Genomic DNA, 115343 nt, shown 5'->3' with positions numbered 1-115343 from the left:
CTTGCGTTACGCAAGCCTGTAGCTGCTGCGTAAAGTCCATTTACTCATTATCCGCGATAAAAGGCTCAGGTGAAGCCTCTTCATTATCAGACAGCAAAATTTGCACGCGCTGTTCCGCCTGCTGCAGTTTTGCCTGCCCCTGACGCGCCAGTTGTACGCCGCGCTCGAATTCATTCAGCGCGTCTTCCAGCGGCAAATCGCCGCTTTCCAGGCGGGTAACAATATGTTCCAGCTCGCTCAGCGCAGTTTCAAAGCTGGCGGGCGCCTCATTTTTCTTCGGCATGATGACTGTTTGACTCTCTGTAATGGCAGCACAAGTCTATGGTAACGGACTCACACTGATAAGCAAATAACGCGCAATGGTAAGGGGAAATGCGCAAGATGTCCGTGATAGTGATATACTTCCGCGCCTGGATGCAGCCGTAGATATGGGCTGCTGTACTATTTCTCCACGACAAGCCTTAGATAGCTTGCTAAAGAACCATTGCCGCCATGAAGTTTATCATTAAATTGTTCCCGGAAATCACTATCAAAAGCCAATCTGTGCGTTTGCGCTTTATAAAAATTTTAACCGGGAACATCCGTAACGTTTTAAAGCACTACGATGAGACCCTCGCGGTTGTCCGTCACTGGGATAACATTGAAGTTCGCGCCAAAGATGAAAACCAGCGTCTGGCGATTCGCGACGCGCTGACCCGCATTCCGGGGATTCACCATATTCTTGAAGTCGAAGATGTGCCGTTCACCGATATGCACGACATTTTCGAGAAAGCGTTGGCGCAGTATCGCGAGCAGCTTGAAGGCAAAACCTTCTGCGTGCGCGTAAAACGTCGCGGTAAGCATGAGTTTAGCTCCATTGAGGTGGAACGCTATGTCGGCGGCGGATTAAATCAGCATATTGAATCGGCGCGCGTGAAGCTCACTAACCCGGATGTGACGGTGCATCTGGAAGTGGAAGATGATCGCCTGCTGCTGATCAAAGGGCGTTATGAAGGTATTGGCGGTTTCCCGATTGGCACCCAGGAAGATGTGCTGTCGCTGATCTCCGGCGGTTTTGACTCCGGCGTCTCCAGCTATATGCTGATGCGTCGCGGCTGCCGCGTACACTACTGCTTCTTTAACCTCGGCGGCGCGGCGCATGAAATCGGCGTTCGCCAGGTGGCGCATTACCTGTGGAACCGCTTTGGCAGCTCCCATCGCGTGCGTTTTGTGGCGATTAACTTCGAACCGGTGGTCGGCGAGATTCTGGAGAAAGTTGACGACGGCCAGATGGGCGTGGTGCTCAAACGTATGATGGTACGCGCGGCGTCGAAAGTGGCGGAACGTTACGGCGTACAGGCGCTGGTGACCGGCGAAGCGCTGGGCCAGGTGTCCAGCCAGACGCTAACCAACTTGCGCTTGATCGATAACGTGTCTGACACGCTGATCCTGCGCCCGCTGATCTCTTACGATAAAGAGCACATTATCAACCTGGCGCGCCAGATTGGTACGGAAGATTTTGCCCGTACGATGCCGGAATACTGTGGCGTGATTTCAAAAAGTCCGACGGTGAAAGCCATTAAAGCGAAAATTGAAGCCGAAGAAGAAAATTTCGACTTCAGTATTCTCGATAAGGTGGTAGAAGAAGCGAACAACGTCGATATTCGTGAAATCGCCCAGCAGACCCAGCAGGAGGTGGTGGAAGTAGAAACCGTGAGCGGTTTTGGCGCCAACGATGTGATTCTGGATATCCGTTCTGTCGATGAGCAGGATGACAAGCCGCTGAAAGTGGAAGGCGTCGACGTCGTTTCGCTGCCTTTCTACAAGCTGAGCACTAAATTTGGCGACCTCGATCAGAGCAAAACCTGGCTGCTATGGTGCGAACGCGGCGTAATGAGTCGCCTGCAGGCGCTCTATCTGCGCGAGCAGGGGTTTGCCAATGTGAAGGTGTATCGTCCGTAATTCCTTTGCCGGGGGGCGGCTATGTCCTACCCGGCCTACCGTTTTATTTGTGCCCCAACCGTTTTGCAATGCGCTCCAGCTTCATCATCAGCAGCAGCGTAATGGCCACCAGCACAATGGTCAGCGCCGCGCCGTCGGCGATATTTCCACGGTCGGTCAGGCTAAAGATAGCCACCGGTAGCGTCGTCCAGCCCGGCGGATAAATCATCATCGTCGCGCCCAACTCCCCCATGGAGAGCGATAAACTCAGCGCCAGCGCTGACATCATCCACGGCATCAATAACGGCAACGTCACGTGACGCAGACGATACCAGGGCGATGCCCCTAGACTCGACGCGACGTTTTCAATATCGGCGGAAATTCGCGCCAGTCCGGTCGACACGTTACTGAAGGTAAAGGCGGAAATCAGCACAAAGTGCGCTGTCAGCACAATCCATAGGGTGCCGTTCATTTGCAATGGTCCCTGACTGAAAGCAACCAGAATGCCCAGGCCCACGGACACTGACGGAATCGCACTCGGCAGATAGAACACCATACTTAACCATTTCTGCGTTTTCACCCCATATTGACGCAGCGCCAGCGCCGCCCAAACGCCGCAAAGCAGCGCAAACAGGCTGGCGCAAAAGCCAATCGTGAGGCTGGCAAGTAGGGCATCCCATGCCGCACCGTGCAGAGCGTTAACAAAGTGGTTCAGCGTGAAGCCACTCGGCAGAATACCGTTCCACTGCTGGCTAAGGCTGGACATCAGAATCACCGCCAGCGGCAGGAAAAAGAACACGATAAACAGTACGCTAGCCACAACGCCCGCCGCTGCGCGTCCTTTAGGTGACCAAATTAGCATGGCTAGCTCCTTACGCCGGTACGTGATGCCGCCAGGCGATAGAGGGAGAACAGCCCCAGCGACAAGACAATGTTAATCAACGCAATCATGCAGGCGACCGTATAGTCGGACTCCAGAATCGCTTTGCTGTAAACCATCATCGGCAGGGTGTTAACCCCTTTCGCGCCAATAAACAGTACGATGCCGAACTCGTTAGTGGTCAACAGCAGGCACAGGCTGCCACCAGCCATCAGCGCCGGTAGCGCCGCCGGGAAAATCACCTGCCCAATCACCCGTAACGGGTGCGCCCCCAGAATGCTGGCTGCTTCTAGCTGGCTTTTATCAATTTGCCGCAGCGCGGCCATCAGTGGCCGCATCACCAGAGGAGTGAACACCGTGATCTCCGCCAGAATGACGCCCTGCATCGAGTAGAGAAAATCTACCGGCGGTAGCTCAAAGGCAAACAGGCTCATCAGCGTACCGTTGAGCAGACCCGCTGACCCATAAATAAAGGTGAACGCCAGCGTAATCAGGAAGGTCGGCAGCGCAATAAAAGTATCGACGACCCAACCAATCCACTCGCTGCCGGGGAAAGGAATAAACACCAGAATCAGCGACATCACGCTGCCCAGCAGCAGGCAACCGGCGGTGGCGAAAAAGGCGATTTGCAACGTGTTCAGCAACGCGCCGACAAAGCGTTTCGAGTCGACCACCTGGCGGAAGGTCTCGAGCCCGATCTCGCCATTGGCACCGCGTAGCGCCTGTTCAACGATGAGCGACAGAGGCCAGAAAAACAGTGTCGCCAGCACCAGCAACGGGAGCAGCAGCCACAGCAGCGGGCGTAGGTTAAGCGCCGGTTTTTCCAGAGGTAAAATGAGTGACATGGTTATACCTCAATCAGGACCGCATCATCCGGTTCGAACCACAGCGCCAGCTTGTCGCCCACGCGCGGCAGCGGATTGACATGCGTCAACACCATCCGCACCGTTTCGCCAGCAACGTCACACAACAGATGGGTTAAATCGCCCTGCCAGTGCACCGATTGCAGTGTGGCGTTGAAGCGGTTGCTGTAGGCCGAACGCGGCGTCAGGCTGAGGTGCTGAGGACGAATGCACAGCAGTTTGTTGTAACCGTGGTGGCTGCCCCGGCTGAACGCGCGAATCACCGCACCGCCGCAGCTGACGTCCACCAACCCCGGAATCTCCGTTATCCCCAGCGCAATGGCGGAGAGAATATTGGCGCGACCTAAGAATTCGGCGGCAAAACGATTGGGCGGATGCTGATATAGCGCGCGGGTTTCGCCGTGAGCAATCAGCGAGCCATCCTTCATAATGCCGATTTTATCGGCCAGGGTGAGCGCTTCCGTTTGATCGTGGGTGACGTAGAGAATAGTGAGTTCCGGCAGCTCACGGTGAAGACGGGCGATTTCTTCCACCATATTATGACGAATCTGTGCGTCCAGCGCTGACAGTGGTTCATCCAGCAACAGCACGCGCGGGCGCACGGCAATCGCGCGGGCGATGGCCACGCGTTGCTGCTGGCCGCCGGAAAGTTGATGCGGATAACGGGTGGCGTAATCACTCATGCCAACCGTTTTCAGCGCCTGCGTTACACGCTCATTAATTAGCGCCTTTGGCTGCTTCTGCGCACGCAGGCCAAAAGCGACGTTGTCTTCCACTTTCAGATGCGGGAACAAGGCGTAGTTCTGCACCACCATCGCCAACCCGCGTTTATAGGGTGGCAGATGGGTGACGTCCGTATCGCCAATCAGAATACGGCCGCCTGCAGGTTGCACAAATCCCGCAACCGCACGCAGCACCGTCGTTTTTCCAGATCCTGATGGGCCAATCAGCGCCAGCACTTCGCCAGGTTCAATCGTCAAAGAGAGCGGTTTAAGCACCACGTTGCCGTGATACGCAACGCGCAGTGAGTCGAGGACTATCCCCGATGTCCCCTGCGATGCAGGGGCGTGAACGGCGGTCGTTTTCATCAGCATCAGGCTTACTCGCTTTCGGTCACTTTGTGCCAACGGCTAATATCTGCCGACAACGAAACGGCTACGTCATCCCAATTTGGCTGCCAGCTTTGCACGCCTTCCAACGCGGCAGTGGCGGCCTTGTAATGTTCGTCGCTCGGCGTCACGTCGCTGCGTACTGGCATTCCCCAGGAGAGTTCGCTGACGCGAGTCTGCGCTTCTTTACTCAGCAGGAAGTTAATCAGCTTTTTACCGTTTTCACTCTGCGGCGCCCCCTGGACCAGGCCAATGACATAAGGGATGGCCAGCGCGCTGCGCTCGCCTTTGTCGTTGGCCGGCCAGAAGATTTTCACGTTCGGGTTACGTTCCATCTGCGCGAGGTTCATTTGCAGGTCGCCGTTAGCGACGTAGATTTCACCTTTATTAACCAGCGCGGTTAGCTTGCCGGTAGAGGCAGATGGCCCGACGTTATTGGCCTGCAGCTTGCCGAGATACGCAAAACCGGCATCTTTACTGCCGAAGCTGTGGAAAGCCTGCAGCATTACCGCCGTGCCGTCAGCGGCCTGACCTGGCGTGGAATACTGGAGTTTATTTTTGAATTTACCGTCAAGCAGATCCTGCCAGCGCGCCGGGGCAGTTTTCAGCAGCTTGCTGTTGTAGATAAAGCTCAGATAGTTCTTTACCAGCGGCGAATAAAGGTTGTTGGCATCGGGGATAGCCGATGCGGCGTCGGTGTTAAAGTTCGCCAGCAGCTTTTCGGCGGCGGCGCGCTGAATGAATGGCGGCGCGGTTACCAGCACGTCGGCTTGCGGATTCGTACGCTCTTTTGCCAGACGTTCCACTACCACGCCACCACCGCCTTCAACATAGCGTACGGTAATGCCGGTCGCTTTAGTGAATGCGTCAAACTGCACCTGGTACCAGCTGTTATCGCCATCGTGCAGCCCGTCGATGGAGTACACCGTGACCACTGATTCCGCCCATGACGGGGCGCTGGCGAGAGCGAAGACAGACAGCAGAGCAAGTCGGGAAAGTTTCATCGTAATAGCCTCATAGCGTACATTGCATTTTCTGGCCTATACCAGGTTTGCTTTTTACGCTAAACGGCTTATGTGACAAAACGATGAAAAAGAAATAAATCAGTCCACGCTGGATGATGCTGCGCTTATCCGGATAGCCGTGAGACGATACGATTGACAGGCCGGATAAGGCTCGCAGCCAACATCCGGCGCATCCGCTAGTGGGTATCTACCTCAATGCGCAGGCTGTCGTGACGCCAGTATTCGATATCCAGATCCAGCACTCGCCCGTGTTGATCGTAGTTCAGACGGCGCAGCAACAGCGCCGGGCGCCCTTCCATAACTCCCAGCGCCTGTGCGGCCTGCGCAGGCATGGCGGTGGGGTAGAATGACAGATGCATGCTGGTATAGACGAGGTTGTAGTGCGACTCGTATACCTCGGTCAGGCTGCCGTTGAGATCGTACTGCAGCAGCTCAGGCACGCGGGCGGGCAAACAATGGTTTTCGCAGTAGCACACGGCGCGGCCATCGGCGTAACGCAGACGGGTCAGCAGATAAATTTGATCAAACGGCTGGAGCTGGAGGGACTCCATGACCTCGACAGGCACGGTGGTTAACACGCCGCTCAGTAGCGCGGTTTTTGGCTCCCGCCCCTGCTCGCGGCAAAGCTTATGGAAGTTGGTGTTCTGGGTCGGATCCAGCCACAGGCGTTCCGGCGTAACGAACCAACCGCGACGATCGGCGCGCCAGATAAGCCCACTGGACTCCAGCTGCGCCAGGCTTTCGCGAATAGTAATGCGCGTGGTGTTGAAGATCGCGCACAGTTCGCGTTCAGACGGCAGTTTATCACCGCTTTTCAACGCACCGCTCTGAATACGCGCCTGAAGCTGCGCCTTGATCAACAGGTACTGCGGGATATCGCCCGGGATAGATTTCATGCTTACTCGCTTCCGTTTTGCCTGCCGCCATTATACAAGCAGAGATGAATTTTTTGTTGCAGCGCGATTTTCTCTTTGACCCGTCGCGGCAAAGATCGTCATGATAAATGCAATCTGGTATAGACCAAAGGTAAATAACATGACTTCGCGTAACTATCTGCTGCTGACTCCTGGCCCGCTCACCACCTCTCGTACCGTGAAAGAAGCGATGTTGTTCGATAGCTGCACCTGGGATGATGATTACAATATCGGCGTGGTGGAACAGATCCGCCAGCAGCTGACCGCACTGGCAACGGCCTCCGAAGGCTACACCTCCGTACTGCTGCAAGGCAGCGGCAGCTATGCTGTGGAAGCCGTACTGGGCAGCGCATTGGGGCCGCAGGATAAGGTGCTGATCGTCAGCAACGGTGCATACGGCGCACGAATGGTCGAGATGGCCGGCCTTATGGGTATCGCCCATCACGCTTACGACTGCGGCGAAGTTGCGCGCCCGGACGTGCAGGCGATCGACGCGATCCTCAACGCCGACCCGACGATCAGCCATATCGCCATGGTGCATAGCGAAACGACCACCGGGATGCTCAACCCCATTGATGAGGTGGGCGCTCTGGCGCATCGCTATGGCAAAACCTACATCGTTGACGCCATGAGCAGCTTCGGCGGCATCCCCATGGATATTGCAGCATTACACATCGATTATCTGATCAGCTCCGCCAATAAATGCATTCAGGGCGTGCCGGGTTTTGCTTTCGTGATTGCCCGCGAGCAAAAACTGGCCGCGTGCAAAGGGCGTTCCCGCTCGCTGTCGTTAGATCTCTACGCCCAGTGGCGCTGCATGGAGGATAACCACGGCAAATGGCGTTTTACTTCGCCCACTCATACCGTCCTGGCGTTTGCCCAGGCGTTGAAAGAGCTGGCGGAAGAAGGTGGCGTGGCGGCACGTCATCAACGCTATCAGCAAAATCAGCGCAGCCTGGTGGCCGGAATGCGGGCGCTGGGCTTTAACACGCTGCTGGATGACGAACTTCATTCGCCCATTATCACCGCCTTTTATTCACCGGAAGACCCGCAGTATCGCTTTAGCGAATTTTATCGCCGCCTCAAAGAGCAGGGCTTTGTTATCTATCCAGGCAAAGTGTCGCAAAGCGACTGCTTTCGCATCGGCAACATTGGTGAAGTATATGCCGCCGATATCACTGCCCTGCTGACCGCCATTCGTACCGCCATGTACTGGACGAAATAAGGAACCATGATGAACCGTATTCACGCTGTTATTCTCGACTGGGCGGGCACCACCGTCGATTTTGGCTCCTTCGCGCCGACGCAAATTTTCGTCGAGGCGTTCCGTCAGGCATTTGATGTGGAGATCACCCTCGCCGAAGCACGCGTGCCAATGGGGCTGGGTAAATGGCAACACATTGAAGCGCTGGGAAAATTACCTGCTGTTGACGCGCGCTGGCAGGCAAAGTTTGGCCGCTCCATGAGCGCAGCAGATATTGATGCCATCTATGCCGCCTTCATGCCGTTACAGATTGCTAAAGTTGTCGATTTTTCTTCTCCTATTGCCGGAGTTATCGACACGATCGCGGCGCTACGAGCCGAGGGTATCAAGATAGGCTCCTGCTCCGGTTACCCACGAGCGGTGATGGAGCGCCTGGTTCCCGCCGCCGCCGAGCATGGTTATCGTCCGGATCATTGGGTGGCAACGGACGACCTGGCCGCGGGTGGTCGCCCGGGGCCGTGGATGGCGCTGCAAAACGTGATTGCGCTGGGCATTGATGCGGTCGCGCACTGCGTGAAGGTAGATGATGCCGCGCCGGGCATTAGCGAGGGGCTTAACGCGGGGATGTGGACGGTGGGGCTGGCGGTATCGGGTAACGAATTCGGCGCAACATGGGACGCCTATCAGACAATGTCGAAAGAGGACGTTGCGGTCCGCCGCGAGCACGCGGCCAGCAAGCTGTATGCCGCCGGGGCGCATTACGTGGTGGATTCACTGGCGGATTTACCTGGGGTGATTGCGCATATTAATGCGCGTCTGGCGCAGGGCGAACGCCCGTAAAATAACTGCCGGATGGCGCTGCCGCTTATTCGGCCTACAGACTGTACCGTTTTGTAGGCCGGATAAGGTATTTACGCCGCCATCCGGCAATCATTCTTACTCGTAGTAGTTATAAATCCCTGCCGCCATCACCAGTTGCGAAGCCACTTCATGCGCTTTTTCACGACCAACCAATAGGTCGATGATTTTCAAACCAAAATCGATAGCGGTACCCGGTCCCTGGCTGGTTAATAATTTTACCCGCGCATCCCACACCACACGCTTATCCTGCCACTGTTCGGCGGGGATCTTATCTTTCAGCGCCGGAAAACCGGTCATATTGCCGATAGGGAAGATATCGTGCGGCACGAGCACTGTAGCGGCTGCGGCGCAAATGGCTGCGACAATGCGCCCGGAGCGGTGAAACTGTTTTACGGTTTCGACCAGCAGCGGGCTGTCGCGAAAGCACTCGGCGCCTTTAATTCCGCCGGGCAACACGATGATGTCATAATCGCCGTCGGCAACTTCAACCAGCGGCGCATCCGCCAGTAGCTTTACACCGCGCGAGCAGACAATCGTCAGGCCGCCATCGCTGGCGACGCTGGCGGTAGTGACGTGGATTCCGCCGCGAACCAGCAGATCGATAGTGGTGACCGCTTCGGTCTCTTCACTACCAGGGGCGAGGCATACCAGTGCCTGAGCGCTCATATTCACTCTCCTTTCGCTTTACCATTTCAAACAGGCGGCTATTTTCCGGAACGGCGAGACCGTGCACGCGGGCGCGCTTGAGTAAATAACCGGTGATGTAGTCAATTTCGGTATGGCGCATGGCGCGCACGTCCTGCAACATGGATGAGATGTTTTCTGCCGTACTGTCAATCACTTGCTCAACATAATAGCGTAAATCGTCTGCCGATGTGTGGTAGCCTTCACGTTCAATCACGGCGGCGACCTCTTCGCAAATTGCGTTGATTTCATCAGTATGATGGCGCAGCTCGCCGTTCGGGCAGTTCCAAAGCGCGGTGAGCGGGTTGATAACACAGTTGACGGCCAGTTTGCGCCACATCTCTGCGCGGATATTGTTATGCCAGGCGACATCGGGCAGTACCCCCTGCAGGATATCGGCGAGATAACTGTAATCGCCGTCTTGCTCGCGCGCCGGGCCAATATGCGTAGTACCGTTAGCGACATGAATAATGATATTACCGTCGCGGCGCGCAGCATGGGTGATAGTCCCCATCAACATCGGCTGTTGGATATTTTGCAGTTCTTCTATGGTTCCCATTCCATTATGAATGAGCAGGATAGGCGATGTCACCGGTAGGGTTGACGCCAGGGTTCGTACTGCGTCGGAAACCTGCCACGCTTTCAGCGTGACTAATAACAGTTCGCTCTTCGCCAAAAAATCCGGATCGTTTGCCGTCAGTGATTCGTTGAAAAAGGAACCATCGGTATCGATCAGATTTACGCTGCAATAAGGTTGTGGCACCCGTAGCCAGCCCTGTACGTCATGTCCGTGTTTGCACAGTGCCGAAAGCCAAAGTTGTCCTAAGGCTCCGCATCCCAGTACAGTAATTTTCATTGTTCCTCCTCACCTGCAACAGCGCCAGGTGTTATGGCGCTAATTATAGCGTCATCAGCTAAGCTTCTCGTTAAGCCTCGTTGCAGGTATTATGCAACGCAACGAAAATGAAGGGAGAAGAAAAGATGCCATCTTTCGATATTGTTTCTGAAGTTGATCTGCAGGAAGCGCGTAACGGCGTGGATAACGCGGTTCGCGAGGTTGAGTCTCGTTTTGACTTTCGTGGCGTAGAGGCGACTATTGAACTGAACGATGCCAATAAAACCATCAAGGTGCTGAGCGAGTCCGATTTCCAGGTCAATCAGTTGCTCGATATTCTGCGCGCCAAGCTGCTTAAACGCGGTATTGAAGGCGCTTCGCTGGATGTACCGGACGAGTTCGTGCATAGCGGTAAAACCTGGTATGTGGAAGCGAAGCTGAAGCAGGGCATTGAAAGCGCCGTGCAGAAGAAAATCGTCAAGCTGATTAAAGACAGCAAACTGAAGGTGCAGGCGCAAATTCAGGGGGAAGAGATTCGCGTGACGGGCAAATCACGTGACGATCTGCAATCGGTAATGGCGCTGGTTCGCGGCGGCGATTTGGGCCAGCCGTTTCAGTTCAAAAACTTCCGCGATTAAGTTGTTATGCCGGATAGAGCCTCGTCGCCATCCGGCAATGCTGCATTCATCCTTTGCTGATAAGCTGTTCAACTTCAAAGCGATTGGTCACTTTGCTGTCGATTTTGACGTAAGCGGAATGCTCTTCCGCCACGATCAGCGCTTCGCTTACGCCTTTCATTGCCAACAGTCGCTGTTTTAGCCTGTCGTCAGCAACGATATCCGCTGGAATTTCCACACGCAGGCTGCTGACATAGGGCGGCTCTTTCATGGTACTTGCCACCGCCAGCCATACCATCGCCAGTACGGCCCCGGCAAGAAAAACGGTTTGCCCATCAAACGTGCCGTCTATCCAGCCGCCCAGCGAGCCGCCAAGCGCCACGCCAAGAAACTGACTGGTAGAATAGACGCCCATCGCCGTTCCTTTATACCCCGCGGGCGACTCTTTGCTAATCAGCGAAGGCAGCAGCGCCTCCATCAGATTAAAGGCGAGGAAAAAGAGTTGTACGCCAATCACCAGCTCCCAGAAATGCTGGCCCACTCCCCACAACACGATTTCCGCGACGATAATGAGCCCCACGCAGAACAGGAATACCTGCTTCATCCGCCGTTTGACTTCAGCATAGATAATAAAAGGCACGACGGCGGCAAAGGCGATCACCATGGTTGCCAGATACACCTTCCAGTGTTCGGCGGCAGGAAAACCGGCATCGGCAAGCTGGCCGGGCAGGGCGACAAAGGTGGACATCAATAAAATATGCAGACACATAATGCCGAAATTGAGCTTGAGCAGCCTCGGCTCCGCTAGCACTTTACTGAAGCTGCCTTTGACCATCCCGGATTCGCGATTCAGCACATGGTTGGTACTGTTGGGAACCACCCAGATCGTCAGAAGAATGCCCAGGGTGGCGAGGGCGGCGATCATCCAGAACAACGCGTTCAATCCCAGACTATGGGTAACAATCGGCCCTAATACCATCGCAATCGCGAAGGTGATACCAAAGCTGACGCCGATAAACGCCATCGCTTTGGTACGGTTTTGCTCGCGGGTCAGGTCAGACAGGAGCGCCATGACGGCGGCGGCAATAGCGCCGGACCCCTGTAGCGCTCGCCCCAGAATAATGCCCCAGATTGAGTGGGAGAGCGCGGCAATGACGCTGCCCGCGACAAATACCGCCAGTCCGCCGACAATCAGCGGCTTACGGCCAATGCGGTCGGACAGCAGCCCAAAGGGAATTTGAAAGATAGCCTGCGCCAGCCCGTAAATGCCGATCGCAATGCCGATTAATGCTTCGCTGGCGCCCTGTAGCGCCATACCGTATGTGGTCAGTACCGGTAGAACCATAAACATGCCCAGCATACGCAACGAAAAGACGGTCCCTAAACCCCATGTGGCACGCAGCTCCCCTGGCGTCATTTTATAATCGTTCATTGCCACCTCTGTATGAAATTCGCACCTAGTGTAAAGCGCCAGGTTGGTTGGGTAAATATGCGCTTTATTAACAAATGTTGTGGTGGTGAGGGTAGGCCACGAGAGACGAAAAATGCCGGATGGCGATACTCACGTCGCTTATCCGGCCTACAGGTAACGTGCTTTTGTAGGCCGGATAAGGCATAAGCCGCCATCCGGCATAGAAGAGGTGACGATGAACTTACCAGACGTAAGTCAGCAGATTCTGCGAATTCGGCACCATAAAATCAACGGACATCATGATACTCAGCGCGGTAATCGCAATGATAGAGAAGCCGAACAGCTTGCGCGCCCAGACCTTATCATCTTCCACTTTGTAACCGCGTAGCGCCATGCCGAGCCACCAAACGCTGACCGCCGCGGCGACCACCAGGTATTTGTAACCGGCATAACCGCCCAACGTTAGCATTAGCGTTGCAACGGCAAACGCAATGATGTACAGCGTGATGTGGTTTTTAGCGACTGAGATTCCTTTTACCACCGGCAGAACCGGGATATTGGCCGCCTGATAGTCCTTAAAGCGGAAAATGGCGATGGCGTAAGAGTGCGGCATCTGCCAGAGGCTGAAAATAGCCAACAGGATCGCCGCGCCGCTGTCAAAGTCGCCCGTTACGGCGCAGTAGCCAATCACCGGCGGCGCTGCGCCGGAGAGAGAACCAATCAGCGTTCCGTAGACGGAGTGACGCTTCATGTACAAGCTGTACACGCCAACGTAGACCACGAAGCCCATCATCCCCAGCCAGCAGGCCAAAGGATTAGCGCCAAACCACAGCAGCATAAAGCCAGCAATACCCAGCAGGGTGGCGTATACCAGCGAGACGCCAGGAGAAATCAGGCCTTTAACCAGCACCCGATTCTTGGTCCTTTCCATCTTCCTGTCGATATCCCTGTCGATGTAGTTGTTAAATACACAACCCGACGCCACAACCAGTGACACCCCGACCAGCGTATAAATGAACAGGGGATAGTCAATGCTGCCCTTTGAGGCCAGCAGAAATCCCCCGATCACCGAGATCAGGTTGCCAAAGATGATGCCTGGTTTCGTTACTTGCAGGTATTGCTTAAACATCATACTCGCCGCTCTTAGTGCATCATCATGTTGTAGTTGAGGTTCCACATAATCCAGATGGAGCCCACAACCAGGATGGCGATGATCAGCACGGTAAAGATGAAGGCCGTCATGTTCCAGCCTTCATCAGATTTGGTGTTCATGTGCAGGAAACACACCAGATGCACCAAAATCTGCACCACTGCCATTGCCAGGATAGATCCCAGAATAACGGCCGGAGAGGCAGCGCCGGTCATCACCATCCAGAATGGAATAACCGTGAGGATGACCGACAGGATAAAGCCGGTCATGTACGTTTTTACGCTGCCGTGGGATGCGCCGCCGCTCTCGGTAGAATGACTCATTACATCGCCCCCATCAGATAAACAACAGTGAATACGCAAATCCAAATCACATCCAGGAAGTGCCAGAACAGGCTCAGACACATGATGCGGGTACGGTTAGTGCTGGTCAGACCGCGACGGGCAACTTGCACCATCAGCACCGCCATCCAGATCAAACCGGAAGTGACGTGCAGACCGTGCGTGCCGACCAGCGCGAAGAACGCAGACAGGAAGCCGCTGCGATCCGGGCCCATACCGTTAACAATCAGGTGATGGAATTCATAGAGTTCCATCCCGATAAATCCGGCACCGAACAAGAAGGTCAACGCCAGCCAGGAGATAACCTGGCTCTTGTTGTTCTTGTGCATGGCGATCGCCGCCATGCCGTAGGTAATGGAGCTAAATAACAGCAGGAAGGTTTCAACCAGAACGAACGGCAGTTCGAAAATGTCCTTACCTGTCGGGCCGCCAGCGGTGCCGTTAACCAGAACGGCATAGGTAGCAAACAGAATAGAGAACAGAATGCAGTCGCTCATCAGGTAGACCCAAAATCCGAAGATTTTGTTCTGGCCTGCGTCATGGTGCCCGTGTTCGTGCGCGTGGGCAGTCGCGTGCGTTAAAGTATCAGTTGCCATTTTTCAGCCCTGCCTTAGTAATCTCATCGAAATGCTGGTTTTCCAGTTTTTCGACTTCCGGGACCGGCACGTAGTAATCCACATCTTCATCAAAGCTTTTTACAATCCAGCTGATGATCATGCCTGCGAAACCCACTATCGCCAGCCACCAGATATGCCAGATCATGGCGAAGCCAAATACCGTCGCGAAGGCGGCGATAACAATACCGGCACCGCTATTTTTCGGCATATGAATCTCTTCATACTGTCCAGGCTGTTGGTACGCTTCGCCTTTTTCTTTCATTTCCCAGAAGGCGTCACGTTCGTGAACGTGCGGCACAACGGCAAAGTTATAGAACGGCGGCGGAGAAGAGGTTGACCACTCCAGCGTACGGCCACCCCATGGGTCGCCAGTCAGATCGCGGTTCTGATCGCGGTCGCGAATAGAAACGAAGATCTGAATCAGTTGGCACAGGATACCCAGCGCAATCAGCGCGGCACCGGCGGCGGCAACCATCAGCATCGTATGGAACTGCGGATCAATTTGCTGGCTGAGGCGACGGGTCATGCCCATGAAGCCCAGGACGTACAGCGGCATAAAGGCTACAAAGAAACCGATAATCCAGAACCAGAAGGCGCGTTTACCCCAGGTTTCGTTCAGCTTGAAGCCAAACGCCTTCGGCCACCAGTAGGTCATACCCGCGAAGCAGCCAAACACCACGCCGCCGATGATCACGTTATGGAAGTGCGCAATCAGGAACAGACTGTTGTGCAGGACGAAGTCCGCGCCCGGTACCGCCAGCAGCACGCCGGTCATACCGCCGACCGAGAAGGTCACGATAAAGCCGATGGTCCACATCATTGCGGAATGGAAGACAATACGGCCCTGATACATGGTGAACAACCAGTTGAAGATCTTCACCCCGGTCGGGATGGCGATAATCATGGTGGTGATACCGAAGAAGGCGTTAACGTTCGCGCCCGCACCCATCGTGAAGAAGTGGTGCAGCCAAACGATAAACGACAGTACGGTAATACAGACGGTCGCCCAAACCAGCGAGGTATAGCCGAACAGACGTTTACGCGAGAAGGTCGCTGCGATTTCGGAGAATACCCCGAAGACCGGCAGAATCAGAATGTACACTTCCGGATGGCCCCAGGCCCAAATCAGGTTGATGTACATCATCATGTTGCCGCCCATATCGTTGGTAAAGAAATGGGTGCCCAGATAGCGATCCAGGGTCAGCAACGCGACGGTAACCGTCAGAATCGGGAAAGAGGCGATGATCAGTACGTTGGCGCACAAAGAGGCCCAGGTAAAGACCGGCATCTTGAACATTGTCATACCCGGCGCACGCATCTTCAGGATCGTCACGAAGAAGTTGATACCGGTTAACGTCGTACCAATACCCGAGAGTTGTAACGCCCATATCCAGTAATCGACCCCTACGCTGGGACTGTACTCTATTCCCGATAGCGGCGGATAAGCCAGCCAGCCGGTCTGAGCGAATTCACCCACGCCCAGCGAGAGGTTAACCAGGATAACGCCGACAACGGTGAACCAGAAGCTCAGGTTGTTCAGGAAAGGGAACGCAACGTCGCGCGCGCCGATCTGCAGCGGAACCACCAGGTTCATCAGACCGATAACGAAGGGCATCGCCACGAAGAAGATCATGATTACGCCGTGAGCGGTAAAGATCTGATCGTAGTGGTGCGGCGGTAGAAAACCCGCTTCGCCGGCGGAGGCAAGCGCCTGCTGGCTACGCATCATGATGGCATCGGCGAAACCACGTAACAGCATCACAATCGCGACGATGATATACATGATGCCGAGGCGTTTATGGTCAACTGACGTTAACCACTCTTTCCATAGGTAGGTCCACTTACCGAAGTAAGTAATCGCTGCCAGTATCGCCAGTCCCCCGACGATAATTGCAGCGATCGTTACCATGACGATAGGTTCATGGAACGGTACTGCATCCAGTGATAATTTTCCGAACATCTTATCTTCCTCAACCCTTGGAGTTGGCGGATTCCGCGTGGCTCATGTCCATACCTTCCATTCCTTCATGCGAGCTGTGCTCACCTTCAGGTTGGGTCATGTCCATGCTCTTACCGTGGTCCATGAATTTGTTAATAACGTCCTTGAACAAATCTGGTTTCACGCTGGAGAAATATTCCACCTTGTTGTACTCGCTTGGCATAGCCACTTTCTCGAACGCCGCCATATCATTCATGGTGTTCGGAGACTGCTTCGCTTTTGCGACCCATTGGTCGAATTCTGCGCGGTCTTTGGTGGCGATAGCTTTAAACTTCATACCAGAGAAGCCCGGGCCGCTATAGCTGGCGGAGATGCCATCGTAGGTTCCGGGTTCGTTGGCGATCAGATGCAAACGTGTTTGCATACCGGCCATGGCATAAATCTGGCTACCCAGACGCGGGATAAAGAAGGAGTTCATCACGGAGTTGGAGGTCACTTTGAAATAAACCGGCGTGTTCGCCGGGAAGGCGATCTCGTTGACGGTGGCGATACCCTGCTCCGGATAGATGAAGAACCATTTCCAGTCCATGGAAACCACTTCGATGGTGATCGGTTTTTCGTCATGCGCCAGCGGCTTGCTTGGTTCAAGCGCGTGCGTGGTTTTCCAGGTCAGTACGGCAAGGAAAATGATGATTAAGATAGGCACCGTCCAGACCACGGCTTCCACTTTATTGGAGTGTGACCAGTTCGGGCTATACTTCGCATCCTTATTACTCGCACGATACTTCCAGGCGAAACCAACAGCCATCAAGATGGCGGGAATAACGACGATCAACATCAGGCCAAATGCCGTCAGTATCAGCGAACGTTGCTCCAGTCCAATCTGTCCTTTGGGATCCAGCAGCGCAGAATTACAGCCACTGAGTAATGCAGTGCCTGCAATTAATGACAACCATCCCAAACTTTTATTGTATTTCCTGAGTCTCATTTAACGACCTCAATTCCACGGGACCTGGTGGCGTTTAAAGTGTAGGGGCATTTTACGGTAAGGTTACATTACTGTAAACATGATTGGTTCTGTGTTACCAAGTTCTGCCGCGCATGTCACATATGTTGCCAAGTATGTCGAAATAACTTTAAGACACTGTTGAAACTTTGCGTTATAACGGATGAGGTCTGTAAGTGGGATGTTGAGGGATAATTGGTATAACCAATGTGAAAATAAAACAATTACTTAACAATTTATTATCAATAAAAGGACAATCAACGGCAGAAATTTAAATTTAATCGGCTGAATCGTGTAAAGAAAATAGGTAGCGTAGAAATTACCAATAATTTCCAAAATTCTGTTGCGCACAAAAAGACAAATATATTTTTTATCAATTGATGGTTATTTAGCCGTTATAATTCCGGGTCGTTATTACAACGGCAAATAATGTTTTAGAGCAGGCGTGTTTTTCGTAGCGCCAGGTAGTCCAGCAACCCGCCAAAGACAATGCCGCACACGGCAACCGCTACCGCGGTCTCAAGCAATCCGGGCAGGAATGAGAAGTTGGTGTAATCCACCGCGTTCATGGTCAGCAGGAGTACCCATACCGCCAGCAAAGCGACGCCCGCGAGCAGGATTGAAAGCGCGAAATTGTAGGCGCCACGGTATTGCGTGCGGGGAATGAAACGCTCGCTCTGCCAGCTATATTCCAGCGTTTGCCGACAGACCAGCAACAGTAACAGCCCGGGAACGGCGGCGACAACCGAGAAGAGGTAGAATGTCGGCCAGCCGTGCGCTTCAACGAACCAGCCCGCTACGGGACCAACATAAACGCGGCCTACTGCGGAGAGGGCCGACAGTAGGGCAAACTGTGTTGCGGAAAACGACTTATTACATAGCGTCATTAATAAGGCGACAAAGGCGGCAGTCCCCATCCCGCCGCACAGATTTTCGAAAAAGACCGCCGCGCCCATGCTGAACATGTTTTTATCGGTAATGGAGAGCAACCAGTAACCGGCGTTGGACGCGCCTTGCAAAATGCCGAAAATCAGCAGCGCGCGAAACAGCGAAAGACGCTGCATTAATATGCCGCCGTATAACGCACCGACGATCGTTGCCAGCAGGCCCAGCGTTTTATTGACCACGCCGACTTCGCCGGCGTCAAAGCCGACGCCGCGAATCAAAAAGGTGGTGGTCAGGCTCATGGCGAAGGCGTCACCCAATTTATAAAGCACAATGAGCAGTAAAATCAGCCAGGCGTTATTACGGCCAAAGAAATCGCGTAGCGGCGCGACGACGGCCTGTTCCAGCGATTTCGGGGACGGGATAGTATCGGTCGGTTCCGGCGCCAGTAAGGTGGCGATAATGCAGGGGATCAGCAATGCCGCCATCAGCCAGTACATGCCCTGCCAGCCGAGCCAGCGATCGGCCAGCCATAGCGCCAGTCCGCCGGAAACCAGCATCCCCAACCGGTAGCCAAGCACGCTGATTGCCGCGCCCGCGCCGCGTTCTTCTGCGGGTAACACATCGGTTTTCCAGGCGTCGAACACGATATCCTGCGAGGCGGAGCAAAAAGCAATCACCACCGCCAGCGCCGCCATCCAGCGTAGCTGCGTGCCGGGTTCAAGAAAGCCCATCGCCGCAATCGCCGCCAGTAACAACAGTTGGGTGGCGAGTAACCAACCGCGACGTCGACCTAAAAAAGGCGGCGTGTAGCGGTCCATCAGCGGAGACCAGAGAAACTTAAACACATAGGCCTGACCAACCAGCGAGAAAAAGCCAATCGTTTTAAGATCGATATTCTCGACGGTCATCCACGCCTGTAGCGTACCGGAGGTGAGCGCCAGCGGGAGGCCGGAGGCAAAACCCAATATCAGCAGAATGGCTGAACGCGGTTGCTGGAAAATACGTAAATATTGACTTGACATAGGCATCTACAGACCCGGCTTCTGTCGGGTCTTGTTGTTGCTATTAACGGGCGTTTTGCTTGATAAAATCGTGAATACTGGTGTCCTGAGACATATCAGCGATAGTATCGGTCAGAACACTGTTCACCGCGTCGGCAATATTCTGGTTAGAGGCCTGGAATGCCCCTTCAATAGAGTAGTTGGCGCGATAGTTTTTGGTCATCTTGTTGCCATTTGCCGCGGTCGCAATAATCGCGATATCCGCTTTGGTCGCGATGTTGTAGCGCACGCTGCCCTGGGAAACATCAGCATACAGTTGGTTAACAATAATCTGCAGATTAACCGCGCCGTTAGGCCCGATCATATAGCCCCGCGCCGTCATCTGTTTTTCCAGGACTTCTTGTAACAGGAAGCGTAAATCGCGGGAGGCGGTTAACGTTACCAGCTGGTTGTTACGCGTGACTTTCGCTAACGCTTGATCCTGGCGTTGGTCCGCGCCGGTAATGCTAACGGTGACGCCCATCAGGCTCGGATCCTGCTGTGGCAAGGTGATCTTCGGCGCGACGTCAATGGTCGTCGGCGGTGTGGCGCATCCTGCCAGCATAAACAGAGCGACTAACGGAAAGAGAAGTTTTTTTAACATATTCAGGCTCTCAATGACGCTTAAAACGTGATAGGTAAAAATTCCCGCCATCATAACACCGCTAACGGCGAGGGGAAGTGGTCAACGCAGGTAAATTCGTCGTAATGTCCGATTTGGTATTGATAACGGCGCGAGCGGGGATTTTGAGCGCTAAAAGAATGATTAAGGCAGTAAACTTCATACGTTTGGCTGAAATAATCAGACGAAAGCTAAATTTTTGTTGTCATGCTGTAATGGAAACGGTAAAAGCGGCTAGTATTTAAAGGGATGGGTGACATCACAGCGTTGTCGGAGGAGATTTTCATGATGATACGTGAGCAAATAGAAGAAAAATTAAGGACAGCGTTCGACCCCGTGTTTCTCGAAGTTGTGGATGAAAGCTATCGTCACAATGTTCCAGCAGGATCGGAAAGCCATTTTAAGGTCGTGCTGGTGAGCGATCGCTTTACAGGCGAACGTTTTCTTAATCGTCATCGGATGATTTACGGTACGTTAACGGCGGAACTCTCCACAACCGTACATGCGCTGGCACTGCATACTTATACCCTCAAAGAGTGGGAAGGGTTGCAGGATACTATCTTCGCGTCGCCTCCTTGTCGCGGCGCGGGAAGCATCGCGTAGCAAAACGGATTTGCAACTACCTCCGCTTTTCCAGTATGTTGCTACAGAATTATGTGAAAACGGCCTGCGGGCCGTTTTGTTTTGTCTGAATTTTGAGCGTGTCGTACAGTATTCAGACAAAAATTAGCCGAGAATTGTGAAAACCGCCGCAGCATCGCACAATCACCGTTCTCGACTCACAAAAGTGATGCCGCTATAATGCGCCGTCTTATATATGAACGTCTTCGGGATGATTCTGACGACAGGGAATGTGATTGATTATGAGAACATCCCGGTTCCGCGAAGCAAATAGCACGTGCTTGCGGAGTAGAGTTGACCGAGCACTGTGATTTTTTGAGGTAACAAGATGCAAGTTTCAGTTGAAACCACTCAGGGCCTTGGCCGCCGTGTAACGATTACAATCGCTGCTGACAGCATCGAGACCGCTGTAAAAAGCGAGCTGGTCAACGTAGCGAAAAAAGTACGTATTGACGGCTTCCGTAAAGGCAAAGTACCGATGAATATCGTCGCTCAGCGTTATGGCGCTTCTGTTCGCCAGGACGTGCTGGGCGATCTGATGAGCCGCAACTTCGTTGACGCGATCATCAAAGAAAAAATTAACCCGGCAGGCGCGCCGAACTATGTTCCGGGCGAATACAAAGTGGGTGAAGACTTCACTTACTCCGTCGAGTTTGAAGTCTATCCGGAAGTTGAGCTGACCGGCCTCGAGTCCATCGAAGTTGAAAAACCGGTTGTTGAAGTCACCGACGCTGACGTTGATGTGATGCTGGACACCCTGCGTAAGCAGCAGGCGACCTGGAAAGAAAAAGACGGCGCTGCTGATGCGGAAGACCGCGTGACCATCGACTTCACCGGCTCTGTAGACGGCGAAGAGTTCGAAGGCGGCAAAGCGACCGATTTCGTTCTGGCGATGGGCCAGGGTCGTATGATTCCGGGCTTTGAAGACGGCGTTAAAGGCCACAAAGCTGGCGAAGAGTTCACTATCGATGTGACCTTCCCGGAAGAGTACCACGCTGAAAACCTGAAAGGTAAAGCGGCTAAGTTCGTTATCAACCTGAAGAAAGTTGAAGAACGTGAACTGCCGGAACTGACCGAAGAATTCATCAAACGTTTCGGCGTTGAAGATGGTTCCGTAGCCGGTCTGCGCGCTGAAGTACGTAAAAACATGGAACGCGAGCTGAAAGGCGCGGTGCGTAACCGCGTTAAGTCTCAGGCGATCGAAGGTCTGGTAAAAGCTAACGACATCGACGTACCGGCTGCGCTGATCGACAGCGAAATCGACGTTCTGCGTCGTCAGGCTGCGCAGCGTTTTGGTGGTAACGAGAAACAGGCTCTGGAGCTGCCGCGCGAACTGTTCGAAGAACAGGCTAAGCGTCGTGTAGTTGTCGGTCTGCTGCTCGGCGAAGTCATTCGTACCAACGAGCTGAAAGCGGACGAAGAACGCGTTAAAGGCCTGATCGAAGAGATGGCGTCTGCTTACGAAGATCCGAAAGAAGTGATTGAGTTCTACAGCAAAAATAAAGAGCTGATGGACAATATGCGTAACGTCGCTCTGGAAGAACAGGCTGTTGAAGCGGTTCTGGCAAAAGCGAAAGTGTCTGAAAAAGCCACTTCCTTCAATGAGCTGATGAACCAGCAGGCGTAATTTTTCGCGTTAAAAGCACGAAATTTGCACAAAAACCCGTCACCTTTCAGTGACGGGTTTTTTTTGTCACGCATTTTGCATGGTAAGGGTGCGAAAACCGCGTTTCAGTGTTAGCGTTAGAGCAAAAGATTGTTATGCTTGAATTATGGCGATGCCGTACCCATTACAGAGGGACTGGCTGATAATCCGTCCATCAGGTTACAATCAGTACAGCAGATTTTTTCAATTTTTATCCAGGAGACGGAAATGTCATACAGCGGAGAACGAGATAATTTGGCCCCTCATATGGCGCTGGTGCCGATGGTCATTGAACAGACCTCACGCGGTGAGCGCTCTTTTGATATCTATTCTCGTCTACTTAAGGAACGCGTCATATTTCTGACCGGCCAGGTCGAAGACCATATGGCTAACCTGATCGTGGCGCAGATGCTGTTCCTGGAAGCGGAAAACCCGGAAAAAGATATCTATCTGTACATTAATTCTCCTGGCGGCGTAATTACTGCGGGGATGTCCATCTATGACACCATGCAGTTTATTAAGCCAGACGTCAGCACCATTTGTATGGGACAGGCGGCCTCTATGGGGGCGTTTTTGCTGACTGCCGGGGCGAAAGGCAAACGTTTCTGCTTGCCGAACTCTCGCGTCATGATCCACCAGCCGCTGGGCGGCTATCAGGGCCAGGCGACGGATATTGAAATTCACGCCCGCGAAATTTTGAAAGTAAAAGGGCGCATGAATGAACTTATGGCGCATCATACGGGTCAATCTCTTGAGCAGATTGAACGTGATACTGAGCGCGATCGCTTCCTCTCCGCGCCTGAAGCGGTAGAGTACGGTTTGGTTGACTCAATTTTGACCCATCGTAATTGATGCCCTGGACGCAAGTGTGCCGCTATACACTTCATCCTTCACGCTACCTCGGTGTTGGCTGCCAGCGCGCCTCTCGGTGACTTACTTATGTAAGCGCTGCGGAGTCGCTGAGTTGCCGCCTTGATGTAGCTCGAATGATTTTGTGTATATACTAATGAAGGGCGGCACAACGCTGATTAGCGGCTTGCGCCTGAGAATGGCATTTGCGTCGTCGTGTGCGGCACAAAGAACAAAGAAGAGGTTTTGACTCATGACAGATAAACGCAAAGATGGCTCGGGCAAATTGTTGTACTGCTCTTTTTGCGGCAAAAGCCAGCATGAAGTGCGCAAGCTGATTGCCGGTCCATCCGTGTATATCTGCGACGAATGCGTCGATTTATGTAACGACATTATTCGCGAAGAAATTAAAGAAGTTGCTCCGCACCGTGAACGTAGTGCGCTGCCGACGCCGCATGAAATTCGTACTCACCTGGACGATTACGTTATCGGCCAGGAGCAGGCGAAAAAAGTGCTGGCGGTGGCGGTCTATAACCACTACAAGCGTCTGCGTAACGGCGATACCAGCAATGGCGTCGAGTTAGGCAAAAGCAACATTCTGCTGATTGGACCGACCGGCTCCGGTAAAACGCTGCTGGCGGAAACGCTGGCGCGCTTGCTGGATGTGCCGTTCACTATGGCGGATGCGACCACGCTGACCGAAGCGGGTTACGTGGGTGAAGACGTCGAGAATATCATTCAGAAACTGTTGCAGAAATGCGACTACGACGTGCAAAAAGCGCAGCGTGGGATTGTCTACATTGATGAAATCGATAAGATTTCGCGTAAATCAGACAATCCGTCCATTACCCGCGATGTTTCCGGCGAAGGCGTACAGCAGGCGTTGCTGAAACTGATCGAAGGCACTGTCGCCGCGGTTCCACCGCAGGGCGGTCGCAAACATCCGCAGCAGGAGTTCTTACAGGTAGATACCTCTAAGATTCTGTTTATCTGCGGCGGCGCGTTTGCCGGTCTGGATAAAGTGATCGCTAACCGTGTTGAAACCGGCTCCGGCATTGGTTTTGGCGCGACGGTGAAAGCGAAGTCCGACAAAGCCAGCGAAGGCGAGCTGTTGTCGCAGGTTGAACCGGAAGATTTGATCAAATTTGGTCTGATTCCTGAGTTTATCGGTCGTCTGCCAGTGGTGGCGACGTTGAACGAACTCAGCGAAGAAGCGCTGATTCAAATCCTGAAAGAGCCGAAAAATGCGCTGACCAAGCAGTATCAGGCGCTGTTTAACCTGGAAGGCGTCGATCTGGAATTCCGTGACGAAGCGCTGGACGCTATCGCCAGGAAAGCAATGGCGCGTAAAACCGGTGCCCGTGGTCTGCGTTCTATCGTCGAAGCGGCGCTGCTGGATACCATGTACGATTTGCCATCTATGGAAGACGTCGAAAAAGTGGTGATCGACGAGTCCGTTATTGCCGGTCAGAGTAAGCCGTTGCTGATTTACGGCAAACCGGAAGCGCAGGCTTCTGGCGAATAATTAAACATTCATACAATCAGTTAGCCAAAAAAGGGGGGATTTTATCTCCCCTTTCGTTTTTCCTGTAAACACGCCGTTGAATGTGTGGGAAACATCCCCATATACTGACGTACATGTTATAGGTGGTATGGAGCACAGCTATACTATCTGATTACCTGGCGGACACTAAACTAAGAGAGAGCTCTATGAATCCTGAGCGTTCTGAACGCATTGAAATCCCCGTATTGCCCTTGCGCGATGTGGTGGTTTATCCGCACATGGTCATACCCTTATTTGTAGGGCGGGAAAAATCTATCCGTTGTCTGGAAGCGGCTATGGACCATGATAAAAAAATCATGCTGGTCGCCCAGAAGGAAGCATCAACGGATGAGCCGGGTGTAAACGATCTTTTCACCGTCGGGACCGTGGCCTCTATTTTGCAGATGTTGAAACTGCCTGACGGCACCGTAAAAGTGCTGGTCGAGGGGTTACAGCGCGCGCGTATTTCCGCGCTGTCTGACAACGGCGAACATTTCTCCGCGAAGGCGGAGTACCTTGATTCGCCAGCCATTGATGAGCGAGAACAAGAAGTGCTGGTGCGTACCGCTATCAGCCAGTTCGAAGGCTACATCAAGCTGAACAAAAAAATTCCGCCGGAAGTGCTGACGTCACTCAATAGCATTGACGACCCTGCACGTCTGGCTGACACCATCGCCGCGCATATGCCGCTGAAACTGGCGGATAAACAGTCCGTACTGGAGATGTCCGACGTTAACGAACGTCTGGAATATCTGATGGCGATGATGGAATCTGAAATCGATCTGCTGCAGGTTGAGAAACGCATTCGCAACCGCGTGAAAAAGCAGATGGAGAAATCCCAGCGCGAGTACTATCTGAACGAGCAAATGAAAGCGATTCAGAAAGAGCTTGGCGAGATGGACGACGCGCCGGACGAAAACGAAGCGCTGAAGTGTAAGATCGACGCGGCGAAAATGCCGAAAGAGGCGAAAGAGAAAGCGGAAGCGGAACTGCAGAAGCTGAAAATGATGTCTCCGATGTCGGCGGAAGCGACCGTGGTGCGCGGCTACATCGACTGGATGGTGCAGGTGCCGTGGAATGCGCGTAGCAAGGTCAAAAAAGACCTGCGTCAGGCGCAGGAAATCCTCGATACTGACCATTATGGTCTGGAGCGTGTGAAAGACCGCATCCTTGAGTATCTCGCGGTACAAAGCCGTGTAAATAAAATCAAGGGGCCGATCCTGTGTCTGGTGGGGCCGCCGGGGGTAGGTAAAACCTCGTTGGGCCAGTCCATCGCTAAAGCAACAGGGCGTAAATACATCCGTATGGCGCTGGGCGGCGTGCGTGATGAAGCAGAAATCCGCGGTCATCGCCGGACTTACATTGGCTCTATGCCGGGTAAACTGATCCAAAAAATGGCCAAAGTGGGGGTTAAAAACCCACTGTTCCTGCTCGATGAGATCGACAAAATGTCCTCGGACATGCGCGGCGATCCGGCTTCCGCACTGCTGGAAGTGCTGGATCCAGAGCAGAACGTGGCGTTCAGCGATCATTACCTGGAAGTGGATTACGATCTCAGCGATGTGATGTTCGTCGCCACCTCCAACTCCATGAACATTCCGGCGCCGCTGCTGGATCGTATGGAAGTGATCCGTCTGTCCGGTTATACCGAAGACGAGAAGCTGAATATTGCTAAACGTCACCTGCTGCCGAAGCAGATCGAGCGTAACGCGCTGAAGAAAGGCGAACTGACGGTCGACGATAGCGCGATTATCGGTATTATCCGCTATTACACGCGTGAAGCGGGCGTGCGTAGTCTGGAGCGTGAAATCTCCAAACTGTGCCGCAAAGCGGTTAAACAACTGTTGCTCGATAAGTCGTTAAAACATATCGAAATTAACGGCGATAATCTGCACGACTACCTCGGTGTCCAGCGCTTTGATTATGGCCGCGCGGATAGCGAAAACCGCGTAGGTCAGGTGACGGGGCTGGCGTGGACGGAAGTGGGCGGCGATCTGTTGACCATCGAAACCGCCTGCGTACCGGGCAAAGGCAAGTTGACCTACACCGGCTCGCTCGGTGAAGTGATGCAGGAATCCATTCAGGCGGCGCTGACCGTGGTGCGCGCGCGCGCGGAAAAACTGGGTATTAATCCGGACTTTTACGAAAAACGCGATATCCACGTTCACGTGCCGGAAGGCGCAACGCCGAAAGACGGTCCAAGCGCCGGTATCGCGATGTGTACCGCGCTGGTTTCCTGCCTGACCGGTAATCCGGTGCGCGCAGATGTGGCAATGACCGGTGAGATCACCCTGCGCGGTCAGGTGTTGCCGATCGGCGGCCTGAAAGAAAAACTGTTGGCGGCGCATCGCGGCGGGATTAAAACGGTCTTAATTCCATTCGAAAATAAACGTGACCTGGAGGAAATTCCGGACAACGTGATTGCCGATCTGGATATCCATCCTGTGAAGCGCATTGAGGAAGTTCTGACGCTTGCTCTGCAAAACGAACCGTCTGGAATGCAGGTTGTAACCGCAAAATAGTGACCTCGCGCAAATAGCGCTAATAAAAACAGGGCTGGCAGGCTATTTCGGACTTGCCAGCCTTTTTTTGTATAGCTAATTTAGATGGTTGATTGGGTCTGCCACCATTAACGGGTGTTGTAAGGGCGTGGCAGGCCTGATATAACTGCTGCGCGGTCGTACTTCGAAGGATTCAGGTGCGATATAAATTATAAAGAGGAAGAGAAGAGTGAATAAATCTCAACTGATCGAAAAAATTGCTGCAGGGGCTGATATCTCTAAGGCTGCGGCTGGACGTGCGTTAGACGCGATTATTGCTTCTGTTACCGAATCTCTGAAAGAAGGGGATGACGTTGCACTGGTAGGCTTTGGTACTTTTGCTGTTAAAGAGCGTGCTGCCCGTACTGGTCGCAACCCGCAAACAGGTAAAGAGATCACCATCGCCGCAGCCAAAGTGCCGAGTTTCCGTGCAGGTAAAGCGCTGAAAGACGCGGTAAACTAAGCGTGATCCCCTCGGGGGATGTGACAAAGTACAAGGGCGCATCAACTGATGTGCCTTTTTTATTGACGATTCGGGACTTTCTGCGCGTTGCGGGCTGACAATTGCCCTCGTTTCTTGTCACAATAGGCTTTTGCGCGCCGCGTTCAGAAAATGCGATGCGCGTGAAGTCTATATACGCAAATCATTCAGGTTGCGTCGACGCGGCAACTGAGCGAATCACTCGGTAGCCAGCAGAGAAGCCGCCTGAAAGATAAAGTGTAAAGTCACCTACAGCGGAGTGTGGTTACACCATGATGGACAGCTTACGCACGGCTGCAAACAGTCTCGTGCTCAAGATTATTTTCGTTATCATTATCGTGTCGTTCATTTTGACCGGCGTTAGTGGTTACCTGATTGGCGGAAGCAATAACTACGCCGCAAAAGTGAATGGCCAGGAAATCAGCCGGGCACAGTTTGAGAATGCGTTTAATAACGAACGTAACCGTATGCAGCAGCAGTTGGGCGACAGGTATTCTGAACTGGCGGCCAACGAAGGTTATATGAAAAGCCTGCGCCAGCAGGTGCTGAATCGTCTGATAGATGAAGCGCTGTTGGATCAATATTCCCGCGAACTGAAACTGGGCATCAGCGATGAGCAGGTAAAGCAGGCGATTTTCGCCACTCCCGCTTTTCAGGTGGACGGTAAGTTTGACAACAACCGCTATAACGCGATTGTGAATCAGATGGGAATGACCGCCGATCAGTACGCTCAGGCGCTGCGTAACCAGCTTACCACTCAGCAACTGATCAACGGCGTGGCCGGTACTGATTTTATGCTGAAAGGGGAAACCGACGAACTGGCGGCATTAGTCTCTCAACAGCGCGTGGTGCGTGAAGCCGTTATTGATGTCAATGCGCTGGCGGCGAAGCAGCAGGTGACCGATCAGGAAGTGTCCAGCTACTACGATCAGAATAAAGCCCGCTTTATGACGCCGGAACAGTTCCGCGTAAGCTATATCAAGCTGGATGCCGCGACGATGCAGGCACCGGTCAGCGATGCGGATATTCAGGCCTATTATGACCAGCATGTAGATCAGTTTACTCAGCCGGAGCGCATTCGTTACAGCATTATTCAGACCAAAACGGAAGATGATGCGAAAGCGGTACTGGATGCGCTGAACAAGGGTGAAGATTTCGCCACGCTGGCGAAAGAGAAATCTACCGATATCATCTCTGCGCGTAATGGCGGCGATATGGGCTGGCTGGAAGAGTCTGCCACGGTGCCGGAACTGAAAAACGCCGGATTAAAAGAAAAAGGCCAGATATCTGGTGTGATTAAGTCGTCTGTCGGTTTTCTGGTGGCGCGTCTGGATGATATTCAGCCTGCCAAAGTGAAACCGTTAAGCGAGGTTCGCGACGACATTGCCGCGAAAGTGAAACAAGAAAAAGCGCTGGATGCTTACTATGCGTTGCAGCAGAAAGTGAGCGATGCGGCAAGCAACGACAATGAGTCGTTAGCAGGCGCTGAACAGGTCGCTGGCGTAAAAGCCGTTGAAACCGGCTGGTTTAGCCGTGACACCTTACCGGAAGAGCTGAACTTCAAACCGGTAGCCGATGCTATCTTTAATGGCGGTCTGGTAGGCGAAAACGGTACGCCGGGGCCGAATTCAGACATTATCACCGTGGATGGCGACCGGGCTTTTGTTGTACGCGTGAGCGAACATAAACCTGAAGCCGTGAAGCCGTTGGCAGAAGTGAAAGAACAGGTCACTGCCCTGGTGAAGCATAACAAAGCGGAACAACAGGCGAAGCTGGATGCGGAAAAACTGCTGGTCGAGCTGAAAGCGGGCAAAGGCGCGGAAGCGATGAAAGCGGCGGGTCTGAGTTTTGGCGAGCCTAAAACGTTAAGTCGTACCAGTCAGGATCCGGTGAGTCAGGCGGCCTTTGCATTAAGCCTTCCGACGAAAGATAAGCCAGTTTATGGCGTGGCGAACGATATGCAGGGTAACGTCGTTCTGCTGGCGTTTGACGAGGTGAAAGCGGGTGCCATGCCGGAAGCGCAGAAAAAAGCGATGGTGCAGGGCATCACGCAGAACAATGCGCAAATTGTCTTTGAAGCGCTGATGAGTAATCTGCGTAAAGAGGCGAAAATCAAAATCGGCGACGCTCTGGAACAGCAGTAATCGTCGAGGCGCTTCGCAAAAAATTGCAAAACGTTGTATCCCACAAAGGCCGCTTTCGCGGCCTTTTCCATTTCTGAGAATTGCCGTTTGTTCGTTTTTCTCCGCCCCGCTATCGTGGCTGCACTGTTAACAAACAAGGAGAAAACAGTATGAAACACGGAATTAAAGCACTGCTTATTACACTTTCTTTAACCTGCGCGGGCATGGCCCATAGCGCACTGGCGGCGACGCCTGTCGCAAAAAATGCAGCGGTGGAAACAAAAGCGGATACGCCTTCTTCATCCTCCGCCAAAGCGGCATTACCTACTAAAGCCAGCGATGATGAAGGTACCAGGGTGAGCATTAATACCGCGTCTGCGGAGGATCTGGCGCGGGTGATGAACGGCGTTGGGCTGAAAAAAGCGCAGGCTATTGTGAGCTATCGGGAGGAGTATGGTCCTTTTAAAACGGTGGATGATTTAAAGCAGGTGCCGGGAATGGGAAGCGCGCTGGTGGAGCGTAATCTGGCAGTTTTAACATTGTAATCACTTGCACAGTGGCAAAAATTTGCCAGACTGTAGAGGTCATACCAGTTATGACCTCTGTACTTGTCGTTTACTTATAACAACAACGTAAGGTTATTGCGCTATGCAAACACAAATCAAAGTTCGTGGATATCATCTTGATGTTTATCAACATGTTAATAATGCCCGCTATCTGGAGTTTCTGGAAGAGGCCCGTTGGGATGGGCTGGAAAACAGCGACAGCTTTCAGTGGATGACGGCCCGCAATATTGCTTTTGTGGTGGTAAACATCAACATAAATTACCGTCGCCCGGCGGTATTGAGCGATCTACTGACCGTGACCAGCCAGGTACAACAGCTTAACGGTAAAAGCGGCGTATTAAGCCAGACGATTACGCTGGAGCCAGAAGGGCAGGTGGTGGCCGATGCGCTCATCACGTTTGTTTGTATTGATTTAAAAACGCAAAAAGCGCTGCCGCTGGAAGGCGAATTGCGTGAAAAGCTGGAACAGATGGTGCAATAACGCCCCTCGCTGTCTGATGGCGTTGAACTGATCCGGCCTGGCGATATTGACCATGGTGAATATCGCCAGGCCGGATAAGGTGCATGCACCGCCATCCGGCAAAACAATCACCTTAACCCGGTTTTTTGCTTCATTGCCGCCATCACTGCCGCTTTATTCGACAGATAATGATTCAGGCCGTTAGCGCGCAGATTACAGGCCGCGCAATGACCACAGCCATCGCCTTTAATGCCGTTATAGCAGGTCAGCGTCTCTTCGCGAACCAATTCCAGTTGGCCCCAATAATCGGCCAGTGCCCAGGTTTCAGCTTTATCAATCCACATTAAGGGCGTTTCGAAACGGATATCTTTCGCCATGCCCAGATTTACCGCGTGATTCAGCGCTTTGACGAACTCATCGCGACAGTCTGGATAGCCGGAAAAATCGGTCTCGCAAACGCCGGTGATCACCGCTTCGGCTTTGACCTGATAAGCGTAAATCGCCGCCAGCGTCAGAAAGAGAATATTGCGTCCCGGTACGAAAGTATTGGGGATACCGTCAGCGTTTGGTTCATAGTCCGGCACCGGAATGCTATCCCGCGTCAGGCTGCTGACCGCCAGTTCGTTCAGCAAAGTGACATCCAGCACTTTATGCGCGCGTGCGCCAAGTTTTAACGCCAGCGCGCGCGCGACATCAATCTCTGCGCGGTGGCGCTGACCATAATCAAACGTGACACAATGCACTTCATCATACTGATGCCGCGCTTGCGCCAGACAAGTGGTGGAGTCCTGACCTCCACTAAATACAACAACGGCGCGTTTCATAGTTATCCTGATCAATGACGAAAGCCAATATGGTAACGCGTACGGATAATCCCGACCAGCTTCTTCACGGCGAAGGCGGCGGAAGCCAGGCTTCGCTAAATTCAAACCAGCCGCGAGGGGTGAGTCGAACGCCGTTAACGCCCGGTGGGGCGCTGATGCGATAGTGATAATTAAACAGCGGCGTAAGTGTGGCGTCATCCATCAGGTTGGCAAAAACTTGTTGTAGCGCGGCGCGGCGATCTTTTTCATTGGGCTGAATTTGCAGAGCGTCAAGCGTAGCCTGCAGATGGGAAAACGCAGGCGCGTCCAGGACATGCGGCCAGATCTGATCGCAACGTAGCCACTGCTCCAGCGTATATTCCGGCGCTTCGCCGATCAGCCTGTCGCCCATCATCAGATCCGCTTGCGCCAACGCAGGGCAGTTATCCCAGTTTTTGGCATTATGAAAAATCAACGTTAACTCACAGCCGAGCGTCGCCAGGTAATGTCGAAGCTGTTCCGCCATCGTATGCAGCTCTACGGGAAGGTGGTACGCCAGGGTAAGTTTTTTCGGCAATGGCGTTTCATCAACGTCCTGCCATTGCGGGATTGTCCAGCCGGGTAGTAGCCCCTGACTTGGCATAATCAAGTTCTCATCTACCGGCAAGGTTTTTAGCAGCGAAGTATGATGGATAATATGTATCAGACGCCGCGCCTGCTGTACGTTGAGCCGTGAGCCCTTTTTGAGGGTTAAATAACAAAAGCCAAGGCTGATACCACTACTTACCTGACTCAGCGTCGCCAGCTCTTCCGGTTTGCCGATGGCAATCTGCACCGGATGGCGGCAACTGGTGCCCAGATCCTGGGCAAACAGTTGCGGGGTGATCCAGAATTCAATCGCTTTCAGCAGCGGATGGCTGAGGTGATAATGGTCATGACTTTCCAGACGCACCAGTTCCGGCGTGAACAACGCCAGGCGAAAAGGACCAGTGCCGATAAGCGGCAGGTCAGGATGCGCCAGACCGCTACAATAGCTCGCCAGACGATGCGCCAGCCAGTAATCAGGTCGGTGAAGGAGAAAGGTCAGGCACTGAGGATGCGTTACTTCGATCCGTGCGACGCTAATAAACAATTTGCTTAGCGCGGGTAGGGTAAGCAGCCTTTCCAGGCGTTCGTGTAGCTGCGCGGTATCCACCGCATCGCCATTATGCCAGTGCAGCGTGGAGCGAATATAAAAATCCCAGCGTAAACCGTCGGCGGAAACCTTCCAGTGATGCGCCAAATCCCCGCAAGGATATTGGCTATCGCGGTCGAAGCGCGTTAACCCGGAAAAAACTTGCCCTGCGAGATGCTGTTCCGCGCGTCCTGGCAGGAAACCCGGCTGCAGCGGATCAAGCGGACGATAGTAGGGAATACGCAATGTCGGCGTATCGTTTTGCCATTGGCCGCCCATAAAAGGCTGGAGCATCGCCCGTAACTCGCCAGGCGCCAGCTGCGCCAGTTCCAGTACGTTGAGCTGCTGCCCTTTTTCCAGCGCCTGTTCCATCATGGCGGTGCGGAGCGATTCCGGCGTGACCAGAAACTGGAGCCGTCCACGTTTCCCGCGCCCGGACTGCGCCTCCCATCTTAGCCAACCTGCCTGCTGGGCCTGACGCAGCAGCGTTCGCAGATGGCGCTCGCTACAAAAACAGCGTTCGGCCAGTTCGCTAACGGTGACATGTTGCGTTTCCCCGGCGGAAGGCTGCCAGAGGCGTTGATATTGATTAAGCCGATTCAGTAGCCTCATAAAACCCGGAACACTTCCTTTTATCTGTTCACTATTACTTCCGTATATCTCAGGTAATACTGAACAACAAGTTAACCGCGTCACAGTGTGGAGAAAGAGATGGCCCGTCTGGCAGCATTTGATATGGATGGCACGTTATTAATGCCCGATCACCATTTGGGTAGAGAAACGATCGCCACGCTGGCGCGTCTGCGCGAACGCGATATCACTCTGACATTCGCTACGGGTCGTCATGTGCTGGAGATGCGGCATATTCTGGGGACGCTTTCACTGGACGCTTATCTTATTACCGGTAACGGGACGCGAATTCACTCGCTGGAAGGCGACGTGCTGCATCGTCAGGATCTCGATCCTCAGGTTGCCGATACGGTGATGCATCATGCCTGGGATACCCGAGCCAGTATGCATGTGTTTAATGACAACGGCTGGTTTACAGGCCAGGAGATCCCCGCGCTACTCCAGGCGCACGTCTACAGCGGCTTTCGTTATCAGGTTATCAATATAAAAAGCATTCCGGCCCATCAGGTGACGAAGATCTGTTTTTGCGGCGATCATGACGATCTGATCCGTTTGCGCATTCAGCTCAATGAGGCGATGGAAGAACGCGCTCACCTCTGTTTCTCTGCCGTCGACTGCCTGGAAGTGCTACCGCTGGGGTGCAATAAAGGATCGGCGCTGGCGGTATTGAGCAATCATTTAGGGCTTTCACTGGCAGATTGCATGGCGTTTGGCGACGCGATGAACGATCGGGAAATGCTGGGCAGCGTCGGGCGGGGGCTCATTATGGGCAATGCCATGCCGCAGCTTATCGCCGCGCTGCCACACCTTGCGGTTATCGGACATTGTGGTAATCAAGCGGTATCACACTTTTTGACGCATTGGCTGGACAATCCGCATCTACCTTATTCCCCCGAATGAGAGATCTCTTCCAGCAAGCCAGACATTCAGTCTGGCTTTTTTTTGTTTCTAGTCGCCGGTAAGTAATTTTGCGATGGCCGCTGACCACGGCGTCAAATCGCCGATATGGTCGCTAACCCAGGACGGATGGTAATAGGTATCCAGATAGCGATCGCCGCTATCGCACAATAACGTCACGATAGCGCCGGTTTCTCCAGCCTCGCGCATCCGGGCCGCAAGCTGCAGCGCTCCCCACATATTCGTGCCGGTAGAGGCGCCGACTTTACGGCCTAGCTGCGTTTCCAGCCAGTGTGCGGTGGCAACGCTGGCGGCGTCCGGCACGCGCAGCATCTCATCCACGACATCCGGAATAAAAGAAGGCTCTACTCGCGGACGACCAATTCCTTCAATTTTACTGCCCACCGGGCTGCGTAATGAAGCGTCGCGATCCTGCCAGTAAGGTAAAAAGACGGAATTTTCCGGATCCACCACCATGAGCTGAGTATCATAGCCCTGGCAGCGAATATAGCGCCCAATCGTCGCAGAGGTTCCGCCCGTTCCGGCGCTCATGACGATAAATCGCGGTACCGGATGGGGTTCGTTGCGCATCTGGCGGAAAATACTGTCGGCAATATTATTGTTGCCCCGCCAGTCGGTAGCTCGTTCTGCGTAGGTAAACTGGTCCATATAGTGACCGTTCAGTTCATGCGCCAGCCGCTCGGAGGCGGCATAAATTTCGCAGGCGCTCTCCACAAAATGACAGTGGCCGCCGTAAAATTGAATCTGTTCGATTTTACGTTTTGCGGTACAGGCGGGCATGACGGCGATGAACGGCAGTCCCAGTAAACGCGCGAACCAGGCTTCGGAAATCGCCGTTGAGCCTGATGACGCTTCAATAATCGGAGTGCCTTCTTTAATCCAGCCATTGCACAGCCCATAAAGGAACAGCGAGCGCGCCAGACGATGCTTGAGGCTACCGGTGGGATGCGTGCTTTCGTCTTTCAGGTAAAGCTGGATACCCGGAAATGCCGACAGGGGCAAACGAATAAGATGCGTATCCGCCGAGCGCTGGTGGTCAGCGTTAATTTCATTAATGGCATTTTTAACCCAATTGCTACTCATCATTAATATCCATTTATCATTTTGTGCCAAGAGTAGCGAAAAGTACGGAAAAAATTGTTGCTATTTGACCTTTAAATTACAATGTAAGGAGAAAAATATTCTCTATGGGGTGGGTATGTTAGATAAAATTGACCGTAAACTGCTTTGCTTATTGCAGCAGGACTGTACCCTCTCTTTGCAGGCGCTGGCGGATGCCGTTAATCTGACGACAACACCTTGCTGGAAGCGGCTTAAACGCCTGGAAGATGACGGTATCCTGCTTGGCAGGGTCGCGCTGCTGGACCCGGAAAAACTGGGGCTGGGGTTAACCGCTTTTGTGTTGATAAAAACGCAGCACCACAGCAGTGAATGGTACTGTCGGTTCGTGACCGTCGTCTCTGAGATGCCGGAAGTGCTTGGCTTCTGGCGGATGGCGGGGGAATACGACTATCTGATGCGAGTTCAGGTGGCCGACATGAAGCGGTATGACGACTTCTATAAACGTCTGGTCAATAGCGTCCCGGGACTGTCAGACGTCACCTCCAGTTTTGCGATGGAACAGATTAAGTACACCACATCTCTGCCCATTGAATAATTCTCCCGGTATTGCCGGAAATCATATCAGGAAATAACGCGTGCGATTATTTGCTCAATTAAGCTGGTACTTTCGCCGGGAATGGCGTCGCTATCTTGGCGCGGTGGCCCTGCTTATGCTTATTGCGATGCTTCAGCTGATCCCGCCCAAAGTGGTGGGGATTGTCGTGGATGGCGTAACCGCACAGCATTTTACTCCAGGCCGAATAGCGATGTGGATTGGCACCATTGCCCTGATCGCCGTAGTGGTCTATTTGTTGCGCTATGTCTGGCGCGTGCTGCTATTTGGCGCTTCTTATCAATTAGCCGTCGAACTGCGTGAAGATTATTATCGCCAGCTGAGCCGTCAGCATCCTGAATTTTATCAGCGCCATCGAACGGGCGATCTTATCGCGCGCGCGACGAATGATGTGGATCGCGTCGTATTTGCGGCGGGTGAGGGCGTTCTGACGCTGGTTGACTCGCTGGTAATGGGCTGCGCGGTACTGATTGTCATGTCGACGCAAATTAGCTGGCAGCTAACGCTATTAGCGCTGTTGCCGATGCCGATTATGGCGCTGATGATCAAACGTTACGGCGATCGGCTGCATGATTATTTCAAACTGGCGCAGGCCGCCTTCTCCAGCCTGAACGACCGCACGCAGGAGAGTCTGACCAGCATCCGCATGATCAAAGCGTTTGGTCTGGAGGACCGCCAGTCTTCGCTGTTTGCGGCGGATGCCGAAGATACCGGCAAGAAAAATATGCGCGTGGCGCGTATTGACGCGCGTTTTGATCCAACCATTTACATCGCCATTGGCATGGCGAACCTGCTCGCGATTAGCGGCGGAAGCTGGATGGTGGTTAACGGCAGCCTGACGCTGGGCGAACTCACCAGCTTTATGATGTATCTGGGGTTGATGATTTGGCCGATGCTGGCGCTGGCCTGGATGTTTAATATCGTGGAGCGGGGTAGCGCCGCTTACAGCCGCATCCGCGCCATGCTGGCGGAAGCGCCGGTAGTTAAGGATGGTGAAGAGCCGGTCCCGGCGGGGCGCGGCGAACTGACGGCGGCCATTCGTGAGTTTTGCTATCCGCAAACGACGCATCCGGCGCTGGAGAATGTGAACTTTCGCCTTAAACCGGGTCAGATGCTGGGGATATGCGGTCCGACCGGCGCGGGGAAAAGCACAATCTTGTCGCTTATCCAGCGCCATTTTGATGTGACGCAGGGAGAAATCCGATTCCATGACATGCCGTTGACGCATCTGCAACTGGATAGCTGGCGTAGCCGACTGGCGGTCGTCAGCCAGACGCCGTTTTTGTTCTCGGACTCTATTGCCAATAATATTGCGCTCGGACGCCCGGAGGCGACCCAGGAAGAGATTGAACAGGTGGCGCGTTTAGCCAGCGTACATGAGGATATTCTCCGCTTGCCTCAGGGCTACGACACGCAGGTAGGTGAACGTGGCGTCATGTTATCGGGAGGGCAAAAACAGCGTATCTCGATTGCCAGAGCGCTGCTGTTGAATGCGGAAATTCTGCTTCTTGATGATGCGCTCTCAGCAGTAGATGGTCGCACGGAGCATCAGATTTTGCATAATTTGCGCCAGTGGGGCGAAGGGCGTACGGTCATCATCAGCGCGCATCGTTTATCCGCGCTGACCGACGCCAATGAAATTATCGTTATGCAACATGGTCATGTTGTTCAGCGCGGCGATCACGATCAACTGGCGCAGCAGATTGGCTGGTATCGCGATATGTATCGCTATCAGCAACTGGAGGCCGCGCTGGATGACGCGCCGGAACGCGGCGAGGAGGCGGCGAATGCGTAGTTTTGGACAGCTATGGCCGACGCTGAAACGGTTACTGGCGTATGGCTCGCCATGGCGAAAACCGCTCTCTGTCGCGGTGATGATGCTGTGGATTGCGGCGGCGGCGGAAGTTAGCGGTCCGCTGCTGATCAGCTATTTCATTGATAACATGGTGGCCCGCCACCATTTACCGTTGGGCAAGGTCGCGGGGCTGGCGGCCGCCTATGTGGGGCTACAATTTCTGGCGGCGGGTCTGCATTACGCCCAGTCTTTATTATTTAACCGGGCGGCCGTTGGCGTGGTTCAGTCCTTGCGCACGGACGTCATGGATGCCGCCTTGCGCCAGCCGCTAAGCGCCTTCGACACGCAGCCTGTCGGACAATTAATTTCACGTGTGACCAACGATACGGAAGTCATCCGCGATCTGTACGTCACGGTCGTCGCGACGGTATTACGTAGCGCGGCGTTGATCGGCGCCATGCTGGTCGCTATGTTCAGCCTTGACTGGCGGATGGCGCTGGTGGCGATTTTGATTTTTCCGGCGGTATTGACCGTGATGATCATTTATCAGCGCTACAGCACGCCGATTGTACGCCGCGTGCGGGCATATCTGGCGGATATTAACGACGGCTTTAACGAAATCATCAACGGGATGAGCGTAATCCAGCAGTTTCGCCAGCAGGCGCGCTTCGGCGAACGCATGGGCGAGGCCAGCCGCTCGCACTACATGGCGCGGATGCAGACGCTACGCTTAGACGGCTTTTTATTGCGTCCGCTGCTTAGCCTCTTTTCCGCGCTCATTTTATGCGGTTTGTTGATGCTTTTCAGCTTTACGTCTGCCGGCACGATTGAGGTCGGGGTGCTGTATGCGTTCATTAGCTATTTGTCACGTCTGAACGAGCCGCTCATTGAACTGACCACCCAGCAATCCATGCTACAGCAGGCGGTTGTGGCGGGAGAACGTGTTTTTGAACTGATGGATCGCCCGCGCCAGCGCTATGGCAGCGACGACAGGCCGTTACAAAGCGGGGCGATTGATATTGATCATCTGTCGTTTGCTTACCGCGACGATAATCTTGTTTTACAGGACATTACGCTCTCAGTACCGTCCCGTAGCTTTGTGGCTCTGGTGGGGCACACCGGCAGCGGGAAGAGCACGCTCGCCAGCTTATTAATGGGGTATTACCCCCTGACACAAGGCGAAATTCGGCTGGATGGGCGAGAAATCGCCTCTCTTAATCATCGCGTTTTACGCCAGGGCGTGGCGATGGTTCAACAGGACCCGGTAGTGATGGCGGATACCTTTCTGGCTAATGTGACGCTGGGGCGCGATGTCTCCGAGGCGCAGGTGTGGCAGGCGCTGGAAACGGTACAACTGGCGGACCTGGCGCGCGGCCTGAGCGACGGGCTGCATACGCATCTCGGCGAGCAGGGAAATACGCTGTCCGTCGGGCAAAAACAGCTATTGGCGCTGGCGCGCGTGCTGGTTGACGCCCCGCAAATATTAATTCTTGATGAAGCGACGGCCAGCATCGATTCCGGCACTGAGCAGGCGATACAGCAGGCGCTGGCGGCGATTCGCGAGCGCACCACGCTGGTGGTTATTGCCCATCGGCTATCGACAATCGTGGAGGCGGATACCATTCTGGTTCTCCATCGCGGCCAGGCGGTGGAGCGCGGGACGCATCAACAATTGCTGGCGGCGCAAGGGCGCTACTGGCAAATGTATCAATTACAGTTAGTTGGCGAGGAGTTAGCCGCCAGCGTACACGAAGAACCCGGCCCTGCGGCATAAGGTTTGGCGCCACAGGGCAAAGCCTCGCCCATTATGCACCGTTGTGGTGCGTTTTTCTTTCCCTGCTTCGATTTTGGGGCGCGTCAATATAAAGACGCGCCGCTAACTGCGCTTTTCCTCGCTCGCCAGCTTCTGGCACATCCTTTGCAATATCCATTCTGAAGAGTCCATGCGCGGCGGCAGCCGTTACCTAATTCTGACTGGAGGGTTCTATGAAGCTGGTTACCGTAATTATCAAACCGTTCAAGCTGGAGGACGTGCGGGAGGCGCTTTCTTCCATTGGCATTCAGGGACTGACCGTCACCGAAGTGAAAGGGTTTGGCCGTCAGAAAGGACACGCCGAACTGTATCGCGGCGCGGAGTACAGCGTGAATTTCCTGCCGAAGGTCAAAATTGATGTGGCTATCGCCGACGACCAACTGGAAGAGGTGATCGATATCATCAGTAAAGCGGCTTACACCGGAAAAATTGGCGACGGCAAAATTTTCGTCGCGGAGCTCATGCGCGTTATTCGGATTCGTACCGGCGAAGCTGACGAAGCAGCGCTGTAAGACCCGCCACACAGCAACAGGAAATGAAAAAATGAAGATAGCGATGATAAAAACCACACTGGCTTCACTGGCGCTGCTGCCTGGGCTAACGATAGCCGCGCCGGCGGTTGCCGATAAAGCGGATAGTGCTTTTATGATGATTTGCACCGCGCTGGTGCTGTTCATGACGATACCGGGTATCGCGCTGTTTTACGGCGGATTAATTCGCGCTAAGAACGTGCTGTCAATGTTAACGCAAGTGACCGTCACCTTTGCGCTGGTCTGTATTTTATGGGTGGTGTACGGCTATTCGCTGGCTTTTGGCGAAGGGAATCATTTCTTCGGTAATACCGATGGGGCGATGTTGAAGAATATCGCGTTGACGGCGGTAACGGGTACGATTTATCAGTATATTCATGTCGCGTTTCAGGGATCTTTCGCCTGTATTACCGTCGGGCTGATTGTCGGCGCGCTGGCGGAGCGTATTCGTTTTTCGGCGGTACTGATTTTTGTCGTGGTGTGGTTCACGCTCTCTTATATTCCGATTGCGCACATGGTGTGGGGCGGCGGCCTGCTGGCTGCTCACGGCGCGCTGGATTTTGCCGGTGGTACGGTGGTGCATATTAACGCCGCTATCGCCGGGCTGGTAGGGGCTTATTTAATTGGCAAACGCGTCGGCTTTGGGAAAGAAGCATTTAAACCCCATAACCTGCCGATGGTCTTTACCGGTACTGCGATTCTGTATATCGGCTGGTTTGGATTTAACGCGGGTTCTGCGGGGAGCGCAAACGAGATAGCAGCGCTGGCCTTTGTGAACACCGTGGTGGCGACCGCCGCCGCGATTCTGGGGTGGATTATCGGCGAGTGGACGCTACGCGGTAAGCCTTCCCTGCTGGGGGCGTGTTCCGGCGCGATTGCCGGTCTGGTCGGCGTGACGCCAGCCTGTGGCTATGTTGGCGTTGGCGGCGCGCTGGTTATCGGCGTTATTGCGGGTCTGGCGGGATTGTGGGGAGTCACCATGCTTAAACGTCTGTTACGGGTAGATGATCCGTGCGACGTATTTGGCGTTCACGGCGTTTGCGGAATAGTCGGCTGTATCCTGACCGGCGTTTTTGCCGCCAGTTCGCTGGGCGGCGTTGGCTTTGTCGACGGCGTTACGATGGGACATCAGGTGATGGTACAGCTGGAAAGTATTGCTATTACGGTCGTCTGGTCCGGCGTTGTCGCGTTTGTTGGTTACAAACTGGCGGATATCCTTGTTGGACTGCGTGTACCGGAAGAGCAGGAGCGCGAGGGGCTGGATGTGAACAGTCACGGCGAGAATGCGTATAACGCGTGATTGCGCAACATGCCTGATGGCGCTGCGCTTATCCAGTTTACCGTAGGCCGGATAAGCGCAGCGTCATCAGGCCATTAACGCCGCATAGCGGCATGTTTTTTAATTGTGATTGCGCATTACCCCTTCCTGCACGGTTGAAGCGACCAACGCGCCATCCTGAGTATAAAACTCGCCGCGAACAAAGCCCCGGGCGCTGGAGGCGGAAGTGCTCTCCACGCTATAAAGTAGCCATTCATTAAAATTGAACGGACGATGGAACCACATAGAGTGATCGATAGTGGCGATCTGAATGCCCTTTTCCAGAAAACCGATGCCGTGAGGCTGAAGCGCGACGGGAAGGAAATTCAGATCCGAGGCGTATCCCAGTAAATATTGATGGACGCGAATGTCATCCGGAACGGTGCCGTTGGCGCGAATCCATACCTGACGCACAGGCGCGGCGACGTGACCTTTCAACGGATTGTGAAATTCGACGGGACGAATTTCCAGCGGGCGATCGCAGAGAAACTTTTCTTTCAGAATCGGCGGCAGTAAATGCGCCAGCGATTGCGCGATTTCCGTTTCTGACGGTAGTCCTTCCGGCCCGACTGCCGTCGGCATGGTTTTTTGATGTTCAAAACCCGGTTCCGGCGCCTGGAATGAGGCGGTCATATAAAAGATGGGTTTCCCGTTCTGAATAGCGGCAACGCGGCGGGCGCTGAAGCTGTTCCCATCGCGCAGCACTTCTACGTCATAGATAATGGGTTTTTGGCTGTCGCCTGGCCGCAGAAAATAACTGTGGAATGAATGCACCAGTCGCGCTTCCGGCACCGTTTCTTTGGCGGCATAGAGCGCCTGGCCCACCACCTGACCGCCAAATACTTGGCGCAGCCCTAAGTCTTCACTTTGGCCCCGAAAGAGTCCTTCTTCAATTTTTTCCAGATTCAATAATGTCAGCAAATTATTCAGTGTCTGACTCATACATACTCTCCAGGTGACAACGATGCCGAAGCGAGGTAGGGCAGAGTATAACGCAATTTTGCAAGTGGTCCGATGGGTACAAAAGTCTGAATAACAGACCAATTCCAGGCAAAAATGAGTGACATGTGCCACACTTAATCACGTTATGTTTCTGTTAACCACTCTTCCGGCGGGGGGAAAGGCCTGCTGGTGCATTGATGATAAGGAGAATTGAATGAAACTCGTGCACATCGTAAGTGGTTTAGCGGTTGCGATATCTCTGGCGGCCTGCGCTGATAAAAGCGCTGATATCCAGACGCCTGCGCCAAACCCTAACATGTCGATTACAGCTAACCAGTCTACTATTCAGCAACCCAATGTTTCCGGTACCGTCTGGATCCGCCAGAAGGTCGCTCTGCCGCCAGATGCGGTGCTGACCGTGACGCTTTCAGATGCTTCGCTGGCTGATGCGCCGTCTAAGGTGCTGTCGCAAAAAGCGGTACGTACCGAAGGTAAACAGGCGCCTTTCAGTTTTGTGTTGCCGTTTAACCCATCAGATATTCAACCTAACGCGCGTATTCTCCTGAGCGCGGCCATCACCGTTGACAATAAGCTGGTATTTATTACCGATAGCGTGAAACCGGTGATTAACAATGGCGGCACTAAAGCGGATCTGACGCTGGTACCGGTACAGCAAACGGCGGTGCCTGTGCAGGCCAGCGGTGGTGCGACGACGACGGTTCCATCGACTTCGCCGACCCAGGTCAATCCGTCTTCTGCCGTTCCTGCGCCTACCCAGTATTAATCCTGCGCCAACCCTCTCCGTTACGGAGAGGGTTAATATACCCAGCGATAGCGTTGTAAATCGATTTGTCCGCTTCCCGACACCACCACGCCTTCCGCCAGTAATGCCTGACGTTGCCGCTGTAGATCCGGCCCGGTAAGTGATATTGCGCCGTGGCGGTTCACCACCCGATGCCATGGTAAAGTGCTGCCTTCCGGCAGACGTTTTAACACTCCGCCGACCTGACGCGCCGCCCGAGGGGAACCGGCAAGCCGGGCGACATCACCGTAGGTCGTGACAAATCCTTCCGGGATCGAGGCGACGATTTGCCAGACGCGTTGAGGAAAAGTGTCCTGAATATCCATAATAGAATCCTGCGTTAATGCTTCAGGATAATCTGGAATAAGGGGGGAGGAAAGCCCGGATGCGCAAGAAACCAGCATCCGATGCCTGATGGGTTGCAATTGCACGATATAGCAGTGATAATGCGCCTGCGCGTTGGTTCACAACGCTCTCAATGGGGGCTCTGTTGGTTCTCCCGCAACGCTACTCTGTTTACCAGGTCAGGTCCGGAAGGAAGCAGCCAAGGCAGATGACGCGTGTGCCGGGATGTAGCTGGCAGGGCCCCCACCCATTTGTGCCTCTCCACACTGTTCTTTTCTGCTGTGCGACGTTATAGCCGCTGTTCCGCCCAAAGAATAAATGCCGTAGCGGGTAGGGGCTTACTGTATAACCAGCCCTGACCATAATGTACGCCATGCTGGCGTAGCCACTGTTCTTGCCTGGTCGTTTCGATGCCTTCTGCGACCATCTTAAGTTTGAGCGTTTTCGCCATTTCAATAATATGCGGCGTGACGTTTTTATATTCCAGCGCATCGACAAAAGATTTATCAATTTTAAGGACATCCACATCCAGATTTTGTAAGTAGCTGAGGCTGGAATAGCCGGTGCCAAAGTCATCAATATAAATGGAATGTCCCGCGTTACGGTATCTGGCGACAATGGGCGCGCTGGTTTTCGGATCGGCAAACTCGCGTTCCGTTAACTCAAGCGCGATTTGCGACGGAGAAATTTGGCTACGGTTCAGCAGCGTGCTTAACAGCGTCGGCAACGTTTCCGACGCCAGATCGGATGCCTCAAGATTGATTGAAATATGTTGTTCGGGATGGGACTTTAACCAACTCCCCATGTCTTCAAAAACGGTGTCGATGATTAGCCGGGTTAGCGGCTCTGTGAGCCCGGTTTGTTCAGCCAGCGCGATAAAAATTTCCGGCGAAAGGAAGGTGCCGTCCGCCTGTTGCCAGCGAGCTAAAGCTTCGGCACCGACAATTTTTCCGCTGCTCAGGGAGACAATAGGCTGATAGTGTACGTTAATTTCGCGATTGTCTATCGCATCCTGGAGACGGTGGCGGGGCGACTGTAGCCGACGCAAAATACGCAGAATAAAGGCCGCAGCCAGCAGACCCGTTACGATGCCCGCCGGTAGCCAGATAAATGCCTGTCGATACCAGCTCCTTTCCAGCGGAGCGGTCGGTGCCCAGCTTACGATAGTAATGCCCATTTCCGGAAAGGGGTGAATAGCATACTGAATGCCTCGGTTTTCCAGCCGCAGGGGCGTCTCATGGTGAATGAGCGGAAGAATAGCGAGGTCAAGGTTACCGCTGCTGGCAACCACAGTATTGCGTTCCCGGCCAATAATAGCGACGTCAATCGGCCATGCGCCAAACGGAATCACATCGATAAAGGACGCCGGGTCGATCATCACGATATAGCTGTCGCTCCCGAGTGCCGCCATATAGCGTTTTATACCCAGATCGTTTTGCGCCGTAAACCAGGCGCGATAACCGTCGCGAGTGATTTTCATGGGCGGAGGGAAAGCGGGAATATGGCTCTCTTTTTCAAGTGAGGAGCAAACGGGAATCGAATTTTTAAGATACAGAACTTCCTGGACATACCGAAAGCTATAAGACACGCGGCGCATGGCGAGTAAATGGGCGCTGCTGCAGGGCTCGCCTTTAAAGGAGGCAATATGCGTTAACGCGGCTTTTGCCTGGTCACTGACCCTTTCTGTACGTAGCGCCACCCGGGACGAGAAGATATCCAGCTCTTCGTTAAACCTTTTTTCAACTTGACGGTGCGCCAGCCACAGACTCAATCCTATCGGGAAAAGGACAGACAGGATAAGCACTCCCGTTACCAGGCTGACCAGATGTCGTGTTGTCACAGTGATGTCCTTATAAACACAGCGTAGAGAAAGTATATCCGATCGTAAATCGCGCCCTCGAATGATAAAGCTATTTTATCGATTTTACAGATATAGGGGCCAGACTAACGCGTTACGCCACATTGCTTTTGCCGCCAGGAAGAGATCGTGAATGTTTACCGGTTGAAAAAGGAGCGTTGATAGCGTATTTTATTGTTATGTTATAACATAATTGAGAGGGCGCAATGAAACCTGATATTCATCCTGTATACCGCACCGTCGTATTTCACGACACCAGCGCAAATGAATATGTGAAAGTGGGATCAACTATCAAAACTGAACGTGAAATCGAACTGGACGGCGTGACATATCCGTATGTCACTATTGATGTGTCATCAAAATCGCATCCTTTTTATACCGGTAGACAGAAAACGTTTGATAGCGAAAGTAGCGCCGCACGCTTCCAGAAACGTTTCGGTCATTTTATCGGCGCTAAAAGGGGGTAAATGAAATGCAGGTGTTAAACTCACTTCGCAATGCAAAACAACGGCATCCGGATTGCCAGATAGTCAAACGCAAAGGACGCTTATACGTGATTTGTAAAACAAATCCGCGTTTTAAGGCGGTTCAGGGGCGTAAAAAAAGGCGTTAAAAAAACAACAGTTCAGGGAAAGCAGTGCGTACCAGGGAGGGTGCGCACTTTTTTATTACCGGCTGGCTTCTGCGCGGGCCAGCGTAAAAATATCGTAGAAGGAAAGTTCGCCCTTACGGGCAACCATTTTTTGCAGCTGGACTTTATGTTCATTATCCACCTGTGGAGATTGAAGAATCGTCTCAATGAGCGTGGGGGGAACAAAGCGGGTGTTGTACCATTCGCCGTTGTAACAGACCCGGAGGTCCAGCACATCGATGTCGTTATAGTGATAACGCGGGGCGATGTCGAAAAAGAAGAAGCCATTAAATGCGATAAATAACACCACTAACAGCCACACTGACCCCACCAGCGTTTCTGATTGCAGCATGACCGCCAGCGTCGCAAACCAGGCCGCATACATCGCGATAAATAACCCAGGATGCTTGCGGATAAAACTGATACTAAAACGCGGCCTGTTATCGCGTTTTTCACGGACGTTTAAGTCATCAATAGTTTCGCTAAGCAGGCGCTGTATCTCTGTCATCTTTTGCCTTCATGATTTCTGCGACATAGGAGGTAATAACAGCCCATTTTAAAGGGAGGTGTAACGTGAAAAAAGTAACAGATTAGCCCCGAATTAGCATAACAGTTATCATTTTGGCTACAATTTTTTAATGATTCGCGCCGGGTTTCCGCCTACCACGACGTCTGGCGGTACGTTTTTTGTCACCACAGCGCCTGAAGCGACGACGACGTTATCGCCGATGGTTACGCCAGGATTAACGACGGCTCGTCCGCCTATCCAGACGTTATTTCCAATAGTGACGGGTTTACCGAATTCTCTGCCGCTGTTGCGTTCGACGGCGTCCAGCGGGTGCGTGGCGGTATAGATATGTACCCCTGGCGCGAGCATACAATTATCGCCAATATGAATTGGGCAAACATCAAGCATGACGCAGTCGAAGTTAGCGTAAAAGGAGTGACCAAGAAAAATATTATAGCCGTAGTCGCAACGAAAGGAAGGTTCAATATAGGCGTCTTCGCATCGACCCAACAGGTCGCGTAAAATCGCCTGACGCTTATTTATTTCATCAGGCGTAGTATAATTGTATTGATGGATGAGTTGACGCGCCCGCAGTCGATCCTGGCATAAAGTTTCATCGGTCGGGCAATACAGTGCCCCAGCGATCATTTTTTGTTTTTCGTCACTCATCGCGCGCTCCCCTTGGTGGATATTATCGCAATAGAAGCAATAATAAAGTATTAGAGGGAACGTTCCCTGCTATTGGTATGTGATCTATATCACTGTTTTATAATAGCCCGTTGTGTTATTAGCCAGAACGAGGAGGCAGATAACACCTGCGTGTTCTCTAAAAAGTAATGTAGCGTGATTAACGAATGAATTTCCATACTGAAGAGGGGATCTTGTCGTAGAGTTTGTTCATTGTCAATTCTGCAAGACGGTGATCCGCAGCTGAGTAAAATACAGCCAGCTCATTGTCGGACAATTCATATTTATTTTTCTCAATGACGCGCTCCAGAGTGTCAATTGTCTGACAGCGCCGTAAACGCATCAAATAATCAGTTTTAGTTAATGGTTTATCAGACATAAATTCTACCTATGATTGTAATAATTTTTAACAAGACAAACTAACAGGATTAGCCCTGGTGGCGTTGACGAAACAACGGAACAGGCGGTTGCCCGATTTACGCCATTTTTGCAAATCCTGCGTATTAATACCATAGCTGCTGAACAACATAAAGGTGTCGTCCAGGTATTCATCTATCTGCGCAATCAATTTATTGTCTTCATTGTACTTAATTTTATAATTAAGAGCGAAAGTTGCAATATGTTCTATCAGCTCATTGAGCTGCAGGTTGACTGCTGAGGTCGGGTCATTAACCCAGCCATGGTTGCTTTCTTCAAGGTTTGCAAGACAGTCATGATACAGGGTTTCGCAAAGAAATTTAAGCTGTGCTATATCATGTCTTTTGGGTGAGTATTCGTCCATAATGCATCCCCTTTTTAGTGGCTTAAACTAACCGAACACCTTCGGGATGGATACAACTAACTAACCTGGTACTTCCCACGTCACCTTATGATTTAACTATAATCTACTCTAAAAAACTTTTCATCGTCATATTACGAAAAATTACAATTGCGTGAAAGCCGCGTGTTGCCATACTTTTTCGAATTTTAACAGTGATCGTCGGTCGCCTAAAAAGGAACCAGTTTTATTGTTTGTGTAATCATTGGGTTAACGTTTTTTAGCTTTTCAGGCTAAAACAATAGACTCTGACAGGAGAAAATAGCCAGGAATATTCTTAATATTTCTTAATTAATGGCTGAATTAAGAAATGGCCAACTTTCCTAAGAAAAGCCTTTAACGCAGTAAGGATTATACCTTTTATTAATATGGCAAAAAATAATCAATCTAACAATAAGCGTATTTTATGATTTTTGCGTAAAAAAGGCCGCTTGCGCGGCCTTATCTACAGTGAGCAAATCAGCGATGTTCTGTCGAATGACTATGCTCAATATCTTCGCTTTTACGGCTAAAGCGGCGGCGTACCACCACAAAGAAGACCGGTACGAAGAAAATAGCCAGTACGGTTGCCGTTACCATCCCGCCCAGTACGCCAGTACCTACCGCATTCTGCGCGCCGGAACCCGCGCCGGAACTGATAACCAGCGGCATAACCCCCAGCATGAACGCTAACGAGGTCATCAAAATCGGGCGCAAACGCATCCGGACAGCCTCCAGCGTCGCTTCTACCAGACCTTTCCCTTCTTTATCCATTAAGTCTTTGGCGAATTCGACGATAAGTATCGCGTTCTTCGCCGACAACCCAATGGTTGTGAGCAGGCCCACCTGGAAGTAAACGTCGTTAGTCAGTCCGCGGAAGGTCGCGGCCAGCAGCGCGCCGATAACCCCAAGCGGAACAACCAGCATTACGGAGAACGGGATAGACCAGCTCTCATACAATGCCGCCAGACACAGGAAGACGACGATCAGCGAGATAGCATACAGGGCAGGGGCCTGGTTGCCGGACAACCGTTCCTGGTAGGACATCCCGGTCCAGTCATACCCAATGCCTGACGGCAGCTTGCTGGCCAGTTCTTCCATCATCGCCATCGCTTCACCGGTACTCTTGCCTGGCGCCGCCTGACCCAGAATTTCCATCGAAGGCAGACCGTTATAGCGTTCCAGACGCGGCGAACCATATTCCCAGCGGGAAGAGGAGAATGCGGAGAACGGCACCATCTGACCATCGCTACCACGAACGTACCAGTCGTTAATATCATCCGGCAACATGCGGTATTTCGCTTCGGACATCACGTAAACTTTCTTCACACGACCGCGATCGATAAAGTCGTTTACATAGCTGCCGCCCCATGCTGCGCCCAGCGTGGTATTAATGTCGCTAATAGACACGCCCAGCGCCTGAGCTTTTTCCTGGTCGATATCGATTTTAAACTGCGGCGTATCTTCCAGACCGTTAGGTCGAACGCCGACCAGCAGATCAGGATATTTCGCCACCTCGCCGAACAACTGATTACGTGCCTGGGTCAGTTTTTCATGACCAAGTCCCGCCTGGTCAATCAACTCGAAGTCAAACCCGGTTGCGGTGCCCAGTTCAACAATCGCCGGCAGGTTAAAGGCGAAGACCATCGCATCTTTAATTTGTGAAAACGCTGCGGTTGCCCGCTGGGTAATCGCTTCAACCTTGTTTTTTTCGCCTGGACGATCGGCCCAGTCTTTCAACGACACGAATGCAATACCGGTATTCTGACCGCGCCCTGCAAAACCGAAGCCGTTGACGGCGAATACCGATTCAACGTTGGCTTTCTCTTTGTTCAGATAGTAATCCGTGACCTCATCCAGCACTTTTTGCGTGCGCTCTTGCGTCGCGCCGGCGGGGAGCTGGACCATTGTCAGGAATACGCCCTGGTCTTCATCCGGCAAGAAAGAGCTTGGCAGACGAACGAACAGATAAGCCATACCGACGACGATAATGAGATAGAGCAGCAGATAACGCCCGGTGCTGCGCAGAATATTGCCTACGCTATCGGTGTAGTGATGCGTGCTCTTATCAAACAGGCGGTTAAACCAGCCGAAAAAGCCTTTTTTCCCTTCGCCATGATCGCCTTTGGCGACGGGTTTGAGCATCGTCGCGCACAGCGCGGGCGTCAGGATCAGCGCGACCAGCACCGACAGCGCCATCGCCGATACGATGGTGATAGAGAACTGACGATAAATTGCCCCGGTTGAGCCGCCAAAGAAGGCCATCGGAATAAATACCGCCGACAGTACCATCGCGATACCCACCAATGCGCCCTGAATCTGGCCCATGGATTTGCGCGTCGCTTCCTTCGGCGGAAGGCCTTCTTCCGTCATAACACGTTCGACGTTCTCGACCACCACGATGGCGTCATCCACCAGCAAGCCGATGGCGAGCACCATCCCGAACATCGTCAGCGTGTTTATCGAGAAACCGAATGCCGCAAGCACGGCAAAGGTTCCCAACAACACCACCGGAACCGCAATAGTCGGAATCAACGTCGCGCGGAAGTTCTGCAGGAACAGGTACATCACCAGGAACACGAGGATAATCGCTTCGACCAGCGTTTTTACCACTTCATGAATAGAGATCTTCACGAACGGCGTGGTGTCATACGGGTAGACGATTTTCATCCCTGGCGGGAAGAACGGTTCCATTTTTTTCAGTTCGGCGCGAATAGCGGTAGCGGTATCCAGCGCGTTGGCGCCGGTAGCCAGTTTGATGCCAAGACCTGACGCTGGCTGACCGTTAAATTTCGCGATGACGTCGTAGTTTTCGCCGCCAAGCTCAATTTTCGCTACATCCCGCAGACGAACCTGAGAGCCATCCTGATTCACCTTCAGCAGGATTTTGCCAAACTCATCCGTTGAGGTCAGACGCGTTTGGGCAATAATCGATGCGTTAAGCTGCTGGCCTTTTACCGGCGGCGTACCACCGAGCTGACCTGCCGCGACCTGGGCGTTCTGCGCTTTGATCGCGTTAATCACGTCGACCGGCGTCAGTTGGTATTTGGTCAGCTCTGTCGGATTCATCCAGATACGCATCGCATACTGCGAACCAAACAGCTGGACGTCGCCCACCCCAGAGGTACGGCTGATCGGATCTTTCATATTGGCGGCAACGTAATCCGAAATATCCTCCTGGGTCATGGTGCCGTCGGTGTTAATGACGCCCACTACCATCAGGAAGCTACTTGAGGACTTCTCAACGCTTACGCCCTGTTGCTGTACTTCCTGGGGAAGTAACGGCATTGCCAGTTGCAACTTGTTCTGAACCTGAACCTGCGCGATGTCCGCATCGGTACCGGATTCAAAGGTCAGCGTGATCTGCACGGTCCCCGTGGAGTCACTGTTGGAGGACATATACATCAGGTTATCGATACCGTTCATGTTCTGTTCGATAACCTGCGTGACGGTATCCTGTACCGTTTTCGCATCAGCGCCAGGGTAGGTTGCGGAGATCGTCACTGCTGGTGGCGCAATCGTCGGATATTGCGCTACCGGCAATTTGAGGATCGCGAGCCCCCCTGCCAACATGATGATGATGGCGATCACCCACGCAAATATAGGGCGATCGATAAAGAAATTAGGCATGTCTTAACGGCTCCTGTTTAAGTTAAGACCTGGGCTGAGCAGGTTGATCACCGCTTGCGGCTTGCTGTTTGTTATCCGCGGTAATTTCCTGCACTTTAACCTGTGCGCCAGGACGTACTTTTTGCAGCCCGCTGACGACTACGCGGTCGCCCGCTTTCAACCCGTCAGTCACCAGCCACTTATCGCCGATCGCCTGGCTTGCGACGATTTGGCGGGTTTCCACTTTGTTATCAGCGCCAACCACCAGCACCGTGGCATCGCCGCGTGGAGTACGGGTAACGCCCTGTTGTGGAACCAGTAATGCCGTTGGTTTTGTCCCTTCCTGCAGACGTGCGCGAACGAACATTCCTGGCAATAAGGTGTGATCCGGGTTAGGGAAGATGGCGCGCAAAGTAATAGATCCGGTGGTTTGGTCAACGGTCACGTCGGAGAACTCAAGCGTACCGGATTGCGGGAATTTGATACCGTCGCTGGTCACCAGATCGACCTTCGCTTTGCCGTTTTCCTGCTTCAGCGAACCATTTGCCAGCTCCTGCTTCAGGCGCAGGAAATCATTGCTGGACTGGGTCACATCGACATAAATAGGGTCCAGCTGCTGCACTGTCGCCAGCGCCGACGCCTGACCGTTCTGTACCAGCGCGCCTTCCGTTACGGATGACTTACCAATACGACCGCTAATCGGTGAGGTGACTTTGGTATACGCCAGGTTGATACGTGCGGTTTCAACGGCGGCTTTTGCTGCGACAACGGCGGCAGTCGCTTGTTGCGCGTCAGCCAGCGCCTGATCGTATTCCTGCTTACTGATGTACTGCGTACCCAGCAGCTTTTGATAACGCTTCACCGTCAGTTCAGCGATATTCGCGGCGGCCTGCGCTTTTGCCAGATCGCCCTTAGCGCTGTCGTAAGTCGCCTGGTAGGTCGCAGGATCAATCTGATAGAGAGAGACTCCCGCTTCGATATCACTTCCCTCAACGAAATTACGCTTCAGGATAATGCCGCTTACCTGCGGGCGAACTTCGGCGATACGGTAAGCAACGGTACGACCCGGAAGTTCAGTTGTGATTTGCAGTGGTTCCGTTTTTAGTGTGACAACTCCAACTTCTGGCATCTGCTGGCCGCCTTGCTGGTCCTGTTTGTCGTCACATCCTGTTAGCGCTAAGCTGCCTGAGAGCATCAGAACGACCGCCAGAGGCGTTAACCCTCTGTTTTTGTTCATATGTAAACCTCGAGTGTCCGATTTCAAATTGGTCAATGGTCAAAGGTCCTTAAACCCATTGCTGCGTTTATATTATCGTCGTGCTATGGTACATACATCCATAAATGTATGTAAATCTAACGCCTGTAAATTCACCGACATATGGCACGAAAAACCAAACAACAAGCGCTGGAGACACGACAACACATCCTGGATGTGGCCCTGCGTTTGTTCTCGCAGCAAGGCGTATCAGCAACCTCGCTGGCGGAGATTGCGAACGCTGCTGGCGTGACGCGCGGCGCAATCTATTGGCATTTCAAAAATAAGTCGGATTTATTCAGTGAGATCTGGGAGCTATCAGAATCCAATATTGGTGAGCTTGAGATTGAGTATCAGGCAAAATTCCCCGACGATCCACTATCTGTATTAAGAGAAATTTTAGTCCATATTCTTGAAGCTACTGTAACAGAAGAACGACGCCGCTTATTGATGGAGATTATATTCCATAAATGTGAGTTTGTCGGAGAAATGGTTGTGGTTCAACAGGCGCAACGTAGCCTTTGTCTGGAAAGTTACGATCGGATTGAACAAACGTTAAAACATTGTATTAATGCTAAAATGCTGCCTGAAAATCTGCTGACCCGTCGTGCGGCGATACTGATGCGCAGCTTTATTTCAGGGCTCATGGAAAACTGGTTATTTGCTCCGCAATCGTTTGATTTAAAAAAAGAAGCTCGCGCCTACGTCACGATCCTGCTGGAGATGTATCAATTGTGTCCGACGCTGCGCGCGTCGACGGTCAACGGCTCCCCCTGATAATATTCCAGGAAAACTCCTGGACATTTTCTGTGTCGCTATTCTGTTTGTTACAGGCGTGATATTCTTGCGACTCAATTATTTCCGGTCTGCTTGCCGGTTCAGACACTTCATTCTCATGACTATGTTGCAGCTTTATAAACGTTCACAGCATTTTGTTTTTATTACAATTAGCGTCCTTATTATCCTGCTGTCCTGTCAGTCTCTGGCATTTGCCCGGGGGCAAACGAATGGCGACCTGCCGTCAAAAGCGGATGTGCAAAACCAGCTGGATACGCTGAATAAGCAAAAAGATCTCTCCGCCCAGGATAAGCTCGTCCAGCAGGACCTTATTGATACGTTAGCTACGCTGGAGAAAATCGAGCGGGTGAAAGAGGAGACCGTACAGCTACGGCAGAAAGTGGCGCAGGCGCCTGAAAAAATGCGCCAGGCGACGGCTGCGTTGAATGCGCTGAGCGATGTCGATAATGATGATGAAATGCGAAAAACGCTGAGTGCGCTTTCGTTACGTCAGCTTGAGCTGCGTGTGGCGCAGGTACTGGATGATTTGCAAAATTCGCAAAACGATCTTGCAGCTTATAACAGCCAGCTTGTTTCGCTACAGACCCAGCCTGAGCGCGTGCAAAACGCCATGTATACCGCCTCGCAGCAAATACAGCAAATCCGTAACCGTCTGGACGGCAATAACGTCGGGGAAGCCGCGCTTCGCCCCAGCCAACAGGTGTTATTACAGGCACAACAGGCGCTGCTTAATGCACAGATCGACCAGCAACGTAAGAGTCTTGAAGGAAATACCGTTTTGCAGGACACCCTGCAAAAACAGCGCGATTACGTGACGGCCAACAGTAATCGCCTTGAACATCAGCTTCAACTTTTACAGGAGGCGGTCAACAGCAAACGACTTACGCTAACGGAAAAAACGGCCCAGGAGGCCATTTCGCCGGACGAAACGGCGCGTATCCAGGCGAACCCGCTGGTAAAACAGGAACTGGATATTAACCATCAACTCAGCCAGCGTCTGATTGTCGCGACCGAAAACGGCAATATGTTGATGCAGCAAAACATTAAAGTGAAAAACTGGCTCGATCGCGCGCTGCAGTCGGAAAGAAATATCAAAGAACAGATTGCCGTCTTAAAAGGCAGCCTGTTGCTGTCGCGTATTCTTTATCAACAGCAGCAAACCCTGCCCTCCGCCGACGAACTCGAAGATATGACCAACCGCATTGCGGATTTGCGTCTGGAGCAGTTTGAAATCAACCAGCAGCGTGATGCCTTATTCCAAAGCGATGCCTTTGTCGACAAGCTGGAGGAGGGGCATACCAGCGAGGTGAATGATGAAGTTCATGATGCGTTGCTTCAGGTAGTGGAGATGCGCCGTGAGCTATTGGATCAGCTAAATAAACAGTTGGGTAACCAGCTGATGATGGCGATTAACCTGCAAGTTAACCAGCAGCAGTTGATGAGCGTCTCGAAAAATCTGAAAGCCATTCTGACGCAGCAGATTTTTTGGGTGAACAGTAACCGCCCTATGGACTGGGACTGGCTTAAAGCGTTCCCCCAAACGTTAAAAGAGCAATTCAGCGCCATGAAAATCACGGTGAACTGGCAAAAAGCCTGGCCCGCGGTGTTTATTGCTTTTTTGGCCGGGTTGCCGCTCTTGCTCATCGCCGGTTTAATCCGCTGGCGTCTGAAATGGTTAAAAGCGTATCAACAGAAGCTGGCCGCCGCCGTGGGATCGCTGCGTAACGATAGTCAGCTCAATACGCCAAAAGCTATTCTGATCGATCTGATCCGCGCGCTGCCGGTGTGCCTGATTATTCTCGCGCTTGGACTGATCCTGCTGACCATGCAGCTAAATATCAGCGATCTGCTTTGGGCCTTTAGTAAAAAGCTCGCAATGTTCTGGCTGGTCTTTGGGCTGTGCTGGAAGGTGCTGGAAAAAGAGGGCGTGGCGATACGCCATTTTGGTATGCCAGCGCAGTTGACCAGCCACTGGCGTCGCCAGATTGTACGCATTAGCCTCGCATTGCTGCCGCTGCACTTTTGGTCTGTGGTGGCGGAGTTGTCGCCGCTGAATCTGATGGATGACGTGCTGGGGCAGGCGGTTATTTTCCTCAATCTGCTGGTCATAACATTGCTGGTGTGGCCACTGTGCCGGGAAAGCTGGCGCGATAAAGAATCTCACGGCATTCGACTGGTGACCGTGACGATTCTTTCCATTATTCCGGTGGCGTTAATGGTATTAACGGCGACCGGCTATTTCTATACCACGCTGCGCCTGGCGGGACGCTGGATTGAAACCGTCTATCTGGTCATTATCTGGAACCTGCTTTATCAAACGGTGCTGCGCGGGTTAAGCGTAGCGGCGCGCCGGATTGCCTGGCGACGCGCGCTGGCTCGTCGTCAGAACCTGGTAAAAGAGGGAGCGGAAGGCGCGGAACCACAGGAGGAACCCGCCATCGCGCTGGAGCAAATTAACCAGCAAACATTACGTATCACGATGCTGCTAATGCTTGCCCTGTTCGGCGTCATGTTCTGGGCGATTTGGTCCGATTTGATCACCGTATTCAGCTATCTTGATAGCATCACGCTGTGGCACTACAACGGCTCCGAAGCTGGCGCTGCGGTGGTGAAAAGCGTGACGATGGGTAGCTTGCTATTCGCCATTATTGCCGCGATGGTGGCCTGGGCGCTCATCCGCAACTTACCCGGCCTGTTGGAAGTGCTGGTGCTTTCACGCCTCAATATGCGCCAGGGGGCTTCGTATGCGATCACCACGATCCTTAACTACGTCATTATCGCTGTTGGCGCGATGACAGTATTCGGATCGCTCGGCGTCTCGTGGGATAAACTCCAGTGGCTGGCGGCGGCGTTGTCGGTGGGTCTCGGCTTTGGGCTACAGGAGATCTTCGGTAACTTTGTCTCGGGCTTAATCATCCTCTTCGAACGTCCGGTACGCATTGGCGATACGGTAACGATCGGCACCTATTCCGGTACGGTCAGTAAGATTCGTATTCGCGCCACCACTATTACCGATTTTGATCGTAAAGAAGTGATCATTCCGAACAAAGCGTTCGTAACGGAGCGGCTGATTAACTGGTCCCTCTCCGATACCACGACTCGTCTGGTGATCCGGCTTGGCGTGGCCTATGGCTCGGATCTGGAGAAAGTGAAAAGAGTCCTGCTACAGGCGGCGATGGAGCATCCGAAGGTGATGCACGATCCGGAACCTGCCGTATTCTTCACCACCTTTGGCGCCAGCACTCTGGATCATGAACTGCGTCTGTACGTGCGTGAATTGCGCGATCGTAGCCATACGGTGGATGAACTGAACCGCGCGATCGATCGACTATGCCGTGAAAATGATATCAATATCGCCTTTAACCAGCTTGAGGTGCATCTGCATAACGCGAAGGGTGACGAAGTCACTGAAGTGAAGCGCGATCTCAACGGCGGCGATCTGGCGCCTACGGCAAGCTAAAAGGCGGTGGGCCGCGCGCTTTATGAGTGCGCGCGGCGCCGCTAATGCGAAAGCGTAGAAAGCTCTTCCGGCGTAATGCCGGTGACGCTGGCGATGAGCCCGGGTTCCAGCCCGTTGGCAAGCATTTTGCGGGCAATAGCGCGCGCTTCGGCCTCACGGCCTTGTGCTAAACCTTGCTCAAGCCCTTTTTGCAGGCCTTTTTGCAACCCTTCCGTTCGGCCTTTTTCTTCCAGCCATTCCGCTATTGTCATCAGTTGTTCCTTATACTGCGGCGCGCCCTGCGCCAGTTGACGAATCAGCGCCCCGGGTTCTGCGGCGTTTCCTGCTTTCAACATATAGTTGATCAGCACACTGAGCTGCGTGTCCGTCAAATGATCCTGCGTTAAAAGCGTGATAAGGGGGTCGAGCAGTTCGCTTAAATCGCGTTGACGAATATGTTTTTGCAGGAGCTCTAACATCGCTATCCGCCGATGCTGCAAAAGCTGATTATCCGGCATTATCGTCAGGTCGACCAGCGCAAATTCGCAGCTGTATAAGGCCTTCGCCATATCCGGTTTCACAAACATATTATGCCAGTTAAGGCTATAGGGCCACGGGCTTTCCGGACCGTGATAAAAGAGGATTGGCACCACCAGCGGCAAGGTATCATGACCGGCATCCAGATGACGCTGCATGGCGGCAATGGCGTAACGCATCAGGCGAAAAGCCATCAGCCGGTCTGATTTGCTCTGATGTTCAATGAGCGCGTAAACATACCCGGGGCCGTGTTGGGTATGCAGAGAGTAGAGGATATCTGAATAGCGGCTGCGTAAATTGTCTTCAACAAAACTCCCTGACTCCAGCTTCAGTGAATCCAGATCGCAGATTGCAAGAAAGTCTTCTGGCAAGTGGATAGCCAGAAAGTCGCGGGCGACCTCTTTTTGCATCAGCATCTGTCGAAATACCGCATCGTGCGGCGTGGTGGGTAGACGTTCCATGACCCGTCCCTTGTTGCCTGACTGTAGCGACCACTCTGTCAGCGACAACGAGGACAAACCAGAGGGCAATTACTCTGTTTGCGAGTCGTCTTCCGTACTTTTTAACTTGTTTTCATAATCACGCATAACTATTTCCAGCGCGCGTAGCACCGTTCGTGCCGGTAAGCGATTCTCTTCAAGCAGCACAATTAAATCCACGGCCAGTTTGACTTCATCAGGGGCATTTTCAAGCGACATACTTTCTCCAGGATTAACGGGTTAAACGCGCCAGTACGTTTTCTATTTTCTCCAGCGCATGTCGGCAGCGCGCCAGCCGTCCTTCATAGATCTCGACTTCCTTTTGCAGCGTTTGTTGTTCGACAAGGCTGGTCGCTTGCGCCAGACGAATTTTGCGCTCCTGTGTCATCGCCAGTAGTCGACGTTCAAACTCCTGATGCTGTATTCGTCTGCGCTGCCAACGGCCAAGCCCTGGCGCGGCGGTGTCCCACTGGCGCAGCGACCAGGCGGCGGTTTCACGCGATATCGCCTCCAGTTGCGAAGCCAGATGTTCCGCCAGCCAGGCGACTTGCGGCAGTTGCTCATGTTTTACCGCCTGACGCAACGCGGCGAGATTGGCGTCAGCCTCTTCCAGATATCCCTGCAACAGAGTACTGCGGGTACGGAAAAGATGTCGGTCAAAGCGCGCGCTTAACGTCGCATGTTGCGCCAGCGGCGCGCAGCGTTGGCGTAGCGTCGCCAGCCTCTCTTCCAGCGTCTGTAACAGCATAGCGGTTTTCAATTCAACACCCCGATGAAAATAAGACAGGCTGTGCTACAGTAGCCTTCTGTTTGATAACGATTCGCATTATGCAACGTACTATTTTAATCATCATTGGCTGGCTGGCGGTAGTATTAGGGACATTGGGCGTGGTTTTGCCCCTGTTGCCGACTACGCCGTTCATTTTACTGGCGGCCTGGTGTTTCGCCCGCTCGTCGCCGCGTTTCCATGCCTGGTTGTTATACCGTTCATGGTTTGGCGGTTATCTGCGCCACTGGCAGCGCTATCGGGCCATGCCGCCGGGAGCGAAACCGCGAGCGATCGCGTTGATATTGCTGACCTTTGGTATCTCGCTGTGGCTGGTGAATATGATGTGGGTGCGGGTGCTGCTATTGGTTATTTTGGCCTGCCTGCTGATTTTTATGTGGCGGATACCGGTGATTGATGAAAAGCAACAAAAGCGCTGAAGCACACGAATCGCTGTTGCAATTGTCGTTCACAGCCAGTAAATTCGACCGTTTTCGAGCACAGGCGCAGGCGGTCAAAGAGTAACCGAGCGTTACCCCTGACTGAAAAGTATTGCGCCGTGAGTAACACCGTACTTAGCAGGCATATATCCATGACCGCGACTGCACAGCAGCTTGAGTTTCTCAAAAACAGCATCAAAAGCATTCAGGATTACCCGAAACCGGGCATTCTTTTCCGTGATGTCACCAGCTTACTGGAAGACCCGAAAGCCTACGCGCTCAGTATTGAATTGTTGGTTGAGCGTTATAAAAATGCGGGTATCACCAAAGTGGTCGGCACCGAAGCGCGTGGCTTCCTGTTTGGCGCGCCGGTTGCGCTTGGGCTGGGCGTTGGTTTTGTTCCGGTACGTAAACCGCGCAAATTACCGCGTGAAACTATTGCCGAGACCTATGAATTAGAGTACGGCACCGATCAGCTGGAAATCCATGTCGATGCGATTAAACCTGGCGACAACGTGCTGGTCGTGGACGATCTGCTGGCGACTGGCGGCACCATTGAGGCGACCGTGAAGCTGATCCGTCGTCTGGGCGGGAAAGTCACCGATGCGGCGTTCATCATCAATTTGTTCGATCTGGGCGGCGAGCAGCGTCTGGAAAAGCAGGGGATTACCTGTTATAGCCTGGTGCCGTTTCCAGGGCATTGATTCAGGCTATCCGCACTGCTATTTTAGCCAGAGAGACAACCTCGCTGTATCGGCGAGGTTGTGTTAGCATTACCCTTCTATGAATCCACCTTCCAGCGTTTCAGAGCCTGCCAATGAGTTATCAGGTCTTAGCCAGAAAATGGCGCCCACAAACCTTTGCTGACGTCGTCGGCCAGGAACATGTGCTGACCGCACTGGCGAACGGCTTGTCGTTAGGGCGCATTCATCACGCATATCTTTTTTCCGGCACGCGCGGCGTCGGTAAAACCTCTATCGCCCGACTGCTGGCGAAGGGGCTGAACTGCGAAACCGGTATTACCGCGACGCCGTGCGGCGTTTGCGATAATTGTCGGGAAATTGAGCAGGGGCGTTTTGTCGATCTCATTGAGATTGACGCCGCATCGCGTACCAAAGTCGAAGACACCCGCGACCTGCTGGATAACGTCCAGTACGCGCCTGCGCGCGGTCGCTTTAAAGTCTATCTGATCGATGAAGTCCACATGCTGTCGCGCCACAGCTTTAATGCGTTACTTAAAACGCTTGAAGAGCCGCCAGCGCATGTGAAATTTTTACTGGCGACCACCGATCCGCAGAAGCTGCCGGTGACCATTTTGTCGCGCTGCCTACAGTTTCATCTCAAAGCTCTGGATGTTGAACAGATTCGCCATCAGCTTGAGCATATTCTCAATGAGGAACATATCGCTCACGAACCCCGCGCGTTGCAGTTGTTATCACGTGCGGCTGACGGCAGCCTGCGCGATGCATTAAGTCTGACTGACCAGGCGATCGCCAGCGGCGACGGGCAGGTTTCGACGCAGGCGGTAAGCGCCATGCTCGGTACGCTGGACGACGACCAGGCTTTGTCATTAGTCGAGGCAGTGGTTGACGCTAACGGCGAACGCGTCATGTCGCTTATCAACGAGGCGGCGGCGCGCGGTATTGAATGGGAAGCGCTGCTGGTCGAAATGCTTAGCCTGCTGCACCGTATTGCGATGGTGCAACTTTCGCCTGCCGCGTTAGGCAGCGATATGGCGGCTATCGAGCAACGGATGCGCGAACTTGCCCGGACGGTGCCTCCCGGCGACCTTCAGCTCTATTATCAGACGTTGTTGATTGGTCGCAAAGAATTGCCCTGGGCGCCGGACCGGCGGATGGGCGTTGAAATGACGTTACTGCGTGCGCTGGCGTTTCACCCGCGTATGCCCTTGCCGGAGCCTGAAACGCCGCGGCAGTCTTTTGCGGCTGTGGCCCCAACGGCGGTAATGACGCCGCCACAGGTGCAGCAGCAGTCGGCGCCCGCGCCGCAGACATCGCCAACGCCGCTGCCGGCGTCTACCAGTCAGGTGCTGGCGGCGCGCAATCAGCTACAGCGCGCGCAGGGAGTAACCAAAACAAAAAAGAGTGAACCGGCAGCCGCATCCCGCGCGCGGCCGGTGAATAACTCTGCGCTGGAGCGGCTGGCCTCGGTTTCGGAGCGCGTACAGGCGCGCCCGACGCCGTCTGCGCTGGAAACGGCGCCAGTAAAGAAAGAGGCTTATCGCTGGAAGGCCACCACGCCGGTAGTACAAACCAAAGAAGTGGTGGCTACGCCAAAAGCGCTTAAGAAAGCTCTGGAGCATGAAAAAACGCCGGAGCTGGCGGCTAAACTGGCGGCGGAGGCGATTGAGCGCGATCCGTGGGCGGCGCAGGTAAGCCAGCTTTCTTTGCCTAAGCTGGTGGAGCAGGTGGCGCTCAATGCCTGGAAGGAGCAGAACGGCAACGCGGTTTGTCTGCATCTGCGCTCGACGCAGCGGCACCTCAATTCCAGCGGCGCGCAGCAAAAGCTGGCGCAAGCGCTCAGCGATCTGACGGGAACGACGGTTGAACTGACCATCGTTGAAGATGATAATCCCGCGGTGCGTACGCCGCTGGAATGGCGTCAGGCCATTTATGAAGAGAAACTCGCGCAAGCGCGTGAGTCAATTATCGCGGATAATAACATTCAGACGCTGCGTCGATTCTTCGACGCCGAGCTGGATGAAGAGAGTATCCGCCCCATTTGATCGTAAGCCTGGCTTGCGATTGTGAACCATCAAGAGAGAGAGCTTATGTTTGGAAAAGGCGGTCTGGGCAATCTGATGAAACAGGCCCAGCAGATGCAGGAAAAAATGCAGAAAATGCAGGAAGAGATTGCGCAGCTGGAAGTGACCGGCGAATCCGGCGCGGGTCTGGTGAAGGTTACCATCAACGGCGCGCATAACTGCCGCCGCGTGGAAATTGACCCAAGCCTGCTGGAAGATGACAAAGAGATGCTGGAAGATCTGGTCGCTGCGGCTTTCAACGATGCGGCGCGCCGCATTGAAGAGACGCAAAAAGAGAAGATGGCCTCCGTCTCTTCCGGTATGCAACTGCCGCCAGGCTTTAAGATGCCATTCTGATGCAAACCAGTCCGCTGTTAACTCAGCTTATGGAAGCGTTGCGCTGCCTTCCGGGCGTCGGCCCTAAGTCGGCGCAGCGGATGGCGTTTACCCTGTTGCAGCGCGATCGCAGCGGCGGAATGCGCCTGGCGCAGGCGCTGACCCGGGCGATGTCGGAAATCGGTCACTGCGCCGACTGCCGCACCTTTACCGAGCAGGATGTTTGTAATATCTGCTCGAACCCGCGGCGTCAGGAAAACGGCCAGATTTGCGTGGTGGAGAGTCCTGCGGATATCTACGCCATTGAGCAGACCGGGCAATTTTCCGGGCGGTATTTCGTGCTGATGGGCCACCTGTCGCCGCTGGACGGCATCGGGCCGGATGATATCGGTCTCGATCGTCTGGAACAGCGGCTGGCGTCAGAAAAAATCAGTGAGCTGATCCTCGCGACCAACCCGACGGTTGAAGGGGAGGCTACCGCGAACTATATTGCCGAGCTGTGCGCGGAGGCCGGCGTCGAAGCCAGTCGTATCGCCCACGGCGTGCCGGTTGGCGGCGAACTGGAGATGGTCGACGGTACGACGCTGTCCCACTCGCTGGCGGGACGCCATAAGATTATTTTCTGAACAAACGGAGGCGGCATTCGCGGCCTCCGCTTGAAATCACACCCGCTTGTCCCCATCTCACCCTCAACGTATTTTTACCATTAAAAATGGCATTGTTGAGGTCTATCCACATGAAAGGACAAGAAACGCGTGGTTTTCAGTCAGAAGTTAAACAGCTTCTGCACCTGATGATCCATTCTCTTTATTCCAATAAAGAAATCTTCCTGCGTGAACTCATCTCTAACGCCTCAGATGCGGCGGACAAGCTGCGTTTCCGCGCTCTGTCAAACCCGGACCTGTATGAAGGAGATGGCGAGCTGCGTGTGCGCGTCTCTTTCGATAAAGATAAGCGTACGTTGACCATTGCCGATAACGGCGTGGGGATGAATCGTGATGAGGTGATTGACCACTTAGGCACCATTGCCAAGTCCGGCACCAAATCTTTCCTCGAATCAATGGGGTCCGATCAGGCGAAAGATAGCCAGCTCATCGGTCAGTTTGGCGTGGGCTTCTATTCCGCGTTTATTGTGGCCGATAAAGTGACCGTACGTACTCGTGCGGCAGGCGACAAGCCGGAAAATGGCGTGTTCTGGGAATCGGCAGGCGAAGGCGAATACACCGTTGCCGATATCACCAAAAATGACCGTGGTACGGAAATCACCTTACACCTGCGTGAAGGCGAAGATGAATTCCTCGATGACTGGCGCGTACGCTCGATTATCAGTAAATATTCCGATCACATCGCATTGCCGGTAGAGATTGAAAAACGGGAAGAAAAAGACGGCGAAACCGTGATTTCCTGGGAGAAAATCAACAAGGCCCAGGCGCTGTGGACCCGTAACAAGTCGGAAATTAAAGACGACGAGTACAACGAGTTTTACAAGCACATCGCGCATGATTTCACCGATCCGCTGACCTGGAGCCACAACCGCGTGGAAGGTAAGCAGGAGTACACTAGCCTGCTGTATATCCCGTCGCAGGCGCCGTGGGATCTGTGGAACCGCGATCACAAACATGGTCTGAAGCTTTACGTACAGCGCGTGTTCATTATGGACGATGCCGAGCAGTTCATGCCGAACTATCTGCGCTTCGTGCGCGGCCTGATTGATTCTAACGACCTGCCGTTGAACGTCTCCCGTGAAATCCTGCAGGACAGCACGGTAACGCGTAATCTGCGCAGCGCCCTAACCAAACGCGTTCTGCAAATGCTGGAAAAACTGGCGAAAGACGACGCGGAAAAATACCAAACCTTCTGGAAACAGTTCGGTCTGGTGCTGAAAGAAGGCCCGGCGGAAGATCACGCCAACCAGGAAGCGATCGCTAAACTGTTGCGCTTTGCCTCCACCCATACCGACTCTTCCGCCCAGACCGTGTCGCTGGAAGATTACGTCTCCCGGATGAAAGAAGGGCAGGAAAAAATCTACTACATCACCGCAGACAGCTATGCGGCGGCGAAAAACAGCCCGCACCTGGAGCTGCTGCGTAAGAAAGGCATCGAAGTGCTGCTGCTCTCCGATCGCATCGACGAGTGGATGATGAACTACCTGACCGAGTTTGACGGTAAAGCATTCCAGTCGGTCGCTAAAGCCGATGAGTCCATCGAAAAACTGGCGGATGAAGTCGACGAAAACGCGAAAGAAGCGGAAAAGGCGCTTGAGCCGTTCGTGGAGCGTGTCAAAACCCTGCTGGGCGATCGCGTGAAAGAGGTGCGTCTGACGCATCGTTTAACCGACACGCCGGCGATTGTCACCACCGATGCGGATGAAATGAGCACCCAGATGGCGAAACTGTTCGCCGCGGCCGGTCAGTCCGTGCCGGAAGTGAAATACATCTTTGAGCTCAACCCGGATCATGTGCTGGTCAAACGCACTGCCGATACCGAGGATGAAGCGCAGTTTAAAGAGTGGGTCGAGCTGCTGCTGGATCAGGCGCTGTTCGCTGAACGCGGTACGCTGGAAGATCCGAACCAGTTTATCCGCCGTATGAACCAGTTGCTGGTGTCCTGATAACGCTCATCTGATTGCCGGATAGCGACGCGAAACGTCTTATCCGGCCTACGGGCGAGTACTGTTTTGTGACTGCCGGATGGCGACGCGAAGCGTCTTATCCGGCCTACGGCGGGTACTGTTTTGTGACTGCCGGATGGCGCTGGCGCTTATCCGGCCTACGGACGAGTACTGTTTGTAGGCCGGATAAGCGCCAGCGCCATCCGGCATTTTTTATAATACCTTCTCTTTTCTGGATTTCTCTTCGTTAACCGTTTCAGCATCAGGCGGCTTCCTTGAGCGAAATGCGTGATGGTGGTATCGTTTAGCGCTTTTTAAAAAATATCGACAACCTTTGAGGGGATTTTCGTAATGCGTATTATTCTGCTTGGCGCTCCGGGCGCGGGTAAAGGAACTCAGGCTCAGTTCATCATGGAGAAATATGGTATTCCGCAAATCTCCACTGGCGATATGCTGCGTGCCGCAGTGAAATCAGGCTCCGAGTTGGGCAAACAGGCGAAAGATATCATGGACGCCGGTAAACTGGTGACCGATGAACTGGTGATTGCGCTGGTTAAAGAGCGTATCGCCCAGGAAGACTGCCGTAACGGTTTTCTGCTGGACGGTTTCCCGCGCACGATCCCGCAGGCTGACGCGATGAAAGAAGCGGGTATTGTCGTGGATTACGTGCTGGAATTCGACGTACCGGACGAACTGATCGTTGACCGTATTGTGGGTCGTCGCGTACACGCCGCCTCTGGCCGCGTTTACCACGTAAAGTTTAATCCGCCGAAAGTGGAAGGCAAAGATGACGTCACCGGCGAAGATCTGACCACCCGTAAAGACGATCAGGAAGAGACCGTTCGCAAACGTCTGGTGGAATATCATCAGATGACCGCGCCGCTGATTGGCTACTACCAGAAAGAAGCGGAAGCGGGCAACACCAAATACGCTAAAGTTGATGGTACGCAGGCCGTTGCCGACGTGCGCGCAGCGCTGGAAAAAATCCTCGGTTAATTTTTTCGCGTAGTGAACCGCTTATCAGGCCTGCCATTATCCCGCAGGCCTGATAAGCGTAACGCCATCAGGCAATCGGTGCCGGATGCGGCCTGAACGCCTTATCCGGCCTACTGGCATCGTTAGCGCCATTCGGCAAATTCTCGTCTTACCTCTCGCAGCAATTAGTTCTTCTTTATCACTTTTCCGCTACAATTATCAACAATTTGAATAGATAAGAGGCGGCAATGCGTCAGACGAAAACCGGTATCCTGCTGGCTAACCTTGGCACGCCAGATGCCCCAACTTCCGAAGCGGTAAAGCGCTACCTGAAACAATTTTTAAGCGACAGACGCGTGGTGGATACTCCTCGTCTGCTGTGGTGGCCGCTGCTGCGTGGCGTTATTTTACCGCTGCGTTCGCCGCGCGTCGCGAAACTCTATCAATCTATCTGGATGGATGGCGGTTCGCCGCTCATGGTATATAGCCGCGAACAGCAACAGGCGCTGGCCGCGCGGCTGCCAGACACGCCCGTCGCGCTGGGGATGAGCTACGGCTCGCCCTCGCTGGAAAGCGCTGTCGATGAACTGTTAGCAAGCGACGTCGACCATATCGTCGTGCTGCCGTTGTACCCGCAATACTCTTGCTCAACGGTGGGCGCAGTCTGGGACGAACTGGGGCGGATACTGGCGCGTAAACGCCGTATTCCCGGTATCTCATTTATTCGCGATTACGCGGATGACGGCGCTTATATCGATGCGCTGGCGAAAAGCGCGCGTGAGTCGTTCGCCAGACACGGCGAGCCGGATGTGCTTCTGCTCTCCTATCACGGCATTCCACAACGTTATGCGGATGAAGGCGATGACTACCCGCAGCGCTGTCGCGATACCACGCGCGAACTGGTTTCCGCATTGGGACTGCCGCCGGAAAAGGTAATGATGACGTTCCAGTCGCGCTTTGGCCGTGAACCGTGGCTGACGCCGTACACCGATGAAACGCTAAAAATGTTGGGTGAAAAGGGGACTGGCCATATTCAGGTCATGTGTCCGGGATTTGCCGCGGATTGTCTGGAGACGCTGGAAGAGATAGCGGAACAGAACCGCGAGATTTTCCTTGAAGCGGGCGGTAAAAAATATGCGTACATTCCGGCGCTGAACGCGACGCCGGAACATATTGATATGATGTTAAAACTCACGGCGCCGTACCGTTAACGCGGCGTCTTCATCCTCGCCATAAAGAAGCGCGCGCCGTCCTGCAAGGCATCGTCGGCGATTGTCATCATTCGCGAATAGTGCAGAAAGGCGTGCAGCGTGCCGGGATACATTTTGTATTCGCAGGGCTGCTGGTGCGCCTGTAATGTCTGGTGCAGCAAGCGGCTGTCATCAATGAGCGGATCAAACTCCGCGCTGGCAATAAAGCAGGGCGGCACATCGCGCGTGAGATCGTTATTAAACAGACAATACCAGGGCGATTCCCGATCGTCTTCGTTACGCAGATAGGCCTTTTCGTACATGTCCAGATCTTCACGCGTCAGGCCGTCCCACGCGCCGCCGAACAGACGGCGGCTTACCGAATCCTGCAACCCATACAGCCCATACCACAACAGAATCGCGATAACGTTACCGCAGCGAATGTGCTTATCACGTAGCCAGAGCGCGCTGGCAAGCGCCAGCATGGCGCCTGCGGAATCCCCGGCGAAACCGATTTTCTCCACGTTGAGCGAGTATTCATCGGCATGTTGAGAGAAGTAGCTGCATACCGCGACGGTTTCTTCGATGGCCTGCGGATAACGCGCTTGCGGCGACAGCGAATAATCAATACCGATCACGGTGCAGCCGGTATAACGCGCCAGCAGACGCATTATCCGGTCATGCGTATCCAGATTACCGAGGATAAATCCGCCGCCGTGCAGATAGTATAAGATGGCCTGACTGGTCGGCTGCGGCGAGTAGAGCCGGGTTGTTACATCGCCATAAGGCGTAGGGACGGCGCAGGTGCGGGTGGTCATGGACGGCGCGTCGGCATTCCAGAAACGGCGCTCAAGAAGATAATACTGACGCTGAGTCTCAATATCGCCATCGGCAGGCCAGGGGGGAAGGCCTGGTTGCTGGAAGTTTACGACGGCTGTCATTTCGTCTGACAGTCGGGTGAGTACGGGAATTTTATTTTCCGGCTTCATAAAACGCTCCTTGTGAAAGTGAACCATTGTAAAAAACGCGGCCGGAGAAACTGCGATCTCGTCGTCCGATATTGAAACGCCATCGTCCGTCGCGCGCAGCGGGGGGAATGTGCTACCATGCAGCGCTCCGTTATTCATCCGTAAGCACAATCATGAAATTTCCCGGTAAACGTAAATCCAAACACTATTTTCCCGTCAATGCGCGTGACCCGTTGTTGCAACAAATTCAGCCAGAACAGGAAACCAACGCCTCCTGGGTCGTCGGTATCGACCAGACGTTGGTGGATATTGAGGCGAAAGTGGATGACGATTTTATTACACGCTATGGATTAAGCGCCGGGCATTCTCTGGTGATAGAAGACGAGGTGGCGGAGAAGCTGTATCAGGAACTGACGCGGGAAAATCTGATCACCCATCAGTTTGCTGGCGGCACCATAGGCAATACGATGCATAATTACTCGGTACTGGCGGATGACCGTTCGGTGTTACTGGGCGTGATGTGCAGCAATATTGAGATTGGCAGCTACGCTTATCGCTACCTGTGTAATACTTCCAGCCGTACCGACCTGAATTATCTGCAAGCGGTAGATGGCCCGATTGGCCGCTGTTTCACGCTGATTGGCGAATCCGGCGAGCGTACCTTCGCTATCAGCCCCGGCCATATGAATCAGTTACGGGCGGAAAGTATTCCGGAAGCGGTGATCGCTGGCGCTTCCGCGCTGGTGTTGACCTCATATCTGGTGCGCTGTAAGCCTGGCGAACCGATGCCTGACGCGACGATGAAAGCGATCGAATACGCGAAAAAGCATAACGTGCCGGTTGTCATGACGCTGGGCACCAAATTTGTGATCGCCGATAATCCGCAGTGGTGGCAGGCGTTTCTCAAAGAGAATGTCTCGATTCTGGCAATGAACGAAGAAGAAGCGGAAGCGCTGACCGGAGAAAACGACCCGCTGCTGGCGGCGGATAAGGCGCTGGACTGGGTCGACCTGGTGTTATGCACCGCCGGGCCGATAGGGTTATATATGGCGGGCTTCACCGAAGAGGAAGCAAAACGTAAAACCCAGCATCCGCTGCTGCCAGGGGCTATTGCTGAATTTAACCAGTATGAATTTAGCCGGGCAATGCGCCATAAAGATTGTATTAATCCGCTGCGCGTTTATTCGCATATTGCGCCGTATATGGGCGGGCCGGAAAAAATCATGAACACCAACGGCGCGGGCGATGGTGCGCTGGCGGCGCTGCTGCACGATATTACGGCGAACAGTTACCATCGTAGCAACGTACCGAACTCCAGTAAGCACAAATTCACCTGGCTGACCTATTCGTCGCTGGCGCAGGTGTGTAAATATGCTAACCGTGTCAGTTATCAGGTACTGAATCAGCATTCTCCGCGTCTGACACGCGGGCTGCCGGAGCGTGAGGACAGCTTGGAAGAGTCGTACTGGGATCGCTAATCTGGCTTGCCCGATGGCGCTGCGCGCATCGGGCCGTCCGGCAAACCCTTAACTGGCGACGACTTCACCCGCGGGCGGCGTTTCAAGCAGTTCCAGCATCGCCCGGGCAATTTCTCGCTCGCCCATCACTACCTGATTGGCTCCCCGCTCGGTAATATATTTCACTTCATCATCATAGTGTGCGCGGGCGATTATCTCGATATCAGGACTTTTTTCCCGCGCTGAGGCGACAATCTCGCCGGCTTCGTAACCGTTGGGGATGGTCAATAACAGCCAGCGAGCGCAGTCCAGATGCGCCAGATTCATGATTTCTTCGTTAGCGGCGTTGCCCAGCACGGCGCGAATCCCGCGTTCGCGCAGTTCATCCACGCGGGTACGGGACGTTTCGATAACCACCAGCGGAATCCCCGCCGCCAGTAGTTTTTCTCCCAGCAGACTGCCTACGCGGCCAAAACCCACCAGCAGGGCATGATTACAGATATCCACCGGAATTTGCTTTTCTTCTTCGATAGCCTCTTCCAGAGTTTGCTCTTCCAGCGTTTCGGTTTTCGCCAGATACTTCTCCAGCAGGGTAAACAGTACGGGATTAAGCATAATCGACAAAATAGCGCCTGCCAGCACCAGGTTCTGTCCCGCTTGCGGCAGCAGGTTGAGCGCCATGCCGAGTCCGGCGAGAATAAAGGCGAACTCGCCGATTTGCGCCAGGCTGGCTGCAATGGTCAGCGCGGTTCGCGGCGAGTGGCCGAACATACGCACCAGGAAAAACGCAGCGATCGATTTACCAAAGACGATAATGGCAAGCGTCGCCAGCACCGCCAGCGGCTGTTGGATCAAGACTAACGGATCGAACAACATGCCGACGGAAACAAAAAACAGGACGGCAAAGGCGTCGCGCAGCGGCAACGTATCGTGCGCCGCCCGGTGACTCAGTTCCGACTCATTAAGCACCATTCCAGCGAAGAACGCGCCCAGCGCAAAAGAGACGTCAAACAGTTCTACCGCGCCAAACGCAATGCCTAACGCCAGCGCCAGTACGGAAAGGGTAAATAATTCGCGCGAGCCGGTGGCGGCGCTGCGGGCCATAATCCACGGCACCAGGCGGCGTCCGACCAGCATCATGATGGCGATAAACGCCACCACTTTACCAATGGTTATCCCCATATCGACCGTCAGCGAGGCTATGCCGACATCGCCTTTTTCCACCATGCCGGCAACGGCGGGCAGCAAGACCAGCGTCAGCACCATCACCAGATCTTCGACAATCAGCCAGCCGATGGCGATTTGTCCGCGCTGGCTATCAAGGAGTTGTCGCTCCTCAAGCGCGCGCAGCAGGACGACGGTACTGGCGGTAGACAGACAGAGCCCAAAAACGATGCCGGTCATTAATGACCATCCCAGCACGGCGGAAAGCGCCATACCCAGCAGCGTCGCCACCGCTATCTGAGCGACAGCGCCGGGAATGGCGATAGACTTTACCGCCATCAAATCCTTCAGCGAAAAATGCAGCCCGACGCCGAACATCAATAGAATCACGCCGAGCTCCGCCAGCTCCGGCGCCAGTTTGGTATCCGCAACAAAACCAGGGGTAAAAGGTCCCGCCAGAACGCCCGCTAACAGATATCCCACCAGTGGAGAAATACGCAATTTGTTGGCAATCATGCCGAGAATAAAAGCGAGCACAAGGCCGCCGACAATGGTGGTGATAAGCGGGGTAGCGTGATGCATTCCGTCTCCTTTGGTTGCTGGACTCCAAAACTCCGGGTAATAGTTTATGACAATTTCAATCAGGATGTTTATAAAAAATGGTTGTGTTTTATAAAAAGATACGATCTGAAGGCAAAAAGAGCACGGAACGTAAAAGTGATAAGTATGGGATGGACAAAGCAAGATGGCATCAGGATGTACAGGCGGTTAAAGCGTACCTTTAACCGCCATAAAATCATGCTTTATGTCGATTATCAGGTAAGAATATGGTCAGTATCCCCAGAAGCGGCAGGAAAGCACAGATTTTATAAACTAAATAGATACTGGTATGGTCGGCAATCAGCCCCAACACCGCTGCGCCCAAGCCTCCCATTCCGAAGGCAAACCCGAAAAACAGGCCGGAAACCATACCGATGCGTCCTGGCAGCAGCTCCTGGGCATACACCAGAATGGCGGAAAACGCCGACGCGAGAATAAAGCCGATAATCACCGTTAAAATCCCCGTCCAGTACAGCGTGGCGTAGGGTAAAACAAGGGTAAACGGCGCGACGCCGAGAATAGAGCCCCAAATCACATATTTTCTGCCGATTTTATCGCCCACCGGCCCGCCGATTACCGTCCCGGCAGCCACCGCAAACAGGAAGGCAAACAGATGGAGCTGCGCGTTTTGTATTGATAATCCGAATTTTTGCATCAGATAAAAGGTGTAGTAGCTACTGATGCTCGCCATATAAAAATATTTCGAGAAAATGAGTAGCAATAATACGCTGACCGCCAGCACGACTTTATTGCGCGGCAGCGGGTTAGCGATTATCGCTTTTGGCTTGCCTTTCGCTATCCGGTGCTGGGCTGCATACCAGCGGCTGATCTGCGCCAGCACCACGATCGCCAGCAGCGCGGCCAGCACAAACCAGGCGACATTCCCTTTGCCATAGGGCGCGATAATCACGGCGGCCAGCAGCGGGCCCAATGAACTGCCGAAGTTACCTCCGACCTGGAAGATAGACTGCGCCAGACCATGACGTCCGCCGGAGGCCATGCGCGCCACGCGGGACGATTCCGGGTGAAAAACGGACGAGCCGGTACCCACCAGCGCCGCAGCGAGCAATACGCCGCCAAAACTTCCCGCCATTGCCAGCAGTACCAACCCGCTCAGGGTAAAACACATGCCGACAGGCAGCGACCACGGCATGGGATATTTATCCGTCCAGTAGCCGACGACCGGTTGCAGTAGCGATGAGGCGAGCTGGAACGTCAGGGTGATCAAACCTATCTGGACGAAGGTCAGCGAGAACTCCGCCTGCAACAGGGGATAAATGGCTAAGATTAGCGACTGGATCATATCGTTCAGCAGATGGGAAAGACTGATCGCGCCCAAAATACCAAACGAAGTACGTGCTTTAGCGGCCGCTGCGGGCGCGCCGGCTAACGGCTGGGTTGGTTCACTCATGGCCATAGAAAGTCACTTAAATTTTATGCGATGTTGGAGATAGTAGGATGTGTAATTATTACTTGCCTAACATACCTGTGAAATGTGTTTGAAGGAAGTCTCAATTCTGAAAACATATTTGTCTATTATTGCAAGGAAAGGTAATTTCTGCGGTTGATATTGAGTCAGGGAGAGAAAGATGAAATTTTTGAAACGGGGTGTGGCGCTGGCGTTACTGGCGGCGTTCGCGCTGACGACTCAGCCTGCACAGGCTTACGAAAAAGATAAAACCTATAAAATTACTATCCTGCATACCAACGATCACCACGGTCACTTCTGGCGCAGCGAATATGGCGAATATGGTCTGGCGGCGCAAAAAACGCTGGTGGACAGTATCCGTAAAGAGGTGGCGCAAGAGGGGGGAAGCGTCCTGTTGTTATCCGGCGGCGACATTAATACCGGGGTGCCGGAATCCGATCTCCAGGATGCGGAGCCCGATTTCCGCGGGATGAATCTGATTGGCTACGACGCTATGGCCGTCGGTAATCATGAGTTTGATAACCCGCTCACCGTATTGCGCCAGCAGGAAAAGTGGGCGAAGTTTCCCTTTCTTTCCGCCAATATTTATCAAAAAAGTACCGGCGAGCGTCTGTTTAAGCCGTGGGCTATTTTTACACGCCAGGATATAAAAATCGCGGTAATTGGCTTAACCACCGATGACACGGCGAAAATAGGCAACCCGGAATATTTCACCGATATTGAGTTTCGTAAACCTGCTGAAGAAGCAAACGTGGTGATTCAGGAACTTAATATGAATGAAAAACCGGACGTGATTATCGCGACCACGCATATGGGACATTATGACAACGGCGATCACGGTTCGAATGCGCCGGGCGACGTTGAGATGGCGCGTAGCCTGCCTGCCGGTTCGCTGGCGATGATTGTGGGCGGTCACTCACAAGACCCGGTATGCATGACGTCGGAAAATAAAAAACAGGTGAATTACGTACCGGGAACGCCCTGCGCGCCGGATAAGCAAAATGGCATCTGGATCGTGCAGGCGCATGAGTGGGGTAAATATGTGGGCCGCGCGGATTTCGAATTCCGTAACGGCGAGATGAAAATGGTTAACTACCAGCTTATTCCGGTAAATCTCAAGAAAAAAGTGACCTGGGATAACGGGAAAAGCGAGCGTGTACTTTACACGCCGGAAATCGCAGAAAATCCGCAAATGCTCTCGTTATTAACACCGTTCCAGAATAAAGGTAAAGCGCAACTGGAGGTGAAAATTGGTAGCGTGAATGGCCTTCTTGAAGGCGATCGCAGTAAGGTCAGATTTGTCCAGACCAATATGGGACGGGTGATTCTGGCTGCGCAGATCGCGCGCACCGGCGCCGATTTTGGCGTGATGAGCGGCGGCGGTATTCGCGACTCGATTGAGGCGGGAGATATTACCTATAAAAGCGTGCTCAAGGTACAGCCGTTCGGCAACATTGTGGTGTATGCCGATATGAGTGGCAAAGAGGTGGTTGATTATCTCACCGCCGTAGCGCAGATGAAACCGGACTCCGGCGCCTATCCACAGTTCGCCAATGTGAGCTTTGTCGCCAAAGAGGGCAAGCTCACCGATCTGAAAATCAAAGGCGAGCCTGTTGATCCGGCCAAAACCTACCGCATGGCGACGCTGAGTTTCAACGCCACGGGCGGCGATGGTTATCCGCGCATCGATAACAAACCGGGATACGTGAATACCGGGTTTATTGACGCGGAAGTGCTGAAAGAGTTTATTCAGCAGAATTCACCGCTGGATGCGGCGGCGTTTACGCCAAAAGGCGAGGTGAGCTGGCTGTAGCGGTACGGATAGCCATTTCTGCCTGATGGCGCGCAGCCTTAAGGCCTACGGATTATGTCTGCTGTAGGCCGGATAAGGCGTTTGCGCCGCTATCCGGCAATGTATTTTACGCAGGCTTAATCCCGACGCGCGATATCAGCGAATTTAGCACCCAGTATGGCGGCCAAATCGTCAGCCGCCAGTTCAATATCCAGCCCGCGTTTACCACCGGAAACATAAATAGTGGCAAACGTGCGGGCTGGCGCGTCAATCAGCGTAGGCAGCCGTTTCTTCTGTCCCAGCGGACTGATCCCGCCGACCAGATATCCCGTGGTGCGTTGCGCCACCATCGGGTCGGCCATATCGACCTTTTTCGCGCCCAGAGCTTTGGCGACTTTTTTCAAATCCAGCTGCCCGGCTACAGGCGTCACGGCGACGGCCAGTTGCTTCATATCGCCATTCACGGCAACCAAAAGCGTTTTATACACCTGATCGGCGTTTAGCCCGAGCTTACGCACCACTTCATCGCCAAAGTTAGTTTCATTCGGATCGTGATCGTAGGTGTGAATGTTAAACGGAATCTTATTCTTTTCGAGTAACTTAACTGCGGGTGTCATAACGTTCCTTCTTACTACAGACGTGATTTGCCATCAGCATACGCCCGAAAGCGGACTAAAAAATAGTATAATCTTGTGCATTAGGTCTTGGCAGTTGCGGCAACTTTGAGCGACAATCTGAAGATCCGAAGCGAAAGCGTCGGGATAATAATAACGATGAAATTCCTCTTTGACGGGCCAATAGCGATATTGGCCATTTTTTTATTTCAATATTTGCGGTAGGTTGCCTTCGCCGTACAGATGTAGCGCCCCTACGGCTACCACGTAGCGTCCCGGCGGCAGTGCCAGCAGCGCGTCGCGCCAGGCTTCATTGCGTTTCACCATCAGTACATCATACAGCGGTTGGCTAAACGTTCTGGGGAGCGAAGCGCCGACGCTGGTCGGCGGCTGTTCAAGCCACCAGCCGATCATCACCTGCAAAAGCCGTGCGTTGGTGTGCCAGTGCGTCAGCGTGTCGTCGAGCAGCGCCATCCCGCCATCGGGCAGATCGCATAGTAGTTCGAGCTGGTGTTTCGCCCCTTCCAGCTCTTGCACCGGCAGCGACACTTCGCGGGCAGCCTGTAATAGCTGATAATCAATGCCATAGTCCGGACGCAATCCCAGCCGTTGCGCCTGCGTGGCCTGTAGCACCATAGCTATCTGCCATAAAGGTTGATTATCAAAATGGATCAGCGGCATACCCAACTCGCTGACCCGTTTTTCCAGTGCGCTTAGCTGCCCGGCGCTGAGACGTTCGACCAACGGCGGACATTTGGGGAGATTGCTGAATGGCGTTTCGTTACCGGAAATATCCGCTTCAACGACCAGCGCGTCGGCCTGGCGTAGCTTTTTCACCAGCTTTGCTGGAAGAGGAGCCATATCGCGCGTCCCCATATGAATACTGCCAACCAGATGCAGATGACGACCGCCGGGCAGGGAGAGATCGATAGCAGGCCAACTATTTGAGGTACCACGCAGCGCGCGCCATAAACGTTTAAGTTGATTTAATAGCTCCATACGCGCTCCCTTTGAAAAAGCTCATGCTAGCGCGTTGGAGAAAAGGGCGCAATGCGCCCTGACTGGAGGTCAACGATCAGTCGGGTAGTTCGCTGCCGTCGAGATAGGCCGTTCTGGCGATGGTCATTTCAAGCTGGCATGTATAAATACTGATGCGCTTTTCAGCAGGTAAGGCCTCGGATTTTGCATCGCTAAGTTTGCCGCACTGCTGCTCTTTTTTGGTCACCCAGACTCGCTGCTCTTGTTTTAATGCCGTTCGGGCAGAGGCGGGTAGTGAATTCCAGACCTGATTAAGCTCGCGATCTCTACTCTCAAATTTCTTTGCTGCGATTTCAATCAGTGAGCTATTTTTTTTCTTTATGAGATTATCACCAGATACCGTCATTCTTGCCATTACATAAATAGACCACGCCAATTTATCGGTTTTTTTCACCGGGGTGACGACAATATCTTTGTTGTTGTCAGCAAGCTGGATATTGTAGTTAACCTCTTTCCAGGTCACCGTATTGTTTATTACCTGTCCATTCCCTTGTGAAATATAGAATAGAGTATCTGGTAAGTATTTAATTACTTTAAACAATGACTGAGGAATACCCATGGCGACGGTAGCCGAGCAAATTCGTAGGTTGGCATTTTCTGATTGAGGATTTTGCGTTATTACATCGCTGAATTGAACAGGAATAGCCCGGAGTTGCTGCTCGTACTGAGTCTGGGGGATATCGAAGAAAAGCGTGGAAGGTGCTTTAATATAGTCTTGCTGTAAACGACCTAATGCTTCATTGTAAATCCACTCTTTTGCCGCCGTGACTGCATTATCATTGCCACATTTTAACTCTGGAGTGGAATCAAATAATCCTGCATAACTAACTGCGGGAGAAAGCAGGAAAAGAAGCGTAACTGCTTTTCTAAACATAAATAACACATCCTTATGATTCAAAAAAACATTATAAAATGTTGTTTTTTATTTTTCTACAGGATGTGCGGTTAAATTTTTATATATTGATACGGTAAATTACTGATGGCTTAATAATATATCAGGCAGCTAATGCTGCCTGATAGGACTTTTTACGCTTTCGGTTTAAAGCGCAATAGCCGGTTGGCATTGCTCACGACGGTAATGGAAGACAGCGCCATTGCCGCACCCGCTACTACCGGGTTTAACAAGGTACCGGTAAACGGCCACAGAATACCGGCGGCCACCGGGATACCAATGCTGTTGTAGATAAATGCGCCAAGCAGGTTTTGCTTCATATTGCGCAACGTCGCGCGCGAAATGGCCAGCGCATCCGCCACGCCCATCAGACTATGGCGCATCAGCGTAATCGCCGCGGTTTCAATCGCCACATCGCTGCCGCCGCCCATCGCGATACCGACGTCCGCCTGCGCCAGCGCGGGCGCATCGTTGATACCATCGCCGACCATCGCAACCTGACGACCCTGGCTTTGCAGACGTTTAATCGCATCGGCTTTGCCATCCGGCAGAACGCCCGCAATCACTTCATCAATACCCGCTTCTTTGGCAATCGCGTTAGCCGTCGTTGGGTTATCCCCGGTGAGCATTACCAGACGGTATCCGGCGTTGTGCAGGCGTTCAAGCGCGGCAATACTATCGCTGCGCAATGGATCGCGTACCGCCAGTAACGCCGCCGCTTTACCGTCAATCGCCAGCAGGACCGGAGTAGAGCCTTGCGAGGCCTGCGCGGTGATTTCCGCCGTCATGTCATCCGTGGCGACGTGCTGTTCGTTCAGCAACGCCTGGTTCCCCAGAAGCAGTTGATGACCTTCCGCTTCACCGCTGACGCCCAGTCCGCGCAGCGTTCTGAAACCGTTCACCTGAGGCAGTTTATCGTCGCCGGCTTTTTCCAGAATCGCATGGGCCAGCGGGTGGCTGGAGCCTTGTTCGAGCGCGGCTGCCAGACGTAATGCCTGAGCTTCCTCAACGCCGTTAAAGGTTTTTACCGCCACCACTTGCGGCTTGCCTTCCGTCAGCGTCCCGGTTTTATCAAAAACGAGGGTATCCAACGTACTGGCGCGTTGCAGGGCATCGGCGTCGCGTACCAGCACGCCGAATTCGGCAGCGCGGCCTACGCCGGAAATAATCGACATTGGCGTCGCCAGGCCTAATGCGCAAGGGCAGGCGATAATCAGTACGGTGGTGGCGATGACCAGCGTATAAACAATTTGCGGCGCCGGTCCGAAGAAATACCAGATAGCGGCGCTGAACAGCGCAATGGCCACGACGACGGGAACGAATACCGCGGAGATTTTATCGGCCAGTTGGCCAATTTCCGGTTTACTGCTTTGCGCCTGGCGTACCATGCGAATAATGCGTGACAGCGTGGTATGACTGCCCACCGCGCTGGCGCGGAACAGGACGCTGCCGTCCTGGACGACGGTGCCGGCATGAACGCTATCGCCTTCGCCTTTTTGCTGTGGAATGGGTTCGCCGGTCAGCATGGCTTCATCAAGCCACGCTTCGCCCTGGGTAATTTCGCCATCCACCGGCACGCGATCGCCGGTAGTGAGCCGCAACAGCATCCCTGGCTGAACGTCCGCCAACGGGACGCTTTTTTCGCCGTCTTCTGTCACGACGCGTGCGGTGGGCGGGGTGAGATCGAGTAATTTTTCCAGCGCTTTTGAGGAACGCTGACGGGCGCGCGCTTCCAGCATGTGTCCGAGATTAATCAGACCGATAATCATCGCGCTGGCTTCGTAATAAAGGTGCCGCGCTTCCATTGGGAACCACTGCGGCCACAGGTTGACGCTCATGGAGTAGAGCCAGGCGACCCCGGTGCCGAGCGCCACCAGCGTATCCATCGTCGCCGTGCCGTTCAGCAGGCTTTTCCACGCGTTACGGTAAAAATGACCGCCCGCAAAGACCATCACCGCAAGCGTGATCAGGCCAATAGCCAGCCACAGGCTGCGGTTGTCGCCGGTCACCATCATGTTATCGCCGATCATCCCCCAGACCATGACCGGTATACCGACCGCCAGAGCGACGATGGCCTGCCAGCGAAAACGTTTCATGGTGGCGATGGCGGTTTCCTGCTGGCGCTCGCGGCGTTTGATGTCATCTTCAATCGCCTCTGCGCCGTAGCCGGCTTTTTCCACCGCCTGCACTAAATCAGCGGCGGACGCGCTGCCCATCACCAGCGCAGTGCGTTCCGCCAGGTTTACCCGTGCCTGCGTGACGCCCGGTACGCTTTGTAGCGCATGTTGTACGCGGGTGACACAACTGGCGCAGCTCATGCCGCTTAACAGCAACTGTTGGCTTTCTTCATCGGCCGTCGCTACCGGAAGCTCATGAGGAACCGCTGCCAGTGCTTCCGACGGGATTGATGACTCCGTCAGCGGTTTAGCCTTTGGGTGGCTTAACGTCGCGCCATACCCGGCTTGTTTGATGGTTTCAATTAACGCGTCCGCACTGGCGGTACCGGTAACGTGCGCTTCGGTTACGGTGACGTCCGCCAGCTCAACATCCGGACGTTGTTCAAGACTTTCTTTCACGCGTTTAACGCAATGACCGCAGGACAAACCGTCCAGGGTCAGGTCGATAGTTTGAGACATAGTAAAAACTCCTTTATGATTGGTCATCAATTCATTGACCTTAGTAATCGTAGTGACTCACTGTGATAAAGGTTAAACCTTCCAGCAAGGTTAAGGTCAAGGGGGAAATATGAATATTAGCGATGTGGCGAAAAAAACCGGTTTAACCAGCAAAGCCATTCGGTTTTATGAAGAGAAAGGGCTGGTGACGCCGCCATTACGTAGCGAAAATGGTTATCGCACCTACACGCAGAAGCATTTAAACGAGCTGACGTTGCTGCGACAGGCGAGGCAGGTGGGGTTTAATCTGGAAGAGTGTGGCGAACTGGTCAATCTGTTTAACGATCCGCGACGCCATAGCGCAGATGTGAAAAAGCGGACGCTGGAAAAGGTCGCGGAGATCGAGCGCCATATCAGCGAGCTGCAATCAATGCGCGATCAATTGCTGGCGCTGGCGGAGAGTTGTCCCGGCGATGACAGCGCCGACTGCCCGATTATTGATAATCTTTCCGGCTGCTGTCATCACAAGGCGCAAAAGCCACGTTGATTAAACGGCGCGAATGCGTAAGGTGATGCCTTCCACGGCGATCACTTCGACATGCGTACCTGCGCGCAGGTCTTCGTCAGCGCATACCGGCCACGAGCTGTCGCCGACACGCATATGACCCCGTCCGTTCACTAACGCGGCATCAAGCATAAACCGGCGGCCTACCAGTTGTTGTCCGCGTTGGTTAAGGCGGCTGTCGGTCGGCTTCTGTTCCCGCACGCGACGCGCCAGCCAGCGCCACCAAAGCCAGGCCGCCAGCAACGTTAAGGCCGCAAACAGCACGCCCTGCCATTCCCAGCCGAGCGGTAAGAGCCAGACGGTTAAGCCGGTAATCACTGCCGCCACGCCGCTCCACAGCAAATAGCCGTTACCGCCGAGCATTTCCGCAGCCAACAACAGGCCGCCGAGGCTAAGCCAGAAGATATGCGGATGTACCAGAATCATCGCTATCATGCTTTTTTCCGTTCGCTGGCGCTGTCCTTAACCAGCTCGCTGATCCCGGCGATAGCGCCCATCAGACTGCTGGCATCCAGCGGCATCATGACCACTTTGCTGTTATTCGCCGAGCCGATTTGCTGTAACGCTTCGGTGTATTTCTGCGCCACGAAGTAGTTTATCGCCTGAATATCCCCGGCGGCGATGGCTTCAGACACCATCTGCGTAGCGCGGGCTTCCGCTTCGGCGGAACGTTCGCGGGCTTCCGCCTGCAGGAAAGCGGACTGACGTTCGCCTTCGGCTTTCAGAATCTGCGACTGTTTTTCCCCCTCGGCTTTCAGTATTTCCGCCTGACGTACCCCTTCGGCCTCAAGGATATAGGCGCGTTTGGTACGTTCCGCTTTCATCTGGGCATTCATCGAGGAGATCAATTCCGCGGGCGGGCGGACATCGCGAATTTCGATACGGGTAACTTTAATTCCCCACGGGTTGGTGGCTTCATCGACAATATGCAGCAGCCGCGTGTTGATGCTGTCGCGCTGGGAGAGCATTTCATCCAGCTCCATCGAACCGAGCACCGTACGGATATTGGTCATGGTCAGGTTAATGATCGCCAGTTCCAGGTTACTGACTTCATAAGCGGCGCGCGGCGCATCGATAACCTGAATAAAACAGACCGCATCGATAGTGACGTTGGCGTTATCTTTTGAGATCACCTCCTGCGACGGAATATCCAGCACCTGCTCCATCATATTGATCTTGCGGCCAATTCTGTCCATAAATGGTACAACAAGGCTTAATCCCGGCTGCAGGGTTTTGGTGTAACGTCCAAAGCGCTCCACTGTCCACTGGTATCCCTGCGGAACGATTTTGACGCCCGCGCCGACGATCACCAGCGCGACGAAAATGAGAATAGGGATAAGAATGAGCATAGCTAAACCTCCTGTTGCGTTGTCCATAAACCGATTTTGCTGACGAATTAAGCGAATTATACCTGATTCAGTAAAGCATGTTCCCCCCTTATTAATTACAGGGATACACTATCGCTATAAAAATATGAACAACGGATGCGCAATAAATGACAGAACGTAGCATGTTGCTTGAGTTAAAGCAGGTCGGTTACCGGACTGCGACGACAAAAATAGTGAATAACATCAGTTTTACGCTGCAACGCGGCGAATTTAAGTTAATTACCGGTCCTTCTGGCTGCGGAAAAAGTACGTTGTTGAAAATGGTGGCCTCGCTAATAAGCCCTGATATCGGCGTGATTCTTTTTGAGGGGCAGGATATTACTACTCTGAGTCCGGAAGCCTATCGCCAGCAGGTTTCTTATTGCGCTCAGACGCCAGCGCTATTTGGCGATACGGTTTACGATAACCTGATTTTTCCCTGGCAAATTCGCCATCAGCGCCCGCAGCCGACAGCCTTCGCAGACGATCTGGCGCGTTTTGAACTGCCGGAGACGATTCTGCAAAAACCGATTACCGCGCTTTCCGGCGGAGAAAAACAGCGTATTGCTCTAATTCGTAATCTACAGTTTCTGCCGAAAATACTGTTACTCGACGAAATAACCAGTGCGCTGGATGAACATAACAAACGGAATGTGAATGATATTATTCATCGCTATGTTCGCGATAAGCAGGTCGCTGTCTTGTGGGTAACGCATGATAAAGATGAAATTCAACACGCGGATAAGGTGATAACGTTAACGCCATCTGCCGGAGAGATGCAGGAGGCGCGTTATGAACGAGCATAATATTACCAATACCTCGCTGGCGTTATCGATGCTGCTGGTGGTGGTTGCGATGCTCATCAGTCACAAGGAAAAGCTGGCGCTGGAAAAAGATATTCTGTGGAGCGTATGCCGGGCGGTGATACAGCTCATTATTGTCGGCTATGTACTGAAATACATCTTTGGCGTTAATCATGCCGCCCTGACGCTGCTAATGGTGCTGTTCATCTGTTTTAACGCCGCCTGGAACGCGCAAAAGCGCAGTAAATATATCGATAAGGCATTTCTCTCCTCGTTTATCGCCATCACCGTCGGCGCCGGACTAACGCTGACGGTACTGGTGCTTACCGGTTCGATTGAATTTGCGCCGATGCAGGTGATTCCCATCGCTGGCATGGTCGCCGGCAATGCGATGGTGGCGGTAGGGCTGTGCTACAACCAACTGGGGCTGCGTTTTCACAGCGAGCAGCAGCAAATCCAGGAAAAGTTAAGTTTGGGCGCAACGCCGAAAATGGCCTCCGCCGGGCTTATCCGCGATAGTATCCGCGCATCGCTTATCCCGACGATCGACTCGGCAAAGACCGTTGGGCTGGTGAGCCTGCCGGGGATGATGTCCGGGCTGATTTTTGCCGGGATCGATCCGGTAAAAGCGATTAAATATCAAATTATGGTAACGTTTATGCTGTTGTCGACAGCCAGCCTGTCTACCATCATTGCCTGCTATTTAACCTACAGGAAGTTCTATAATTCGCGTCATCAGTTAGTAGTGATGCCGCTCAAGAAATCATGATAGTTGCCGGATGATGGCGCAAGCGCCTTATCCGGCCTGAGGACGACAGGTAGGCCAGATAAGCGCGCCATCAGGCAAGAGAGGATTAATACAGTAGCGCGTACAACTGGCGGCGGTATTTCGACGCCAGCGCATCGCCGGTGCCGAGCGCGGCAAGGATCTCCTGGAAGGTTTTGCGCATCTGTCCCTCGGCGGCGGCAAGATCTTTTCTCAGATGGCTGAACAGCAATTCCAGCGCTTCTTCATTACGTCCGACCTGGTGCAACTGCAACGCTAGTTGCGTTTCCAAAGCCGCATCCTGCGGATTCTCCGCGACTTGCTGCTGAAGTTGCTGAATTTCCGGCGTATCCGCCGCCTGTTTAAGCAGTTCGATCTGCGCAACCAGCCCCTGATAACGGGTATCCTGATCCTGTAGCGGGATAGTTTTTAATACCGCTTCGGCCTCTTCAGAGCGGTTCAGCGCAATTTGCGCTTCCGCCAGTAACAGGCCAATCTCACTGTTCTGCGAAGAGAGCTGCCAGGCGTCTTTGAGCAACGGCAGCGCGTCAATGTAGTTGCCCTCCTGCATTAACTGCATCGCTTGTTGCGCTTTTAGCTCTTCTTCACGCGGCAGTACTTTATCCAGCAGAGCGCGGATCGCCTCTTCCGGCTGCGGTCCCTGGAAACCATCGACCGGTTGGCCATTCTGGAACAGATAGACTGTCGGGATGGCGCGCAGACCAAACTGAGCGGCGATCATCTGTTCGGCGTCGCAGTCCAGCTTTGCCAGAATAAACTGACCGTGGTACTGGGCAGCCAGACTTTCCAGCACTGGCGTTAATTGCAGACAGTGTTGGCTGCGTTCAGACCAGAAATAGAACAGTACCGGCGTGGTCATGGACTGCTCTAAGGTCTGCTGCAGGTTGGATTCATTAATATTGACAATGTTCTGTACGGACATGGCGTCGCTCTCTTTTGTCTGTGTCACGTTTACATGGGGGCTGACGGGCGCGCTTCAACTCAGCTTTGTAAAATTTTATCCAGCATCCGGCCCGGCAATAGGCGTTTCAGCGCCATCACTGCCCAGGTGACCAGCGTAACGGGATAGCGCAGCCTGGGTTTATCGCTTGCAAAAGCATGACGCACTTTCGCTACTACCGCGTCAGGATCGCGGGTGAAACGTGCGGCGATGCCGGGATTTTCTACCGGTTTATCACGCTGCGTCTGGTTAACGTTATCCGTAAAACGGGTACGAATTGGTCCCGGTTCTATCAGACTCACTTTAATGCCTGTGTGCCGTAGCTCCATACGTAGCGCGTCAGACCAGGCTTCGAGCGCATATTTGCTGGCGGCGTAAGCGCCGCGCCCTGGGGTGGAAATCAGCCCCATCACCGATGAGGTCATCACAATGCGTCCTTCGCCATGCGGCAACATGGCGGGAAGTAAGCGCATGGTAAGCTGATGCGCGCCGAAAAAATTACTGGAAAACTGTTGCTCCATCTGCTCACGGCTGATGGTAGAAAGGGGGCCATACACGCCGTAGCCGGCATTGTTAAAGATCCCATACAGACGATTATCGGTCAGGGCGATCACTTCATCGGCGGCACGATCCACGCTTTCAGGGGAGTCGAGATCGATCAACACGCCGGTAAATCCCATACTGTTCATCCGGGCGACATCATCAGGTTTGCGGCAGCCCGCCAGGATTTGAAAGCCCTGGCGTTTAAGTTCAAGCGCGCTGTCCAGACCGATTCCGCTGGAACATCCTGTTATTAAGACCGATTTTTGCATAACTTTACCTGTCAGGATCTCCGTTGATTTAAGAGTCGTGGTTAACTATATCCGTCATACTTCAAGTTGCCTGTGCGTTCGTTTACTCCAGTCACATAGGTATCTATGCTCCTGGACATTCTCTTACGTGCCGCCTTCATGCAACTCGAATTATTCAGGAGAGAAAAGGGGTCAACTGCTTCGCCATCCAGTCGGCAATAAACGGCTGGGCGTCGCGGTTGGGATGAATGCCGTCATCCTGCATCCACTGCGGTTTCAGATATACCTCTTCCATAAAAAACGGTAACAGAGGAATATCGAACTCTTTGGCGAGCTTAGGATAAATGGCGCTAAAGGATTCATTATAACGGCGACCGTAGTTAGCGGGCAGATGAATTTGCATCAGTAACGGTTGGGCATCGGCGGCTTTCACCGTCTGAATGATTTTACGTAGCGTCTGTTCGGTTTGCGCAGGCGCAAAACCGCGTAGGCCATCGTTGCCGCCAAGCTCCACCACTACCCAGCGCGGGTGATGCTGTTGCAACAGTGCCGGCAAACGCGCCAGTCCCTGCTGCGAGGTATCTCCGCTTATACTGGCATTAACGACCGACGTTTTGTTTTGCCATTTATCATTAAGGAGCGACGGCCATGCCGCGCTGGCGGCCATACGGTAACCGGCGCTGAGGCTATCGCCCAGAATTAATAAGGTGTCTGCGGCGGCGGCACGGAAAGTTAACAGGATCAAAAACAGGAAGGGCAAATGCCAGCGGAAAACAGTGTTGAAGTTCATCGTCTCAGGAAGTCCGTCGGTCAGGGTGAGCATGAGCTTTCCATCCTTACCGGAGTTGAACTGGTTGTCAAACGCGGCGAAACCATTGCGCTGATTGGCGAATCAGGATCGGGAAAATCTACGCTGCTGGCGATTCTCGCCGGACTGGATGACGGCAGTAGCGGAGAGGTCAGTCTGGTCGGGAAACCGCTTCACCAGATGGACGAAGAGGCGCGGGCGCAGCTTCGCGCTCAGCATGTCGGTTTTGTTTTTCAATCCTTCATGCTTATTCCTACGCTTAACGCGCTGGAAAACGTTGAGCTACCGGCCCTGCTACGCGGTGAAAACAGCGGTCAGAGTAAGGCGGGGGCGAAAGCGCTGCTCGAACAACTGGGACTGGGAAAACGGCTTGACCACCTTCCGGCACAGCTTTCTGGCGGCGAACAGCAGCGCGTAGCGCTGGCGCGCGCGTTTAACGGGCGTCCTGATGTGCTGTTTGCCGATGAGCCGACGGGCAACCTTGACCGTCAGACCGGAGATAAAATCGCCGACCTGCTATTTTCGCTTAACCGCGAACACGGCACCACGCTGATTCTGGTGACGCACGACCCGGCGCTGGCGGCGCGCTGCGACCGGCGGCTGCGGTTGGTCAACGGTCAGTTACAGGAGGAGGCATGATAGCTCGCTGGTTCTGGCGCGAATGGCGCTCGCCGTCGCTGATTATTGTCTGGCTGGCGTTGAGCCTGGCGGTGGCCTGCGTACTGGCGCTCGGCAGTATCAGCGACCGGATGGAAAAAGGGTTAAGTCAGCAAAGCCGCGAGTTTATGGCAGGCGATCGGACGCTGCAAAGTTCGCGGGAGGTACCGAAAGCCTGGCTTGAAGAGGCGCGTAAACGCGGTCTTAACGTGGGCGAGCAGTTAACCTTTGCGACCATGACGTTTGCCGGCGATACGCCGCAACTGGCCAGCGTGAAGGCGGTAGATAGCGTTTATCCGATGTACGGCGAATTGCAAACCCGTCCTGACGGAGTGAAACCGCAGCCGGGTAGCGTACTGCTGGCGCCGCGTCTGATGGCGCTGCTTAATTTGAAAACGGGCGATACCATTGATGTCGGCGACGTGACCTTGCGTATTGCCGGTGAAGTGGTGCAGGAGCCGGATTCCGGGTTTAACCCTTTTCAGATGGCGCCGCGTCTGATGATGAATATGGCCGATGTGGCAAAAACCGGTGCGATACAGCCGGGGAGTCGCGTGATGTGGAGGTATAAATTCGGCGGAACGCCGCAACAGCTTGCTGGCTATGAAAGCTGGCTGTTACCGCAGCTTAAACCGGAACATCGCTGGTACGGACTGGAGCAGGATGACGGGGCATTGGGGAAATCGCTCGAACGTTCGCAGCAGTTTTTGCTGCTTTCGGCGTTATTAACGCTACTGCTGGCGGTAGCTGCCGTCGCGGTGGCGATGAGCCATTACTGCCGTAGCCGCTACGATCTGGTGGCGATTTTAAAAACGTTGGGCGCGGGCCGGGCCCAGTTGCGTAAACTTATCATCGGACAGTGGTTGATGGTGCTGGGGCTTTCCGCCGTCACGGGAGGCGCGATTGGGTTACTGTTTGAAAACATATTGCTGGTGCTGCTAAAACCGGTATTGCCCGCCGATTTGCCGCCCGCCAGCCTGTGGCCCTGGCTGTGGGCGCTGGGTGCGATGACGGTCATCTCTCTGCTGGTCGGTTTACGGCCTTATCGATTGTTGCTGGCGACCCAGCCGCTACGGGTGCTGCGCCGCGATGTTGTCGCTCGCGTCTGGCCGTTAAAAATTTATTTGCCTGTCGCCTGCGCCGTCGTGGTGGCGCTGCTCGCCGGATTGATGGGCGGAAGTATGCTGTTGTGGGCGGTTCTGGCGGGTGCAGTGATACTGGCGCTGCTGTGCGGTCTGGTGGGCTGGATGCTGCTTAACGTGCTGCGCGGCATGACGTTGACGTCGCTACCGCTGCGTCTGGCCGTCAGCCGACTTCTGCGTCAGCCGTGGTCAACGTTGAGTCAGCTTTCGGCGTTTTCGCTTTCGTTTATGCTGCTGGCGCTCTTGCTGGTGCTGCGCGGCGACCTCCTTGATCGCTGGCAACAGCAGCTCCCGTCGGAAAGTCCGAACTATTTCCTTATCAATATTGCTTCAGAACAGGTCGCGCCGCTGAAAGCCTTTTTGGCGGAACATCAGGTGATTCCGCAGACGTTTTATCCGATTGTGCGGGCGCGGTTAACCAGGATAAACGGTAATCCGACGGAAGGTCAGCAGGATGAGTCGCTCAACCGTGAACTGAATTTGACCTGGCAGGATACGCGCCCGGCGCATAATCCGCTGGTCGCCGGTCACTGGCCGCCAAAACCGGGCGAAGTCTCTATGGAAGAGGGGCTGGCGAAGCGGTTGAACGTCAAACTCGGCGATAGCGTAACCTTTATGGGCGATACCCAGGCATTTAGCGCTAAAGTCACCAGCCTGCGTCAAGTGGACTGGGAAAGCCTGCGTCCCAACTTTTTCTTCATTTTTCCTTCCGGGGCGCTGGACGGGCAACCACAAAGCTGGTTGACCAGTTTTCGCTGGGAGAATGGCAACGGCATGTTAACGCAGCTTAACCGCGAGTTTCCTACCGTCAGCCTGTTAGATATCGGGGCGATCCTGAAACAGGTGGGACAGGTGCTGGAGCAGGTCAGCCGGGCGCTGGAGGTGATGGTTGTGCTAGTCACCCTCTGCGGCATGTTGCTATTACTGGCTCAGGTGCAGGTCGGGATGCGTCAGCGTCATCAGGAGCTGGTGGTGTGGCGCACGTTAGGAGCCGGAAAGAAACTGTTGCGTACCACACTCTGGTGCGAATTCGCCATGCTGGGATTAGTTGCCGGGCTGGTCGCCGCGATTGGCGCGGAAACGGCGCTGGCGATCTTACAAATCAACGTTTTTGATTTCCCCTGGGAGCCGGACTGGCGTTTATGGGGCGTACTGCCGTTTTGCGGCGCGCTGCTGCTTTCCGTATGCGGCGGCTGGCTTGGCGTTCGTTTGCTGAAAGGCAAAGCGCTATTCCGCCAGTTTAGCGGATGATTCATGATGTGAATAATTTCGCGCCGGTTTTTAAAACGGCGCGTACTTTTTTAGTCGCACAAATTGATAACTCCTTGATTTTTAGTAGCACAAATCATTAAAAAATACACAACACGTAAGGTTTTATAACAGTTATTATTTGCCTGCTAAATGATTTGGATTGGCTATCTATCAAGGAAAATATAATGACAATTAAAATAACAGCGTTGGCGGCATCGATCGGCGCGGCAGTGGCTTTCATGCCTTTCGCTACTCAGGCGGAAATCACCGTTTTAAAACAAGATCCCCAGGCGGGTAATCCACTCAGCCGACTCAATTTCACCGTTGGCGGGAGTATTCGTCCGCAGTTCCAGAATATGACCGGCAATGACGGCGCGAACGGTTATAAACGTAATGGTTTTGATGGCGGGACGCGTTTCCGCTTCGCCGCGGATTATTATCTGTTTGATGATATCAGTTGGATTAGCTATTACGAGCTGGGCGTCAATATCCCTGCGGTATTTGACTGGGATAACCATTATGCGAAGGGCGCGACTGATACCACTCGCCGTATGCTGTATACCGGCTTCAAGAGCGCGACGTGGGGAACGCTGACCTTCGGTCAACAGAACAGCATTTATTACGATGTGGTGGGCGCAAAAACCGATATCTGGGATTACGACATGATAGGTCAGGCGCCGGGCAACGGGATTAACGGCGACTACGATGGTTCTTATCGCACGCGTAAGTCATTGAAGTATAAGAAAAGCATTGGCAATGTCGATCTCTACGCATCTTATCTGTTCAGCGACGATTATAATGCCAATAACGGCCTGAATTACAAACGTAAAGGCGGCGGTTCTTTAGGCGCGGATTACCATCTCACCGACGATCTGACCTGGGGGACGGCATGGAACTATACCCGTGCGGAGATGCGCGGCAACGGTAATAAAACTTACGATCAAAATATTGTCGGTACCGCGTTAAGCTGGACGCCGGAAAACTGGACTATTGCCGCAGGCGGCGGTTGGTATCAGAACTTTATGACGACCAAAAAAGTATCTGTGAATGATTACTTTGCCGGCGATGCGTGGGGTCTGGAATATTTTGTCGGTTACGCTTTCCCGATTGGTCAGTATGCCGTGAAAGCTATTCAACCGTACTTTATGGGCGACCGCATTGAATATGTGAATGGCCGCGACTATCTGCGCACCGATAACGGCGTGGGGATCACCTTCCAACTGGATTATGGTTTCCGCGTTGATTATGAACATGTTTTCACCTCCAGCACTGACAATCTGGGCGATATGAACCTGGTGCGTCTGCGTTACGATTTCTAAAGCGTTTTCCTCTGCCGGATGTTGGCGTTAAGACTTCTTATCCGGCATTTCCCTTTACGCCATTCCCGCCTGACACACGCCTGAGCGCCTGCCTCGTACATTTAACGACACACCAGGAAACATCATGAAATAATTTCAAGGACAGCAGGCTGTGATCTGTGTCATGTTAAGAAATAGCCTTTCGTTTGGGCCAAAACAGACGATGCCGCATGAACGGCATCCGGCACAGCATCACACTATTTAAAATGGAGAAATTATGGGATTGCGTCAGAGTTTACGCATTGCGGCCAGCACGCTATTACTGGCCTGCGGATTACAGTTTGCCCATGCCGATGGTTCCCCGCAAACGATCGTATTTGGCGTCGCGCCAGGGCCGTATGGCGATATGGTGAAGCAGGCGATTGCGCCGACATTAAAAGAAAAAGGGTATAAGGTCGTGGTGCGCGAGTTTAGCGACTATGTCCAGCCCAATATGGCGTTAGCTAACGGCAGCATTGACGCCAACCTCTTTCAACATACCCTCTATTTTGACAAATTTACCGCTGACAAAGGGCTGAAGCTCAGCAAACTTATTGTGGTACCGACCGCCGGGATGGGCTTTTATTCACGTAAAATCAACACCCTGGATGCGCTTAAAAAAGGGGACATTATTACCCTCTCCAACGATCCGACCAACCTGGCGCGCGGCCTTCGCTTCCTGCAATCGTTGGGGCTTATCACGATTAAGGATAATATCGATCCGACCAAAGCCTCTGAACGAGATATCGCCAGCAATCCAAAAGGACTGGTTTTCAAACCGCTGGAAGCCGCACAGCTACCGCGCACGCTGGATGGCGTGACCGGCGCGCTGGTTAACGGGAACTTTGCGGTGGCGGCAGGACTGGATCTTTCCAGCGCGATTAAGCAGGAACACCTGGATGAGAATCTGAAAAATATCATTGCGGTACGCAGTGAAGATGCCGATAAGCCGTTTGCCAAAGATATTGTCGAGGCGGTGAAATCGCCGGCTTATCGCGCGGTCATCGACGATCCAAAGAATATTTATAGCGCCTTCCAGAAACCGGAATGGATGACCGCGACACCCTGATCGCAGCGGTAGCCATCCCCAATTTCTGAGGTGAATATGATTGAAATAGAAAAAGTCTGCGTCGATTTTACCGCCGGTCGCGGTACCCCCACGCGCGCGGTGGATGATGTGAGCCTGCATATCGCCGCGGGCGAGATTTTTGGCATTGTTGGTACCAGCGGCGCAGGAAAAAGCACTCTGCTGCGTACCCTGAACGCCTTAACGCGTCCCAGCCAGGGGCGCGTCAACGTCAACGGCGTGGAAATCTCGGCGCTGGACGGAAAAGCGTTACGCCAGGCGCGGCAGCGTATTGGTATGATTTTCCAGCATTTTAACTTAATGCATACCCGGACAGTGGCGCAAAACGTTGCGTTTAGCCTGAAAGCGGCTGGCTGGGAACGCAGCAAAATCGCGCCGCGGGTGGCGGAAATTTTAACGCTGGTGGGCCTTGCCGATAAAGCGAACCGTTTTCCGGTACAGCTCAGCGGCGGGCAAAAACAGCGGGTGGGGATAGCCCGCGCCATCGCTAACCATCCGGATGTGTTGCTATGTGACGAACCGACTTCCGCTCTGGATCTGGAAACTTCCGCCACGATTCTGGCCCTGCTCAGAAAGATCAACGCACAGCTCGGGATTACTATTGTGCTGATCACCCATGAAATGAACGTGATCAAATCTATTTGCGATCGCGTGGCGGTGATGTCGGGCGGTAAGGTTGTGGAATCGGGCGAGGTGTTTGATGTGTTTGCCCACCCGCAACACGCTTTCACACAGCAACTGGTGTCTCATACCCTTAATTTGACCCTGCCGGAACGTTTACGGGAACACCTGCCCGGGCAGTTGCTGAAAATTTTGTTTATCGGCGATTCGGCGGAGCAGCCGGTACTGTCAGAGGTGGCGATCAAGTTTGGCGTCGCGGTCAATATCCTGCATGGCAAGATTGAGTATATCGGCGAACGCGCGTTGGGCATTCTGGTGGTGCAATTAACCGCGCCGCATAATCCAACGGCGGTGGCCGCCGCCGTGGAGCATATCCGTCAACGTACCGCACAGGTGGAGGTGATCCGTGGATGATTTATTGCCGGATTTAACGCTGGCGTTCAATGAAACTTTCCAGATGTTGAGTATTTCAACGGTGCTGGCGATTCTTGGCGGTCTACCGCTCGGTTTTCTGATTTTTGTCACCGATCGTCATCTGTTCTGGCAGAACCGTTTTATTTATCTCGTCGCCTCGGTTCTGGTGAATATTATCCGCTCGGTGCCATTTGTTATTTTACTGGTGCTGTTACTGCCGCTAACGCAGCTTTTGCTGGGTAATACGATTGGCCCGATTGCAGCCTCCGTCCCGCTGTCGGTGGCCGCAATCGCGTTTTATGCACGCCTGGTAGATAGCGCGCTCCGTGAAGTCGATAAAGGGATTATTGAGGCGGCGCTGGCATTCGGCGCTAGTCCGATGCGTATTATCTGTACCGTATTGTTGCCGGAAGCCAGCGCAGGGCTGCTGCGCGGCCTGACGATTACCTTGGTAAGCTTAATCGGCTACTCGGCGATGGCCGGGATTGTCGGCGGCGGCGGGGTAGGCGACCTGGCGATTCGCTATGGCTACTACCGTTACGAAACCGAAGTGATGGTTGTTACCGTAGTGGCGCTGATTGTGCTGGTTCAGGTCGTTCAGATGCTGGGCGACTGGCTGGCAAAACGTGCCGACAAGCGCGACAGACACTAAGCCGGCTCAATGTAGCGTCAGCCGGCAATAAAAATAAGCTATTGCGCTTTTAGCCAGTTGGCAACGTCTTGCCATGTGCCGCGAAAAACGATATTCGCGGCTTTTTTCTCCAGTTGATAGCGATACATTGGGTCGTAATATTCGTTAAGTAGCGGAACCAGCCATGCCATATGGCCGTCGGTGCTGCCGCTGGATAATTGCTCCGCCAGCGCCCTATCCAGCGTGTCCGTCAGTTCGGCAAAGCGTTGCAACCCCAGACGGCGGCGAATAGCGAACAGTCCATGATGAAGATATTCACTATACGCCTGCCAACCGGCTTCATCGCCGTAGGCGTGGGTGAAGTCGTGATGCATACGGATGAAATACTCTTCACGCAGTCGTTCCAGACGAAGCGAAAACGGATCTTCCACTACCGCAATAGGGGCCTGCACCATTCTTTCGCGTAAACACTCAGGCAGATGGTTGGCGCCGATCGTTCGCCCTTCATCTTCCAGTACCCACCTTTTTAGCGTCTGACGCGCGTTAATTTTCAGCAATTCAACGGCAAGTTTGTTTTCAAAACTGGCCTGGCTGAGTTGGGGTTTCAGCGTGCGGCCAAAAGAGGAGCCGCGATGACGCGCGAGACCTTCCAGATCCACGCCGTTGGGCTGTTGTCGCACCAGTTGCGTTTTGCCGCTGCCCGTACAGCCGCCAATTAAAAGTATCGGTTTTTGCGCCAGTTGCCAGGTCGCCTGAATTGCTGTCTGGCGCAGCGCTTTATAGCCGCCTTCAATAAGCGGGCAGTCAATCCCTGTTTCTTGCAGCCAACGTTGTACGATATGTGACCGCTGACCGCCGCGCGCGCAGCACAGATACCCATTGGGGAAACGTTGATACGCGGCTTTCCAGGCCTCAAGCCGCTGCTGGCGAATGTCGCCGCAAACCAGCCGATGCCCCAACGCTAACGCCGCATCCGCGCCCTGACGTTTGTAGCAGGTGCCGACGGCGGCTCGCTCGTCGTCCATCATCAATGGCAGGTTGATGGCGCCCGGCATGGCGCCCTGTTCAAACTCAATCGGCGCGCGTACATCAATTAAAGGCGTATCGGCAAGGAGGAGCGCGCGATAGTCCGTTCCATCGTTCATGTGTAATCCCGAAAAACAAAACAGCAATAGCGAGATTTTACGCGCTGAGGGAGGAGCCGGGAAAGGGGAAGATCATTCTCCCGGCATTTTATGTGTTATTTAAGCTTACTTTGCGCCCAGATAATGCCGCTGGCGTATTCGCCCGGCAGGAGCGGAGAGAGCGCTTCCAGGGTGGCGCTAAGACGTGACGTATCGCTGTCGGTCAGATTCAGATGGCCAACTTTTCGCCCCGGGCGTACCGCTTTATCATACCAGTGCAGATGTACCAGCGGCAGCTTCAGCCAGTCGTAATTCAGCTCGCTGCCGATCAGATTGATCATCACCGACGGGGCGTTAATCACTGGCGCGGGCAACGGCAGGCCGGTAATCGCGCGCAAATGCAATTCAAACTGACTGATGCTGGCGCCATTTTGCGTCCAGTGTCCGCTGTTATGCACGCGCGGCGCCAGTTCATTGATTAACAGGCCTTCCGGCGTGATAAAACATTCCATCGCCATTACGCCGACGTAGTTCAGCGCCTGCATAATTGCTGACAGCATTAATTCCGCCTGCTCCTGCTGTTCGGCGTTCGCCTGTGGGAACGCGACGCTGGTCCGCAAGATGCCGTCCTGATGCAAATTGTGCGTCAGCGGGTAAAACACGGTACTGCCGTCATGAGCGCGCGCGCCGACTAACGACACTTCGCCGGAAAAATGGATGCCGCGCTCAACAATACATTCGCCATAGCAGTCATCCGGCAGTTGCCCGGTTTCGTCCGCGCGTAGACGCCACTGCCCGCGACCGTCGTAGCCGCCAACGCGACGCTTAATAATCGCCAGTTCGCCCAGACGGTCAAAGATGCCGGACCACTCGTCGGCGCTGGTCAGCAGCTGCCACGGCGCGGTCGCGAGTCCCAGTTTATCGAAAAGCTGTTTTTGTGTCAGACGGTCGGCGATGATCGGAAATACATCGCGATTGACGAATGCCGGGTGGCGTGCCAGCTCGCGGGTAAGCGCGGTTTCCGGCCAGCGCTCAATCTCTGCGGTAATGACGCTCTGCTGTACCGGAACAGCAGTAGGCTCTGCATCCAGACCAACCGGCCAGACGGCGATACCCAGCGGTTCGCCCGCCTGGCGCAGCATTCGGCCCAGTTGTCCGTTGCCGAGAACGCAAACTTGCTTCATAGCGTCCCCCGCGGATCGGGGTTTTCCAGAACTTCATCGGTTTGCGCTTTGCGCCAGTCAGCGATGCGCTGATGCAGTTCCGCGTCGTGTTGCGCCAGAATCTGCGCGGCGAGCAGGGCGGCGTTAGCGGCACCGGCTTTACCGATCGCCAGTGTACCCACCGGAATGCCGCGCGGCATCTGCACAATGGAGTAAAGGCTATCCACGCCGCTTAGCGCAGCGCTTTGTACCGGCACGCCGAGTACCGGGACCAGCGTTTTTGCCGCAATCATTCCCGGCAGGTGCGCCGCGCCGCCCGCGCCGGCAATAATCACTTGATATCCGTTCTCTTCCGCCGTTTCGGCGAAGCTGAACAGCTTATCGGGGGTGCGATGAGCGGAAACCACTTCTACATGGTGCGGGACATCCAGAATTTCAAAAATTTCGGCGGTGAATTGCATGGTAGCCCAGTCGCTTTTGGACCCCATCACGATGGCGACACGCGCCGGATTATTGCGGGAAGACATGCGTCTTAAAACTCCTGTGGTGCGGGACACGCTGCTTTTGAGGTGTCAGAGAATAGCATGATAATCAGGCAAGGAAAACGGTTGCGTGTGCGCCGTAACGGACGATTCGACGAACATTTACAGGGGGAAGGCGATTAACTCTACGTTGTCCGGCGTGACTTTTACCATTGAACCTTCATGATGCCATGCGCCTAACACCACGCGGAATGCGGGCTGGTCGTTGGCGGAAAGTTCATGCACTGCCGGGCGGTGGGTGTGACCGTGAACCAGCCACTGTACGCGGTGTTTTTCCATTTCGGCGACGACGGTCTGTGCATTGACGTCCATAATATCCAGCGATTTGCTGCTGTTGGCGGCTTTACTGCCGGCGCGCATTCTGGCGGCGATACGGCGGCGGATAAACAGCGGCAGGGTAAGGAATAGTCGTTGAATCCACGGATTATGGACTTTGGCGCGAAACGCCTGATAACCGGCATCATCGGTACAAAGCGTATCGCCGTGCATAATCAACACGTTGCGGCCATACAGGTCGAGCACCTTTTCCTGCGGCAGTAGAATCATGCCGCTTTCGCGGGCAAATCGCTTGCCAATCAGGAAATCACGGTTACCGTGAATAAAGAAGCAGGGGACGCCGGAATCAACCAGCGATTTAATGGCAACGGCCATTTCACGATGTAGCGGGTTGGGGTCGTCGTCGCCAATCCAGGCCTCGAAGAGATCGCCAAGAATATACAGCGCGTCGGCCTGACGGGCTTCTACGGCTAAAAAACGCAGAAAACCGGCGACGATCGCCGGTTCTTCCGTTTGCAGATGCAAGTCTGCAATAAACAGTGTCGCCACGATTACTCGCTGACGGTCACGTTTTCAATGATGACGTCTTCTTTTGGTACGTCCTGATGCATACCGCTACGGCCAGTGGCGACGCCTTTGATTTTATCTACCACGTCCATACCTTCTACGACTTCCGCAAAGACGCAGTAGCCCCAGCCTTGCAGACTTTCGCCGGAGAAGTTCAGGAAGTCGTTGTCTGCCACGTTGATGAAGAATTGCGCGGTAGCCGAGTGTGGCGCCTGAGTACGCGCCATCGCCAGCGTACCACGGGTATTTTTCAGACCATTGTTGGCTTCGTTTTTGATCGCCTCTTTGGTGGCTTTCTGTTTCATGCCCGGCTCAAAGCCGCCGCCCTGAATCATAAAACCGTTAATCACACGGTGGAAAATGGTGTTGTTGTAAAAACCTTCGCGGCAGTAGTCCAGGAAGTTTTTAACTGTTTCAGGCGCTTTATCATCAAAGGTTTTGATTACGATATCGCCGTGATTAGTGTGGAAAGTAACCATTTTTGCATCCTGTTCCAAGAGAGTGGTGCTTTAGCCCGCAATGGGGCACATATAGGGGCTTGTTATAGCATAACCGTAAGCTGCGATCACCTTGCAAAGTGTGCTGCTTCGATTACGAATAATATGTATCATACGGAGATTATTACCCACACACGTCTATACGGAATCTTCGATGTTAAAAATTTTTAATACACTGACGCGCCAAAAAGAGGAATTCAAACCCATTCATGCCGGGGAAGTCGGCATGTACGTGTGTGGTATCACCGTTTACGATCTCTGCCACATTGGCCACGGACGCACGTTTGTCGCTTTTGACGTTGTCGCGCGCTATTTGCGTTTTCTCGGTTATAAGCTGAAGTATGTGCGTAACATTACCGATATCGACGATAAAATTATTAAACGCGCCAATGAAAACGGCGAAAGTTTTGTCGCGCTGGTCGACAGAATGATTGCGGAAATGCATCAGGACTTTGACGCGCTGAATATTCTGCGTCCGGACAGCGAGCCGCGTGCGACGCACCATATTCAGGAAATTATCGAGCTCACCCGCACCTTAATCGAGAAAGGGCACGCCTATGTGGCGGATAACGGCGATGTGATGTTCGATGTACCGACCGATCCGACTTATGGGCAGCTTTCCCGTCAGGATCTTGAGCAGCTTCAGGCGGGCGCGCGCGTGGATGTCGTTGACGTGAAGCGTAACCCGATGGACTTCGTGCTGTGGAAAATGTCGAAAGAGGGCGAGCCGAGCTGGCCGTCGCCGTGGGGCGAAGGGCGTCCGGGCTGGCACATTGAATGTTCGGCAATGAACTGTAAGCAGTTGGGCAACCATTTTGATATTCACGGCGGTGGTTCCGATCTGATGTTCCCGCACCATGAAAACGAGATTGCCCAGTCTACCTGCGCCCACGACGGCGAATACGTCAACTACTGGATGCACTCCGGTATGGTGATGGTGGATCGCGAGAAGATGTCCAAATCGTTGGGCAACTTCTTTACCGTGCGCGACGTGCTGAAATACTACGATGCGGAAACCGTGCGCTACTTCCTGATGTCCGGGCATTACCGTAGCCAACTGAACTACAGCGAAGAGAACCTCAAGCAGGCGCGCGCCTCGCTGGAGCGGCTATACACTGCATTGCGTGGAACGGATAAATCAGCGGCCCCGGCGGGCGGCGAGGCGTTTGAAGCGCGTTTCGTCGAGGCGATGAATGACGATTTCAATACGCCGGAAGCCTACTCCGTCCTGTTTGATATGGCGCGTGAAGTCAACCGTCTGAAGGGCGAAGATATGACCGCCGCGAATGCGATGGCGTCTCATCTGCGGAAGATTTCCGGCGTGCTGGGACTGCTGGAACAGGAGCCGGATGTTTTCCTGCAAAGCGGCGCGCAGGCGGATGACGGTGAAGTTGCGGAAATTGAAGCCTTGATTCAACAGCGTCTGGATGCCCGTAAAGCGAAAGACTGGGCGGCGGCGGACGCGGCGCGCGATCGTCTCACTGAAATGGGTATTATTCTGGAAGATGGCCCGCAGGGCACCACCTGGCGACGTAAGTAAGCGCTTTTACAGGCCGCTCTATTTGCATAGAACGGCCTGTTTTTTATTTTTTCGCGCCGGGCGAAAGATAAACACACACTGACTCCCCCAGATTCTGATGTTCACACTTGGGTATTGCCCGGCTGTAACGGGCAATAAAGCGGATGACGCTGTCGCCGCTGTTTAGCCCCACATTTCCTTTTCGCAGCAATTCTGCTGGCTGATCGTCGGTGAAAACGTTAGGGGTGAACAGTTTTGCGCCTAATCGTTCAAAAGTGCCAGCACTAACGATAGAGGGTTGATAACCCTGAAGCTGCAACCAGCGGCGGGCATCATTACGTGACCAAACCTGCGCATCGTTTGCTCGCGCAAACACTTCGAGAAGCCAGCCATTCGAATTCTGATAAGGGCCGGAAAAAGGCCACGCAATCAGGTTGTAGCGGGGACTGTGGAAGAGATTGAGTTTGATAGCGCTATGTAAGAGCGTTTGTAATGCCGTCGCGATATCTGAACGCGGGCGCAAAACGGCAATGCTCTGATTCACCAGGTCATCAGCCAGAAACTCATACAGACCTTGTATATAGAGCGCTGATTCAGCGGTTCCGCAAGTATTCAGATTATGGTAAACCCGCCAGTCTCCGTTTGGCTGGCGCATGGCATAGCCAGCATGTGACCAGGTTAAATGTCGGCTCGACATATCTTGCCCCTGGCGAACCAGAATGACGACCGGATCGGGTTGACTGTTAAGCTGTTGTTTGAGCTGTAGCGCCTGATCCATTGTCGCTGCGATGCTCTCCGGCGTGTTTGCTTTTTGGTGACAGTTAGCACTGTCTGCATAAGCGTTGAGCGAGATTGCGCTGAGCCACAGGGCAAACGCGAATCGCTTCATTTGGCCGGTACCGTCTGGTTGCTGGAAAGTCCTGCGTCGTCCTGATTTACCATATGGGCAAGGACTTTGCCCTCTTTTTTCAAATAAGCGCCGGTGCCTTCCTGCGTTTTTTCCAGAGTGACTTTATCACCTGCTTTGAGGTTGCCTTCTTTGACGACATGTAGCGGAACTTGCATTTTAATGTCTTTGTTATCGGGAGACTTAGTGGTTATCAGCGCGGTTTTTTGCTTTTTATTTTCGACAACAGATCCAATGATCAGGTTGAGCGGCAGCAGTACGGGGGAGAGTATAATTCCGCTAACCAGTGCGGAACTGCCCACGCTGACAACCGCAGACGATGCCGCATACCAGCCAGTGGCAGACATTTCTTCGCTATAGCTGGCGTGGGAAAATGAGAAACAGACGACCGCGGCGGCGAATGTCATTTTATTCATATTGATTCCTTTTAATATGCGTTTTAAGTACCCATAGAAATAACACTAAAATACTTCCCGGCAACCACACCCACAGCAATTCTGAGAGAATGACCTGGTGTCCATACGGCGTGATGTAGCTTGAAAGCGCGAACGGCGCGACTTTAATCACCTGCCAGGGCGCAAAAAAACGTTCATCTGACCACGGCCACAGCCATCCGACGCCTTTACCACCCGTGGTTATCGAATCCAGCAGGCTGTGCGACAACAAGGAAACGGTTAAAAACAGCCAGCAGCGCACCTGCCCAGCTCGAAACCATCGTCGTCCCGCGAGTACGCACAACAGGGGGAGGACGAATGCGAAAAGTAAAGAGTGGGTAAATCCGCGATGGCCGAAAACGTTGCCGTAGGCGATGCCAAATTTAAAGGCCAGCACGTCGGCATCGGGGAGCATCGCCAGCACAACACCGGCAAACAGCAGGCGAGGAGGGATAACTTTCAGGCCTAAGCCTGCGCCAAAACACAGGGGAACGGCGGCGTGGGTGATAACGGTAGGCATAGCGATGGTTCACAGGGAAATAGCCATGCTAGCAGTTGGAACGCAGAGGATTAAGTGGATGATTATCTGAAAAGACAGCGTAATCAGGCCGGATAAGACGCTTTGCGTCGCTATCCGGCACTCTGTATCAGGCCACGACGTTCACACTTTGGCCTTCAAAGCTAACGGTTTGCCCGGCGACAATTTTGCAGCGTTTACGCGTTTCAACCACGCCATCAACCTTCACCAACCCGTCGGCAATGGCGATTTTCGCCTGCGCGCCGCTTTCGCTCCAGCCTTCCAGCTTGAGCAGATCGCACAGCTCGACGTGCGGGTGCTTGCCTAAAGAGAATGTCGCCATATTATTTTCCTTGTGGATCGTGATATTCAATGCACGCCTGCAGCGTGTTTTCGATAAGCGTGGCGACCGTCATCGGGCCGACGCCGCCCGGAACTGGCGTGATGTATGACGCGCGCGCCGCGGCTTCGTCAAACACGACGTCGCCAACGACCTTGCCATTTTCCAGACGGTTAATACCGACATCAATCACAATTGCGCCTTCTTTAATCCATTCGCCGGGAATAAAGCCCGGTTTACCTACGGCGACAATGAGCAAATCAGCATGCTCAACATGGTGACGCAGATCTTTGGTAAAGCGGTGCGTAACGGTAGTCGTACAGCCAGCCAGCAGCAGCTCCATGCTCATTGGGCGTCCAACGATATTGGACGCGCCAATGACCACCGCATTCAGGCCGTAGGTATCAATGTTGTAACGCTCAAGCAGGGTCACAATACCGCGGGGCGTACAGGGACGCAGGCGTGGCGCACGCTGACACAGACGACCGACATTATAAGGATGAAAACCGTCTACGTCTTTATCTGGCGCGATACGCTCCAGCACTTTAACGTTGTCGATACCTGCCGGTAAAGGCAACTGCACCAGAATACCGTCAATCGTGTTATCTGCATTCAGAGTATCGATAAGCGCCAGCAGTTCGGCTTCGCTGGTGGTTTCTGGCAGGTCATAGGAGCGGGAGACGAATCCCACTTCGTCGCACGCTTTACGTTTGCTTGCGACATAAATCTGTGAGGCCGGATTGCTGCCGACCAGCACCACAGCCAGGCCGGGAGCGCGAAGCCCTGCTGCGACGCGTGCCTGAACTTTTTGAGCAACCTCAGATCGCACCTGCTGCGCAATCGTTTTACCGTCAATAATCTTTGCTGCCATCAGAGAGAAGATTCCATCTGTTACTTCAAGTCAAAGGGGATAACGCTATTTTGTCAGAAGCGGGCCTCGCTGTCAGTTAACGTTTGTGTTTCCGATGCAAACGCGACGTCTCCCCCGTCCGTTGCCGATACTGAGACGTGACCAGTAAGCGCGCCATGATTAACCAAAAAGAAACAATTCATCACCCTGGCTATGGTTACCGTAATCCCTCGTCGTTAATAGCGTCGGGCGGCATAATGCGACATTTTATACAAAATAAGATTAGACCCTTCTTATATCCCAATAAGAATTAGCTTAGGTCATTAAAAGAGTTTGCGGCTATTTTTTATTTAGCGAAATGTTTAATTTATTACCGTGACGAAATGTCATATTCGCAAAGATTAATTACTGCGTCTGATACTCAGGGGAGAAACAGAAAACTAATTAATCTGCGATATCTATCTTTACAGGATGCAGAGATAACTTTTCTGACATGCTATGTCGATAATAATTCAAACGGAGCCGACAGGATGCCGAAACCGGGTGTGTGTAATTCAAGGGAAATCCATGAAACATAAATTAATGACCTCTACTATTGCGAGTCTGATGTTTGTCGCTGGCGCAGCGGTTGCGGCTGATCCTACTCCGGTGAGCGTGAGTGGCGGTACTATTCATTTCGAAGGTAAACTGGTTAATGCAGCCTGTGCCGTTAGCACTAAATCCGCCGATCAAACGGTGACGCTGGGTCAATACCGTACCGCCAGCTTTACGGCGATTGATGATACGACCGCGCAGGTGCCTTTCTCCATCGTCCTGAATGACTGCGATCCGAAAGTGGCGGCTACCGCTGCCGTGGCTTTCTCTGGTCAGGCAGATAACACCAACCCTAATTTGCTGGCTGTCTCCTCTGCGGACAATAGCACTACCGCAACCGGCGTCGGGATTGAGATTCTTGATAACACCTCCTCACCGTTGAAACCGGACGGCGCGACCTTCTCGGCGAAGCAGGCGCTGGTTGAAGGCACCAATACGCTGCGTTTTACCGCACGCTATAAGGCAACCGCCACCGCCACGACGCCAGGCCAGGCTAATGCCGACGCCACCTTTATCATGAAATACGAATAATCCCGTCTGGGAACGCCAGGGAAGGGAGGCGCCTCAACGGAAGAGGCTATCGGGGATAAAAGAGAACATAGCAGATGATAAGGAAAGGCGCGGCGCTAGTGGGGCTTGTTTTGATGTCGCCCGTTATTGCGCAGCCGGTAATGGTGGAGAGCGGGCGTATTCACCTGCGCGGACAACTGGTCAATGGCGGCTGCGCTGTCGCCACTGAAAGCCAGGATTTGCGCGTACTGATGGGACAGTACCGCACGAATGCGTTTACCGGTCCTGGCAGCTTCGCTCCCGTCAGCGTTCCATTTTCGTTACGGTTAATCTCTTGTAGCGCGGAGGTCTGGCGTCATGTCGGCATTGCGTTTGCCGGCGTTACGCCTGCGGAAGATCCCCATGTTTTTCTGGCCAGCGGCGAGGGTATCGGTAATGCCGGAATCGGCCTGGCATTATTTGATGACCAGCAGCGGCAAATCATACCTAACACGTTACCGCTTCATTACACGCCCATTTTAACGTCAGAAATGACTTTGCATTTTACTGCCCGCTATCGGGCAATTTCAGAAAATATGACGCCGGGACGAATTCATTCAGAAGTGTGGTTTACGCTGGTTTACCCATGAATTTTCTTGCCGACGTGACTCAATGCAAAAGGTATTTTTTACCATGCTGAATAGTATAAAATTAGGCTTTATTGTTCTTCTCACGTTATTTACTTCGCTGAACGTACAGGCGGCGGGGGGGATTGCATTAGGCGCCACGCGCGTTATTTATCCCTCGGCGGCGAAACAGACTTCTCTGGCAATCAGTAATAGCGATACTCAAGAACGTTACCTCGTCAATTCATGGATCGAAAATAGCGCCGGGCAGAAAGAAAAAACGTTTATCGTTACGCCACCTTTATTCGTCAGCGAACCCAAAAGCGAAAACACGCTGCGTATTATCTACGCCGGGCAACCGCTACCCGGGGATCGGGAGTCGTTATTCTGGATGAACGTGAAAGCCATCCCGTCGGTCGATAAAAGTCATATTGAGGGAAAAAACGTTCTGCAACTGGCGATTCTGTCGCGGATCAAACTGTTTGTGCGTCCGGCGAATTTGCCGCAGACGCCGGAAGACGCGCCGACCTTGCTGAAATTTTCCCGTATCGGCAACCATCTCAAGATAACCAACCCATCTGCTTATTACCTCACGCTGGTCAATATCAGCGTGGGCGCGAAAAAGATTGATAACGTGATGATCGCGCCAAAAAGCGACATGCAAATTCCCTTACCGACTGGCGCGCAGGGCAGCGTGACATTTCAGACCGTCAATGATTACGGCGCATTGACGTCGGCGACAACGGCCAGTCTCGGTTAAGCAGATCGCGTGAAGCCACACGAGAACACGATGAAGAAGACAACCTGGTTTGCAGGGCGATTTCCCGGCTATGTATCACCGTTAAGCGGCGTGGCGCTGTCGGTGTTGGCGGCGCTGTGTCCGCTGACGAGCCGCGGCGAAAGTTATTTCAACCCTGCGTTTTTGTCGGCGGATACCGCGTCTGTGGCGGATTTATCTCGCTTTGAAAAAGGTAATCATCAGCCTCCCGGTATTTACCGGGTGGATATCTGGCGTAACGACGAATTCGTAGCGACGCAGGATATCCGTTTTGAGGCGGGCGCCGTGGGCGCCGGCGATAAATCCGGCGGCCTGATGCCTTGTTTTACACCGGAGTGGATTAAACGCCTGGGCGTGAATACCGCGGCGTTCCCTGTCTCAGATAAAGGCGTCGATACCACGTGTATTCACCTTCCTGAGAAAATCCCGGGCGCGGAGGTCGCGTTCGATTTCGCGTCGATGCGCTTAAATATTAGCTTGCCGCAGGCGTCATTGCTCAACAGCGCGCGTGGCTATATCCCGCCGGAAGAGTGGGATGAAGGGATACCCGCCGCACTCATCAATTACAGTTTTACCGGTAGCCGCGGAACAGACAGCGATAGCTATTTTTTGAGTCTGTTGAGTGGTTTGAACTATGGCCCCTGGCGGCTGCGTAATAACGGAGCCTGGAACTATTCGAAAGGGGACGGCTATCATTCGCAACGCTGGAACAACATTGGCACCTGGGTACAGCGCGCCATCATTCCGCTAAAAAGCGAACTGGTCATAGGGGACAGCAATACCGGGAACGATGTTTTCGACAGCGTCGGCTTTCGCGGAGCGCGGCTGTACTCTTCTGACAATATGTATCCCGATAGCCTGCAGGGCTACGCCCCCACGGTTAGAGGAATCGCCCGGACGGCGGCAAAGCTGACGATACGACAGAACGGGTATGTTATCTACCAAAGCTATGTGTCGCCGGGCGCGTTTGCGATTACCGATCTTAATCCTACCTCTTCCAGCGGCGACCTTGAGGTGACGGTAGATGAAAAAGACGGTAGCCAACAACGTTACACGGTGCCTTACTCTACCGTTCCGCTATTGCAGCGTGAGGGCAGGGTGAAGTATGACCTGGTGGCCGGGGATTTTCGCAGCGGCAATAGTCAGCAGTCTTCGCCATTCTTTTTCCAGGGAACGGTGATTGCCGGCCTGCCTGCGGGGCTGACGGCTTACGGCGGTACGCAACTTGCCGATCGTTACCGTGCCGTGGTGGTCGGGGCGGGGCGAAATTTGGGCGACTGGGGAGCCGTGTCGGTCGATGTCACACATGCGCGTAGCCAACTGGCAGATGACAGCACCCATCAGGGGCAATCGTTGCGTTTTCTGTACGCCAAATCGCTGAATAATTACGGGACTAATTTTCAATTGCTGGGTTACCGCTATTCCACGCGCGGATTTTACACCCTGGATGATGTGGCATATCGCAGTATGGAAGGGTACGACTACGAATACGATAGCGACGGACGCCGCCATAAAGTGCCGGTGGCGCAGAGCTACCACAATCTCCGTTACAGCAAAAAAGGCCGCTTTCAGGTCAATATTTCGCAAAACCTGGGGGATTACGGGTCACTGTATCTTTCCGGCAGTCAACAAAATTACTGGAATACGGCGGATACCAATACCTGGTATCAACTGGGATACGCCAGTGGATGGCAAGGCATAAGTTATTCGCTGTCATGGTCGTGGAGCGAGTCGGTGGGGATCTCAGGCGCCGACCGCATTCTGGCATTCAATATGTCCGTTCCGTTTAGCATTCTGACCGGACGGCGCTATGCGCGCGACACTATTCTTGATCGTACTTATGCCACGTTTAACGCCAACCGCAACCGCGACGGCGACAATAGCTGGCAGACCGGCGTGGGCGGCACGCTTCTGGAAGGACGTAATCTGAGCTACAGCGTGACGCAGGGGCGTAGCAGTAGCAATGGTTATAGCGGCAGCGCCAGCGCTAGCTGGCAGGCGACGTATGGCACGCTGGGCGTGGGATATAACTACGATCGCGATCAGCATGACTATAACTGGCAACTTTCCGGCGGCGTGGTTGGTCATGCGGATGGTATTACGTTTAGCCAACCGTTGGGCGATACCAATGTCTTGATTAAAGCGCCGGGAGCGAAAGGCGTGCGCATCGAAAACCAGACCGGCGTGAAAACGGACTGGCGGGGCTATGCGGTAATGCCCTACGCCACGGTATATCGCTATAACCGCGTCGCATTAGATACCAACACGATGGACAACCATACCGATGTCGAAAATAACGTCAGCAGCGTAGTGCCGACAGAGGGCGCGCTGGTGCGGGCTGCTTTTGATACGCGGATAGGCGTAAGGGCAATCATTACCGCGAGGCTTGGCGGACGTCCGTTACCGTTTGGCGCGATAGTACGAGAAACCGCCAGCGGCATTACCAGTATGGTCGGCGATGACGGGCAAATTTATCTGAGCGGCTTGCCGCTAAAAGGTGAACTGTTCATCCAGTGGGGAGAGGGGAAAAACGCGCGTTGTATCGCCCCTTACGCCCTGGCGGAGGATAGTCTGAAGCAGGCGATTACGATAGCCAGCGCGACCTGTATCCGTCCGGCGTCATAAAAGGAAAAATAGAGATGAAAATATACTCAGCGCTATTGCTGGCGGGGACCGCGCTCTTTTTCACCCATCCCGCGCTGGCGACGGTTTGCCGCAATTCAAACGGGACGGCGACCGATATCTTTTACGACCTGTCAGATGTTTTCACCAGCGGCAATAATCAGCCGGGACAGGTGGTTACGCTACCGGAAAAATCAGGTTGGGTCGGCGTAAACGCGACGTGCCCGGCGGGGACAACGGTGAATTATACCTACCGAAGCTATGTATCAGAATTACCGGTACAAAGCACCGAAGGAAATTTTAAATACCTCAAACTGAATGACTACCTTCTGGGCGCGATGAGCATAACCGATAGTGTCACTGGCGTATTTTATCCGCCCCGTAACTATATTCGCATGGGCGTCGACTATAACGTGTCGCAGCAAAAGCCGTTTGGCGTGCAGGACTCAAAGCTGGTTTTTAAATTAAAAGTGATACGGCCTTTTATTAATATGGTGACGATCCCTCGCCAGACAATGTTTACCGTCTATGTGACGACCTCTACCAGCGACGCGTTGAGCACGCCGGTATATACCATTAGCTACAGCGGCAAAGTGGAAGTGCCGCAAAACTGCGAAGTGAATGCCGGACAGGTCGTGGAGTTTGATTTCGGCGATATCGGCGCGTCGTTATTTAGTCAGGCGGGGGCGGGTAATCGTCCGCAAGGCGTCACGCCGCAAACGAAAACTATCGCTATCAAATGTACCAACGTCGCGGCGCAGGCCTATTTATCGATGCGGCTTGAAGCCGAAAAGGCCTCAGGGCAGGCGATGGTGTCCGATAATCCGGATTTAGGTTTTGTAGTTGCTAATAGCAACGGTACGCCGCTCACACCCAATAATTTGTCGAGTAAAATTCCGTTTCATCTTGATGATAACGCCGCCGCTCGCGTAGGTATTCGCGCCTGGCCGATCAGCGTGACGGGGAATAAACCGGCGGAAGGGCCGTTTACTGCGCGCGGCTATCTACGAGTCGATTATGATTAAGGAGGCATAATGATCCTTCGGCGCGTTTTCATCGCTATCGGTTGTGTTTTGTTCAGCCCGCTGAGTCAGGCCAACTCATCTCTGGGCGAAGTGAATATTGAACTGCGCGGTAACGTGGTGGATTTTACCTGCGCCGTGGTGGCGGGCGACAGTAACAAGTCGGTTAATCTCGGCACCTGGCCGACAAAACAGCTTCACGCCGTCGGTGACTCCACGCAACCGGTAGCCTTTAGCCTAAAACTTGAAGGTTGCCCGCCGGGGTCGGCGTCTATAACGTTTTCCGGGACGCCAGCGCCCGGCACGGCATTACTGGCGCTTGCTGATACGGCAATGGCGCAAAAACTGGCGATTGAAATTCGCGATGGCGATCAACGTCGATTGCCACTTGAACAGGCCAGCAAGGCCGTCGATATTGACAACAACGGCAATGCTACCCTGAAATTCTATGCGAACTATATCGCCTTAGCCGATGGCGTGCAGCCCGGACTTGCTAACGCGGATGCGACTTTCCTGATCAATTACAATTAATGCCCGTTATTGTGGCTCCCGAACGATAATTCGCCGGGAGTACCTTTACAATAATTCGTGTGATTTGGCGTAATCGATAAGCTCAACGATAGAGTGAAGGCCAAGTTTAGAAAATATATTGGCCTTATGCGCGCTGATAGTCTTGTTACTCAATAAAAGTTGCTCGGCAATTTCTTTGTTAGACATTCCATTGGCCAGATAGCGCAGCACGGTGACTTCGCGGTTAGAAAGTGGCATATCATGGTGCCCGCCTTTTGGGGGACGGGTATTACTGATAAAGTTAAGCGTCTCAGATGGAAAAAAAGAATAACCGGATAAAATCATTTTTACCGCATTATAAATATCATTGAGGTCTTTGCGTTTACTTACAAATCCGTTTGCGCCCGCTCTTATTGCTCTTCCGGCATAAAAAGCCTCTGATTTTGACGATAAAAAAAGTATCCGGGTATGTTCCTGGATAGATTTGATTCGTTTAAGTAAAGTAAAGCCGTCGGTGCCCGGTAATTCAATATCCAGAATGACAAGGTCAACAGGATAAGTGCGCAGATACTCTATCGCTGTTCGGCTATCATCCGTTTTCAGGACAACCTGAATATTGCTATTTTTACCGAGTAAAACTTCGATCGACATTCTTACAATAGGGTGTTCGTCCATAATGATAACAGATGCAGGTTTCATTGTTGTATGCCTCAGACTGTTATGCGTCCTTCGTTTTAGAATAAGCGTCAGACACCTTAAAGATTGTGGAATAGCCAGATCTACACACCACACGGTGGAGCAATAATAAAGAATGAGACCTCCCTGTTGACTGGCTATTTTGCGTAAGAGTAATAAATATGTGGAATATCCATTTCGCACCAACAAAAAAGAAATTTCTGATTAAGTAAAAACAATATGGATTATACCTGGTCTGATTTCTCGGAAAAGTCTTGCGAAATGCGAATTATGGATAGCGGGTAGGATGTTCTGTGGCGTTATAGAAAATTTGTTCGTGGTAGAGCTATTTTCTTTGGAGTTGACATTGCGTAGTTTAAACTGTTGTTTTTAAGTATAAAAATAATATGAAAGACTAATTGTTTAGTATTTGTTATGTAACAACAGAAAGATGTTGACGCTGGAGACCTCAAAAAACGAGGAGGGACAGGGGACGATGTAAGAAAAAAATTTTTATCGCTTACCAGGACGAGTTGTAAATATTAATTTTATGTGAAATATTTACATTTAATGGAAGTGAAAATAAGTAATTTCTTAAAAAATCTTATTCACCAAAACGTTACTCCGTTAAAAAATATCGTGGAAAGTAACGTTTAGCTGCTGGATCAGCCGAAGAAAGCTTTGCCTGTGGGGAAGGTTAAGGAGGGTGATAAGTTGTTTAAGCCGGTAAACTACACGATGATAAGGTACGCTTTGCTGACGTGCTATTTCTTTTAAAGAGGCGCCTTGCGCTAAAGTTTCAATCATCAACCAGTCAGTACGGCTAAAGCTTTCCGATAAGCGAGGTTTAGCGGCTGATAACAAGGCTTCGCGTACTGAAGCCAGATTTTGTCGTCGTGACAGAACAAAAAAACGCCCAGCCATACGGATAAACTGTGTTATAGCGGCGGTTTTATCTGATACCAGCAGGTAAATCTGGATATCGCTTTGTTGCCAACTGAGCGCGCGTAGCTGGTTAAGCGCCTCAATACAGGAGACAGGTAGCGTCTCCATATCTACAATCAGTTGTCTGAGCGACCCCTTTTCAATCCACAAAGAAATGTCATCTAATGAGCGGAATGCTGCGGTACGTTTTCCGGAAAATAAGTAGTGACTCAATGAATAGCCGAGGTAGTTATCAGTTGTAATTATTGCCTGGGAAATGATACCAACCGGCAAGGCATAATTAAGCTGTTGGTCCAGTAACTCAAGGCGATCAAATATCTGCGGCGTTGGAGAGTGATAACGGCAGGCGCAGTCTTTGGCATTTCTTAAACGGCGGTGTCTTTCCCTGCGTGGTACGCTGCGCATCCTGCTTTTTCCATTGCTCTAATATATATCTGGTAATATGGCTGGCCATAAATAACCTTGTCCCATCGTTGCACCAGCGTAAAAAGCAATGCTTCGTTGCTCTGATGTTTCAATGCCTTCCATCAGCATTAACTGCTGAAAAAAAACTTCGCTATCATGTTCTGACGAAAGTTGCGTCAGGACCTCATAGCCGATTAATTGCGCAGTTGAGAGATGAACGATTGGCTCAGATTTTAACAATCCGCTGTTGAGATATGAATGGCGTGTTGGCGAAGATGCCAGGTGTGGGGGATTTATCCTTTCCTTTAATAAAGTACCCTGTGCCACCAAACACTCCTCCAGGCATTTATGATGCAGCCATATATTTTCGACCCCTGAATCTATCAGGATATTATGGGCATCATTGTGGCAGCGTTAAAAAAATGCCTGTAGGTATCGTTACTTAATTATTGGTGAGATATTTCGTAAGCCTTGTAAAAAGTTAAGTGAGTTTACTTACTGAGTAAGAAATGAAGGTTAACTCTAATATACTTTAAAAACTGCTGCTCCGTTTTAACATGTAATTTTCGCATAATGCTCCGGCGGAGTGACTTTGTCTGCTCTTCAGAAAGCGAAAGTAAAGCGGCCGTTTCGCTTAAATGATAACCGCTGGCGATCAGTTTTAATAAGTGACGTTCTGTTACTGAAAAATGACGAGTCGTGCAATAGTGGCAAATGCCAGAAGGGACGCTATGTCGAAGCGCTCGCTTATGTAAGATCAATATCATTTTTCGGGTAATTTCTTCAACATCATCTTCCCGATAAATATGCGGCAGCATATACAGACATGGTCTGAACATGAGCTTTTCTTTATCGCATTTATTACAAATAATTACCCGTAGCTGATGTTGGGTATGCATAGGTATCTGGTAACAGCCTGCGCTGAACCAATCATCATCCAGGGCCAGGAAAGCGATATCGGCATTATCTATCTCTTCTGGCGGCAGAAAGTCAATTTTCTGCTGCCATTGATTCGCCAGACGCGTCATGATGATTTTCAACCCATGCTCAAAGTGACTGTTTTGTTCCTTAATAGCGATACTCAGCATAAAAAATATCCTACACGGCAGGTGAATCATGGTGAAATATTAAAGAAACTGATTGATTATCTAAATACTGGCGGCCTTAATTCCCACTTTATGCGTGCTGAGATGTGTCCAGGCGATTTCCTGGAACCTGGCATTGCGCCAGAAAAGACGATATTCGTACACTTAGTCAGCAACCAGAACAAAAGCCATTGACTCAGGAGTACCTGACCGTATAATTCTCGCGTTTCGTCTACACGAAGTCTTCACTTCACAAGGCGCCCTTAGCTCAGTTGGATAGAGCAACGGCCTTCTAAGCCGTGGGTCGCAGGTTCGAATCCTGCAGGGCGCGCCATTGATAAATCAAACAGTTACATCAAAAACCTATCATCTAAAATTATCCTGCAGTGTAAGTATCAGGGTAAGTTTTAAATCATCCCTGTATTTTCGCATTATCTTGACCTTCCCCCTGTAAACAGTGCCAGTCTAAACTGAAGTTTCCGGTCTTTCTTCCATCTCACAGAAAGGCGCATTGTCATGAAAAAGACCCGTTATACTGAAGAACAGATTGCATTTGCCCTGAAACAGGCTGAAATCGGCACTCGCGTCGGGAAAGTCTGCAGAAAGATGGGAATTTCTGAGGCCACATTTTACAACTGGAAGAAAAAATTTGCCGGGCCGGGCGTGACGGAACTGCGGCGTCTGCGGCAACTGGAGGATGAGAATCAGCGGCTGAAGAAGCTGGTCGCTGAGCTGAGTCTGGACAAGGAGATGCTGCAGGAGGTACTGAAGCAAAAGTTCTGAGGCCGGCTCAGAAGCGCCAGGCGGTGACATTTTTGCGGGAGGCTTACCGTATCAGCGTCCGGCGGGGATGCGGGTTGCTGATGCAGAGCAAAACCGTTTACCACTGGCAGAACCGGCGTGACGATCGGGCGATAACCCTGCGCATCCGGGAAATAGCGGAAACCCGGATACGCTACGGTTGCCCGCGTATTCATATTCAGTTGCGCCAGGAGGGATGGCCTGTTAACCACAAGAAAACCCACCGGATTTATTGTCCGGAAGGCCTGAACCTGCGCAGAAAACGCCCCGCAGACATGTCAGTGCAGCACGCCGTCAGCAGCGCCCGGTCCTGACGCATGTCGATCAGTGCTGGAGTATGGATTTTGTGTCAGATAATCCGTTTAACGGGCGGCGTTTTCGGGCGCTGACTGTAGTGGTTAATTTTAGTCGGGAATGCCTGGCGATCCATGCCGGAAAATCGTTAAAAGGCGAGGATGTGGTCAGAATAATGGAGGTACTGCGGGTACTAAATAAGCGGCTGCCGGTAGGTATCCAGACGGATAACGGCAGCGAGTTTATCTCAAAAAGTCTGGATAAATGGGTGTATGAACACGGCGTCACAATGGACTTCTCACGCCCCGGAAAGCCGACAGATAACCCGTTTATTGAATCATTTAACGGCAGTCTGCGGGATGAATGCCTGAACATTCACTGGTTCCTGTCACTGGAAGATGCGCAGGAAAAACCCGACAACTGGCGCAGGGAATACAATCATGAGAGAACGCATTCATCATTAAATGACATGACTCCGGCTGAATTTATCCGAAGTCTTCGGAAAGACGAAGGTCTCTGATTTAGCACTGTACTGAATTTGTGCCAGGGCCACTTACAATTCTACTTCGTTAAAGGCTTTAGTGAAAAAACTAATGGAGAATTAGTTAGATTAACCTTAATAACACTTTAAATATGTAATAAAAGTGGGCGTGTACACCCACTTTTATTTTATAGTGAACATGCTATAGCTAATTAAACCTTACAACTATAGTTTCACCTACTAAACCAATAGAATACACATCATTTCGACTTTTTTCCCATCCATCATTAAGGGTGACATGATTTGTATATAGTTTAAATTTTTTGGAAAAAGGATTTCTTTGCATTAATACACCTGACCACATCCAGTCATTATTAATGATGCGCGGTATTAATATTTCCATAATGGGGTGTTTTTTTATTATATTTTCATTAGTTGATGTGTATGGCTCTACACCTATAAATTTTATATATTCAGCATTGTTCCCAATACCAAAGAATTGGATGTCTTGAGATATTCTATTAACAATATTTTCTTCAAACTTAAATTGTGCATTAATTGAGTGATACGCGCCGTAAGAAAAAAATGTAGACATTAATAAAACAAAAGAAAAATAAATTCTAAATATTAATTTTTTATCCCCAAATGCAGAATACATTGAGTAACAACAGAAAAACATAAAACCGCCCATCCCAATCAGTACTCTTGCAGCATAAATTGGTGAATTAAGTAGCAACATAGGGCCAATAATAAAAAATAAAGAAGCCAATAAACTAACAGCCAACAATGTTATCCTCATTGCTTTATTTTGTTCGCTTAATAAGATTCTTAAAACAATAATTAAAAAAGAAACAACCAACACTACCAGCATTGAGTAGTAAACTAAGCTATAAGCACCATCGAAAATGACGCTTATCATTTTATAGAATGAAACTATATTATTGTAAAGACTTTCAATAATATTCGAGTTTAACTCTATAATCTTGCTGTGCTCAATATTGTAACCACCAGTAACCAGTTTTTTTGCTATAAAAAAAGAGTATATCAAATATCCTGTTATCAAGCAAAATAGCGATAAAATAGCTTTGTAAACTATTGACTTTAAGTCTTCACCACTTGTGAGATCTGAGAGTATAAAAGTAAATAAAAATATAGAGTATATATTTAATGAGGCTTGATATAGACTGAGGTATGCAATTGTTAGAGTGATAGCGATTATGATGTTTGAAATTTCACGGCTGTACGATTTACGCGATGCCATAATTGATATGGCGACACTCAAACACATTGTTAATGAATCATATTTATATGATAGGTTTTCTATGAAAAAAGGATTTGCTATAATCATCATAAAGCAAAGTGCCGCTGTGATATAATCATTACCGAACAAATAATCTCTAATGTACACTAATGAAATAACTAATGCGGTCAACCCTAAAATCAATGGAAGTGGAGATGAGTCTGTAATTGGTATACCAAAATTTATAACATAAAATATAACATCAGCAAGAGGCCTGCCATTCCCAGACCAGCCTAGCCCACCATAAAGAGACCTTCCTAAATCATCAATGTAATATGATTGTTGAGTTAGTAAAGGGAACGTGTAAATGAGTACCAAACCCAAAAGGATGGATACAAACATTTTGTCATTATTATTGAACGTCACTTTATAATACCTTCTTTTTTAAAATATACTTAGGCCTTTTTTTGGTTTCTATGTAAATCCTTCCAATATATTCCCCAAGAATACCTATTCCTATCAATTGAACGCCACCCAGAAAAAGTACAGAAACAAGAAGAGACGGGTAGCCAGGAACATTATTTCCAAATATTAATTTATCAATAATCATCCATGCACCGTAAAGGAATGACATACCTGCAATAAACAATCCAATGTAAGTCCATATACGGAGCGGAAATGTTGAGAAAGAAGTTATTCCTTCCAGCGCCAGATTCCATAATTTCCAGCCATTGAATTTTGAATCGCCAGCAATACGCTCAGCGCGGGCGTATTCAACTACATCAGTCTTGCCGCCCACCCATGACAGAACGCCTTTCATAAACAGATTACGTTCTGGCATCTGTTTAATATTTTCGACAACCTCACGGCTCATTAACCGGAAATCACCGACGTTCTCTTCAATTTTCGGATTGCTGATTTTATTATGCAGCTTATAAAACCATTCAGCTGTCTTACGCTTCATGCGCCCGTCAGTTGAGCGGTCTGAGCGCTTAGCCAGCACCATATCCGCGCCAGCCTGCCACTTCTCAATGAGATGGGGGATAACTTCTATCGGATCCTGTAAATCGACATCAATAGGAATGACCGCAT

The 115343-nt window shown here is 52.7% G+C and carries 111 protein-coding genes, 1 tRNA gene, 1 other RNA gene, 2 pseudogenes and 1 other annotated feature (2 of these 116 running past the window's edge); of the genes and pseudogenes, 54 read left to right on the top strand and 61 right to left on the bottom strand.

Annotation, left to right across the window (positions count from 1 at the left end):
* Together ispA and xseB are read right to left on the bottom strand one after the other, a co-directional pair.
* On the bottom strand, positions 1-40 hold the 5' end (the start) of the coding sequence (ispA, locus tag LDB27_RS16625; protein WP_000348074.1) for a (2E,6E)-farnesyl diphosphate synthase. The gene continues 860 nt to the left of window position 1, outside the view; the window shows 40 of its 900 coding nt (coding positions 1-40); its start codon is at positions 38-40; its stop codon lies off the left edge, out of view.
* Positions 41-283, bottom strand: coding sequence for an exodeoxyribonuclease VII small subunit (xseB, locus tag LDB27_RS16620; protein ID WP_001124944.1), 243 nt, complete (start codon positions 281-283; stop codon positions 41-43).
* Between the two features lie 209 nt (positions 284-492).
* Between xseB and thiI the strand changes: the two genes are divergently transcribed.
* A complete protein-coding gene (gene thiI, locus LDB27_RS16615; protein WP_000668648.1) occupies positions 493-1941 on the top strand; it encodes a tRNA uracil 4-sulfurtransferase ThiI in 1449 nt (482 codons plus the stop codon).
* Positions 1942-1984: 43 nt separating this feature from the next.
* Here the strand turns inward: thiI and phnV are convergent, their stop codons facing one another.
* From phnV to phnR, 5 genes are all read right to left on the bottom strand, one after another.
* Positions 1985-2782: a 2-aminoethylphosphonate ABC transport system, membrane component PhnV gene (phnV, locus tag LDB27_RS16610; RefSeq protein ID WP_000909790.1), complete on the bottom strand. Its 798-nt coding sequence runs from the start codon at positions 2780-2782 to the stop codon at positions 1985-1987.
* 2 nt (positions 2783-2784) lie between these two features.
* Complete coding sequence (phnU, locus tag LDB27_RS16605; RefSeq protein WP_000052721.1) at positions 2785-3645, bottom strand: 2-aminoethylphosphonate ABC transporter permease subunit; 861 nt, start codon at positions 3643-3645, stop codon at positions 2785-2787.
* 2 nt (positions 3646-3647) lie between these two features.
* Entirely contained in the window at positions 3648-4757 is a 1110-nt protein-coding gene (gene phnT / locus LDB27_RS16600) for a 2-aminoethylphosphonate ABC transport system ATP-binding subunit PhnT (RefSeq protein WP_000928796.1), read from the bottom strand.
* Positions 4758-4762: 5 nt separating this feature from the next.
* The gene (gene phnS, locus LDB27_RS16595) at positions 4763-5776 is read right to left on the bottom strand and encodes a 2-aminoethylphosphonate ABC transporter substrate-binding protein (RefSeq protein WP_000778004.1); all 1014 of its coding nucleotides are present in this window, start codon (positions 5774-5776) and stop codon (positions 4763-4765) included.
* A gap of 197 nt (positions 5777-5973) precedes the next feature.
* Positions 5974-6693, bottom strand: coding sequence for a phosphonate utilization transcriptional regulator PhnR (gene phnR, locus LDB27_RS16590; RefSeq protein WP_000836273.1), 720 nt, complete (start codon positions 6691-6693; stop codon positions 5974-5976).
* Between the two features lie 139 nt (positions 6694-6832).
* Between phnR and phnW the strand changes: the two genes are divergently transcribed.
* The 3 genes and pseudogenes from phnW to LDB27_RS23960 form a co-directional block, all read left to right on the top strand.
* Positions 6833-7936 (top strand): 2-aminoethylphosphonate--pyruvate transaminase, encoded by a 1104-nt coding sequence (gene phnW, locus LDB27_RS16585; RefSeq protein ID WP_000203956.1) that lies wholly within the window; start codon positions 6833-6835, stop codon positions 7934-7936.
* 9 nt (positions 7937-7945) lie between these two features.
* Positions 7946-8755, top strand: coding sequence for a phosphonoacetaldehyde hydrolase (gene phnX / locus LDB27_RS16580; RefSeq protein WP_001530701.1), 810 nt, complete (start codon positions 7946-7948; stop codon positions 8753-8755).
* Between the two features lie 5 nt (positions 8756-8760).
* Positions 8761-8843: pseudogene (locus LDB27_RS23960) on the top strand (hypothetical protein); the annotation flags it as partial.
* An 8-nt stretch (positions 8844-8851) separates the two neighbouring features.
* Here the strand turns inward: LDB27_RS23960 and yajL are convergent.
* Positions 8852-9442, bottom strand: a complete 591-nt coding sequence (gene yajL / locus LDB27_RS16575; RefSeq protein ID WP_001275803.1) for a protein deglycase YajL — start codon at positions 9440-9442, stop codon at positions 8852-8854.
* On the bottom strand, positions 9405-10316 hold the full coding sequence (gene panE, locus LDB27_RS16570) for a 2-dehydropantoate 2-reductase (protein ID WP_000705816.1): 912 nt from the start codon (positions 10314-10316) through the stop codon (positions 9405-9407). Before panE ends, yajL begins: the two co-directional genes overlap by 38 nt.
* 125 nt (positions 10317-10441) lie before the next feature.
* On the opposite strand from panE, the gene LDB27_RS16565 reads away from it, so the two are divergent.
* Positions 10442-10933 (top strand): YajQ family cyclic di-GMP-binding protein, encoded by a 492-nt coding sequence (locus LDB27_RS16565; protein WP_001138913.1) that lies wholly within the window; start codon positions 10442-10444, stop codon positions 10931-10933.
* Positions 10934-10979: 46 nt separating this feature from the next.
* Here the strand turns inward: LDB27_RS16565 and LDB27_RS16560 are convergent, their stop codons facing one another.
* The 8 genes from LDB27_RS16560 to LDB27_RS16525 form a co-directional block, all read right to left on the bottom strand.
* Positions 10980-12344, bottom strand: a complete 1365-nt coding sequence (locus LDB27_RS16560) for an MFS transporter (RefSeq protein WP_001000937.1) — start codon at positions 12342-12344, stop codon at positions 10980-10982.
* A 220-nt stretch (positions 12345-12564) separates the two neighbouring features.
* Positions 12565-13455, bottom strand: coding sequence for a heme o synthase (gene cyoE / locus LDB27_RS16555; protein WP_000971350.1), 891 nt, complete (start codon positions 13453-13455; stop codon positions 12565-12567).
* Between the two features lie 11 nt (positions 13456-13466).
* Positions 13467-13796 (bottom strand): cytochrome o ubiquinol oxidase subunit IV, encoded by a 330-nt coding sequence (locus LDB27_RS16550; RefSeq protein WP_000019878.1) that lies wholly within the window; start codon positions 13794-13796, stop codon positions 13467-13469.
* Entirely contained in the window at positions 13796-14410 is a 615-nt protein-coding gene (locus tag LDB27_RS16545) for a cytochrome o ubiquinol oxidase subunit III (protein ID WP_000179833.1), read from the bottom strand. Before LDB27_RS16545 ends, LDB27_RS16550 begins: the two co-directional genes overlap by 1 nt.
* Positions 14400-16391: a cytochrome o ubiquinol oxidase subunit I gene (gene cyoB, locus LDB27_RS16540; RefSeq protein WP_000467158.1), complete on the bottom strand. Its 1992-nt coding sequence runs from the start codon at positions 16389-16391 to the stop codon at positions 14400-14402. Before cyoB ends, LDB27_RS16545 begins: the two co-directional genes overlap by 11 nt.
* A gap of 10 nt (positions 16392-16401) precedes the next feature.
* Positions 16402-17358 (bottom strand): cytochrome o ubiquinol oxidase subunit II, encoded by a 957-nt coding sequence (cyoA, locus tag LDB27_RS16535; RefSeq protein ID WP_001239448.1) that lies wholly within the window; start codon positions 17356-17358, stop codon positions 16402-16404.
* 452 nt (positions 17359-17810) lie between these two features.
* Positions 17811-19286 carry a muropeptide MFS transporter AmpG gene (ampG, locus tag LDB27_RS16530; protein WP_000098482.1) on the bottom strand — a complete coding sequence of 492 codons (1476 nt, stop codon included), beginning with the start codon at positions 19284-19286 and terminating at the stop codon, positions 17811-17813.
* Between the two features lie 43 nt (positions 19287-19329).
* A complete protein-coding gene (locus LDB27_RS16525; protein ID WP_001539323.1) occupies positions 19330-19908 on the bottom strand; it encodes a lipoprotein in 579 nt (192 codons plus the stop codon).
* Between the two features lie 303 nt (positions 19909-20211).
* On the opposite strand from LDB27_RS16525, the gene bolA reads away from it, so the two are divergent.
* The 9 genes from bolA to fadM all read left to right on the top strand — a co-directional run bounded on the left by bolA (position 20212) and on the right by fadM (position 30775).
* The gene (gene bolA, locus LDB27_RS16520; protein ID WP_000973433.1) at positions 20212-20529 is read left to right on the top strand and encodes a transcriptional regulator BolA; all 318 of its coding nucleotides are present in this window, start codon (positions 20212-20214) and stop codon (positions 20527-20529) included.
* 346 nt (positions 20530-20875) lie between these two features.
* The gene (tig, locus tag LDB27_RS16515) at positions 20876-22174 is read left to right on the top strand and encodes a trigger factor (protein WP_001198403.1); all 1299 of its coding nucleotides are present in this window, start codon (positions 20876-20878) and stop codon (positions 22172-22174) included.
* 246 nt (positions 22175-22420) lie between these two features.
* Positions 22421-23044: an ATP-dependent Clp endopeptidase proteolytic subunit ClpP gene (gene clpP, locus LDB27_RS16510; protein WP_000122257.1), complete on the top strand. Its 624-nt coding sequence runs from the start codon at positions 22421-22423 to the stop codon at positions 23042-23044.
* Positions 23045-23294: 250 nt separating this feature from the next.
* On the top strand, positions 23295-24566 hold the full coding sequence (gene clpX / locus LDB27_RS16505; protein ID WP_000130314.1) for an ATP-dependent protease ATP-binding subunit ClpX: 1272 nt from the start codon (positions 23295-23297) through the stop codon (positions 24564-24566).
* Positions 24567-24751: 185 nt separating this feature from the next.
* Positions 24752-27106, top strand: a complete 2355-nt coding sequence (gene lon / locus LDB27_RS16500) for an endopeptidase La (RefSeq protein ID WP_225519872.1) — start codon at positions 24752-24754, stop codon at positions 27104-27106.
* A 190-nt stretch (positions 27107-27296) separates the two neighbouring features.
* Positions 27297-27587: a nucleoid-associated protein HU-beta gene (gene hupB, locus LDB27_RS16495; RefSeq protein ID WP_254888479.1), complete on the top strand. Its 291-nt coding sequence runs from the start codon at positions 27297-27299 to the stop codon at positions 27585-27587.
* Between the two features lie 290 nt (positions 27588-27877).
* Positions 27878-29749, top strand: coding sequence for a peptidylprolyl isomerase (gene ppiD / locus LDB27_RS16490; RefSeq protein WP_000969425.1), 1872 nt, complete (start codon positions 27878-27880; stop codon positions 29747-29749).
* A 149-nt stretch (positions 29750-29898) separates the two neighbouring features.
* Positions 29899-30273 carry a helix-hairpin-helix domain-containing protein gene (locus LDB27_RS16485; RefSeq protein ID WP_000680324.1) on the top strand — a complete coding sequence of 125 codons (375 nt, stop codon included), beginning with the start codon at positions 29899-29901 and terminating at the stop codon, positions 30271-30273.
* A 103-nt stretch (positions 30274-30376) separates the two neighbouring features.
* Positions 30377-30775 (top strand): long-chain acyl-CoA thioesterase FadM, encoded by a 399-nt coding sequence (gene fadM / locus LDB27_RS16480; RefSeq protein ID WP_001194543.1) that lies wholly within the window; start codon positions 30377-30379, stop codon positions 30773-30775.
* 107 nt (positions 30776-30882) lie between these two features.
* Here the strand turns inward: fadM and queC are convergent, their stop codons facing one another.
* The gene (gene queC, locus LDB27_RS16475) at positions 30883-31578 is read right to left on the bottom strand and encodes a 7-cyano-7-deazaguanine synthase QueC (RefSeq protein ID WP_000817203.1); all 696 of its coding nucleotides are present in this window, start codon (positions 31576-31578) and stop codon (positions 30883-30885) included.
* Positions 31579-31642: 64 nt separating this feature from the next.
* Positions 31643-33343, bottom strand: a complete 1701-nt coding sequence (locus tag LDB27_RS16470; protein WP_001238174.1) for an SgrR family transcriptional regulator — start codon at positions 33341-33343, stop codon at positions 31643-31645.
* Between the two features lie 99 nt (positions 33344-33442).
* Here LDB27_RS16470 and cof point away from each other — a divergent pair, with 99 nt between their 5' ends.
* Positions 33443-34261 (top strand): HMP-PP phosphatase, encoded by an 819-nt coding sequence (gene cof, locus LDB27_RS16465; RefSeq protein ID WP_000113032.1) that lies wholly within the window; start codon positions 33443-33445, stop codon positions 34259-34261.
* 48 nt (positions 34262-34309) lie between these two features.
* Here cof and cdsH read toward each other — a convergent pair whose 3' ends face one another.
* Positions 34310-35365 (bottom strand): cysteine desulfhydrase, encoded by a 1056-nt coding sequence (gene cdsH, locus LDB27_RS16460; RefSeq protein WP_000987850.1) that lies wholly within the window; start codon positions 35363-35365, stop codon positions 34310-34312.
* A 112-nt stretch (positions 35366-35477) separates the two neighbouring features.
* Here cdsH and decR point away from each other — a divergent pair, with 112 nt between their 5' ends.
* From decR to LDB27_RS16445, 3 genes are read left to right on the top strand one after another with little or no spacing between them, the layout of a single operon-like run.
* Positions 35478-35936 (top strand): DNA-binding transcriptional regulator DecR, encoded by a 459-nt coding sequence (gene decR / locus LDB27_RS16455; protein WP_000884593.1) that lies wholly within the window; start codon positions 35478-35480, stop codon positions 35934-35936.
* Positions 35937-35976: 40 nt separating this feature from the next.
* Positions 35977-37749 carry a SmdA family multidrug ABC transporter permease/ATP-binding protein gene (locus LDB27_RS16450; RefSeq protein ID WP_001235559.1) on the top strand — a complete coding sequence of 591 codons (1773 nt, stop codon included), beginning with the start codon at positions 35977-35979 and terminating at the stop codon, positions 37747-37749.
* Positions 37742-39523, top strand: coding sequence for a SmdB family multidrug efflux ABC transporter permease/ATP-binding protein (locus LDB27_RS16445; protein WP_001256070.1), 1782 nt, complete (start codon positions 37742-37744; stop codon positions 39521-39523). Before LDB27_RS16450 ends, LDB27_RS16445 begins: the two co-directional genes overlap by 8 nt.
* A gap of 31 nt (positions 39524-39554) precedes the next feature.
* On the opposite strand, the gene LDB27_RS23845 is transcribed toward LDB27_RS16445, so the two are convergent.
* Positions 39555-39680, bottom strand: a complete 126-nt coding sequence (locus LDB27_RS23845; protein ID WP_254888881.1) for a hypothetical protein — start codon at positions 39678-39680, stop codon at positions 39555-39557.
* Between the two features lie 55 nt (positions 39681-39735).
* Here LDB27_RS23845 and glnK point away from each other — a divergent pair, with 55 nt between their 5' ends.
* Both glnK and amtB read left to right on the top strand, forming a co-directional pair.
* Complete coding sequence (gene glnK / locus LDB27_RS16440; protein WP_000780341.1) at positions 39736-40074, top strand: P-II family nitrogen regulator; 339 nt, start codon at positions 39736-39738, stop codon at positions 40072-40074.
* A gap of 31 nt (positions 40075-40105) precedes the next feature.
* Positions 40106-41392, top strand: coding sequence for an ammonium transporter AmtB (gene amtB, locus LDB27_RS16435; RefSeq protein WP_000684917.1), 1287 nt, complete (start codon positions 40106-40108; stop codon positions 41390-41392).
* Positions 41393-41491: 99 nt separating this feature from the next.
* Here the strand turns inward: amtB and tesB are convergent, their stop codons facing one another.
* Positions 41492-42352: an acyl-CoA thioesterase II gene (gene tesB, locus LDB27_RS16430; RefSeq protein ID WP_000084176.1), complete on the bottom strand. Its 861-nt coding sequence runs from the start codon at positions 42350-42352 to the stop codon at positions 41492-41494.
* Between the two features lie 214 nt (positions 42353-42566).
* On the opposite strand from tesB, the gene LDB27_RS16425 reads away from it, so the two are divergent.
* On the top strand, positions 42567-43136 hold the full coding sequence (locus LDB27_RS16425; protein ID WP_000779802.1) for a YbaY family lipoprotein: 570 nt from the start codon (positions 42567-42569) through the stop codon (positions 43134-43136).
* 32 nt (positions 43137-43168) lie between these two features.
* Here LDB27_RS16425 and LDB27_RS16420 read toward each other — a convergent pair whose 3' ends face one another.
* On the bottom strand, positions 43169-43558 hold the full coding sequence (locus tag LDB27_RS16420; RefSeq protein WP_000961285.1) for an MGMT family protein: 390 nt from the start codon (positions 43556-43558) through the stop codon (positions 43169-43171).
* A gap of 84 nt (positions 43559-43642) precedes the next feature.
* Between LDB27_RS16420 and ffs the strand changes: the two genes are divergently transcribed.
* An RNA gene (gene ffs / locus LDB27_RS16415) (signal recognition particle sRNA small type) lies at positions 43643-43739 on the top strand.
* A gap of 49 nt (positions 43740-43788) precedes the next feature.
* On the opposite strand, the gene LDB27_RS16410 is transcribed toward ffs, so the two are convergent.
* The gene (locus LDB27_RS16410; RefSeq protein ID WP_000213134.1) at positions 43789-45339 is read right to left on the bottom strand and encodes an EAL domain-containing protein; all 1551 of its coding nucleotides are present in this window, start codon (positions 45337-45339) and stop codon (positions 43789-43791) included.
* A 224-nt stretch (positions 45340-45563) separates the two neighbouring features.
* Between LDB27_RS16410 and LDB27_RS16405 the strand changes: the two genes are divergently transcribed.
* Positions 45564-45824: a type B 50S ribosomal protein L31 gene (locus tag LDB27_RS16405; RefSeq protein WP_000801415.1), complete on the top strand. Its 261-nt coding sequence runs from the start codon at positions 45564-45566 to the stop codon at positions 45822-45824.
* 5 nt (positions 45825-45829) lie between these two features.
* The gene (ykgO, locus tag LDB27_RS16400; protein ID WP_001197749.1) at positions 45830-45970 is read left to right on the top strand and encodes a type B 50S ribosomal protein L36; all 141 of its coding nucleotides are present in this window, start codon (positions 45830-45832) and stop codon (positions 45968-45970) included.
* Positions 45971-46025: 55 nt separating this feature from the next.
* Here ykgO and LDB27_RS16395 read toward each other — a convergent pair whose 3' ends face one another.
* The 6 genes from LDB27_RS16395 to acrA form a co-directional block, all read right to left on the bottom strand.
* A complete protein-coding gene (locus LDB27_RS16395; protein ID WP_000136183.1) occupies positions 46026-46496 on the bottom strand; it encodes a YlaC family protein in 471 nt (156 codons plus the stop codon).
* A gap of 117 nt (positions 46497-46613) precedes the next feature.
* Positions 46614-47165 carry a maltose O-acetyltransferase gene (gene maa / locus LDB27_RS16390; protein ID WP_001278791.1) on the bottom strand — a complete coding sequence of 184 codons (552 nt, stop codon included), beginning with the start codon at positions 47163-47165 and terminating at the stop codon, positions 46614-46616.
* Between the two features lie 178 nt (positions 47166-47343).
* Positions 47344-47562 carry an HHA domain-containing protein gene (locus LDB27_RS16385; protein ID WP_001280991.1) on the bottom strand — a complete coding sequence of 73 codons (219 nt, stop codon included), beginning with the start codon at positions 47560-47562 and terminating at the stop codon, positions 47344-47346.
* A 27-nt stretch (positions 47563-47589) separates the two neighbouring features.
* Complete coding sequence (tomB, locus tag LDB27_RS16380; protein WP_000344807.1) at positions 47590-47964, bottom strand: Hha toxicity modulator TomB; 375 nt, start codon at positions 47962-47964, stop codon at positions 47590-47592.
* A gap of 495 nt (positions 47965-48459) precedes the next feature.
* Complete coding sequence (gene acrB / locus LDB27_RS16375; protein WP_001132508.1) at positions 48460-51609, bottom strand: efflux RND transporter permease AcrB; 3150 nt, start codon at positions 51607-51609, stop codon at positions 48460-48462.
* 22 nt (positions 51610-51631) lie between these two features.
* Positions 51632-52825, bottom strand: coding sequence for a multidrug efflux RND transporter periplasmic adaptor subunit AcrA (acrA, locus tag LDB27_RS16370; RefSeq protein WP_001039202.1), 1194 nt, complete (start codon positions 52823-52825; stop codon positions 51632-51634).
* Positions 52826-52966: 141 nt separating this feature from the next.
* Between acrA and acrR the strand changes: the two genes are divergently transcribed.
* Both acrR and mscK read left to right on the top strand, forming a co-directional pair.
* Positions 52967-53620: a multidrug efflux transporter transcriptional repressor AcrR gene (gene acrR / locus LDB27_RS16365; RefSeq protein ID WP_000101755.1), complete on the top strand. Its 654-nt coding sequence runs from the start codon at positions 52967-52969 to the stop codon at positions 53618-53620.
* A gap of 118 nt (positions 53621-53738) precedes the next feature.
* Positions 53739-57101, top strand: a complete 3363-nt coding sequence (mscK, locus tag LDB27_RS16360) for a mechanosensitive channel MscK (protein ID WP_000178246.1) — start codon at positions 53739-53741, stop codon at positions 57099-57101.
* 41 nt (positions 57102-57142) lie between these two features.
* On the opposite strand, the gene LDB27_RS16355 is transcribed toward mscK, so the two are convergent.
* The 3 genes from LDB27_RS16355 to priC form a co-directional block, all read right to left on the bottom strand.
* Positions 57143-58078, bottom strand: a complete 936-nt coding sequence (locus LDB27_RS16355; protein WP_000440513.1) for an Rpn family recombination-promoting nuclease/putative transposase — start codon at positions 58076-58078, stop codon at positions 57143-57145.
* Positions 58079-58147: 69 nt separating this feature from the next.
* The gene (gene rsmS, locus LDB27_RS16350; protein WP_000051161.1) at positions 58148-58315 is read right to left on the bottom strand and encodes a pleiotropic regulatory protein RsmS; all 168 of its coding nucleotides are present in this window, start codon (positions 58313-58315) and stop codon (positions 58148-58150) included.
* A 13-nt stretch (positions 58316-58328) separates the two neighbouring features.
* Positions 58329-58856, bottom strand: coding sequence for a primosomal replication protein N'' (priC, locus tag LDB27_RS16345; RefSeq protein WP_001530689.1), 528 nt, complete (start codon positions 58854-58856; stop codon positions 58329-58331).
* A gap of 68 nt (positions 58857-58924) precedes the next feature.
* Between priC and LDB27_RS16340 the strand changes: the two genes are divergently transcribed.
* The 8 genes from LDB27_RS16340 to hemH all read left to right on the top strand — a co-directional run bounded on the left by LDB27_RS16340 (position 58925) and on the right by hemH (position 67199).
* A complete protein-coding gene (locus tag LDB27_RS16340; protein ID WP_001189860.1) occupies positions 58925-59302 on the top strand; it encodes a DUF454 family protein in 378 nt (125 codons plus the stop codon).
* Positions 59303-59454: 152 nt separating this feature from the next.
* Positions 59455-60006 carry an adenine phosphoribosyltransferase gene (gene apt / locus LDB27_RS16335; RefSeq protein ID WP_000127350.1) on the top strand — a complete coding sequence of 184 codons (552 nt, stop codon included), beginning with the start codon at positions 59455-59457 and terminating at the stop codon, positions 60004-60006.
* 113 nt (positions 60007-60119) lie between these two features.
* The gene (gene dnaX / locus LDB27_RS16330) at positions 60120-62048 is read left to right on the top strand and encodes a DNA polymerase III subunit gamma/tau (protein WP_000121959.1); all 1929 of its coding nucleotides are present in this window, start codon (positions 60120-60122) and stop codon (positions 62046-62048) included.
* Positions 61381-61445: a sequence feature (DnaX frameshifting element), on the top strand. Its footprint overlaps the gene before it by 65 nt.
* 45 nt (positions 62049-62093) lie before the next feature.
* On the top strand, positions 62094-62423 hold the full coding sequence (locus LDB27_RS16325; protein ID WP_000467098.1) for a YbaB/EbfC family nucleoid-associated protein: 330 nt from the start codon (positions 62094-62096) through the stop codon (positions 62421-62423).
* Complete coding sequence (recR, locus tag LDB27_RS16320) at positions 62423-63028, top strand: recombination mediator RecR (protein ID WP_001195023.1); 606 nt, start codon at positions 62423-62425, stop codon at positions 63026-63028. The genes LDB27_RS16325 and recR overlap by 1 nt, the downstream gene beginning before the upstream one ends.
* Before the next feature lie 110 nt (positions 63029-63138).
* Entirely contained in the window at positions 63139-65013 is a 1875-nt protein-coding gene (htpG, locus tag LDB27_RS16315; protein WP_001523272.1) for a molecular chaperone HtpG, read from the top strand.
* Between the two features lie 351 nt (positions 65014-65364).
* Positions 65365-66009 carry an adenylate kinase gene (gene adk, locus LDB27_RS16310; RefSeq protein WP_001220237.1) on the top strand — a complete coding sequence of 215 codons (645 nt, stop codon included), beginning with the start codon at positions 65365-65367 and terminating at the stop codon, positions 66007-66009.
* Between the two features lie 227 nt (positions 66010-66236).
* Entirely contained in the window at positions 66237-67199 is a 963-nt protein-coding gene (gene hemH / locus LDB27_RS16305; protein ID WP_001250131.1) for a ferrochelatase, read from the top strand.
* On the opposite strand, the gene aes is transcribed toward hemH, so the two are convergent.
* Positions 67196-68167 (bottom strand): acetyl esterase, encoded by a 972-nt coding sequence (gene aes, locus LDB27_RS16300; protein WP_000801785.1) that lies wholly within the window; start codon positions 68165-68167, stop codon positions 67196-67198. The two genes, hemH and aes, sit on opposite strands and share 4 nt — an antisense overlap.
* 152 nt (positions 68168-68319) lie before the next feature.
* On the opposite strand from aes, the gene gsk reads away from it, so the two are divergent.
* The gene (gsk, locus tag LDB27_RS16295; RefSeq protein WP_000671592.1) at positions 68320-69624 is read left to right on the top strand and encodes an inosine/guanosine kinase; all 1305 of its coding nucleotides are present in this window, start codon (positions 68320-68322) and stop codon (positions 69622-69624) included.
* Between the two features lie 48 nt (positions 69625-69672).
* Here the strand turns inward: gsk and ybaL are convergent, their stop codons facing one another.
* Both ybaL and LDB27_RS16285 read right to left on the bottom strand, forming a co-directional pair.
* Positions 69673-71349: a YbaL family putative K(+) efflux transporter gene (gene ybaL / locus LDB27_RS16290; protein ID WP_000546209.1), complete on the bottom strand. Its 1677-nt coding sequence runs from the start codon at positions 71347-71349 to the stop codon at positions 69673-69675.
* Positions 71350-71563: 214 nt separating this feature from the next.
* The gene (locus LDB27_RS16285) at positions 71564-72784 is read right to left on the bottom strand and encodes an MFS transporter (protein ID WP_001251593.1); all 1221 of its coding nucleotides are present in this window, start codon (positions 72782-72784) and stop codon (positions 71564-71566) included.
* A gap of 172 nt (positions 72785-72956) precedes the next feature.
* On the opposite strand from LDB27_RS16285, the gene ushA reads away from it, so the two are divergent.
* Positions 72957-74609: a bifunctional UDP-sugar hydrolase/5'-nucleotidase UshA gene (ushA, locus tag LDB27_RS16280; RefSeq protein ID WP_000670404.1), complete on the top strand. Its 1653-nt coding sequence runs from the start codon at positions 72957-72959 to the stop codon at positions 74607-74609.
* Positions 74610-74725: 116 nt separating this feature from the next.
* On the opposite strand, the gene ybaK is transcribed toward ushA, so the two are convergent.
* From ybaK to copA, 4 genes are all read right to left on the bottom strand, one after another.
* Positions 74726-75205 carry a Cys-tRNA(Pro)/Cys-tRNA(Cys) deacylase YbaK gene (gene ybaK / locus LDB27_RS16275; protein WP_000186618.1) on the bottom strand — a complete coding sequence of 160 codons (480 nt, stop codon included), beginning with the start codon at positions 75203-75205 and terminating at the stop codon, positions 74726-74728.
* A 201-nt stretch (positions 75206-75406) separates the two neighbouring features.
* Positions 75407-76201, bottom strand: a complete 795-nt coding sequence (locus LDB27_RS16270) for a TraB/GumN family protein (RefSeq protein WP_000421867.1) — start codon at positions 76199-76201, stop codon at positions 75407-75409.
* Between the two features lie 76 nt (positions 76202-76277).
* The gene (locus tag LDB27_RS16265; RefSeq protein ID WP_000488541.1) at positions 76278-77114 is read right to left on the bottom strand and encodes a lysozyme inhibitor LprI family protein; all 837 of its coding nucleotides are present in this window, start codon (positions 77112-77114) and stop codon (positions 76278-76280) included.
* A 152-nt stretch (positions 77115-77266) separates the two neighbouring features.
* The gene (gene copA / locus LDB27_RS16260; RefSeq protein ID WP_000083913.1) at positions 77267-79768 is read right to left on the bottom strand and encodes a copper-exporting P-type ATPase CopA; all 2502 of its coding nucleotides are present in this window, start codon (positions 79766-79768) and stop codon (positions 77267-77269) included.
* A 109-nt stretch (positions 79769-79877) separates the two neighbouring features.
* On the opposite strand from copA, the gene cueR reads away from it, so the two are divergent.
* On the top strand, positions 79878-80294 hold the full coding sequence (gene cueR, locus LDB27_RS16255) for a Cu(I)-responsive transcriptional regulator (RefSeq protein WP_001026760.1): 417 nt from the start codon (positions 79878-79880) through the stop codon (positions 80292-80294).
* On the opposite strand, the gene LDB27_RS16250 is transcribed toward cueR, so the two are convergent.
* Together LDB27_RS16250 and LDB27_RS16245 are read right to left on the bottom strand one after the other, a co-directional pair.
* Complete coding sequence (locus LDB27_RS16250; RefSeq protein WP_000561177.1) at positions 80295-80747, bottom strand: NfeD family protein; 453 nt, start codon at positions 80745-80747, stop codon at positions 80295-80297.
* Positions 80744-81661 carry an SPFH domain-containing protein gene (locus tag LDB27_RS16245; protein WP_000906146.1) on the bottom strand — a complete coding sequence of 306 codons (918 nt, stop codon included), beginning with the start codon at positions 81659-81661 and terminating at the stop codon, positions 80744-80746. The genes LDB27_RS16250 and LDB27_RS16245 overlap by 4 nt, the downstream gene beginning before the upstream one ends.
* Positions 81662-81807: 146 nt before the next feature.
* On the opposite strand from LDB27_RS16245, the gene fetA reads away from it, so the two are divergent.
* Together fetA and fetB are read left to right on the top strand one after the other, a co-directional pair.
* Complete coding sequence (gene fetA / locus LDB27_RS16240; protein WP_000140195.1) at positions 81808-82485, top strand: iron efflux ABC transporter ATP-binding subunit FetA; 678 nt, start codon at positions 81808-81810, stop codon at positions 82483-82485.
* The gene (fetB, locus tag LDB27_RS16235; protein WP_001002130.1) at positions 82472-83251 is read left to right on the top strand and encodes an iron efflux ABC transporter permease subunit FetB; all 780 of its coding nucleotides are present in this window, start codon (positions 82472-82474) and stop codon (positions 83249-83251) included. The genes fetA and fetB overlap by 14 nt, the downstream gene beginning before the upstream one ends.
* Before the next feature lie 85 nt (positions 83252-83336).
* Here the strand turns inward: fetB and cnoX are convergent, their stop codons facing one another.
* The 3 genes from cnoX to tesA form a co-directional block, all read right to left on the bottom strand.
* Positions 83337-84191, bottom strand: a complete 855-nt coding sequence (gene cnoX, locus LDB27_RS16230; protein ID WP_225519871.1) for a chaperedoxin — start codon at positions 84189-84191, stop codon at positions 83337-83339.
* A gap of 59 nt (positions 84192-84250) precedes the next feature.
* Positions 84251-85021 (bottom strand): SDR family oxidoreductase, encoded by a 771-nt coding sequence (locus tag LDB27_RS16225; RefSeq protein WP_001172804.1) that lies wholly within the window; start codon positions 85019-85021, stop codon positions 84251-84253.
* 154 nt (positions 85022-85175) lie between these two features.
* On the bottom strand, positions 85176-85790 hold the full coding sequence (gene tesA, locus LDB27_RS16220) for a multifunctional acyl-CoA thioesterase I/protease I/lysophospholipase L1 (RefSeq protein ID WP_001010574.1): 615 nt from the start codon (positions 85788-85790) through the stop codon (positions 85176-85178).
* On the opposite strand from tesA, the gene ybbA reads away from it, so the two are divergent.
* The 6 genes from ybbA (at position 85761) to LDB27_RS16190 (ending at position 92969) form a co-directional block, all read left to right on the top strand.
* Positions 85761-86447 carry a putative ABC transporter ATP-binding protein YbbA gene (gene ybbA / locus LDB27_RS16215; RefSeq protein WP_001110598.1) on the top strand — a complete coding sequence of 229 codons (687 nt, stop codon included), beginning with the start codon at positions 85761-85763 and terminating at the stop codon, positions 86445-86447. The two genes, tesA and ybbA, sit on opposite strands and share 30 nt — an antisense overlap.
* The gene (ybbP, locus tag LDB27_RS16210; protein WP_000561769.1) at positions 86444-88858 is read left to right on the top strand and encodes a putative ABC transporter permease subunit YbbP; all 2415 of its coding nucleotides are present in this window, start codon (positions 86444-86446) and stop codon (positions 88856-88858) included. The genes ybbA and ybbP overlap by 4 nt, the downstream gene beginning before the upstream one ends.
* Positions 88859-89043: 185 nt before the next feature.
* A complete protein-coding gene (locus tag LDB27_RS16205; protein ID WP_000152866.1) occupies positions 89044-90177 on the top strand; it encodes a porin in 1134 nt (377 codons plus the stop codon).
* 256 nt (positions 90178-90433) lie between these two features.
* Positions 90434-91264: a MetQ/NlpA family ABC transporter substrate-binding protein gene (locus tag LDB27_RS16200; protein WP_000524313.1), complete on the top strand. Its 831-nt coding sequence runs from the start codon at positions 90434-90436 to the stop codon at positions 91262-91264.
* A 36-nt stretch (positions 91265-91300) separates the two neighbouring features.
* Positions 91301-92317 carry a virulence-associated ABC transporter ATP-binding protein SfbB gene (gene sfbB, locus LDB27_RS16195; RefSeq protein ID WP_000569656.1) on the top strand — a complete coding sequence of 339 codons (1017 nt, stop codon included), beginning with the start codon at positions 91301-91303 and terminating at the stop codon, positions 92315-92317.
* Complete coding sequence (locus LDB27_RS16190; RefSeq protein WP_000342247.1) at positions 92310-92969, top strand: methionine ABC transporter permease; 660 nt, start codon at positions 92310-92312, stop codon at positions 92967-92969. Before sfbB ends, LDB27_RS16190 begins: the two co-directional genes overlap by 8 nt.
* Before the next feature lie 38 nt (positions 92970-93007).
* On the opposite strand, the gene mnmH is transcribed toward LDB27_RS16190, so the two are convergent.
* From mnmH to ppiB, 5 genes are all read right to left on the bottom strand, one after another.
* Entirely contained in the window at positions 93008-94093 is a 1086-nt protein-coding gene (mnmH, locus tag LDB27_RS16185) for a tRNA 2-selenouridine(34) synthase MnmH (RefSeq protein ID WP_000997743.1), read from the bottom strand.
* Between the two features lie 95 nt (positions 94094-94188).
* The gene (purK, locus tag LDB27_RS16180; protein WP_000815600.1) at positions 94189-95256 is read right to left on the bottom strand and encodes a 5-(carboxyamino)imidazole ribonucleotide synthase; all 1068 of its coding nucleotides are present in this window, start codon (positions 95254-95256) and stop codon (positions 94189-94191) included.
* Complete coding sequence (gene purE / locus LDB27_RS16175) at positions 95253-95762, bottom strand: 5-(carboxyamino)imidazole ribonucleotide mutase (RefSeq protein WP_000098742.1); 510 nt, start codon at positions 95760-95762, stop codon at positions 95253-95255. The genes purK and purE overlap by 4 nt, the downstream gene beginning before the upstream one ends.
* Positions 95763-95879: 117 nt before the next feature.
* Positions 95880-96602 (bottom strand): UDP-2,3-diacylglucosamine diphosphatase, encoded by a 723-nt coding sequence (gene lpxH / locus LDB27_RS16170; RefSeq protein WP_000212282.1) that lies wholly within the window; start codon positions 96600-96602, stop codon positions 95880-95882.
* Between the two features lie 2 nt (positions 96603-96604).
* On the bottom strand, positions 96605-97099 hold the full coding sequence (gene ppiB / locus LDB27_RS16165; RefSeq protein ID WP_000255991.1) for a peptidylprolyl isomerase B: 495 nt from the start codon (positions 97097-97099) through the stop codon (positions 96605-96607).
* 172 nt (positions 97100-97271) lie between these two features.
* Here ppiB and cysS point away from each other — a divergent pair, with 172 nt between their 5' ends.
* The gene (cysS, locus tag LDB27_RS16160; protein ID WP_000912377.1) at positions 97272-98657 is read left to right on the top strand and encodes a cysteine--tRNA ligase; all 1386 of its coding nucleotides are present in this window, start codon (positions 97272-97274) and stop codon (positions 98655-98657) included.
* A gap of 43 nt (positions 98658-98700) precedes the next feature.
* Here cysS and LDB27_RS16155 read toward each other — a convergent pair whose 3' ends face one another.
* From LDB27_RS16155 to folD, 5 genes are all read right to left on the bottom strand, one after another.
* Positions 98701-99525, bottom strand: a complete 825-nt coding sequence (locus LDB27_RS16155) for a DUF2145 domain-containing protein (RefSeq protein ID WP_000819116.1) — start codon at positions 99523-99525, stop codon at positions 98701-98703.
* The gene (locus LDB27_RS16150) at positions 99522-99959 is read right to left on the bottom strand and encodes an STM0539 family protein (protein ID WP_001038576.1); all 438 of its coding nucleotides are present in this window, start codon (positions 99957-99959) and stop codon (positions 99522-99524) included. The genes LDB27_RS16155 and LDB27_RS16150 overlap by 4 nt, the downstream gene beginning before the upstream one ends.
* A complete protein-coding gene (locus LDB27_RS16145; protein WP_001143505.1) occupies positions 99952-100497 on the bottom strand; it encodes a metal-dependent hydrolase in 546 nt (181 codons plus the stop codon). The genes LDB27_RS16150 and LDB27_RS16145 overlap by 8 nt, the downstream gene beginning before the upstream one ends.
* Positions 100498-100624: 127 nt before the next feature.
* Positions 100625-100837, bottom strand: coding sequence for a ribosome-associated protein YbcJ (ybcJ, locus tag LDB27_RS16140; RefSeq protein WP_000190281.1), 213 nt, complete (start codon positions 100835-100837; stop codon positions 100625-100627).
* 1 nt (position 100838) lies between these two features.
* Entirely contained in the window at positions 100839-101705 is an 867-nt protein-coding gene (folD, locus tag LDB27_RS16135) for a bifunctional methylenetetrahydrofolate dehydrogenase/methenyltetrahydrofolate cyclohydrolase FolD (protein WP_000729165.1), read from the bottom strand.
* A gap of 546 nt (positions 101706-102251) precedes the next feature.
* Here folD and fimA point away from each other — a divergent pair.
* The 6 genes from fimA to sfmF all read left to right on the top strand — a co-directional run bounded on the left by fimA (position 102252) and on the right by sfmF (position 108346).
* Positions 102252-102809 (top strand): type 1 fimbrial protein subunit FimA, encoded by a 558-nt coding sequence (gene fimA / locus LDB27_RS16130; RefSeq protein ID WP_000681026.1) that lies wholly within the window; start codon positions 102252-102254, stop codon positions 102807-102809.
* 74 nt (positions 102810-102883) lie between these two features.
* The gene (fimI, locus tag LDB27_RS16125) at positions 102884-103417 is read left to right on the top strand and encodes a type 1 fimbrial protein subunit FimI (protein ID WP_000619614.1); all 534 of its coding nucleotides are present in this window, start codon (positions 102884-102886) and stop codon (positions 103415-103417) included.
* Between the two features lie 43 nt (positions 103418-103460).
* Positions 103461-104153: a type 1 fimbria chaperone FimC gene (gene fimC, locus LDB27_RS16120; RefSeq protein ID WP_001531073.1), complete on the top strand. Its 693-nt coding sequence runs from the start codon at positions 103461-103463 to the stop codon at positions 104151-104153.
* Positions 104154-104183: 30 nt separating this feature from the next.
* Positions 104184-106796, top strand: coding sequence for a fimbrial biogenesis usher protein (locus LDB27_RS16115; protein WP_000754218.1), 2613 nt, complete (start codon positions 104184-104186; stop codon positions 106794-106796).
* Between the two features lie 14 nt (positions 106797-106810).
* The gene (fimH, locus tag LDB27_RS16110; protein ID WP_000708659.1) at positions 106811-107818 is read left to right on the top strand and encodes a type 1 fimbria D-mannose specific adhesin FimH; all 1008 of its coding nucleotides are present in this window, start codon (positions 106811-106813) and stop codon (positions 107816-107818) included.
* A gap of 9 nt (positions 107819-107827) precedes the next feature.
* Positions 107828-108346 carry a fimbria assembly protein gene (gene sfmF, locus LDB27_RS16105; RefSeq protein WP_000603406.1) on the top strand — a complete coding sequence of 173 codons (519 nt, stop codon included), beginning with the start codon at positions 107828-107830 and terminating at the stop codon, positions 108344-108346.
* 45 nt (positions 108347-108391) lie between these two features.
* Here the strand turns inward: sfmF and fimZ are convergent, their stop codons facing one another.
* The 4 genes from fimZ to fimW form a co-directional block, all read right to left on the bottom strand.
* Positions 108392-109024, bottom strand: coding sequence for a fimbria biosynthesis transcriptional regulator FimZ (fimZ, locus tag LDB27_RS16100; RefSeq protein WP_000801272.1), 633 nt, complete (start codon positions 109022-109024; stop codon positions 108392-108394).
* 603 nt (positions 109025-109627) lie between these two features.
* Positions 109628-110350 carry a fimbria biosynthesis regulator FimY gene (gene fimY / locus LDB27_RS16095; RefSeq protein ID WP_001258113.1) on the bottom strand — a complete coding sequence of 241 codons (723 nt, stop codon included), beginning with the start codon at positions 110348-110350 and terminating at the stop codon, positions 109628-109630.
* Between the two features lie 18 nt (positions 110351-110368).
* Complete coding sequence (locus tag LDB27_RS16090; RefSeq protein WP_000226498.1) at positions 110369-110680, bottom strand: hypothetical protein; 312 nt, start codon at positions 110678-110680, stop codon at positions 110369-110371.
* Positions 110681-110841: 161 nt separating this feature from the next.
* Positions 110842-111438, bottom strand: coding sequence for a fimbria biosynthesis transcriptional regulator FimW (gene fimW, locus LDB27_RS16085; RefSeq protein ID WP_000948629.1), 597 nt, complete (start codon positions 111436-111438; stop codon positions 110842-110844).
* A gap of 254 nt (positions 111439-111692) precedes the next feature.
* On the opposite strand from fimW, the gene LDB27_RS16080 reads away from it, so the two are divergent.
* Both LDB27_RS16080 and LDB27_RS16075 read left to right on the top strand, forming a co-directional pair.
* Positions 111693-111769: transfer RNA gene (locus LDB27_RS16080), tRNA-Arg, on the top strand.
* A 182-nt stretch (positions 111770-111951) separates the two neighbouring features.
* Positions 111952-113050: pseudogene (locus tag LDB27_RS16075) on the top strand (IS3 family transposase).
* Positions 113051-113219: 169 nt separating this feature from the next.
* On the opposite strand, the gene LDB27_RS16070 reads toward LDB27_RS16075, so the two are convergent.
* Positions 113220-114677, bottom strand: a complete 1458-nt coding sequence (locus LDB27_RS16070) for a glucosyltransferase domain-containing protein (protein WP_000143759.1) — start codon at positions 114675-114677, stop codon at positions 113220-113222.
* Between the two features lies 1 nt (position 114678).
* Positions 114679-115343, bottom strand: partial view of a glycosyltransferase family 2 protein gene (locus LDB27_RS16065; protein ID WP_000703612.1) — the 3' portion only. It continues 256 nt past the right edge of the window; 665 of the gene's 921 nt are visible here — the last part of the coding sequence; its start codon lies beyond the right edge, outside the window — the gene reads right to left on this strand; it ends in the stop codon at positions 114679-114681.

This window comes from Salmonella sp. JXY0409-18, assembly GCF_020268625.1.
Classification (GTDB): Bacteria; Pseudomonadota; Gammaproteobacteria; order Enterobacterales; family Enterobacteriaceae; genus Salmonella; species Salmonella enterica.
Note: the sequence above shows the minus strand (reverse complement) of the source record. Positions and strands in the feature narration are given on the sequence as shown.

Excerpts from the sequence above, each read along its gene's own strand:
- cysS (WP_000912377.1), top strand. The coding sequence starts at position 97,272 with ATGTTAAAAATTTTTAATACACTGACGCGCCAAAAAGAGGAATTCAAA.
- LDB27_RS16405 (WP_000801415.1), top strand. The coding sequence starts at position 45,564 with ATGAAACCTGATATTCATCCTGTATACCGCACCGTCGTATTTCACGAC.
- fadM (WP_001194543.1), top strand. The coding sequence starts at position 30,377 with ATGCAAACACAAATCAAAGTTCGTGGATATCATCTTGATGTTTATCAA.
- rsmS (WP_000051161.1), bottom strand. The coding sequence starts at position 58,315 with ATGTCGCTTGAAAATGCCCCTGATGAAGTCAAACTGGCCGTGGATTTA.
- ybaL (WP_000546209.1), bottom strand. The coding sequence starts at position 71,349 with ATGCATCACGCTACCCCGCTTATCACCACCATTGTCGGCGGCCTTGTG.
- LDB27_RS16340 (WP_001189860.1), top strand. The coding sequence starts at position 58,925 with ATGCAACGTACTATTTTAATCATCATTGGCTGGCTGGCGGTAGTATTA.
- dnaX (WP_000121959.1), top strand. The coding sequence starts at position 60,120 with ATGAGTTATCAGGTCTTAGCCAGAAAATGGCGCCCACAAACCTTTGCT.
- folD (WP_000729165.1), bottom strand. The coding sequence starts at position 101,705 with ATGGCAGCAAAGATTATTGACGGTAAAACGATTGCGCAGCAGGTGCGA.
- purK (WP_000815600.1), bottom strand. The coding sequence starts at position 95,256 with ATGAAGCAAGTTTGCGTTCTCGGCAACGGACAACTGGGCCGAATGCTG.
- tig (WP_001198403.1), top strand. The coding sequence starts at position 20,876 with ATGCAAGTTTCAGTTGAAACCACTCAGGGCCTTGGCCGCCGTGTAACG.
- sfmF (WP_000603406.1), top strand. The coding sequence starts at position 107,828 with ATGATCCTTCGGCGCGTTTTCATCGCTATCGGTTGTGTTTTGTTCAGC.
- LDB27_RS23845 (WP_254888881.1), bottom strand. The coding sequence starts at position 39,680 with ATGGATATTGCAAAGGATGTGCCAGAAGCTGGCGAGCGAGGAAAAGCG.
- phnS (WP_000778004.1), bottom strand. The coding sequence starts at position 5,776 with ATGAAACTTTCCCGACTTGCTCTGCTGTCTGTCTTCGCTCTCGCCAGC.
- fimC (WP_001531073.1), top strand. The coding sequence starts at position 103,461 with ATGCTGAATAGTATAAAATTAGGCTTTATTGTTCTTCTCACGTTATTT.
- clpP (WP_000122257.1), top strand. The coding sequence starts at position 22,421 with ATGTCATACAGCGGAGAACGAGATAATTTGGCCCCTCATATGGCGCTG.
- ybaK (WP_000186618.1), bottom strand. The coding sequence starts at position 75,205 with ATGACACCCGCAGTTAAGTTACTCGAAAAGAATAAGATTCCGTTTAAC.
- ybbA (WP_001110598.1), top strand. The coding sequence starts at position 85,761 with ATGCCAGCGGAAAACAGTGTTGAAGTTCATCGTCTCAGGAAGTCCGTC.
- ppiB (WP_000255991.1), bottom strand. The coding sequence starts at position 97,099 with ATGGTTACTTTCCACACTAATCACGGCGATATCGTAATCAAAACCTTT.
- ppiD (WP_000969425.1), top strand. The coding sequence starts at position 27,878 with ATGATGGACAGCTTACGCACGGCTGCAAACAGTCTCGTGCTCAAGATT.
- adk (WP_001220237.1), top strand. The coding sequence starts at position 65,365 with ATGCGTATTATTCTGCTTGGCGCTCCGGGCGCGGGTAAAGGAACTCAG.
- ybcJ (WP_000190281.1), bottom strand. The coding sequence starts at position 100,837 with ATGGCGACATTCTCTTTAGGCAAGCACCCGCACGTCGAGCTGTGCGAT.
- cyoA (WP_001239448.1), bottom strand. The coding sequence starts at position 17,358 with ATGAGACTCAGGAAATACAATAAAAGTTTGGGATGGTTGTCATTAATT.
- fetA (WP_000140195.1), top strand. The coding sequence starts at position 81,808 with ATGACAGAACGTAGCATGTTGCTTGAGTTAAAGCAGGTCGGTTACCGG.
- LDB27_RS16145 (WP_001143505.1), bottom strand. The coding sequence starts at position 100,497 with ATGCCTACCGTTATCACCCACGCCGCCGTTCCCCTGTGTTTTGGCGCA.
- glnK (WP_000780341.1), top strand. The coding sequence starts at position 39,736 with ATGAAGCTGGTTACCGTAATTATCAAACCGTTCAAGCTGGAGGACGTG.
- xseB (WP_001124944.1), bottom strand. The coding sequence starts at position 283 with ATGCCGAAGAAAAATGAGGCGCCCGCCAGCTTTGAAACTGCGCTGAGC.
- cueR (WP_001026760.1), top strand. The coding sequence starts at position 79,878 with ATGAATATTAGCGATGTGGCGAAAAAAACCGGTTTAACCAGCAAAGCC.
- phnW (WP_000203956.1), top strand. The coding sequence starts at position 6,833 with ATGACTTCGCGTAACTATCTGCTGCTGACTCCTGGCCCGCTCACCACC.
- LDB27_RS16200 (WP_000524313.1), top strand. The coding sequence starts at position 90,434 with ATGGGATTGCGTCAGAGTTTACGCATTGCGGCCAGCACGCTATTACTG.
- bolA (WP_000973433.1), top strand. The coding sequence starts at position 20,212 with ATGATGATACGTGAGCAAATAGAAGAAAAATTAAGGACAGCGTTCGAC.
- LDB27_RS16385 (WP_001280991.1), bottom strand. The coding sequence starts at position 47,562 with ATGTCTGATAAACCATTAACTAAAACTGATTATTTGATGCGTTTACGG.
- LDB27_RS16205 (WP_000152866.1), top strand. The coding sequence starts at position 89,044 with ATGACAATTAAAATAACAGCGTTGGCGGCATCGATCGGCGCGGCAGTG.
- acrB (WP_001132508.1), bottom strand. The coding sequence starts at position 51,609 with ATGCCTAATTTCTTTATCGATCGCCCTATATTTGCGTGGGTGATCGCC.
- LDB27_RS16565 (WP_001138913.1), top strand. The coding sequence starts at position 10,442 with ATGCCATCTTTCGATATTGTTTCTGAAGTTGATCTGCAGGAAGCGCGT.
- thiI (WP_000668648.1), top strand. The coding sequence starts at position 493 with ATGAAGTTTATCATTAAATTGTTCCCGGAAATCACTATCAAAAGCCAA.
- aes (WP_000801785.1), bottom strand. The coding sequence starts at position 68,167 with ATGAAGCCGGAAAATAAAATTCCCGTACTCACCCGACTGTCAGACGAA.
- recR (WP_001195023.1), top strand. The coding sequence starts at position 62,423 with ATGCAAACCAGTCCGCTGTTAACTCAGCTTATGGAAGCGTTGCGCTGC.
- LDB27_RS16425 (WP_000779802.1), top strand. The coding sequence starts at position 42,567 with ATGAAACTCGTGCACATCGTAAGTGGTTTAGCGGTTGCGATATCTCTG.
- decR (WP_000884593.1), top strand. The coding sequence starts at position 35,478 with ATGTTAGATAAAATTGACCGTAAACTGCTTTGCTTATTGCAGCAGGAC.
- cnoX (WP_225519871.1), bottom strand. The coding sequence starts at position 84,191 with ATGTCCGTACAGAACATTGTCAATATTAATGAATCCAACCTGCAGCAG.
- fimZ (WP_000801272.1), bottom strand. The coding sequence starts at position 109,024 with ATGAAACCTGCATCTGTTATCATTATGGACGAACACCCTATTGTAAGA.
- fimI (WP_000619614.1), top strand. The coding sequence starts at position 102,884 with ATGATAAGGAAAGGCGCGGCGCTAGTGGGGCTTGTTTTGATGTCGCCC.
- LDB27_RS16545 (WP_000179833.1), bottom strand. The coding sequence starts at position 14,410 with ATGGCAACTGATACTTTAACGCACGCGACTGCCCACGCGCACGAACAC.
- phnV (WP_000909790.1), bottom strand. The coding sequence starts at position 2,782 with ATGCTAATTTGGTCACCTAAAGGACGCGCAGCGGCGGGCGTTGTGGCT.
- LDB27_RS16225 (WP_001172804.1), bottom strand. The coding sequence starts at position 85,021 with ATGCAAAAATCGGTCTTAATAACAGGATGTTCCAGCGGAATCGGTCTG.
- lon (WP_225519872.1), top strand. The coding sequence starts at position 24,752 with ATGAATCCTGAGCGTTCTGAACGCATTGAAATCCCCGTATTGCCCTTG.
- tomB (WP_000344807.1), bottom strand. The coding sequence starts at position 47,964 with ATGGACGAATACTCACCCAAAAGACATGATATAGCACAGCTTAAATTT.
- acrA (WP_001039202.1), bottom strand. The coding sequence starts at position 52,825 with ATGAACAAAAACAGAGGGTTAACGCCTCTGGCGGTCGTTCTGATGCTC.
- clpX (WP_000130314.1), top strand. The coding sequence starts at position 23,295 with ATGACAGATAAACGCAAAGATGGCTCGGGCAAATTGTTGTACTGCTCT.
- LDB27_RS16395 (WP_000136183.1), bottom strand. The coding sequence starts at position 46,496 with ATGACAGAGATACAGCGCCTGCTTAGCGAAACTATTGATGACTTAAAC.
- mscK (WP_000178246.1), top strand. The coding sequence starts at position 53,739 with ATGACTATGTTGCAGCTTTATAAACGTTCACAGCATTTTGTTTTTATT.
- phnT (WP_000928796.1), bottom strand. The coding sequence starts at position 4,757 with ATGCTGATGAAAACGACCGCCGTTCACGCCCCTGCATCGCAGGGGACA.
- LDB27_RS16355 (WP_000440513.1), bottom strand. The coding sequence starts at position 58,078 with ATGGAACGTCTACCCACCACGCCGCACGATGCGGTATTTCGACAGATG.
- gsk (WP_000671592.1), top strand. The coding sequence starts at position 68,320 with ATGAAATTTCCCGGTAAACGTAAATCCAAACACTATTTTCCCGTCAAT.
- panE (WP_000705816.1), bottom strand. The coding sequence starts at position 10,316 with ATGAAAATTACTGTACTGGGATGCGGAGCCTTAGGACAACTTTGGCTT.
- tesB (WP_000084176.1), bottom strand. The coding sequence starts at position 42,352 with ATGAGTCAGACACTGAATAATTTGCTGACATTATTGAATCTGGAAAAA.
- apt (WP_000127350.1), top strand. The coding sequence starts at position 59,455 with ATGACCGCGACTGCACAGCAGCTTGAGTTTCTCAAAAACAGCATCAAA.
- LDB27_RS16470 (WP_001238174.1), bottom strand. The coding sequence starts at position 33,343 with ATGAGGCTACTGAATCGGCTTAATCAATATCAACGCCTCTGGCAGCCT.
- acrR (WP_000101755.1), top strand. The coding sequence starts at position 52,967 with ATGGCACGAAAAACCAAACAACAAGCGCTGGAGACACGACAACACATC.
- phnU (WP_000052721.1), bottom strand. The coding sequence starts at position 3,645 with ATGTCACTCATTTTACCTCTGGAAAAACCGGCGCTTAACCTACGCCCG.
- LDB27_RS16250 (WP_000561177.1), bottom strand. The coding sequence starts at position 80,747 with ATGATAGCGATGATTCTGGTACATCCGCATATCTTCTGGCTTAGCCTC.
- fetB (WP_001002130.1), top strand. The coding sequence starts at position 82,472 with ATGAACGAGCATAATATTACCAATACCTCGCTGGCGTTATCGATGCTG.
- cyoE (WP_000971350.1), bottom strand. The coding sequence starts at position 13,455 with ATGATGTTTAAGCAATACCTGCAAGTAACGAAACCAGGCATCATCTTT.
- LDB27_RS16485 (WP_000680324.1), top strand. The coding sequence starts at position 29,899 with ATGAAACACGGAATTAAAGCACTGCTTATTACACTTTCTTTAACCTGC.
- ykgO (WP_001197749.1), top strand. The coding sequence starts at position 45,830 with ATGCAGGTGTTAAACTCACTTCGCAATGCAAAACAACGGCATCCGGAT.
- LDB27_RS16550 (WP_000019878.1), bottom strand. The coding sequence starts at position 13,796 with ATGAGTCATTCTACCGAGAGCGGCGGCGCATCCCACGGCAGCGTAAAA.
- phnR (WP_000836273.1), bottom strand. The coding sequence starts at position 6,693 with ATGAAATCTATCCCGGGCGATATCCCGCAGTACCTGTTGATCAAGGCG.
- LDB27_RS16285 (WP_001251593.1), bottom strand. The coding sequence starts at position 72,784 with ATGGCCATGAGTGAACCAACCCAGCCGTTAGCCGGCGCGCCCGCAGCG.
- copA (WP_000083913.1), bottom strand. The coding sequence starts at position 79,768 with ATGTCTCAAACTATCGACCTGACCCTGGACGGTTTGTCCTGCGGTCAT.
- LDB27_RS16420 (WP_000961285.1), bottom strand. The coding sequence starts at position 43,558 with ATGCTGGTTTCTTGCGCATCCGGGCTTTCCTCCCCCCTTATTCCAGAT.
- fimA (WP_000681026.1), top strand. The coding sequence starts at position 102,252 with ATGAAACATAAATTAATGACCTCTACTATTGCGAGTCTGATGTTTGTC.
- fimH (WP_000708659.1), top strand. The coding sequence starts at position 106,811 with ATGAAAATATACTCAGCGCTATTGCTGGCGGGGACCGCGCTCTTTTTC.
- LDB27_RS16155 (WP_000819116.1), bottom strand. The coding sequence starts at position 99,525 with ATGAAGCGATTCGCGTTTGCCCTGTGGCTCAGCGCAATCTCGCTCAAC.
- LDB27_RS16265 (WP_000488541.1), bottom strand. The coding sequence starts at position 77,114 with ATGTTTAGAAAAGCAGTTACGCTTCTTTTCCTGCTTTCTCCCGCAGTT.
- fimY (WP_001258113.1), bottom strand. The coding sequence starts at position 110,350 with ATGCGCAGCGTACCACGCAGGGAAAGACACCGCCGTTTAAGAAATGCC.
- LDB27_RS16445 (WP_001256070.1), top strand. The coding sequence starts at position 37,742 with ATGCGTAGTTTTGGACAGCTATGGCCGACGCTGAAACGGTTACTGGCG.
- cof (WP_000113032.1), top strand. The coding sequence starts at position 33,443 with ATGGCCCGTCTGGCAGCATTTGATATGGATGGCACGTTATTAATGCCC.
- LDB27_RS16245 (WP_000906146.1), bottom strand. The coding sequence starts at position 81,661 with ATGCTCATTCTTATCCCTATTCTCATTTTCGTCGCGCTGGTGATCGTC.
- LDB27_RS16325 (WP_000467098.1), top strand. The coding sequence starts at position 62,094 with ATGTTTGGAAAAGGCGGTCTGGGCAATCTGATGAAACAGGCCCAGCAG.
- LDB27_RS16560 (WP_001000937.1), bottom strand. The coding sequence starts at position 12,344 with ATGAACGATTATAAAATGACGCCAGGGGAGCTGCGTGCCACATGGGGT.
- yajL (WP_001275803.1), bottom strand. The coding sequence starts at position 9,442 with ATGAGCGCTCAGGCACTGGTATGCCTCGCCCCTGGTAGTGAAGAGACC.
- htpG (WP_001523272.1), top strand. The coding sequence starts at position 63,139 with ATGAAAGGACAAGAAACGCGTGGTTTTCAGTCAGAAGTTAAACAGCTT.
- tesA (WP_001010574.1), bottom strand. The coding sequence starts at position 85,790 with ATGAACTTCAACACTGTTTTCCGCTGGCATTTGCCCTTCCTGTTTTTG.
- hemH (WP_001250131.1), top strand. The coding sequence starts at position 66,237 with ATGCGTCAGACGAAAACCGGTATCCTGCTGGCTAACCTTGGCACGCCA.
- cyoB (WP_000467158.1), bottom strand. The coding sequence starts at position 16,391 with ATGTTCGGAAAATTATCACTGGATGCAGTACCGTTCCATGAACCTATC.
- sfbB (WP_000569656.1), top strand. The coding sequence starts at position 91,301 with ATGATTGAAATAGAAAAAGTCTGCGTCGATTTTACCGCCGGTCGCGGT.
- fimW (WP_000948629.1), bottom strand. The coding sequence starts at position 111,438 with ATGCTGAGTATCGCTATTAAGGAACAAAACAGTCACTTTGAGCATGGG.
- mnmH (WP_000997743.1), bottom strand. The coding sequence starts at position 94,093 with ATGAACGATGGAACGGACTATCGCGCGCTCCTCCTTGCCGATACGCCT.
- ampG (WP_000098482.1), bottom strand. The coding sequence starts at position 19,286 with ATGTCAAGTCAATATTTACGTATTTTCCAGCAACCGCGTTCAGCCATT.
- purE (WP_000098742.1), bottom strand. The coding sequence starts at position 95,762 with ATGTCTTCCCGCAATAATCCGGCGCGTGTCGCCATCGTGATGGGGTCC.
- queC (WP_000817203.1), bottom strand. The coding sequence starts at position 31,578 with ATGAAACGCGCCGTTGTTGTATTTAGTGGAGGTCAGGACTCCACCACT.
- LDB27_RS16115 (WP_000754218.1), top strand. The coding sequence starts at position 104,184 with ATGAAGAAGACAACCTGGTTTGCAGGGCGATTTCCCGGCTATGTATCA.
- LDB27_RS16525 (WP_001539323.1), bottom strand. The coding sequence starts at position 19,908 with ATGTTAAAAAAACTTCTCTTTCCGTTAGTCGCTCTGTTTATGCTGGCA.
- phnX (WP_001530701.1), top strand. The coding sequence starts at position 7,946 with ATGAACCGTATTCACGCTGTTATTCTCGACTGGGCGGGCACCACCGTC.
- cdsH (WP_000987850.1), bottom strand. The coding sequence starts at position 35,365 with ATGATGAGTAGCAATTGGGTTAAAAATGCCATTAATGAAATTAACGCT.
- maa (WP_001278791.1), bottom strand. The coding sequence starts at position 47,165 with ATGAGTGACGAAAAACAAAAAATGATCGCTGGGGCACTGTATTGCCCG.
- ushA (WP_000670404.1), top strand. The coding sequence starts at position 72,957 with ATGAAATTTTTGAAACGGGGTGTGGCGCTGGCGTTACTGGCGGCGTTC.
- ybbP (WP_000561769.1), top strand. The coding sequence starts at position 86,444 with ATGATAGCTCGCTGGTTCTGGCGCGAATGGCGCTCGCCGTCGCTGATT.
- amtB (WP_000684917.1), top strand. The coding sequence starts at position 40,106 with ATGAAGATAGCGATGATAAAAACCACACTGGCTTCACTGGCGCTGCTG.
- LDB27_RS16150 (WP_001038576.1), bottom strand. The coding sequence starts at position 99,959 with ATGAATAAAATGACATTCGCCGCCGCGGTCGTCTGTTTCTCATTTTCC.
- LDB27_RS16270 (WP_000421867.1), bottom strand. The coding sequence starts at position 76,201 with ATGGAGCTATTAAATCAACTTAAACGTTTATGGCGCGCGCTGCGTGGT.